This window comes from Pseudomonas sp. YNh (genome assembly GCF_037993085.1).
In the GTDB taxonomy this organism is placed as follows: domain Bacteria; phylum Pseudomonadota; class Gammaproteobacteria; order Pseudomonadales; family Pseudomonadaceae; genus Aquipseudomonas; species Aquipseudomonas putida.
Genome location: NZ_JBBMRJ010000007.1, coordinates 112,762 through 228,104, shown reverse-complemented (window position 1 = coordinate 228,104; position 115,343 = coordinate 112,762). Strand labels below are relative to the sequence as shown.

Below are 115,343 nucleotides of genomic sequence, written 5' to 3'. Positions count from 1 at the left end.
AGCTTGTGTTCCATGGCGTACTTCACCAGCTCCGCCAGCGAGTTCACTTTCAGCTTTTGCATCAAACGCGCCTTGTGGGTGCTGATGGTCTTGCTCGACAGCGCCAGTTGCTGGGCGATGTCGTTGACGTTGGCCCCCTGGGCCAGGCGCTCGAACACCGAAAACTCCCGCTCCGACAGCAGCGTGTGCAATGGCCGGGACTCGGTCAGGCCCACTTCGAACACCATGCGGTCGGCCAGCGACGGGTCGATGTAACGCCCGCCACTTGCCACCCGACGTATCGCGGTCAGTAGCAGCGCCGGGTCACTGTCCTTGGTGGCATAGCCCGCCGCCCCAGCCTTCAGCGCCCGCGCCGCCATCTGGGCCTCGTCGTGCATCGACAGCATCAGGATTGCCGGCGCATCGTGCAGGGCACGGATCCGCGGGATCGCCTCCAGGCCGCTCACCCCCGGCATCGAGATATCCAGCAGCACCACTTCGCACGGCGTGTGGCGCAGGGTGTCGAGCAACTGCTCGCCATTCCCGGCCTCCCCCACGACCTGCATGTCCTTGGCCAGGCCAATCAACTGCTTGATGCCTTCACGGACAATGGTGTGGTCTTCGGCCACCAGTACTCGAATCACGATTGCTCTCCTACTCCAACGGAATGGCCACACTCAGGCTGGTGCCTTCGCCCGGTTCACTGTCCAGCGCCATGCTGCCCCCCAGCATCAGCACCCGCTCGCGTACACCCACCAGGCCAAATGAAGTGGGCCGGGTCTGCTCGCGGCAAAAGCCTTGGCCATCATCGCTGACCGTCATGCGCAATTGCCCTTCCTCACGCACCAGCTCGATCTCCACGCTGTGCGCCTGGGCGTGGCGCATGACGTTGGTGAGCGCCTCCTGCAAGATACGAAACAGGCCGGTGGCCTTGGCATCGCTCAATGCTGGCAGATTATCCGGCACTTGTACCAGGCAGGGGATCTGCGTGCGGGCTTCAAAGCGCCGTGCCTGCCATTCGATGGCCGAGGCAATGCCGGCATCGAGAATCGGGGGGCGCAAGGCAGTGGCGACATCACGCACCAGCTGGAACAGCTGGGCAATCAGGCGCTTCATGCTTGCCAGGCGCTCATGCAGGCCGGGGTCCAGGTCGGCAAATGCCAGCTCGCACATCGACACCTCCAGCTTGAGCACGGTCAGCATCTGCCCCAGTTCATCATGCACTTCCCGGGCGATGCGCGCCTTTTCTTCCTCGCGCACGCTTTCCAGGTGGGCCGACAGCTCGCGCAGCTGCTCCTGGGATTTCGCCAACGCCAACTCGGCCCGCTTGCCCTGGGTGATGTCCCATACCACTCCGTCCCACACCACCTGGCCGTTGGCCAGGCGCCGGGTGCTGGCCTTGATGTCGGCCCAGCGTTGTTCACCGTGGCGGGTCAGGATGCGCCCCTGCCAGGACCAGTCCTGATCGCTGGCCAGGGCCAGGTCCTGAACCCGGTGGTAATCGGCGCGGTCTTCGGGGTGAACCAGGTTGCGCAGGCCCATCTGTGGGTGCTGGATCTCGACAGGCGCATAGCCCACCAACGCCTCGCTGCCCTCACTGATATAGGGGAATTCCAGCTCGCCTTCGGCCGGGTCACGCTCCAGGCGGAACACCAGCCCGGGCACGTTGCCGGCAATGCCCTTGAGCCTCGCCTCGCTCTCGCGCAGTGCCGCCAGGGCGCGGTGGCGCTCGGTGACATCGGCGAGGTAGACCACCAGGTATTCGGAATCTCGAAAACGCAGAAAACTCAGTGATAGCTCGACCGGCAGCAGGCTGTTGTCGGCCCGCCGGCACTGCGCCTCGAACTGGCCGACACCGCCCTCCCCCGTGCGTGCGCCTTTCCATAACTCCAGCCAGCGGTCCATGTTCAGGCTCGGCTCGAAGGTGCTCAACGGCCGCTCCAGCAGTTCGCCATCGCCATATCCCAGCATGCGCTCGGCGGCGTGATTGGCGTAGCGTACGTGGCTGTCCCAGTTGACCCAGAGAATACCCACCGTGCTCTGGTCGATGGCGAACTGGCTCAGGCGCAGGGCTTCTTCACGCACTTGTCGCTCCACCAGGCTTTCCCGCGTGGTCAGCAGGCTGCGCTCCAGCTGGCGCTGCTGGCGCCGTTGCCACACCAGGGTGGCCAAGGCACACAACAACAACATACCGAACAGCAAGGCCAGGTTCTGCCAGAAGCCAGGCGACTCGCTCAGCCGTGGGTATTTGGGTTGCAGCCAGCGTTGGTGCAGTTGCTCCAGCTCCTTGGCCGGCAGCGCCTGCAGGCCGCGTTCGAGCACATCGGCCAGCAGCGGCCAGTCGCGCCGCGAGCCGATGCGCAACAACTGCGGCAGGCCGATATCGCCGACCACCGCCAGCTCACTGAACTCGCTTTCGCGTGACAAGCGGCTGAGCTGGGCTTCATCCAGCACCGCGAAACTGGCCTGGCCACCTACCACCAGTTGCAAGGCCTCACGTTCGTTGGGCACCCCCTGCAAGTTGAGGTTGCCGTAGTTGCCACGCAGGTAATCGGCCAGCTGGCTGGGCATGCGCACGGCCACCCGCTGCTCGGCTTCAAGCTTTTCCAGCTCCACGGCCATGGCGCCGGTGCGCGGCCCCACCACCAGTTGCGGCACGCGCATGTACGGGTCGCTGAACAGCCACAGCCGCAGGCTGGCCGGCGTCTGGGTAAGGCCGGGGGCGAAGTCGATTTCGCCGCTCTGCAGGGCATGTTCCAGGCTGGCCTGGTCGCTGAAGTTGCGCCAGGTAAGATCCAGGCGCAGCGCCTGCGCCAGGCTGTTCACCAGTTCTACGTTGGCCCCGTACAGTTGCTGCAGGCGCCGGTCGAACTGGGCGTAGGGCGCCTGCAGCACCAGGCCGACGCGCAAGCTGCGGTGCGCGTCCAGCCACTGCTGTTGCGCAGGCTCCAGCGTAACGGTGGGCACCACCTCGGGCCGGGCCAATGCAATCAAGGGCAGCCACAAGCAGCCGATAACCAACAGGCGACGCACTCGCTTCATCTACACGCTCGTCTTGGCAAAGGCGGCCATGCAGCATGGCCGTCACGGGCAAATACTATTAGGCTGCCGGTATCATTCTGGCCCTGGGTTGACTCATGTCCACACTTTATCGCACGACGCTGGCAATGTGCTGCCTGGCCTCGATCCTTCCACTCGGCGCCTTGGCTGCCGATGCCGAAAAACCACCCACCACCACCGAAGCTCCGGCCGCCGAAGCCCCGCGCCCGCCCCTGCTCGAGCGCAGCCAGGAAGATGCCCAGGCGCTGGAACGGCTTGTGCCCAAGGCCGAGCAGCAGACCCTGCAGGCCGGTGCCGACAGCTTCCTGGCCCTTTGGAAACCCGCCAATGACAACGACCCGCATGGGGCAGTCATCATAGTTCCCGGTGCAGGCGAGACCGCGGACTGGCCAAATGCGGTCGGCCCACTGCGGCAGAAATTCCCTGATGTCGGCTGGCACAGCCTGAGCGTCAGCCTGCCCGACCTGCTCGCCGACAGCCCGCAGGCAAGGGTCGAGGCCACACCGCCCGCCGAGCCTGAGAAAGACAAAGGCGAAAGCGCACCGGCCAAGGACGTACCGGCCGACGCCAACGCCAACGTGGCCCAGGCCACTGCGGCCGATGCCGACACCGCAGAAAGCACTGACGCTGAACAGGCCAGCGAGCAGGCCGACCCGGCAGATGCCGAGCGTATCTTCGCCCGCCTGGATGCCGCCGTAGCGTACGCACAGCAACACAACGCCCGCAGCATCGTGCTGATCGGCCATGGTAGCGGTGCGTATTGGGCGGCACGCTACCTGAGCGAGAAGCAGCCACCGCAGGTACAAAAACTGGTGATGGTCGCCGCGCAGACACCGGCGCGGGTTGAACATGACCTGCAAAGCCTGGCGCCCACCTTGAAGGTGCCGACTGCCGATATCTACTACGTCACCCGTAGCAGCGACCGCAACGCGGCCGAGCAGCGCCTGCAGGCCAGCAAGCGGCAGAAGGACAGCCAGTACCGGCAGTTGTCGTTGATTGCCATGCCAGGGAACAAGGCGGCGGAACAAGAGCAGTTGTTCCGCCGGGTACGGGGGTGGATGAGCCCGCAGGGTTGAGTTCGGCTTGATTCTTGTGGTGGGGCATGAACCGAGCGCCGCCCGGTTACAGGCCCCGCCGCTTACGGATCATGGCATAGGCCTGATGCAACTCACGGGTACGCTCGGTGGCCTCACGCACCTGCGCCTCGCTGGCACCGGTACCCGCCAGCTTGTCAGGGTGATGCCGGCTGACCAGCCGGCGATACGCCTGCTTGACCTTGTCGGTCTCGGTGTCAGCCTCAACCGCCAGCAAGCGCAACGCCGCGGCATAGGTCATGGCCACCCCTTCCGTTCCGGCTGCCTTGCGCGGCTCGTACTCCAGCGACATCGCCTGCACCTGCCGCCGGCTCAGGCCCAGCTTCTGCCCCCAGTCCAGCAGCAGCTCACGTTCCTTGTTGCCCATCTTGCCGTCGGCCCAGACCATGCGCCAACACGCACGCAGGGTGCCTTCCGCCGCATGCGGCTGTTGGCGAATGCGGCGCAGATGGCTGCCCAGCCGGTCCTTGCCTGCCTTGCCACGGTTGAACGCGGCTATCGCGCGCAGCCGGGCCGCTTCGGCCAGGTCCAGGCGCAGCATTTCCTGGCGCGCCTGGCGGATATGCTGCTCGGCCACCCGCCCATCGCATTTGGCCAGGCGCCCGAGCATCACGAACAGCAACTCGTCGTCGCGTAAGGCCGCGCGCCCGCCCAGGCGTTCGCGCATGTCTTCCCAGCCCTGCAAGCGCAGGCGGCGGTCCAGGGCCTGCCCAAGCAACCCACCGAGCAAGGCCCCCGGAATGCTGGCAACAGCAAAACCGGCACCCACACCAATCAGCGTGCCTGGCCACCACATATCAGGCGCGCTCGCCAATCAAACGCTCAGCCTCGGCCAGGCGCTCAAGCGTACCAACATCCACCCAGTGCCCACGGTAGTGCTCGCCAGTCACCTTGCCATCCGCCATGGCCTGACGCAGCAGCGGCGCCAGCTTGAAGGCCCCGGGCTGGCAACCGTCGAACAGGGCCGGGTGCAGCACAGAAAGCCCACTGAAGGTCAGCGTGCCGGGACCGTCATCGCCATCGACGACTTGCTCGCCCACCAGGCGGAAGTCACCGCGCCCGTGATGGCCAGGGTTGTCGACCAGTACCAGGTGAGCAAGGCCTTGCAAGGGGGCCTGCAGGCCTGTGAAGTCGTAGTCGCTCCAGACATCGCCGTTAACCAGCAGGAACGGCGCGTCACCCAGCAACGACAGGGCCTTGAAGATGCCGCCACCGGTCTCCAGCGGCTCGCCCTCGGGTGAATAACGGATGCTCACCCCGAAGCGGCTGCCATCGCCCAGGTGGTCTTCGATCTGCTGGCCGAGCCAGGCATGGTTGATCACCACCTCGGTAACACCCGCCGCCGCCAGGGCGTGCAGGTGGTACTCGATCAGCGGCTGGCCGGCGACCGCAATCAGTGGTTTTGGGGTATGCAGAGTCAACGGGCGCATGCGCTCGCCTTTGCCCGCTGCCAGGATCATTGCCTTCATGCACGCACTCCGGCCTGCAACTCGGCAATCAGCTCACCCAGCTCCGCCAATTCGGGCCGGCGGCCGATCACTTCTTCTATATAGGCGAAGAAACGCGGCACGTCGCCCAGGTAGCGCGGTTTGCCGTCGCGGTGGCAGATACGGGCGAAAATGCCGATCACCTTCAGGTGGCGCTGCACACCCATCAGGTCGCTGGCACGCTGGAATGCTTCGAAGTCGCCCTGCACCGGGATGCCGGCCGCCTTGGCCTGCTGCCAGTAGTTTCGCAGCCAGCCTTCGACCCGTGCCTGCGGCCAGCTGAGGAAGGCGTCCTTGAACAGGCAGGTGATGTCGTAGGTGACCGGGCCGTACACCGCGTCCTGGAAGTCCAGTACGCCGGGGTTGGGGGTACTCTGCATCAGGTTGCGCGGCATGTAGTCGCGGTGCACCAGCACCTTGGGCTGGGCCAGGGCGCTGTCGATCAGCAGTTGGCTGACGCGCTGCCAGGTGGCTTTCTGCGCTTCGCTCAGGGCCAGGCCAAGCTCACGCCCCACGTACCACTCGGGAAACAGCTCTACTTCACGGCGCAACAGGGCATCGTCGTAGCTGGGCAGCGGCGCATCCATTGGCAGGCGCTGGAAGGCCAGCAAGGCCTCGATGGCATCGGCGAACAGGCCATCGGCGTTGTCGGCATCAATTACATCAAGGTATGTCTGGTGGCCCAGATCCCCCAGCAACAGGAAGCCGCGCTCCAGGTCCTGGGCATGGATCAGCGGCACATGCACATCAGCGCTGGCCAGCAAGTGGTCAATGGCGACGAACGGTCGGCAGTTTTCCTGCGGGGGTGGCGCGTCCATGATCACGAAGCTGTGCCCAGCGCCCTGCCAGCGGAAGTAGCGGCGGAAGCTAGCGTCGCTGCTGGCTGCGGTCAGGCTGCCTGCGGGCACTTCGCCCCAGGCGTTGTTCAGGAAAAGATCATTGAGCTGCTCATCGAGCCAGACCGTCAGTTGTTGCAGGCGTACATCGTGTTCAGGCATTACAAGGGTCTCCGACGGCCCTAGCCGTCAAGCGGGTCATGCTTTATTATCCAGCATCTTTTTCAGACCATCGAGAGGCGTGCGGCCCCACACGCGGGCAGATGGCACGCAGGAAGCCCGGACTAATAAGATGGCATTGAAATCCCCCGCGTTTCGTAGAAAGTTTCCGTTGCTGGTAACCGGCGGTCTGCTGGCCCTGCAACCTCTGGCCACCTCATACGTAGTGGCAGCCGAACAGTTCGACTGCCAAGTGTCCGCCTCCGGTGGTTGGGACTGCAAGCCCAAAGCGCCAGTCAACAACCTGCCGCCGCGCCCGGTGCACGAAGGTGCGGCCGTCAGCTCCGGCACAGAAGCCGCGAGCGAAGCCGAAACCGCGGACCGGCCGATGCTGGTCACCGAGGCCAAGGGCCGTGCCCTGAAGTCGCGCAGCGAAGACTACAGCCACCTGGACTGGGTGCCGCGTGAAAAGCTCACCGCCGCGCAGCTGGCCGAAACCGGCCCGTACTGCGGTGGCGCCTACATCGAGCCAACCCGCCCAGGCATGGCCGATACCACGCCGAAGGACGAGTCGCCGACCTACATCAACGCCAAGGTGTCCAAGTACCAGCAGGAGCAGCAGATTGCTACCCTCGCCGGTGACGTGGTGATGCGCCAGGGCAGCATGCAGGCCGAGGCCGACGAGGCCAACCTTTACCAGACCGAAAACCGTGGCGAGCTCAAGGGCAACGTCCGGATCCGTGACAACGGTTCGCTGGTGGTCGGTGACGAGGCACAGATTCAGCTCGACACGGGCGAAGCCCAGGTCGACAACGCCGAATACGTGATGCACAAGTCGCACATCCGCGGCAGTGCCCTGTATGCCAAACGTGGTGAAAACGCCATCATCCGCCTCAAGGACGGTACGTACACCACCTGCGAACCGGGCAGCAACGCCTGGCAGCTGAAGGGCAACAACATCACCCTGAACCCGGCCACCGGTTTCGGTACTGCGACCAACGTTACGCTGCGGGTCAAGGATTTCCCGGTGTTCTACACACCGTACATTTACTTCCCGATCGACGACCGTCGCCAGTCCGGCTTCCTGCCGCCATCGTTCAGCAGCAGCAGCGACACCGGCTTCATGCTGGTCACGCCGTACTACTTCAACCTGGCGCCCAACTACGACGCCACGTTGTACCCGCGTTACATGACCAAACGCGGCCTGCTGATGGAAGGCGAGTTCCGCTACCTGACGCCTTCCAGCGAAGGCCAGCTCGGCGGCGCGTACCTGAACGACAAGAACGACGACCGCAAAGACCAGACTGACTACAAAGAACAGCGCTGGATGGTCAACTGGCAGCACAAGGGTGGCCTGGACGAGCGCCTGATGGCCGAGGTGGACTACACCGACATCAGCGACCCGTTCTACTTCCAGGACCTGGAGTCCGACCAGATCGGCGTGGAAAGCCGCGACCTGCTGAACCAGCAGGGTGCGCTTACATACCGTGGCGACAGCTACACCGCGCGCTTGAACGTGCATGCCTACGAGATGGCCACCATTTCGCAGATCACGCCGTATGACCGCCTACCGCAGATCACCTTCAACGGTGCCCTGCCGTTCCACCCGGGTGGCGTAAACATCGGTTACGAGACCGAAGCCGTACGCTTTGATCGTGACCTCAAGAACGACTTCGTCCTGAACAAGGACGGCCTACCAGACACCAGTGCTGGCCTGCCCGGCCGTCGCCTGGATGAAAACATCTCGGGCATTGCCCGAGCGAACGGCACTCGCCTGAACGTAGCGCCATCGATCAGCCTGCCCATGGAAGCCAGCTATGGCTACCTGACGCCGAAGCTGAAATATGCTTACACGCACTACGATCTTGACCTCGATAGCCAAGGCAAGACCCAGGCCCTGGCGCAATCTGCCAACCCGGCATACGGCAGCTATAACAGCACGCTGAACCGCGACGTGCCGATCTTCAGCGTCGACAGCGGCCTGTACTTCGACCGCAAGACCTCAATGTTCGGCACCGACTACAAGCAGACCCTCGAGCCGCGCCTGTTCTATCTCTATGTTCCGTACAAGGATCAGCGAGATATCCCGCTGTTCGACTCGGGCGAAACGCTGTTCAGCTATGACTCGCTGTTCCGCGACAACCGCTTCAGCGGCACTGACCGTATCGGCGACGAGAACAAACTGTCACTGGGCGTGACTACCCGCTGGATCGAAGAAAACGGCTTCGAGCGCCAGAACTTCAGCATCGGTCAGGCTTACTACTTCAAGGATCGCAAGGTCCAGTTGCCGGGCATCAACTACAGGACCCGCACAGACTCGCAGTCTGATGTCTCGCCATACGCCCTGGTGTACAACTACTACTTCAACCGCGACTGGCGCTTCAATTCGGACTTCAACTGGGATCCGGACAGCCGCAGCACCCGCTCGGGCAGCGCGATGTTCCACTACCAGCCTGAAGACAACCCGAACAAGGTGCTCAACCTCGGTTATCGCTACCGTAACGACACCATCTCCTATGACTCCCAGACCGGCACCTGGAAGACTGGCGGTGGCGACTATGGCGTTCCAGGCAGCGAGAACTACATCAAGGACTACTACAAGATCCAGCAGCACGATTTCTCGGTCATCTGGCCGATCGTTCCGCAGTGGAACGTCATCGCCCGCTGGCAGCATGACTACAACCGCAACCGCACGCTGGAAGCCATGGGTGGTTTCGAATACGACAACTGCTGCTGGAAGCTGCGCCTGATCAACCGTTACTGGATCGATTACGACGACTTCAGCCAGGCACTTCCGGCGAACGAAAAAGGCGACCACGGCATCTTCCTTCAGATCGTTCTGAAAGGGCTCGGTGGCGTAGTGGGCAACAAGGTCGAATCTTTCCTCGACCAAGGCATTCAAGGTTACCGTGAACGTGAAGACCAAGCTTATTGATCGTCTGCGCCCAGTGCTGCTGGGTGCCGTTTTGCTGAGTGGCGCGGTGAATGCCGCGGTACAGCCTCTTGATCGCGTTGTGGCCATCGTCGACAACGACGTGGTCATGCAAAGCCAGTTGGACCAGCGCGTCCGCGAGGTGCAGCAAACCATCGCCAAGCGCGGCGGCGGCGTGCCACCGACCGGTGCCCTGGAACAGCAGGTACTGGAACGCCTGATCGTCGAGAACCTGCAGCTGCAGATCGGCGAGCGCTCCGGCATCCGCATCACTGACGAAGAGCTGAACCAGGCCATCGGCACCATTGCCCAGCGCAATGGTATGTCGCTGGACCAGTTCCGCGCTGCCCTGGCCCATGACGGCCTGTCGTTCGACGACGCTCGCGAGCAGGTCAAGCGCGAGATGATCATCAGCCGCGTGCGCCAGCGTCGCGTGGCCGAACGCATCCAGGTGTCGGAGCAGGAAGTGAAGAACTTCCTCAACTCCGACATGGGCAAGATGCAGATGTCGGAAGAGTACCGCCTGGCCAACATCCTCATCCCGACCCCGGAAGCCGCCAGCTCGGATGATATCCAGAAGGCTGCGCGCAAGGTGGGTGACGTGTACCAGCAACTGCGCCAGGGCGCCGACTTTGGCCAGATGGCGATTGCCAACTCGGCCAGCGAAAACGCCCTGGAAGGCGGCGAGATGGGCTGGCGTAAAGCCGGCCAACTGCCACCAGACTTCGCCAAGATGCTCAGCAGCATGCCGGTCGGTGATATCACCCAGCCTATTCGCATCCCCAACGGCTTCATCATCCTCAAGCTCGAGGAGAAGCGCGGTGGCAGCGAGAACGTGCTGCGCGACGAAGTGCATGTACGCCACATCCTGATCAAGCCAAGTGAAATCCGCAGCGAAGCGGCCACCGAGCAACTGGCCGAGCGCCTGTACGATCGCATCAAGAACGGCGAAGACTTCGGCGAGCTGGCGAAGAGCTTCTCGGAAGACCCGGGTTCGGCGCTCAACGGCGGCGACCTCAACTGGGTAGACCCGAACAGCCTGGTACCGGAGTTCCGCGAACAGATGGCCAACGCCCAGCAAGGCGTAGTGACCAAGCCGTTCAAGACCCAGTACGGCTGGCACGTTCTGGAAGTGCTGGGCCGCCGCGCCACCGACAGCACCGAACAGGCACGTGAGCAACAGGCCCAGAGTGTCCTGCGCAATCGCAAGTACGACGAAGAGCTGCAAACCTGGCTGCGCCAGATTCGCGACGAAGCCTACGTTGAAATCAAGCTGCCTGGCGCTGACCAGGCCGCCCAGTGAAGCCCCAGCGCTTCGCCGTCACCCCTGGCGAGCCCGCCGGCATAGGTCCCGACCTGTGCCTGCTGCTCGCCGCAGACGCCCAGCCCCACCCCCTGATCGCCATCACCAGCCGTGACCTGCTCGCCGAGCGGGCCACGCAGCTGGGCCTGGCCGTCAGCCTGCTGCCAGTCGCCCCGGGCCAATGGCCCGACCGGCCGGCACCCGCGGGCAGCCTGTACGTGTGGGATACCCCTCTTGCAGCCCCGGTAGTGCCAGGCCAGCTCGACAAAGCCAACGCGGCGTTCGTGCTGGAAACCCTGACCCGCGCCGGGCAAGGCTGCCTGGATGGGCATTTTGCCGGGATGATCACCGCCCCCGTGCACAAGGGCGTGATCAACGAAAGCGGTATCGCCTTCTCCGGGCATACCGAGTTCCTTGCCGAACTGACCCACACCGCGCAAGTGGTAATGATGCTGGCCACCCGCGGCCTGCGTGTGGCCCTGGTGACCACGCACCTGCCGCTGCGTGATATTGCCGACGCAATCACTGCCGAGCGCGTCGAACGTGTAACCCGTATCCTGCATGCCGACATGCGCGACAAGTTCGGCATTGCCAACCCGCGCATACTGGTGTGTGGCCTGAACCCGCACGCGGGCGAGGGTGGCCACCTGGGCCGCGAAGAAATCGACATCATCGAGCCGACCTTGGCCCGCCTGCGCACCGAAGGCATGGACCTGCGCGGGCCGCTGCCGGCCGATACCCTGTTTACCCCCAAATATCTGGAGCACTGCGACGCAGTGCTGGCGATGTACCACGACCAAGGCCTGCCTGTACTCAAGTACAAAGGCTTCGGCGCTGCAGTCAACGTGACCCTGGGCCTGCCGATCATCCGCACGTCGGTCGATCACGGCACCGCCCTGGACCTCGCCGGCACCGGCAACGTCGACACCGGCAGCCTGCGCGTCGCGCTGGAAACCGCCTACCAGATGGCCGAGAACCGACCATGAACGAGCAATACCAACACCGGGCGCGCAAGCGCTTCGGCCAGAACTTCCTGCACGACGCCGGCATCATCGACCGCATCCTGCGTGCCATCAACGCCAAGGCCGGCGAACACCTGCTGGAAATCGGCCCGGGCCAGGGCGCCCTGACCGAAGGCCTGCTGGGCAGCGGCGCACAACTGGACGTGGTGGAGCTGGACAAGGACCTGGTGCCGATCCTGCAGCACAAGTTCGGTAACCGCAGCAACTTCCGGCTGCACCAGGGCGACGCCCTGAAGTTCGACTTCAACCAGCTGGGCGTGCCACCGCGCAGCCTCAAGGTGGTGGGCAACCTGCCCTACAACATCTCCACCCCGCTGATCTTCCACCTGCTCAGCCATGCCGGCCTGATCCGCGACATGCACTTCATGCTGCAAAAGGAAGTGGTCGAGCGCATGGCCGCCGGCCCTGGCGGTGGTGACTGGGGGCGCTTGTCGATCATGGTGCAGTACCACTGCCGCGTCGAACACCTGTTCAATGTGGGCCCTGGCGCCTTCAACCCGCCGCCGAAAGTGGACTCGGCCATCGTCCGCCTGGTACCGCACGAAGTGCTGCCGTTCCCGGCCAAGGACCACCTGCTGCTGGAGCGGGTCGTTCGTGAAGCCTTCAACCAGCGTCGCAAGACACTGCGCAACACCCTGAAAGGCCTGCTCGACAGCGCAGCCATCGAGGCAGCCGGCGTGGATGGCAGCCTGCGCCCCGAACAGCTGGACCTGGCCGCCTTTGTGCGCCTGGCTGACCAGCTGGCTGATCAGCAACAAGCCTGATCCAGCCTGTACTGGCCTCTTCGCGGGTTCACCCGCGAACAGGCCGGCGCTGACAACAAAGACCACAAGCCCCACACCGCTGGCCCTCCCCCCTCCCAATGGCCTAGACTGCATTATTGCGTCAGCTCGCCCAAGGCCATTGCATGTCCGATCCTCGCTATCTGATCGACGTCAGCGTCGTGACCCGCTACCTGAAAGAACAATCCGACCCCGAAAACAGTCGTTTCGCCTTCGCCTACACCATCACCGTGCACAACAGCGGCTCGCTCAAGGCCAAGCTGCTGTCACGCCACTGGCTGATCACCAATGGTGACGGCGAGGTCGAGGAAGTGCGTGGCTCCGGCGTGGTCGGCCAACAACCCAACATCGATCCGGGCCAGAGCCACACCTATAGCAGCGGTGCGGTAATCACCACCCGTGTGGGTACCATGCAGGGCAGTTACCAGATGTTCGCCGAAGACGGTAAGCGCTTCGACGCCGAGATCGCCCCCTTCCGCCTCGCGGTGCCCGGGGCACTGCACTGATGGCAACCTACGCCGTCGGTGACGTGCAGGGCTGCCTGCAGCCCCTCAAGTGCCTGCTCGAACGTGTCAGCTTCAACCCGGCCGTCGACCGCCTGTGGCTGGTCGGTGACCTGGTAAACCGCGGCCCCGAATCACTGGAAACCCTGCGCTTCCTGTATTCGATCCGTCAGTCGCTGGTTTGCGTGCTGGGCAACCATGACCTGCACCTGCTGGCCGCCTGGCACAACGTCGAGCGTCTGAAAAAAAGCGACACGCTGCGCGAGATCATCGAAGCACCGGACGCCGACCTGCTGTTCCACTGGCTGCGCCAGCAAAAACTGCTGCATTACGACGAGGCACGCGGCATTGCCATGGCGCACGCGGGCATCCCGCCACAGTGGACGCTCGGCCAGGCCCTTGGTCTTGCGGCTGAGGTGGAAGAGGTACTGCGCGACGATGGCCGCCTGAAGCTGTACCTCGACGGCATGTACGGCAACGAGCCGAACAAGTGGAGCAAGCGCCTCACCGGCATCGAACGCCTGCGAGTCATTACCAACTATTTCACACGCATGCGCTTCTGCACCGCCGAGGGCAAGCTCGACCTCAAGAGCAAGGAAGGCCTGGGCACCGCGCCCAAGGGTTACAAGCCCTGGTTTGCACACAGGGACCGCCGCTCGCGGCATGTGAAGATCATCTTCGGCCATTGGGCCGCCCTCGAAGGCCGCGTCGACGAGCCGGGCGTCATCGCCCTGGACACCGGCTGCGTGTGGGGCGGCGCCATGACCCTGTACAACGTCGACAGTGGCGAATACCACCGCTGCGACTGCGCCGACGACGGCACCCTGCGCCAGCCGGCACAACCCACTACACTCAACGACCACACCTGAAGGAAGTAGTACCCATGAGCGAATTCAAGCGCATCCCTCCCGAGCAGGCCTTGGAGCTTCGCAAGCAAGAAGGTGCGGTCGTCGTCGACATTCGTGACTCGCAAGCCTTCGCCGCAGGCCACATCACCGGCGCCCGGCACCTGGATAACCATTCGGTTGCAGACTTCATCCGCAACGCCGACCTCGACGCCCCGACCCTGGTGGTCTGCTACCACGGCAACTCCAGCCAGAGCGCTGCCGCCTACCTGGTAGGCCAGGGCTTTTCCGACGTGTACAGCGTGGACGGCGGCTTTGAGCTGTGGCGCGCTACCTACCCGGCCGAGACCGCCCAAGGCACCGCCGAATAAATATTTTCATTTTTACTGCAGCCCGCGCCACGTGCGGGCTTGCGGCTTATCTGACGAACGGTCGTTCGCAACTTCTCCGCCCCCCGCCCTTGAACTTACCGATAACCAACTATTCTTAAGCGCAGGCCATCCAGAAAAAGGGGAGAGCCGGTACACCGGCGTGCGGGTCATCGGTAGCGTTACAGGGTGTTCTGGGGGGTATACAGCAACCGTCAAAACCGGTTGCATGCCAGCATCAGCTGACTGATCCGGCGTCGTCTCCACGTATCGAGCGAGGTGACGTCATGAGTATTTTTAGCCACTTCCAACAACGTTTCGAGTCCACGCGCCAGGAAGAACTCTCGCTGCAGGAGTACCTCGAGCTGTGCAAAGGGGATCGCAGTGCCTACGCATCGGCGGCCGAACGGCTGTTGCTGGCCATCGGTGAGCCAGAGCTGATCGACACCTCTACCAACTCCAGGCTGTCGCGCATCTTCTCCAACAAGGTTATCCGCCGCTATCCGGCCTTTGCCGACTTCCATGGCATGGAAGAGTGCATCGACCAGATCGTGTCTTATTTCCGCCACGCCGCCCAAGGCCTGGAAGAAAAGAAACAGATCCTCTATCTGCTGGGCCCGGTGGGGGGCGGTAAATCGTCGCTGGCCGAAAAACTCAAGCAGCTGATGGAAAAGGTACCGTTCTATGCCATCAAGGGCTCGCCGGTATTCGAGTCGCCCCTGGGGCTTTTCAACGCCACCGAAGACGGGGCCATCCTCGAGGAAGAGTACGGCATCTCGCGGCGCTACCTGAACACCATCATGTCGCCTTGGGCCACCAAGCGCCTGCAGGAGTTCGGCGGCGACATCAGCAAGTTCAAAGTGGTCAAGCTGTACCCGTCGATCCTCAACCAGATCGCCATCGCCAAGACCGAACCGGGCGACGAGAACAACCAGGACATTTCCGCCCTGGTCGGCAAGGTCGATATCCGCAAGCTCGAAGAATTCCCGCAGAACGACGCCGATGCCTACAGCTATTCGGGCGCGCTGTGCCGGGCCAACCAGGGCCTGATGGAATTCGTCGAGATGTTCAAGGCGCCGATCAAGGTCCTGCACCCACTGCTCACGGCCACCCAGGAAGGTAACTACAACAGTACCGAAGGGCTGGGTGCCATTCCCTACACCGGTATCCTGTTGGCCCACTCCAACGAATCGGAGTGGCACACCTTCCGCAACAACAAGAACAACGAGGCGTTCATCGACCGGATCTACATCGTCAAGGTGCCGTACTGCCTGCGCGTCAGCGATGAGATCAAGATCTACGACAAGTTGCTGATCAACAGCTCGCTGGCCAAGGCCCATTGCGCGCCAGACACCCTCAAGATGCTCGCCCAGTTCACTGTACTCTCGCGCCTCAAGGAGCCAGAGAACTCCAACATCTACTCGAAGATGCGCGTCTACGACGGCGAGAACCTCAAGGACACCGATCCGAAGGCCAAGTCGATCCAGGAGTACCGGGACTCGGCAGGCGTCGACGAGGGCATGAACGGCCTGTCGACCCGCTTCGCCTTCAAGATCCTTTCCAAAGTCTTCAACTTCGACCCACACGAGATTGCGGCCAACCCGGTTCACCTGCTGTACGTGCTCGAACAGCAGATCGAACAGGAACAGTTCCCGGCCGAAGTGCGCGAACGCTACCTGCGCTACCTGAAGGAGTACCTGGCACCGCGCTATATCGAGTTCATCGGCAAGGAAATCCAGACTGCCTACCTGGAGTCCTACAGCGAATACGGCCAGAACATTTTCGACCGCTACGTGCTGTACGCCGACTTCTGGATCCAGGACCAGGAATACCGCGACCCGGAAACCGGCGAAATCCTCAACCGCATCGCCCTGAACGAAGAACTGGAGAAGATCGAGAAACCGGCCGGCATCAGCAACCCGAAAGATTTCCGCAACGAAATCGTCAACTTCGTGCTGCGTGCCCGTGCCAACAACAACGGCAAGAACCCGAGCTGGCTCAGCTATGAAAAGCTGCGGGTGGTGATCGAGAAGAAAATGTTCTCCAACACCGAGGACCTGCTGCCGGTCATCAGCTTCAACGCCAAGGCCAGCAAGGAGGACCAACAGAAGCACAACGACTTCGTCACGCGCATGGTGGAGCGTGGCTACACCGACAAACAGGTTCGTCTGCTGTCGGAATGGTACCTGCGGGTCAGGAAATCGCAATAAAGCGACAAGCTACACACTGCGCGCCCAAGGCTGGCAAGCCAGCCTTGGGCGGCAGCAACTGCCTTGCTGCCATTAGGTGCAGCGAGCCCGTAGCTTGAAGCGTGCAGCTGTTCCCAGCTACCGGAGGGACCATGAGCTACGTTATAGACCGACGCCTGAACGGCAAGAACAAGAGCACGGTCAACCGTCAGCGCTTTCTGCGACGGTACCGTGAACACATCAAGAAAGCCGTCGAAGAGGCGGTAAGCCGCCGTTCCATCATGGATATGGAACATGGCGAACAAATCAGCATTCCGGGGCGCGACATCGACGAACCCGTGCTCCACCACGGTCGCGGCGGCAAACAGACTGTCGTACACCCGGGCAACAAGGAATTCACTGCCGGCGAACATATCCCCAGGCCACAAGGTGGCGGCGGGGGTGGCGGCGGCCGCGGCAAAGCGGGCAATTCCGGCGACGGCATGGACGACTTCGTCTTCCAGATCACCCAGGAAGAATTCCTCGAATTCATGTTCGAGGATCTCGAACTGCCCAACCTGGTCAAACGTCACCTGACCGGGACCGACACCTTCAAGACCGTGCGTGCGGGCATCGCCAACGAGGGCAACCCGTCACGCATCAATATCGTGCGCACCCTGCGCTCGGCCCATGCCCGGCGTATCGCCCTGACCGGCAGCAGCCGCGCACTGCTGCGCGAAGCACAAAAGGAACTCGACCGCCTGCGGGTCGAGGAGCCGGACAACTTCACCGATATCCAGGAAGTCGAACAGGAAATCGAACGCCTGAAGGCACGCATCAACCGCTTGCCCTTCCTCGACACCTTCGACCTCAAGTACAACCTGCTGGTCAAGCAGCCCAACCCCAGCTCCAAGGCAGTGATGTTCTGCCTGATGGACGTGTCCGGCTCCATGACCCAGGCCACCAAGGACATCGCCAAGCGCTTCTTCATCCTGTTGTACCTGTTCCTCAAGCGTAACTACGACCGCATCGAAGTGGTGTTCATCCGCCACCACACCAGCGCCCGGGAAGTCGACGAGGAAGAGTTCTTCTACTCGCGGGAAACCGGCGGCACCATCGTCTCCAGCGCGCTCAAGCTGATGCAGGAGATCATGGCCGAACGCTACCCGGCCAGCGACTGGAACATCTACGCCGCTCAGGCTTCTGACGGCGATAACTGGAACGACGACTCGCCGATCTGCCGCGAGATCCTGTCCAAGCAGATCATGCCGCACGTGCAGTACTACACTTACGTCGAGATCACCCCCCGTGAGCACCAGGCGCTGTGGTACGAATACGAACGCATCGGCGAAGCCTTCCCCGACACGTTCGCCCAGCAGCAGTTGGTATCGGCCGGCGACATCTACCCGGTCTTCCGTGAACTCTTCCAGCGCAGGTTAGCCACATGACCGCCAGAGCACAGAGACGCCAACCCATTTCCACCGGGTCCGAGTGGACGTTCGAGCTGATCCAGACCTACGACCGGGAAATCGGCCGCCTGGCCGAACGGTACGCCCTGGACACTTACCCCAACCAGATCGAGGTGATCACGGCCGAGCAGATGATGGACGCCTATGCCTCGGTCGGCATGCCTCTGGGTTACCACCACTGGTCCTACGGCAAACAGTTCCTCAGCACAGAAAAGTCCTACAGCCGTGGCCAGATGGGCCTGGCCTACGAAATCGTGATCAACTCCGACCCCTGCATCGCCTACCTGATGGAAGAAAACACCATGTGCATGCAGGCACTGGTGATTGCCCACGCCTGCTATGGCCATAACAGCTTCTTCAAAGGCAACTACCTGTTCCGCACCTGGACCGACGCCAGCTCCATCATCGATTACCTGGTGTTTGCCAAGCAGTACATCGCCCAGTGCGAAGAGCGCCACGGCATCGACGCCGTGGAAGACCTGATCGACTCCTGCCATGCCCTGATGAACTACGGCGTGGACCGCTACAAACGCCCCTACCCCATCTCCGCAGAAGAGGAACGGCGGCGCCAGAAGGAGCGTGAGGAGCACCTGCAGCGCCAGATCAACGACCTGTGGCGCACCATCCCGAAAAGCGCCGAAAGGGGCAACGAACGCGATGAGGGGCGCTTCCCCGCCGAACCACAGGAGAACATCCTGTATTTCATCGAGAAGAATGCTCCGCTGCTCGAACCCTGGCAGCGTGAAGTGGTGCGCATCGTGCGCAAGATCGCCCAGTACTTCTACCCGCAGCGCCAGACCCAAGTCATGAACGAAGGCTGGGCAACCTTCTGGCACTACACGCTCATGAACGACCTGTACGACGAGGGGCTGATCACTGAAGGCTTCATGATGGAGTTCTTGACCTCGCACACCAGCGTGGTGTTCCAGCCCGGCTTCGACAGCCCCTACTACAGCGGCATCAACCCCTACGCACTGGGCTTTGCGATGTACACCGACATCCGCCGCATGTGCGAAAACCCGACCGATGAAGATCGCCACTGGTTCCCCGACATTGCTGGCAGTGACTGGCTTTCTACCATCAAGTTTGCCATGAGCAGCTTCAAGGACGAGAGCTTCATCCTGCAATACCTTTCGCCCAAGGTAATGCGCGACCTCAAGCTGTTCAGCATCCTCGACGACGACCAGCGCGACGACCTGCTGGTGCCCGCCATCCACGATGAAGCCGGCTACCGGGTGATTCGTGAAATGCTGGCCGCGCAGTACAACCTGGGTAACCGTGAACCGAACGTGCAGATCTGGAGCGTTGACCGTCGCGGTGACCGCTCGCTGACGCTGCGCCACCAGCAACACAACCGCAAACCGCTGGGCGACTCAACCGATGAAGTGCTCAAGCACCTGCATCGCCTGTGGGGCTTCGATATCCACCTGGAGACCGTACAGGGCGAGCAAGTGATGAAAACCCACCACATGCCACCCCGTGGCGAGCACGGCGAAAGCGCCGACTACGGGCGCATGGACCTGGCTGTCATTCACCACCTCTAGTGCTACGCCATAACTGCCGACGGGTTATCCTGTCGGCAGTTATGGAGAGCTGCACATGCACATCTACAAAGTCGGCGGCGCCGTGCGCGACCGCTTGCTCGGCCTTCCTGTCAGCGATATCGACTGGCTGGTGGTAGGCGCCACCGTTGAAGAAATGCACGCCAAGGGTTATCGGCCGGTGGGCGCTGATTTTCCGGTATTCCTGCACCCGAAAACCGGCGAGGAATATGCCTTGGCGCGCACCGAGCGCAAGAGCGGGCGCGGTTATGGCGGATTCACTTTTCACGCCAGCCCTGACGTGACACTGGAGGAAGACCTGATTCGCCGTGATTTGACCATCAACGCGATGGCCGAGGACGAGGCAGGTACGGTGTACGACCCCCACCACGGCAAAGACGATCTCGAAAGACGAATTTTACGCCACGTTTCCCCGGCATTCACCGAAGATCCCTTGCGCGTGCTGCGCGTCGCGCGCTTTGCTGCCCGCTATGCACCGCTAGGTTTCCGGGTTGCCGAAGAGACGCTTGAGCTGATGCGCCAGATCAGCGCCTCTGGCGAGCTGCAGGCGCTGACTGCAGAGCGCAGCTGGAAGGAAATCGAGCGGGCGCTGATGGAGGCACAGCCCCAGGTGTTCTTCCAGGTGCTGCGCGATTGCGACGCCCTGCAGGCCCTGCTGCCTGAGCTTGTTGACGATGCCATGGCCCTGGCGGCTCTGGAACAGGCAGCGGCGCATGAACAGCCTCTGCACGTGCGCTGGGCGTGCCTGTTGCGCGGCCTGGCACCGGCATCGATCAAAGCCGTCAACCAGCGCCTCAAGGCCCCAAGGGATTGCCAGGAGCTGGCCTTACTGACCGGAGAGTGCCTGGCACAAGGTAATCAGGCGCTGGAGCTGCCAGCCACGGCGCTACTGGAGCTGTTGCAGAAGTTCGATGTTTACCGACGGCCGCAGCGGTTCGAGGATTTTGTGGTCGCTTGCCAGATGGCGGCGCTAGGTGATGGCCAGCCAGGTTATCCACAGGCCGATTACCTGCGCGGCGCAGCAGCAGCGGCGCGAGCGGTGGATGTGAAACCGTTGGTGCAGGCTGGGCTGACTGGGCAGGCACTGGGCGAAGCGCTCAAGGCCGAGCGGCTGAAAGCGCTTGAGGCTTACCAACTCGACTGACCATACCGGCCTCTTCGCGGCTAAAGCCGCTCCCAAAGGTACAACGTGGGCCAGAAACCTGCGTAGTACTTGTGGGAGCGGCTTTAGCCGCAAAAGGGCCGGAACAGCCTTAAGCGGGTGTCAGCTGCAACCCACGCCACTCGAAGGCGACCGGGGCCAGTACCTGGTCAATCTGTGCCTCCTGCCACAACCGGGCCATGCTCTTGCCTGCCCCCGGATGCACCAGCTCGGGCGCCAGCAACGACAGCGGCCACAGCACAAACGCGTTCTTCAGGATCTCGGCCCGGGGCAGGACCAGCCCGTCGAAGGTGCCGTGCAGATCGTCATACATCAGCACATCGATATCCAGCGACAGCCCTTTGCGGTCCGGCGCGTAACGGCCATTTTCGGCCTCGATGAACTTCAGCCGACGGTCCAGTTCGATCAGCGGCAGTGCGGTTTGCCCGGTCACTACGAAATTGATGAACGGCCCGCTCTTGATCCCCACCGGCTGGCTTTCGAACACCGGCGAGCAGCGCATGTCGGTGAGGATGCCCGCCAACGCATCGAGCCCGGCGCACAAGTGCGCCTCACGGTCGATGTTGCTGCCAAGGCCAAGGTAAACCGTGCTCAGAGACATCCGCGCTCGATCTCCACGCCAACACCGCCACGGGCCGCCGGTACCGCACCCGGCTTGGTCAGTTTCAACCGCACCCAGGGGATATGGAATTCTTCCATCAAGGTTGCCACCAGGCGCTCGGCAAAGGTTTCCACCAACTCGAAACGGGCCTGCTCGGCAAACGCCTGGATGCGTGCCGAGACACTGGCGTAGTCCAGCGCCAGGTTCAGGTCGTCACCCGCTGCGGCCGGGCGGTTGTCCCAGGCAAAGCTCAGGTCCAGGCGCAAGCACTGGCGAATATCCCGCTCCCAGTCATAGGCACCGATGACGGTATCGACTTCCAGGCCTTCGATGAACACTCTGTCCAAGCACTTCTCTCCACAGCACGACAAGGGCGACTGGCGCCGTTAGAATCAGGGCGTCCTCGCCCGGAATAGTTAGCATGTTTTGGTTACTGGCGTTGCTCGCCTACCTGCTCGGCTCACTGTCCTTCGCCATTCTCCTCAGCCGCCTTTCGGGCAGCCCGGACCCGCGTTCCAGTGGTTCAGGCAATGCCGGCGCTACCAACATGCTACGCCTGGCAGGCCGTAAACTGGCGATCCTGACCCTGCTTGGCGACCTGTGCAAGGGCCTTTTGCCGGTATTGCTCGCCCGCGTTGCCGGGCTGGACCTGCACGCGCAAGCCTGGGTGGGCGTGTGCGCGGTGCTGGGCCACCTGTTCCCCCTGTACTTCCGCTTCCGGGGTGGCAAGGGCGTGGCCACGGCTGCCGGCATGCTCATGGGCCTGTATTTCCCGGCCGCGCTGCTGGCCATCGGCGCCTGGCTGCTGACGTTCTACCTCACCCGCACCAGCTCGCTGGCGGCGCTGATTGCCACGCCGCTGACCTTGCCATTGCTGGCCTGGCGCGAGCCCGAAGCACTGCTGCCGATCACCGTGCTGACCGTGATGATCGTGTGGCGCCACCGCAACAACCTGCGCGACCTGTTCGCCGGACGCGAACGGCACTTCTGAGCGTTCGGCTTCACACGTTACAGCGGCGGCAACTGCTCCATCGGCCAGCGCGCCTGCACGCTGATCGCCAGGTCCTGGTGCTGCCCCGCCAACAGGCGCTGGCAACCGGCGTAGGCGATCATCGCGCCGTTGTCGGTACAGAACTGCGGGCGCGCGTAGTACACGTTGCCCTTGATGCTGCCGAGCATGTCTTCGAGGGACGCTCGCAAAGCCTTGTTGGCACTCACACCACCGGCGATGACCAGGCGCTTGAGGCCGGTCTGCTTGAGCGCCCGCTTGCACTTGATGGTCAAAGTCTCCACCACCGCCTGCTGGAATGCCAGGGACAGGTCGCAACGGGTTTGCTCACTGTCGTCGCCAGCGTTCTTGCATTGCTGCCAGGTGTTGAGGGCGAAGGTCTTGAGGCCACTGAAGCTGAATTCCAGGCCCGGGCGGTCGGTCATCGGCCGCGGGAACACGAAGCGACCAGGTACACCCTGCTCGGCCAGGCGCGCGATTTCCGGGCCGCCGGGGTAGTTGAGGCCGATCAGCTTTGCGGTCTTGTCGAACGCTTCGCCGGCGGCATCGTCCAGGCTTTCGCCCAGCAGTTCGTACTGACCGATGCCATCGACGCGTACCAGCTGGGTGTGTCCGCCTGAAACCAACAAAGCGACGAACGGAAACTCAGGTGGGTTTTCTTCCAGCATGGGCGCCAGCAAGTGGCCTTCCATGTGGTGTACGCCAATTGCCGGAATGTCCCAGGCAAAGGCCAGCGCCTGTGCGCAGGAGGCGCCCACCAGCAATGCGCCGACCAGGCCAGGACCCGCGGTGTAGGCAATGGCGTCGATCTCGGTGGCGACGCAGCCCGCCTCCTCCAGCACCTGGCGAATGAGCGGCAACATGCGCTTCACGTGGTCACGCGAGGCAAGCTCGGGAACAACACCGCCAAACACGCGATGCAGGTCAATCTGGCTGAACAGTGCGTCGGCCAACAAGCCGCGCTCACTGTCGTATAATGCGACGCCAGTTTCGTCGCAGGATGTTTCCAATCCCAGTACTAGCATGGGTTCGTCCCTTGTGGGGGCTGAATTCGAAGGCGCGCATGATAGTCCCCGTGTCGGATGCCGACCAGCGGTTTTCGATCAGAGGCTTTGCATTCCGGCTTGCTAAGGGTTAACATCCGCAACCCTTGAAAACCGACGTTCTCCAGCACACCTTTGTTTTGCCAGGAGCACGTCTACCCCGGTAATGAATTAAGGTAGCCCTGGATGCCAGCCGTCAAAGTTAAAGAGAACGAACCCTTCGACGTAGCTCTGCGTCGTTTCAAGCGCTCCTGCGAAAAAGCCGGTGTACTGGCTGAAGTTCGTAGCCGCGAGTTTTACGAGAAGCCGACCGCCGAGCGTAAGCGCAAAGCAGCTGCTGCTGTTAAGCGTCACGCCAAGAAAGTACAGCGCGAACAGCGCCGCGCCGTTCGTCTGTACTAATACAGACGTTCTACGCAAAGCTTCTGCCCTGCCCGGCTAACCGCCGGGTGATGGCAGCGGTCGTTTCAAACTTGAGCAGCTAGCTCAAGGCCCCGCACAAGCTTCACGCGAAGTGCACAGGGGCAACCTGCCTGAAACGTCAGAGCTGGTCTTTCTTGCTGTATGACCAGACGTGCACGTCCGACTGACGGGCCCTTAGGGGCTGGCGACGAGCACACATTCCCTCGCACTTCCCCAAGCATCACCTGCCCCATTCGGCGCGTGAGCGATTAGACTTGCCAGTTGCCAGATGACGAGACTGCCATGGCCGGGCTGATTCCCCAGAGTTTCATTGACGACCTGATCAACCGCCTCGACATCGTCGACGTGGTGAGTTCGCGCGTCCAGCTGAAAAAAACCGGCAAAAACTACTCGGCCTGCTGCCCGTTCCACAAAGAGAAGACACCGTCCTTCACGGTCAGCCCCGACAAGCAGTTCTACTACTGCTTCGGCTGCGGCGCCGGCGGCAACGCCCTGGGCTTCGTCATGGACCACGACAACCTGGACTTCCCCCAGGCTGTCGAAGAACTGGCCCGCGCCGCTGGCATGGAAGTGCCCCGCGAGCAAGGCCGCCGCGACCACAAGCCTCGCCAGCCAACCGACTCGCCGCTGTACCCGCTGCTGGACGCCGCCTCGGAGTTCTACCGCCAGGCCCTGCGCAGCCACCCGACCCGCAAGGCCGCAGTGGACTATCTCAAGGGCCGCGGCCTGTCCGGGGAGATCGCTCGCGATTTCTGCCTGGGCTTCGCCCCGCCCGGCTGGGACAACCTGCTCAAGCACCTGGGTGCTGACGCCCTGCAGCAAAAGGTGATGATCGATGCCGGCCTGCTGATCGAAAACGCCGAAAGCGGCAAGCGCTACGACCGTTTCCGCGACCGGGTGATGTTCCCCATTCGCGACAGCCGCGGGCGCATCATCGCCTTCGGCGGCCGGGTACTGGGCGACGACAAGCCCAAGTACCTGAACTCCCCGGAAACCCCGGTGTTCCACAAGGGCCAGGAACTGTACGGGCTGTACGAGGCGCGCAAGCATAACCGCAACCTCGACGAAATCATCGTCGTCGAGGGCTACATGGACGTCATCGCCCTGGCTCAACAGGGCCTGCGCAATGCCGTGGCTACCCTTGGCACCGCCACCAGCGAAGAGCACCTCAAGCGCCTTTTCCGGGTAGTGCCCAGCGTGCTGTTCTGCTTCGACGGCGACCAGGCCGGGCGCAAGGCCGCCTGGCGTGCGCTGGAGTCGACCCTGTCGAACCTGCAGGACGGCCGCCGCGCGCGCTTCCTGTTCCTGCCCGAAGGCGAAGACCCGGACAGCCTGGTGCGCGCCGAAGGCACCGATGCCTTCAGGGCCCGCATCAACCAGCACGCCCAGCCGCTGGCCGACTACTTCTTCGAGCAACTGGGCGTTGAAGCCGACCCGCGATCGCTGGAGGGCAAGGCGCACATGGCGACCCTGGCCGCACCGTTGATCGAAAAGATCCCTGGCGCCAACCTGCGCCAACTGATGCGCAACCGCCTGAAGGAAATCACCGGCCTGGACCCGCAGCAGGTCGAGCAACTGGCCCAACAAGCGCCAGCAGCCAGCAGTGTGCCGGACTACGACCCTGGCTACGACTACGACGCCATGGCCAGCTACACCCCTGACTACGGCGACATGCCGCAGCACGACTTCGTCCCCGCTCAGCAGGAGCAGGCGTGGAAGCCGAACAAGGGCGGAGGCAAAAAGCAGTGGAGCGACAAACCCTGGGACAAGAACCGCAAAGGCGGCAAGCCCTGGCAGCAACGAGATGAAGCGCCACCGCGCGTGCCTGCCCCGGTCGAGCCGCCTACCCTGGCCGCCCTGCGCACCCTGCTGCACCACCCGCTGCTGGCCGGCAAGGTGGAAGATGCCAGCCACTTTGCCGACGAAGAACACTTGTACAGCCAGCTGCTGGTGTCATTGATCGAAGCCGCACAGAAAAATCCTGGGCTAAGCTCAATGCAGTTGATCGCGCGCTGGCATGGCACCGAACAGGGCCGCCTGCTGCGGGCCCTGGCGGAAAAGGAATGGCTGATCGTAGCCGACAACCTTGAACAACAGTTTTTCGACACTATAACTAGCTTGTCCGCCCGCCAACGCGAGCGCAGCCTGGAACAACTGCTCAGGAAATCACGTCAAAGTGAGTTGACCAGCGAGGAAAAAACCCAGCTCCTCGCCCTGCTGAGCCGGAATGTTCCCGCACAAACGCCGACCTCATCTGGCGCGTGAGGCCCATGCTCGGGTATAATCCTCGGCTTGTTTTTTGCCCGCCAAGACCTTCAGTGGATAGGGTGTTATGTCCGGAAAAGCGCAACAGCAGTCTCGTATCAAAGAGTTGATCACCCGCGGTCGTGAGCAGGGCTACCTGACTTACGCGGAGGTCAACGACCACCTGCCTGAGGATATTTCAGATCCTGAACAGGTGGAAGACATCATCCGCATGATCAACGACATGGGGATCAACGTATTCGAGAGTGCTCCGGATGCGGATGCCCTTCTGTTGGCGGAAGCCGACACCGACGAAGCCGCGGCCGAAGAAGCCGCTGCTGCGTTGGCGGCAGTTGAAACCGATATCGGCCGCACGACCGACCCGGTGCGCATGTACATGCGTGAAATGGGTACCGTCGAGCTTCTGACCCGCGAAGGCGAGATCGAAATCGCCAAGCGTATCGAGGAAGGCATCCGTGAAGTCATGGGCGCCATCGCTCACTTCCCGGGCACTGTCGATTACATTCTCGGCGAATATGACCGCGTCACCACCGAGGGCGGCCGCCTGTCGGACGTGCTCAGCGGTTACATCGACCCTGACGACAACATCGCCGCGCCGACCGAAGAGGTGCCGATCCCTGGCGCCAAGGCCGCAGCTGCGAAGGAAGAGTCTGACGACGAAGAGGAAGAAGCCGAGAGCAGTGACGACGAGGAAGAGACCGAGAGCGGTCCGGACCCGGTAGTCGCAGCCCAACGTTTCGGTGCGGTATCCGACCAGCTTCAAGCGACCTTCAAGGTCGTGAAGAAGCACGGTCGTGCCCACAAGGAAAGCATCGCGGCCCTGCAAGCCCTCGCCGACCTGTTCATGCCGATCAAGCTGGTACCCAAGCAGTTCGAGGTCCTGGTAGAGCGTGTTCGTGATGCCCTGAACCGTCTGCGTCAGCAAGAGCGCGCCATCATGCAGCTGTGCGTGCGTGATGCCCGCATGCCGCGTGCCGACTTCCTGCGCATGTTCCCGAGCAACGAAACCGACCAGACCTGGAGCGGTGACCTGGCCAAGCGCAACACCAAATGGGCTGCTGCCCTGGGTGAAAAGGACGCCGCCATCGTCGCTTGCCAGCAGAAGCTGATCGACCTTGAGACCGAAACCGGCCTGACCGTTGCCGAGATCAAGGACATCAACCGTCGCATGTCGATCGGTGAAGCGAAGGCCCGTCGCGCCAAGAAAGAAATGGTCGAGGCGAACCTGCGTCTGGTGATCTCCATCGCCAAGAAGTACACCAACCGTGGCCTGCAGTTCCTCGACCTGATCCAGGAAGGCAACATCGGCTTGATGAAAGCGGTGGACAAGTTCGAATACCGTCGCGGCTACAAGTTCTCGACCTACGCCACCTGGTGGATCCGCCAGGCGATCACCCGTTCGATCGCCGACCAGGCACGCACCATCCGTATTCCGGTGCACATGATCGAGACGATCAACAAGCTCAACCGTATTTCCCGCCAGATGCTGCAGGAAATGGGTCGCGAACCGACCCCGGAAGAGCTGGGCGAGCGCATGGAAATGCCTGAGGACAAGATCCGCAAGGTACTGAAGATCGCCAAAGAGCCGATCTCCATGGAAACCCCGATCGGTGACGACGAAGATTCGCACCTGGGCGACTTCATCGAGGACTCGACCATGCAGTCCCCGATCGACGTGGCCACGGTCGAAAGCCTCAAGGAAGCCACCCGTGACGTGCTCTCGGGCCTGACTGCACGCGAAGCCAAGGTGCTGCGCATGCGCTTCGGTATCGACATGAACACCGACCACACCCTCGAAGAGGTGGGTAAGCAGTTTGACGTAACGCGTGAGCGGATCCGTCAGATCGAAGCGAAGGCGTTGCGCAAACTGCGCCACCCGACTCGCAGCGAGCATCTGCGCTCCTTCCTCGACGAGTGATGACAAAACCCCGGCCCAGGCCGGGGTTTTTCTTTTCTGTCTTTTGAAACGCTCGCGGTCCCTGTAGGGCAGCCTTGTGCTGCGAAGAGGCCATCCGGGTCACCGTACACCTGCGCCCATACCGGCCCATTCGCAGCACAAAGCTGCTCCTACACGTATCTCGCTTACCCCACGCTTGCGCAATGCCCGTCTACACTCGACGTCAGACCCCAAAAATGCGAGGCCGCTATGCCGCTCATGCCGGCCATTCTGCTGCTGCTCCTGATTTTGTGGAACACAACGGCCGGCGCCCTGACCCTGACAGACGAGGAGAAAGCCTGGCTGGCTGCCCACCAACAGCTGAGCCTGGGCGTAGACGCCTCTTGGCCACCGTTCGAGTTTCGCGACCAGGAGGGCCGGTACCAGGGATTGGCCGCCGATTACATCGCCGCGATCCAGCAACGCCTGGGCGTGACGCTTAAACCGGTCGAGCCCAGCAGCTGGACCGAGGTATTGGCGCAAGCGCGGGAAAACCGCATCGACCTGCTGCCCGGTATCATGTCCACCCCCGAACGCCAAGGCTACCTGGCCTTCACCCGCCCGTACCTCGACTTCCCCATCGTCATCCTCGCCCACAAAGGCGGCGCACAACCGCGCAAACTGGACGACCTGTACGGCCTGAAGATAGCCGTGGTCGAAAACTACGCCCCGCACGAACTGCTGCGTACGCATCACCCCGACCTCAACCTGGTGGCACTGCCCAATGTGAGCTCCACCTTGCAGGCCTTGGCCACCGATCAGGTGGACGCCGTGGTCGGCGACCTCGCTTCAAGCATCTGGAGCCTGCGCCAGCTCAAGCTCGATGGGCTCTACGTCAGTGGCGAAACGCCCTACCGCTACCAGTTGGCCATGGCCGCACCACGCGACAACAAAGTGCTGGTGGGCATTCTGGACAAAGTCATGGCCGACATGAGCAGCGGCGAAGTCAGCCAGATCCAGCAGCGCTGGGTGGGTAATGTGGTCGACCAACGGATGTTCTGGTCTGACCTGCTGGTGTATGGCCTGCCAACGGTGCTGTTGCTGATGGCCGTGCTGGCCGTGGTGATCCGTATCAATCGTCGGCTCAGCTCGGAAATTTCCCGGCGTATCGCACTGGAGCAGGAGCTGCGCAGCAGCGAGTACCACTACCGCGGCCTGGTCGAGAGCCTGTCCGCCATCGCCTGGGAAGCCGATGCCAACGACTTCACCTACAGCTACGTCTCCCCACATGCCGAAGACTTGCTTGGCTACCCGCTGAGCGACTGGCTCAGGCCGGGCTTCTGGCGCAGCATCCTGCATCCGGAGGACGCCCTCTGGGCCCAGGCCTACTGCGACAGCGAAACCGCAGCCGGACGCGACCATAGCCTGGACTATCGGGTAATCCGGGCTGACGGCCAGCCCCTGTGGGTACGCAATATCGTCAGCATGATCGAACACGGGCACCAGCCAGTGATGCGCGGGCTGATGATCGACATCAGCGAAACCAAGCGTACCGAGGACGCCCTACGCCTTTCCGAACAAAAGTTTGCCTCGGTGTTCCAGCAGTGCCCCGACATTCTGCTGATCGCCCGCCACAGCGACGGCTGCCTGCTGGAGGTGAACGAAGCCTTCGAAGAGCAGATCGGCCTGACCGCGGGACAGGTGCTTGGCCGCAGCGCTACGGATCTGCACCTGTGGGGTGTCGAAGGCTCCGGCCCCCCGCTGCTTGAGCGCCTGCACCAAGGCGGCATCCGCAACCTGGAAATGAGCTTCCGGCGCAGCAATGGCCAACTGTTCACCGGCCTCACCTCGGCCGAAACCTTCGAACTCGACGGCACCCCGGCACTGGTGGTGGCGGTGCGCGACATCAGCCAGCTCAAGGAAACCCAGGGGCAGTTGCAAACCTCGGAAGAGAAATTCGCCAAGGCCTTCCACGCTTCGCCCGACGGCCTGCTGCTGTCGCGCCAGAGCGACGGTTTGCTGCTTGAGGTGAACGAAGGCTTCTGCCGCCTCACAGGCTACGACCTCAACCCGACCATCGACCAGACCTCGCTTGACCTGGGTATCTGGGTCGACCTCAACGAACGCAAACGCATGGTCGACCAGCTCAACCGCGACGGCTTCGTGCGCGACTTCACCTGCCACATCCGCCGCAGCGACGGGCAGATCCGCCTGTGCGAGCTGTCCGCCAGGCCCCTGCCGATTGGCGGCGTCGATTGCATGCTGACCATCGCCCGCGACATCACCGAGCGCCACCTGATGCAGGAAAAACTGCAGCTGGCCGCCACCGTGTTCGAGAACACCGCCGAAGGCGTGCTGATCACCGACATCGACCAACGCATCAGTGCCGTCAACCGCGCCTTCAGCGAAATCACCGGCTACAGCGAGATCGAAGCCCTCGGCCAGACCCCTCGCCTGCTTGCCTCCGGCCAGCATGACAGCGCCTTCTATGCCGCCATGTGGCACCAGCTTACTGCCGAGGGCCACTGGCAAGGTGAGATCTACAACAAGCGCAAGAACGGCGAACTGTACCCCGGCTGGCTGACCATCAGTGCGGTGCGCAACAGCGAACGCGAGATCACCCACTTCGTTGCCGTGTTCGCCGACATTTCCAGCCTCAAGCACGCCCAGGCCAAGCTCGACTACCAGGCCCACCACGACCCGCTGACGGGCCTGCCGAACCGTGCCTTGTTCGAGAACCGCCTGCAGGCCGTGCTCACTTGCGCTCAGGTGTCCAACCGCCAGGGCGCGGTGCTGTTCCTTGACCTCGACCGCTTCAAGCACATCAACGACAGCCTTGGCCACCCGGTCGGCGACCTGCTGCTCAAGGGCATCGCACAGCGCTTGAAAGAACAGGTGCGGGACGTCGACACCGTGGCCCGCCTGGGCGGCGACGAGTTCATCATCCTGCTGCCCGGCCTGCACAAGCCCAGTGACGCCAGCACCATCGCCAACAAGCTGCTGGCCTGCTTTGTCGCACCGTTCCAGGCCGGTGAGCACGAGTTCTTCACCAGCGCCAGCATCGGCATCAGCCTGTATCCGCAGGACGGCACCGACGTGGCCACGCTGATCCGCAACGCCGACGCTGCCATGTACCGCTCCAAAGCCAAAGGCCGCAACCGCGTTGAAGCCTACACCCGCGACCTGACCGCCCAGGCCAGCGAGCGCATCGCCCTGGAGCACGAGCTGCGCCGAGCCGTCGAACGCAACGAAATGAGCCTGTGCTTCCAGCCCAAGCTCAGCCTCAAGACCCAGAACCTGGTAGGCGCCGAGGCGCTGATCCGCTGGAGCCACCCGACCTTTGGTGAAGTGCCGCCAGAGCACTTCATCCACCTGGCAGAAGAGAACGGCACCATCCTCCAGCTCGGCGACTGGGTACTGGAACAAGCCTGTCGGCAGATGCAGGCCTGGAAGCAGCACTACGAACCCTTCGGCCCATTGTCGATCAACCTCGCCGGCGCCCAGCTACGCCAGCCACACCTGGCCCGGCGCATCGAACAGTTGCTCAAGCACTACCAGCTCAAGGCGGGTGACCTGCAACTGGAGATCACCGAAAACTTCATCATGAGCCAAGCGGAAGAAGCGCTGGCCGTGCTGTACCAGCTGAAAAAACTGGGCGTGCAGCTGGCCATCGACGACTTTGGCACCGGCTATTCATCGCTGAGCTATCTCAAGCGCCTGCCGCTGGACATTCTCAAGATCGACAAGTCGTTCATCCGTGGCCTGCCCGACGACCCCCACGACGCCGCCATCGCCCGTGCGATCATTGCCCTGGGCCGCAGCATGCAACTGACCATCATTGCCGAGGGCGTGGAAAACCAGGCTCAGCAACGCTTCCTGGCGGCCGAGGGCTGCGAGCAGATCCAGGGCTACATCGTCAGCCTCCCGCTGCCGCCAAGCGAGTTCGCGGCAACGTTTCTTCGCATAGCACTATCGGATCTTTCAGATGGCACAGGTGCGAAACCCTCGTTATAATCCGGCCACTTACTGAGGGCCTATAGCTCAGTTGGTTAGAGCAGAGGACTCATAATCCTTTGGTCCACGGTTCAAGTCCGTGTGGGCCCACCAAATACGAAAGCCGCGCAAATGCGCGGCTTTTTTTGGCTGTGGATCGGCTACGCAGTTACGCTCTCTTCTTCCGTACATGCCCCGCCCCCACCAAACTGTCTGTGTACTTGCCAGACGTGTGACGAGATGCGCTGTTTGCTCGCGCCTCAGCCAACCGAAGTGCTTCCCATCCTTTCATAGCCAGGGCCACAGTCTTCGGCACGGGTTTTTCGCCACTACGGTAATAAGCCAACATCCGCCTGCTCAGCCCGAGCTCCTGTGCAGCACGATCCAACGTCAACTCATGCTTGGCCATCCAATTCCAGATGAGTTCATGTGAACACTCCCCTGCCTGTTCAACCGCTCGTGCACGCAGGTTGTCAGCAGCAAGTTCAAGATTGTCGTTGTTGGCCCAGATGACCGTGTCATTCCACTCGCCAATGGCAGCCGTTGCGAATACCTCGGGGTCGGCAAGCGGGGCCAACGTCGTGTGTTTCCCGATGATTTCATCCAGCGCCACCGTGAATTGCTGCCCGTCCGCAAAGGTCAGCAGCAATGAAGCGGGGGCCACCGCGGCGACCTCTGTCAGCTGGAATTGTTTGTTGGTCATGGATTCAGCTCCTCCCAAATTGCTAGCAGTCGAGCCCTGTTCCGCGAAGCCCATTCGAGCGCTTCGCTCATCTCGCGCTGGGAAACCCGCGAACCACCAAAGCCGGCCACCGGAGTCAAGTCATTGATCGCGATCAGTGCCTGACGACCATCACTGAATCGCAGATGGAAATGCGGGGGCAGATGATCATTTGCATACAGGCAGATTACGCAATTGGACAATCGATGGATCGTGGGCATGGGCTAATCATACAGTGCAATGGTTGCACCAGACAGTACCATTCGAGCAACACGCCTACAGCCTCAAAAATGTAACGTTTCTGGTTACGTCTCTCTCGGCCGCATCTCGACCTGCCGCGGGTTGTAGAACGTCATGCCATCCGGAATATCCCGCGTAACCAGCGACATCGCTCCGATCACCACGTCGTCACCAATCTCGATACAGTCGGCAACGATGCAACTGTTGGCGCCCATGCTCACGTTGTCGCCAATGCGCAGCGCGTATTCCGCCAAGCCGAGGGTCTTGATGCCGATCGAGCAGTTTTGCCGAACAAAGAAATTGCGCCCGATGCTCACGTGCCGGGTGATCACCACCCCAGGCAGGTGTGCGATGCGCAGGCCGGGCGCGATCTGTGCGCCGATGTCGATGTCCACCGCGTACTTGAGGTTGAGCCGCTGTTGCATGCGCCGCGCGTGACGCCGGAGCAGGCCGCCGCGGGCGTCGAGGTACTGGGCCAGGCGGAAGGCAAACAGAAAGCGCAGCTTGTTGTCCTTGCGTGCACGGCGCAGCACGTTGAACAGCAGGCTGGTACGGCGTCCGGGCCTTTTCTTGTTGGAGACTTCCAGTCGCCAGCATTCGAGCAGGTGGTCGAGGTTCACGCTGAGTTTCCCGTTGGACTGGCGCTTCATCATGCCGAAGGCACAGCCACCAGGCCAGCGCGGTCGCTGTAGGAGCGCGCCGGATTGTTCAGCTGTGCCCGGCCTTGCCCTGATTGGCACTCGCTGGCTAGGCTAGCAGGCCAACCGTAGAGACTCGCCATGTCGGATTCCCGCTCCATCACGCTGGATGAAATCGATCGCCAGCTGATCGCCCTGCTGCAAATCAACGCCCGCGAAAGCGTCGCCACCCTCGCGCGCCAGCTGGGCATCGCCCGCACCACCGTCAACTCGCGCCTGGAACGGCTGGAGAAGAACAAGGTCATCTCAGGCTATGGCGTGCGCTTGGGTCAGAGTGTGATGGGTGGCGGGCTGCAAGCGTACGTGGGGATCAAGGTGCAGCCGCGCTCCGGGAAGGAAGTGGTACGCCGCCTGAGTGCCATGGGCCAGGTGCAGCAGCTATGTGCGGTAAGCGGCGAATTCGACTATGTGGCCTGGCTGCGTACAGACTCGCCCGAACAACTGGACCAGCTGCTCGACCAGATCGGTAGCGTCGACGGGGTGGAGAAGACCACCACATCGATCATTCTCAGCAGCAAGGTGGACCGTGGGCAGCCGGTCTAAGCGGGCTGGCGGTCAGGCTTCCTGGCCGTCGAGCAGGCCATCGAGGATTGCCGAAAGGCTTTCAGCAGAATGCTGCATCGACCAGACGATGTCACGGCTGCGCTCGGGGGCGTGGTGCTGGGCGTAGTCGGTGGCGACCTGATTGAGGCCACGGGCCAAAAGGCAGGCATGGACCAGGGCGTCCGCGGCGTCGATGCCGGGGCGAATGGCAAATAGCGGCGGGTGGCTGGATTCGCAGTTGCAGAAGGGTTTTTCGGCGGTGGGTTTGAGTTTCTCGGGTTGGTCGGGTAAGCGGTCGGTCATGGTATAGCCTCCACATCACAAGAGTGATTGGCGGCCAATCGCATCCTTCTCACGGGAATTGGGTGGCAGCCATGCGCGAGGTGAGAACCGGCGAACTTGGAGGCGCGTACCCGGCCAGACAAAGCCTGCCCGCGCACAGCTGCCATAGCAGTGCGCCTCCAGAAAGATCAGCGGGTTCTCACGCCCGATCGCCGAATTTGCGGCGACCCGGTGAAGTTAACTGTGAAGCGATTCCCGCGATGCCAGACCGAGGCGATAGCGGCCGTAGGGTAATTCTTTAAATTGTGCTGAGCCGTAAGAATTTTCTGATCAGCCCTACCTAAAGCTCACTGATGTCAGGCCGACAGATCGCATAAAGGCCAAAGGGTGCCCGCCTTGCGATTTGCAGCGCCTATAAGATCGAGCCCCGCCCGCGCGGCGCATCGCGAGATGGCGCTCGCTCCTAAGTTTGTTTCGGCCAGTCATGCCTATGAGGATTTCGCGCGACCGCCTTGTTTGTCCCACTCGATATCGCGTCGTGTGCCATGGCGGTCGTGCGAAAACCTACCAGCCTCTGTCCGGGTTACATTCCGCAATTCAGTAGCACTCAGATAACAAAGCCAGCCTCACCGAACTGGCCCCATTGGTCCCCAACGAACTGCTGGAGCTGCGCCAGCGCCTCAACATGTCCAGGGCACTGTTCGCAAACCATCTCCGAACCAATGCCAGAACGCTGGAAAACTGGGAGCAAGGCCGCTCCAGACCCAATGCGCAAGCAGTCGCACTGATTCGTCTGGTACAGAAATACCCTGAGACGGTGGATCATTTGGCATCTTTGGCTTGATTCGTCAAAAGCAATGAAAAATCGGCTAATACGACGAGCAAAGCTACTTTCAGACAACACTATGCTCCTTAATAACGAATCCCCAAACCCCTAAAATGACCGCCAGGCATCTCCTATACTCAGGCTCCGCTCCCTGCGCAGCCTCTCTGGCAAGGTCACTTCATGAACAAGAAAAACCGCCACCCCGCCGACGGCAAGCAGCCCATCACCATCTTTGGCCCGGACTTCCCCTTCGCCTTCGACGACTGGCTGGAACACCCCGCAGGCCTGGGCAGCATCCCAGCAGATCGCCAAGGTGAAGAAGTGGCCATCGTGGGTGCCGGTATCGCTGGACTGGTGGCGGCGTACGAGCTGATGAAGCTGGGCTTGAAGCCGGTGGTGTACGAGGCCTCCAAGCTGGGTGGCCGGCTGCGTTCGCAAGCCTTCAACGGCACCGACGGGATCATCGCCGAACTCGGTGGCATGCGTTTCCCGGTGTCGTCCACGGCGTTCTATCACTACGTGGACAAGCTGGGCCTGGAGACCAAGCCCTTCCCCAACCCGCTGACCCCGGCCTCGGGCAGCACGGTGATCGACCTGGAAGGCCAGACCTACTACGCCGAAAAAACCACCGACCTGCCCAAGCTGTTCCACGAAGTGGCCGACGCCTGGGCCGATGCGCTGGAAAGTGGCGCCCAGTTCGCCGACATCCAGCAAGCCATCCGCGACCGCGATGTACCGCGGCTCAAGGAGTTGTGGAACAAGCTGGTGCCGCTGTGGGACGACCGCACCTTCTACGACTTCGTGGCCACCTCGCGCTCGTTCGCCAAACTGAGCTTCCAGCACCGCGAAGTGTTCGGCCAGGTCGGCTTTGGCACCGGCGGATGGGACTCGGACTTCCCCAACTCGATGCTGGAAATCTTCCGCGTGGTGATGACCAACTGCGACGACCACCAGCACCTGGTCGTCGGCGGTGTGGAGCAGGTGCCGCAAGGTATCTGGCGCCATGTGCCGGAGCGCTGCGCCCACTGGCCGGAGGGCACCAGCCTGAGCGGCCTGCATGGCGGCGCGCCGCGCACCGGGGTCAAGCGCATCGCCCGTGCCGCCGATGGCCGCCTGGCGGTCACCGATAACTGGGGCGACACCCGGCACTACGGCGCCGTGCTCGCCACCTGCCAGACCTGGCTGCTGACCACCCAGATCGACTGCGAGGAATCGCTGTTCTCGCAAAAAATGTGGATGGCCCTGGACCGCACCCGCTACATGCAATCGTCGAAGACGTTCGTCATGGTCGACCGGCCGTTCTGGAAGGACAAGGACCCGCAAACCGGCCGCGACCTGATGAGCATGACCCTCACCGACCGCCTCACCCGCGGCACCTACCTGTTCGACAACGGCGACGACAAGCCGGGGGTGATCTGCCTGTCCTACGCCTGGATGAGCGACGCGCTGAAGATGCTGCCGCACCCGGTGGAAAAGCGCGTGCAGCTGGCCCTGGATGCGCTGAAGAAGATCTACCCCAAGACCGATATCGCCGGGCACATCATCGGCGACCCGATCACCATTTCCTGGGAGGCCGACCCGCACTTCCTCGGCGCCTTCAAGGGCGCACTGCCGGGCCACTACCGCTACAACCAGCGCATGTACGCGCATTTCATGCAGCAGGACATGCCTGCCGAGCAGCGCGGCATGTTCATCGCCGGTGACGACGTGTCGTGGACCCCGGCGTGGGTGGAAGGCGCGGTGCAGACGTCGCTGAATGCGGTGTGGGGTATCATGAACCACTTCGGTGGCCAGACCCACCCGGACAACCCCGGCCCGGGCGATGTGTTTGACGAGATCGGCCCGATCGCCCTGGCAGACTGACTCAAGGAGGCACCATGCGCATTGCTCTGTTCCAGGGCGCCCCCAAGCCACTGGACGTGCCCGGCAACCTGCAACGGCTGCGCCACCAGGCGCAGCTGGCAGCCGACCGCGGCGCACAGTTGCTGGTGTGCCCGGAAATGTTCCTGACCGGCTACAACATCGGCCTGCCCCAGGTCGAGCGGCTGGCCGAAGCCGACGATGGCCCGGCGGCGATGGACGTGGTGGAAATAGCCCAGGCGCACCGCATCGCGATCGTCTATGGCTACCCCGAGCGTGGTGATGATGGGGCGATCTACAACAGTGTGCAGTTGATCGACGCGCACGGGCGCAGCCTGTGCAACTACCGCAAGACTCACCTGTTCGGTGAGCTGGACCGCGCGATGTTCAGCGCCGGCGCCGATCACTTCCCGGTGGTGGAACTGGACGGTTGGAAAGTCGGCCTGCTGATCTGTTACGACATCGAGTTCCCGGAGAACGCCCGACGCCTGGCGCTGGGTGGTGCCGAACTGATCCTGGTGCCGACGGCGAACATGGCCCCGTACGACTTCGTCTGCCAGGTGACCGTGAGGGCGCGGGCGCAGGAAAACCAGTGCTACCTGGTGTATGCCAATTATTGCGGCTCGGAAGACGACATCCAGTATTGCGGGCAGAGCAGCATCATAGGCCCTGATGGCAGCCTGCTGGCCATGGGTGGGCGGGATGAATGCCTGCTGCTGGCGGAGCTGGAGCATGAGCAGGTGGTGCAGGGGCGGGAGGCATTTCCTTACCTGACAGACCTGCGCCAGGAACTGCACCTGCGTAAAAGCTGACGTCCCATTCGCGGGCGCGCCCGCTCCCACAGGATTGGTGTCAGTCTGCAAGCCACACCATACCTGTAGGAGCGGGCGCGCCCGCGAAGAGGCCGGGCCTGCTCATACAAATGGGTTAGCATGAACACCTACCCGGAGTTTTCATGCCTGACACCACCCGCCACCTCACCCTCGCCAACGGCCTGCAGCTCACCCTGCGCCACGCCCCGCGCCTTAAGCGCTCGGCTGCCGCATTGCGGGTGCACGCGGGCAGCCATGACGCTCCCGCCAGGTGGCCCGGCCTGGCCCACTTCCTCGAACACCTTTTCTTCCTCGGCACCGCGCAGTTCCCCCTGAACGATGGCCTGATGCGCTACGTCCAGGCCCTCGGTGGCCAGGTCAACGCCAGCACCCGGGAACGCGCCACCGATTTCTTCTTCGAAGTGCCGACCAATGCCTTGGCCGGGGGCCTTGAGCGCCTGTGCCAGATGCTGGCCGAACCGGACCTGGGCATCGAGCGCCAACGCCGCGAACGCGAAGTGATCCACGCCGAGTTCATCGCCTGGTCGCGCAACCCGCAGGCTCAGCAGCAGTTTGCCTTGCTGCAATCGGTGTCGCCGGGGCATCCGCTAGGGGCTTTTCACGCCGGTAACCGGCACACCCTGGCCTTGCAGAACCCCGCCTTTCAGCAAGCCCTCGAAGGCTTTCACCAACGCTATTACCAGGGAGGCCAGATGACCCTGAGCCTGTGTGGCCCACAGGCGCTGGATGAACTGGAACAGCTGGGCAGGCAGCATGCCAGCCTGTTCGCGACGGGTACGCAGGCGCTACAAACGCTGCCACCACTACTGTCGCCAACGAACACGCGCCTGGTGTTCACCCATGAAAAGCTACCGGCAGGTGCCGAGCAGGCCCTGGAATTACTGATCAGTTGCCTGGGCGACAACCGCCCGGGTACCTGGCTGCATGCGCTGCGCCAACGCGGCTGGCTGCAAAGCTTCAAGGCCGAGAGGTTGTACAGCTTCGCCGGGCAGTTACTTTGGCACATCGACCTGCAGCTCAGCGCAAGCGCCAAACCGGACGAAGCAGATGCTCTGCTGCAGGGTTGGTTCAGCTTCATCCGCCAGGCCGACCTTGTGCAGATGAACCACGCATTCGGCCTGCTGCAGCTCAGCCGTGAACGCAGCGCCGGCGCGCTTGAGCTGGCTCGCCGGGACAGCACGGGCCAGCCGTTCGCCAAGCTGGATGCGCAAGGCCTGCAGGCTTTGGGCGCACTGCTCCAGGGCCTGCCGGGCCAAGCGCATGGGCAATGGCAACTGCCCCCCGTCGACCCCTTGCTGATGGCAGATTTGCCCAATGCCCCGGCGCAACCTCTACCGGCGGCCCTGAAGACCAGCGACCTGCTGCCTGGCACCCGTCAGTACGCCGCGCTTTACCTGCGCTGGCACCTGCCTTCGCCCTTGCGCCAGCGCTTGCAGGGCGTGCTGGAACAGGCGCTGGCCCCACTGCAGGAGCGCTGCGAGCGCGCGTCGGTGCAACTGCTGTTCAGTGCCGTTGGCGAATACTGGCAATTGCGCTGCGCCGGGCAACCGGCAGCGGTGCTTCGGGCAGTGGAGCAGGCCTTGGCCCTGATGCTCAAGCCAGCAACCAGTTGCTGGCAGCCCAGCACGGCGACGCCACCGCCACTGATCCCCATCAGGGCCTTGCTCAAGCAACTGCCCGACGCGGTAGTGGGCGCCCACCCCGCAAGTGCGCCTGCCAGCATGCCGACGCAGTCGCAACTCGACAGCTTGTGGCAGCACGCCCGCTGGCATGGCCTTGCCACAGGTTTCGACGCTGCTGCGCTAAGCGCTTTGGGCACTGCGTTACAGCACTGCCCTGGGCAAGGCTCGCTGCCTGCCCCCCCGCCTACATGGGCCAGCCACCGTTGGCAGCACGCCGAAGTACCCGGCAGTGAACACGCCCTGTTGCTGTTCTGCCCGCTCCCTGCGGCCAGCGAAGCCAGCGGCCGCGTGCTTGCGCAATTGCTGCAAGGGCCGGTTTACCAACGGCTGCGGGTAGAGCTGCAACTCGGCTACGCGGTGTTCAGTACCTTTCGTCAGGTCGAGGGTGTCGGCGGCCTGTTGTTCGGGGTGCAGTCGCCACATACCCGCCAAGCGCAGGTCCTCGACCACCTGCTCACCCTGCTGCGGCAAGGCATCACGCTGGATCCGGGCGCTCGCGTGGCGTTGGCCGAGCAATTCGACGAGCCCGCCATGGCCAACGCCGACGTTGCCGAATGGGCATGGCAGACACACCTGGCTACACAACCCGGCACGCTGGATGAGCTGCGCAGGGCTATCTTGAAGACGCGGCAGACGGATCTGGACCAGCTGCTGGGCACCCTGCTCGATAAGGATTGCCCTTGGCTCTGCTTGGCCAACGCTGCCGCGCCAACCCTTGAATGGCAGTGAACAACCTCGCGATTGTTACGCCAGTTGCAACGGCGCTTTTCGAATAATTAACCTTTCGGTACAAATTTTTCTTGTAAGATAGCGCAATCCCAGTTTCAGGGAACTGCCGGCCCATGGCGGTACCCAAGTAGTAGCTGAGCAACCCAACCCTCATTCGGAAGGAGTAATTCCATGTGGACCAAACCTGCTTACACTGACCTGCGTATCGGTTTCGAAGTCACCATGTACTTCGCAAGCCGCTAAGCCAGGCTTGCGCCTCAACGCCTCGGCCCGCCGGGGCGTTTTCGTTTTTACGACACGGTTTTCTGCATAGAGAGTGGCCATGTACATCCAGGTTCTCGGCTCCGCCGCCGGTGGCGGGTTCCCGCAGTGGAACTGCAACTGCGTCAACTGCAAGGGCTACCGTGACGGCACCCTGCGTGCCACGGCGCGCACCCAATCGTCCATCGCCCTGTCCGACGACGGCGTGCACTGGGTGCTGTGCAATGCCTCGCCCGACATCCGCGCCCAGCTCCAGGCCTTTGCGCCGATGCAGCCGGCCCGTGCCCTGCGCGACACCGGCATCAACGCCATCGTCCTGCTGGACAGCCAGATCGACCACACCACCGGCCTGCTCAGCCTGCGCGAAGGTTGCCCGCACCAGGTGTGGTGCACGGACATGGTCCATCAGGACCTGACCACCGGTTTCCCGCTGTTCAACATGCTCAGCCACTGGAACGGTGGCCTGCAGTGGAACCGCATCGAGCTGGAAGGCAGCTTCGTGATCGACGCCTGCCCAAACCTCAAGTTCACCCCGTTTCCGCTGCGCAGTGCCGCGCCGCCCTACTCCCCGCACCGCTTCGACCCGCACCCGGGCGATAACCTGGGTTTGATGGTCGAAGACACCCGCACCGGCGGCAAGCTGTTCTACGCACCGGGCCTGGGCCAGGTAGACGAAAACCTGCTGGCGATGATGCACGGTGCCGACTGCCTGCTGGTCGACGGCACCCTGTGGGAAGACGACGAAATGCAGCGCCGTGGCGTGGGCACCCGCACCGGCCGCGAGATGGGTCACCTGGCCCAGAACGGCCCTGGCGGCATGCTGGAAGTGCTCGACGGCTTCCCGCGCCAGCGCAAGGTACTTATCCACATCAACAACACCAACCCGATTCTCGACGAAGACTCACCCGAGCGCGCCGAAGTCCTGCGCCGGGGCGTCGAAGTTGCCTTCGATGGCATGAGCATCGAGTTGTAACACCCAGATCGCACAAGCAACAAAGTCCCCCTGTGGGAGCGGGTTCACCCGCGAAGAATCCAACACAGTGTATGGCACCGGCTTCGCCGGTGTTCGCGGGTAAACCCGCTCCCACAGGGATCGAGCCGAGACTCAGCTTTACAGGAGCCAGCCGAATGAGCGACGCACTGCCAATGTCCCCTGCCGAATTCGAGCAGGCCCTGCGCGCCAAGGGCGCCTATTACCACATCCATCACCCGTACCACGTGGCGATGTACCAAGGGCGCGCCACCCGCGAGCAGATCCAGGGCTGGGTAGCCAACCGCTTCTACTACCAGGTCAACATCCCGATGAAGGATGCCGCGATCCTGGCCAACTGCCCGGACCGCGAGGTACGCCGCGAGTGGATCCAGCGCCTGCTCGACCACGACGGCGCACCCGGCGAGGACGGTGGCATCGAAGCCTGGCTGCGCCTTGGCCAGGCGGTCGGCCTCGACCCGGACCAGCTGCGCTCCCAGGAGCTGGTACTGCCCGGCGTACGCTTTGCCGTGGACGCCTACGTCAACTTCGCCCGCCGCGCCAGCTGGCAGGAAGCGGCCAGCAGCTCGCTGACCGAACTGTTCGCCCCGCAAATCCACCAGTCGCGACTGGACAGCTGGCCACAGCACTACCCGTGGATCGACCCGGCCGGCTACGAGTACTTCCGCACCCGTCTGGGCCAGGCCCGGCGTGACGTGGAGCACGGCCTGGCGATTACCCTGCAGCACTACACCACCCGCGCGGGCCAGGAGCGTATGCTGGAGATACTTCAGTTCAAGCTGGATATCCTCTGGAGCATGCTCGACGCCATGAGCATGGCCTACGAGTTGAACCGCCCGCCTTATCACTCCGTCACCCAGGACCGGGTGTGGCACAAGGGGATCACCCTATGAGTCTGGATCGCAATCAGGTGCCGAGCTGGCGCCCCGGCTACCGCTTCCAGTACGAGCCGGCACAAAAGGGCCATGTGTTGCTGTACCCCGAGGGCATGATCAAGCTCAACGAAAGCGCCAGCCTGATCGGTGGCCTGATCGACGGCCAGCGTGACGTGGCAGCCATCATCAGCGAACTCGAACAGCAATTCCCCGATGTCCCGGAAGTAGCCGATGACATCGAGCAGTTCATGGAGGTGGCCCGTGCCGAACACTGGATCGTCCTCGCCTGATTTGCCGCCTACGCCCGAGGTCGGCCTGCCGCTGTGGCTGCTGGCCGAGCTCACCTACCGCTGCCCGCTGCAGTGCCCGTATTGCTCCAACCCGCTGGACTTTGCCGCCCAGGGCCAGGAGCTGAGCACCGCACAGTGGTTCAAGGTGATGGCCGAAGCGCGGGAAATGGGCGCCGCGCAAATCGGCTTTTCCGGCGGTGAACCGCTGGTGCGCCAGGACCTTGCCGAGCTGATCGGCGAAGCCCGCCGGCTGGGGTACTACACCAACCTGATCACCTCGGGCATCGGCCTGACCGAAGCGCGCATCGCCGATTTCAAGAAGGCCGGCCTGGACCATATCCAGATCAGCTTCCAGGCCAGCGACGAGCAGGTCAACAACCTGCTTGCCGGCTCGAAGAAGGCCTTTGCGCAAAAGCTGGAGATGGCCCGTGCCGTAAAGGCCCACGGCTACCCGATGGTGCTCAACTTCGTCACCCATCGGCACAACATCGACAAGACCGACCGCATCATCGAGCTGTGCATTGCCCTGGAAGCCGACTTCGTCGAGCTTGCCACCTGTCAGTTCTACGGCTGGGCGCACCTCAACCGCCTGGGGCTGCTGCCAACCCGCGAGCAACTGGAGCGGGCCGAGCGCATCACCAACGAGTACCGGGAAAAGCTCAAGGCCGAGGGCAACCCGTGCAAGCTGATCTTCGTCACTCCGGACTACTACGAAGAGCGCCCCAAGGCCTGCATGAATGGCTGGGGCAACCTGTTTCTCACCATTACCCCGGACGGCACCGCGCTGCCCTGCCACGGCGCCCGCCAGCTGCCCGTGAAGTTCCCCAATGTACGCGACCACGACCTGCACCATATCTGGTATGAGTCGTTTGGCTTCAACCGCTTCCGTGGTTATGAGTGGATGCGCGAACCGTGCCGCTCCTGCGACGAAAAAGAAAAGGATTTCGGCGGCTGTCGCTGCCAGGCCTTCATGCTGACCGGCGATGCCAGCAACGCCGACCCTGTGTGCGCCAAGTCGGCCGAGCACGGCATCATCCTCAAGGCCCGCGAGGAGGCGGAAACCGCCCAGCTCGCCATTGAACAGATGACCTTCCGCAATGATCGAAACTCCCGTGTCATCGCCCGCGGCTGAATTCAGCGCGGCCCAGGCAGTTGCCGCCGGTACCGACTTCACCGAACTCAAAGTCAGTGCCGACGGGCTGTTCTGGATCGAATTTCGCCCCGCCGACGGTGCTTGCCGTATCTGGCACTGGCTGTACCACCAGGCCCGCTGCCTGACCCCGGATGGTTTCAGCGTGCGCAGCCGGGTCTACGAATATGGCGGTGGCAGCTTTTGCCTGGGTGGCGACGGGCTGGTGTTCGTCAACGAAAAGGACCAGCAGGTCTACACCCAGCCGCTGGACGATGTGCCACCGCGTGCGCTGACCCAGGATGCCAGCTGCCGCTACGGCGATGTGCAGTGGCACCATGGCCAGGTGCTGGCCGTGGAGGAGCGCCATGCCGAGCAGGTAGAGCATCGCCTGGTGGCTTTGGCTGAAAGCAGCCGCGAAGTGCTCGCCGAGGGCGCCGATTTCTACGCCTCACCCACGGTGAGTGACGATGGCATGCGCCTGGCGTGGATCGAATGGGACCGCCCGGCACAGCCCTGGACCCTCACCCGATTGATGTGCCGCGTACGCGACAGCAGTGGCCACTGGGGCCCCGCGCAGTGCGTGGCCAGCGATGGTGAGTCGCTGCAGCAGCCGCGCTTCGATGCCGAAGGCCGGCTCTACTGCCTGTCCGACCGCAATGGCTTCTGGCAGCCCTGGGGGGAAGTCGATGGCCACTGGCAGGCGTTGCCTGCCGGGCCTGCCGACCACGCGGCTGCGCCTTGGCAACTGGGCACCTGTACCTGGTTGGCGCTGGGGCCGCAAAGCTACCTGGCCAGCTGGTTCAAAGATGGCTTCGGGCAACTGGGGCTGCGTCATGAAGATGGCCGCATGGCGCGTTACGCCAGTGCCTACACACGCTTTCGCAGCCTGGCCATGGACAGCGAAAACCTGTATGCCATTGCCGCCTCGCCCATCAGCCCGCCGGCAGTGATTGCCATCGACCGCCGCAACCACGAGGTCCGCGTGCTGGCCGGTGGTGTCGAGATGCTGCCGGCGGAGCAGATCAGCCTGCCGCAGCCTATCCGCTATGGCAGTGACGGCGAGCAGGCCCATGGTTTCTTCTACCCGCCAGCGCAGGCGCAAGGCGCCGCCCCGCTGGTGGTGTTCATCCACGGCGGGCCGACGTCGGCCTGCTATCCCGTGCTCGACCCTCGCATCCAGTACTGGACCCAACGCGGCTTTGCCGTGGCCGACCTGAACTACCGGGGCAGCACCGGCTATGGCCGGGAATACCGACAGGCATTGCACCTGCGCTGGGGCGAGAGCGATGTGGCCGATGCTTGCGCAGCGGTCGAATACCTGGCTGCTCAAGGCCTGGTCGACAAGCACAAGGCGTTTATCCGCGGCGGTAGCGCCGGTGGCTACACCACCTTGTGCGCCTTGGCGTTCCATGACGTGTTCCGCGCCGGCGCCAGCCTGTACGGGGTCAGCGACCCGGTTGCCCTGGGCCGTGCCACCCACAAGTTCGAAGGGGATTACCTGGACTGGCTGATCGGCGACCCGCTCCAGGATGCCGAACGCTATCGCCAGCGCACGCCGCTGCTGCATGCAGGGCAGATCAAGGTGCCGGTGATTTTCTTTCAGGGTGAGCTGGATGCTGTGGTGGTGCCAGAGCAGACCCGCGCCATGCTGGCGGCGTTACAGGCTAACGGCATCGAGGCTGAAGGGCACTTCTATGCGGGGGAGCGGCATGGGTTCCGCAAAGCGGATAACCTGGCGCATGCGTTGGAAGAGGAGTGGAAGTTTTATTGCCGGGTGTTGGAGACCTGAGATTTTGGGGCCGCTTTGCGGCCCCAGAAAACTTCACCGCTTGGCGATGATGTACACCGCGTGCACGATCCCCGGAATGTAACCCAGCAAGGTCAGCAGAATATTCAGCCAGAACGCCCCGCCAAACCCCACCTGCAGAAACACGCCCAGCGGTGGCAGAAGAATGGCGATGATGATGCGAATAAAGTCCATGCGAGTCTCTCCTGAAGGGTTACATCAAAGACTAGCCGCCCGCCACAGAGGTTCCACAGGCAAAAAAAAACGCCCCGGGCCGAATAAAACAGGCCAGGGGCGATGCGCAGGAACGCCAGACGGTTCGTAGAATTCTCGGTCTTGCCAAACAGCTACGCCGGCATTTCGCGGCGGGCCTGCTGCTGGGCATGCAGGCGGGCAAAGGCGCGGGCCAGGCGCAGCAGCATTTCGTCGATGTTGCCCTTGCTCACGGTCAGCGCTGGCGACAAACGCACCACATCCGCTTGCGGTGCATTGAGCAGCAGGCCTTCATGCAGGGCCGCTGCCACCAACTCTTTGGCCAGGTTTTCTTTCAGTTGCAGTGCCCACAGCAGGCCTTGCCCGCGCACCTCACCCTGCCCATAGCGCCCAGCCAGGCGGCTCAGGCCTTCACGCAGGTGGCGGCCGTTATCCTGCACCTGGGCGAAGAAGCCAGGCTCCAGCACGGTGTCCAGCACAGCCAGGCCGGCGGCGCACATCAGCGCATTGCCATGGTGGCTGCCTTCCAGTTCGCCAGGCTCGGCGCAGCATGCCGTGCCCCGGGCGAGCAAGGCAGCCAGGGGCACACCGCCGCCCAGTCCCTTGCCCAAGGTGATGATGTCGGCGCGCACGCCATACAGCTCCTCGGCCAGCAGCGCGCCACAGCGGCCAATACCGGTCTGCACCTCATCGAGGATCAGCAGGATGCCCAGTTCACGGCACAGTGTTTCCACGCCCTTGAGGTATTCCTGGGTGGCGGGGATAACACCCGCCTCGCCCTGGATTGGCTCAAGCATGATGGCCACGGTGCGCGAATCCACGGCGGCGTGCAGGGCGGCCAGGTCGTTGAACGGCACTTTGCTGAAGCCCGGCAGGCCAGGCTCACAGCGGTTGCACGGCAGCGGGTCGGACGCCGACAGGGCGCCCAGGCTGCGGCCATGGCAGGCCTGGGTGGCAGTGATGATGTGATAGGCGCCGTTGCGGTGCAGCTGGCCCCACTTGCGCGCCAGCTTGATCGCACCTTCACAGGCCTCCGCACCGCTGTTCAGCAGGTAGGCCTGCTCGCTGCCGGTGCTCTGGCACAGGCGGTTGACCAGCCCCAGCAGGCCCCGGCTGTGGAAGCCCGAGCCCGGGTTGATCAGCGCCTGGGCCTGGTTGCCCAGTGCCTTCACCAGCACGCTGGGGCTATGGCCCAGGCTGTTGACTGCACCACCCTGGGTAAAGTCCAGATAGGCACGCCCTTCGTTATCCCACAACCAGGAGCCCTGACCACGTACGAACACCTGCGCTGCCCGTTCGGCGCTGGGCATCAGGCGATCACGCGACAGCTCATCAGCGTGCGGCACGATCACCGGCGCGCGCTTGGGCTCGGCGACAGCGGCAGGGGCCGAGCGGCGCAGGTTGAACAGGTTCATCAGGGCTCCAACCAATCACGGTAAAGGGCGGCTACGGTGCGGTCTTGGTGCCGACACTCGATATTTTGCCTTGCCTATCAAAAGTGTTTTTCATCCGGGGTAACAATCGACCCAATGATCGCTGTAACCCGTTGGAATACCGCGATAGACTAGGCTTCGCGAGGGTTTTCGACCATTTCGTTTTTCCAGCATTTTCGATAAGTGTTACTTATGGATTTCCGCCAACTGCGTTATTTCGTCGCGGTGTATGAAGAAGGCCACGTGGGCCGCGCCGCCGAGCGCCTGTCACTGTCCCAGCCGGCACTCTCCCAGCAGATCCGCCAACTGGAACACAGCCTCGACCTGAGCCTGTTCGAGCGCAGCAACAAGCGCCTGCTGCCCACCCTGGCTGCCCACACCCTGTACAACCACGCCTTGCCATTGCTCGATGGCCTGCAGCGCGCCCACGAGGCCATGCGCAACTTCAAGGGCCAGTCGCTTCGCACCTTGGCTATCGGCGTGTTGCAGACCGTGCGGCCGAGCCTGGTGCCACAGCTCCTCGAACGGCTGCGCAAGGCACAGCCGCACCTTGTGGTGCAGATCTACGAGTTGTCGGGGCTGGAGATCGAACGGCGGCTGCTCAACGGCAGCCTGGACATCGGCATCAGCTACCTGCCACCGCGCCAGCCCGGGCTGCATGGCCTGCTGCTGTACGAAGACGAGCTGCAGTTGGTGATCCCCGATACCCACCCGCTGAAGGATTTCAAGAAGGTTTCCATCCGCCAGGCAGCCGAATTGCCCATGCTGATGCTGGGCGAAGAGTTCCAGATCCGCCAGATCTGGCAGGCGCAGCTGGCCAGCCAGGGGCGGCGGCCACACGTACAGGCAGAGATGAACAACATGGCGGGGATTCTCGACAGCCTGGCGCACACGGCACTGGCCACCATTCTGCCGGGCCGGGCCAAAGAAGCCGCCGAGGATGATCAGGGCCTGCTGTGGAAGCCGTTGAGCGAGCCGCGGGTGCCGCTGAAGGTTGGCCTGGTGTTTCGCGATGCCCAGCGCCAGCAGGCGTCTGTAGAGCTGCTGCGCACCCTGCTGGAGGAAGAGACGGACGCCCGCCTGTTGGGCGCATCGCCGCTGGATGTGCTGGCCTGAAAAACACGCGCACAAAGAAAACCCCGCCGAAGCGGGGTTTTCCAGACTGTTTCCCTGTGACATCCGTATCACCCCGCCATCCTGGGCAGGTGGTCCTTCGTCGTCTTCCTTGATCTGTCCTTTGCGCTTCCTGCGCAACGTCCATGTGATAAAGATTAACCGTGGATCCAATCTGAGAACAGTGGTGAAAAGTCACCACGTCGTGTAGGAAAAAGCTTACAAAGAAGATTCATGCCGTGAATTGGGGTGCTGCGCAGCCCATCGCGGCACAAGGCCGCTCCCACATGGGACCGCGCAACTGTCCAACTCTACGCGATACCTGTGGGAGCGGCCTTGCGTCGCGATGGGCCGCAAAGCGGCCCCAGAATCCGTCAGAACTGCTCGGCATCCAGCAGGTAAAGCGACTCGCTCCCCGCCTTCACCGATGCCACCAGCGAATCCACCCGTGGCAGCAACCGCGCAAAGTAGAACCGCGCCGTCCCCAGCTTGCCCGAGTAGAACGCCTCGTCCCCCTCACCCGCCTTGGCCGCCCGCGCCATCAGCGCCCACATGTAGGCATAGGCCACATAACCAAAGGCATGCAGGTACTCGACCGACGCCGCGCCAATTTCATTCGGGTTGCCCTTGGCCTGTTCCAGCACCCATTCGGTCAGCCCGTCGAGCTGGTCGAGGCTGGCAGCCAACGGCTTGGCAAACTCGTCCAGTTCGCTACCAGCACTGGCAATGAACTGGCGGATCTCATCAGAGAACAGCCTGTAGTACGCGCCACCGCTGGCCACCACCTTGCGCCCCATCAGGTCGAGGGCCTGGATGCCGTTGGTGCCTTCGTAGATCTGCGTAATGCGCACATCACGCACCAGCTGCTCCTGCCCCCACTCACGGATATAACCATGCCCACCGAACACCTGCTGGCCATGCACCGTGCTCTCCAGCCCCAGGTCGGTGAGGAACGCCTTGGCCACCGGTGTCAGCAGTGCCACCAGCTCTTCGCTGCGCTTGCGCACGGCGGCGTCTTCGCTGTACTTGGCACTGTCCAGTTGCATGGCTACATAAGTGGAGAAGGCGCGGCCACCCTCGATCTGCGCCTTCATGGTCAGCAGCATGCGGCGCACGTCCGGGTGGACGATGATCGGGTCGGCGGCCTTGTCCTTGGCATGCGGGCCGGTCGGGGCGCGGCTCTGCAGCCGGTCGCGAGCGTATTCCACCGCGTTCTGGTAGGAGCGTTCGGCGGAGGCCAGGCCCTGGATGCCAACACCCAGGCGCTCGTAGTTCATCATGGTGAACATGGCCGCCAGGCCTTTGTTCGGCTCACCGACGATGTAGCCCACCGCTTCGTCGAAGTTCATCACACAGGTAGCCGAGGCCTGGATGCCCATCTTGTGCTCGATCGAGCCGCAAGTAGCCGGGTTGCGCGTCCCCAGGCTACCGTCTTCATTCACCAGGAATTTCGGCACCAGGAACAGCGAAATGCCTTTCGGCCCCGCCGGGGCATCCGGCAGCTTGGCCAGCACCAGGTGGATGATGTTCTCGGTCAGGTCGTGCTCGCCACCGGTGATGAAGATCTTGGTGCCGCTGACCTTGTAGCTGCCGTCGGCCTGCGGCTCGGCCTTGGTGCGGATTATGCCCAGATCGGTACCGGCATGCGGCTCGGTCAGGCACATTGACCCCGCCCAAACGCCGGCGTACATGTTCGGCAGGTACTTGGCCTTCAGCGCTTCGCTGGCGTGCGCATTGATCGACAGGCAGGCGCCAGCAGTCAGCATCGGGTACAGGCCAAACGCCAGGCTGGAGGCGTTGACCATTTCCTCGACCTGGGCCGAGATGGCCTTGGGCATGCCCATGCCGCCGAACACCGGGTCGCCGCCCACGCCTACCCAGCCGCCTTCGGCGTAGGTGTTGTAGGCCTCGATGAAACCGGCCGGTGTGCTTACCGCACCGTTGTCCCAGTGGCAGCCTTCTTCATCGGCGCCGCGGCTGAGCGGCGCGATGGTCTTGGCGGTGACCTTGCCGGCTTCTTCCAGCACGGCCATGGCCGTATCGGCATCGACTACCTCAGCCAGCCCGGGCAACTGCGCCCACTGCTCGGCCACATTGAAGACTTCATTCAGTACGAAGCGCATGTCGCGCAGGGGCGCTTTATAGTCAGCCATGACAACCTCTCGCTAGTCGGGTCGGGGCGGTCTCGGGGAACCGCGACACTGGGGTTACCGGCAGTGTAACCGAACAACTTTTACGAGACATAGGGTCATCAACTGACCGCCCAGTCTTGCCCAGTCACTCCGTACGCACTGCACCGCGCTGCGATTGTTGCCCATGCACCATGACACAATTGCGCCCTGCGCCTTTGGCGCTGTACAGCGCCTGGTCAGCGGATTTGAGCACCGCCTCAGGGTTACGGTGGTCAACCTGGCGCTCGGCCACACCGATGCTGATGGTGACCGAAACCGTCCCGCCGCTGTTGCCCGCCCGGCGCTGGCGCCCGCTTGTATCGTCCTGTGGGCGGCTGCTCTGGTCGCGCAGGTGCATCACATAGTTGGCAATCACCTCGCGCACGGCCTCCACGTGGGGCACACATTCCTCGGCGGTCTTGCCGGCGAACACCAGGGCGAACTCCTCACCACCATATCGATAAGCGCGCCCACCGCCGGTCACCTTGGACAAGCGGCTGGCGACCAGGCGCAACACCTGGTCGCCCACGTCGTGCCCGTGGGTATCGTTGAATTTCTTGAAGTGGTCGACATCGGTCATGGCGATCACGTAGTTACGCCCCAGGCGCTGCATGCGCTCGTTAAGCGCACGGCGCCCCGGCAGGCCGGTCAGCTCGTCACGGAAGGCCATCTGGTAGGCCTCGTGCGCAACCGCTGCGGCAATCATCAACATCACCTGGCTGCACATGATGTTCAGTGTGAACGGCAGGATGAAGGTTTGCGGCAGCATCCAGAAAATGCCCAGCAGGCCGGTTATCAACGCAGCGTGCAGCGGCCGCGGTGCGCGCAGGTATTGCACCACCAGCAGGATGAACACGCCGAGGAACAAGGGGTAGACCATCTGGATCAGGCTCATCCACTGGCCATGCAAGGTTGGCCAGCGTATCTCCGCCAGCCAGGTCAGCAGCGCTTCGGGGTAGCTTTGTTCGAGGGCTACCGCCACGCTGCCCACGGCAAACAGCACGGCACCGCGGGCGACCATGTCCTGAAGCAGGTGGGTACGTTCCTGCCAGGCACCGTACAGCCCGAACAGGGCGGGCAGCAGCAGGCACACCAGGTGGAAGATCACGGCCGCGTCCTCGCGCACGCGGCCATGGTCACGGTAGAAGTCGGTCTGGGTGTCGAGCAGGTAGTAGGCGATGTACACCGTGAGCATCATGAACAGCTCACGCTGGCGGCGGTACACCGCGCAGTAGGCACCGCCCAGCAGCAGCACCAAGGTAGGCAGGACGTTGAACAGCGATGTGAAAAAGACGCTGAGGTCTCTCACATAGGCTGCGGCGAGCCCTGCCAGCAACAGGATCAGCGAAGGCAGGAAGTGGCTTGCGCGAACAGCGTTAAGACGAAACAAGGGTAATCTCCAACCCGGCAGATCAATAGTGGCATTGTGCCCTTACTTCATCGGCAGTGCACATGAACAGTTGAATATCAGTTCCGACGCGGCCCCCGTAGGAACAGCCTTGTGCTGCCCCTACAAGGGATAGGCATCCGGCTGCAGAATGAAAAAACCCGCCTGCCGGTGACGGCAGGCGGGTTTTGGGTACAGCGGCTGAATCAGTACGACAGGCCGAAGTGCTCTTCGTCCATCGCCATCAGGTTGTTGGCGCCCGACAGCATGGTCGCCACATGCGTACGGGTACGCGGCAGGATGCGCTGGAAGTAGAAGCGCGCAGTCTGCAGCTTGGCGGTGTAGAACGCCTCTTCGCTGGTGCCGGCAGCCAGCTTCTCGGCTGCAAGGCGGGCGATGTCGGCCCAGAAGTAGGCCAGGCAGGCGTAGCCGGAGTACATCAGGTAATCCACCGAGGCCGCACCCACTTCTTCGCGGTCCTTCATGGCGGCCATGCCCACTTTCATGGTCAGCTCGCCCCACTCCTTGTTGATTGCCGCCAGCGGTTCAACGAACTCCTTGACCGCTTCATTGCCTTCCTGCGCCTGGCAGAACTTGTGCACGATCTTGGTGAAGCCCTTCAGGGCCTCGCCTTGGGTCATCAGCACTTTACGGCCGAGCAGGTCGAGGGCCTGAATGCCGGTGGTGCCTTCGTACAGCATGGAGATACGGCTGTCGCGCACGTTCTGCTCCATGCCCCACTCGGCGATGAAGCCATGGCCGCCGTATATCTGCACGCCGTGGTTGGCCGCTTCGAAACCGACTTCGGTCATGAACGCCTTGGCGATCGGGGTCAGGAACGCCAGCAGGGCGTCAGCCTTTTTGCGCTCTTCTTCGTCCTGGCTGTACTTGACGATGTCCACCTGCTTGGCAGTGAAGTACACCATCGCACGGTTGCCTTCGGCGAAGGCTTTCATGGTCAGCAGCATGCGGCGCACGTCCGGGTGGACGATGATCGGGTCGGCAGCCTTGTCCGGCGCTTTCGGGCCAGTCAGGGAACGCATCTGCAGGCGCTCACGGGCGTACTTCAGGCCACCCTGGAAGGCCACCTCGGCATGCGCCAGGCCTTGCAGCGCGGTACCCAGGCGAGCAGTGTTCATGAAGGTGAACATGCAGTTCAGGCCTTTGTTGGCCGGGCCGATCAGGTAGCCGGTTGCCGCATCGAAGTTCATCACGCAGGTAGCGTTGCCATGGATGCCCATCTTGTGCTCGATGGAACCGCAGCTCACGCCATTGCGCTCGCCCACGCCGCCTTCGGCATTGGGCAGGAACTTCGGCACGATGAACAGCGAAATGCCTTTGGTGCCGGCTGGTGCGTCCGGCAGGCGGGCCAGGACGATATGGACGATGTTGTCGGCCATGTCGTGTTCACCGGCCGAAATGAAGATCTTGGTGCCCGACACTTTGTAGCTGCCGTCGGCCTGTGGTTCGGCCTTGGTGCGCAGCATGCCCAGGTCGGTACCGCAGTGAGGTTCGGTCAGGCACATGGTGCCGGTCCACTCACCGGAGACCAGTTTGGTCAGGTAGGTGTGCTGCTGCTCGGCAGTGCCGTGTGCGGAGATGGTGTTCATCGCGCCATGCGACAGGCCTGGGTACATGCCCCACGACCAGTTCGAACCGCCGACCATTTCGCTCAGGGCCAGGCCCAGCGATTCCGGCAGGCCTTGGCCGCCATGCTCGACGTCATGCGCCAGGCTCGGCCAGCCGCCTTCGACGAACTGCTCATAGGCTGCCTTGAAGCCAGTCGGGGTTTTAACGCCCGATTCGCTCCAGGTGCAGCCTTCCTGGTCACCGACACGGTTCAGCGGGGCCAGCACCTGCTCACAGAACTTCGCGCCTTCTTCGAGGATCGCATCGACCATGTCGGGCGTGGCGTCCTGGCAGCCCGGCAGGCTCTGATAGTGCGCCTCATAGCCAAGCAGTTCGTCGCGAACGAAGCGGATATCACGCAAGGGGGCTTTGTAATCAGGCATTGCGATGAACCTCTGGGTCAGTTCTGTGGGGGTGACCAGCTCTTGGCGGCCGTCTATCAAACAGTTGTTTGAAACTTACGTTTAGCTCTGGCTTATGTCAAGGAGGGACTATGGTGCCATTTGCGCCACGAAAAATGGCGTTTACGCCACGCTCAGAAAAAACGCCGCCTCTGTGGGAGCGGGCGTGCCCGCGAAAGGGCCCGGCCAGACAAAAGAGATGCCTGACCTGACGCATTCGCGGGCACGCCCGCTCCCACAGGGGCTGTGTTTAATTTGAGGGTTGCCTGTCAGGCGTAGGTGTCGATGATCCGACCGAGCATTTCGTCGGATGCCTTGACCACCTTTGCACCAAGCTCGACTTCGGTTTTGCCAACAACCATTTGCACGGTGCTGGTGGCCAGGTCCATCTGCTGGCTGCGATCTACTGCGCGCAGGCGTTCAGCCTGAAAATCGCTGGACTGGCTGGTGGCGGTACGTTCGGCTGTGGTGTTGGCGATCTGGCCTGCGGCCTGATCGACGCGGTTCTGGCCGGTTTGAATCGCACTCAGGCCCGCGTAATAGGCGGAGCTACCGGTGATTTCCATGTCAGGACTCCATTGACGCTGGATAACGAACAGCCCCAATTAAAGCAGGCTGGGCGCGAAAAGGCCCGTTTAAAACCCTAATGGCCTGGTGCCAGTTGATAGGCCTTGGGTATTCCTGCACCGGCCCTATCGCCGGCAAGCCAGCTCCTACAGGTACCACGTAACCCTTGTGGGTGCTGGCTTGCCGGCGATAGGGCCGGGGCTGGGCAAGGCTAATCCAGCAGATCCAGTTGCAGATGCTCAGCCACCATATCGGCACTGGCTTGCTTCAGTTTGGGCACCCGCCCAAGGCAAGGCGCAGGCAAGCGCTCTGCCAGGCTGGCAAGGTTCTCTTCAAGACGCGAAGTACGGGGCTCGATGATGTTCGCCACCCACCCGGCCAATTGCAGCCCATCCCGCTCGATCGCCTCGGCGCTGAGCAAGGCATGGCTGATGCAACCCAACCGCACCCCCACAACAAGAATCACCGGCAACTGCAGGGCAACGGCGAGGTCGGAAAGGTTCTCCAGGCCCGACAGCGGCACACGCCAGCCACCGGCCCCTTCGACCAAAGTGAAATCGGCATTTTGTTGCAGCACATTGCGCATTGCCGCGAGCAACTCCGCAACAGCCAGCGTCACCCCCGCCTCACGCGCCGCCACATGCGGGGCAATGGCAGGCTCGAAGGCAAACGGGTTGACCTGGTCGTATGGCAACTTGATCGTGCTTTCGTCGATCAGCGCCTGGGCATCACTGTTGCGCAAGCCCTTCGGTGTCATGGTGCAGCCGGAGGCCACCGGTTTGGCACCCAGAGTGCTCATGCCCTGCAAGCGCGCCGCGTGCAAAAGCCCGGCGGCGATGGTGGTCTTGCCGACATCGGTATCGGTACCGGCAATGAAATAGGCCTGGCTCATCTCGCTCCCCTTACGCCTGTGGCTTGCGCAACACACCATAGACCACCTGATAGGTGGCTGGCAGCCCCTCAGGCTGGCGAAATGCTTCGTAGGCCTGCAACAGGCCGTGCATGCGGGCCCGACCGGTGAGGCCTGAAGGGCGGCCCGGGTTGAGGTTGTGCGCGCCCAGTGCCTTCAGCTCATGGGTGAGGCTGCGAACATCCGGGTAGTGCAGCACATGCGGGCAGCGCTGCAGCCCAAGTTGTTCAAAGCCGCTGCCGGCACACAGGCGCTGGTAATCCTCGAACCGGCGGAAGCGGTTCACATGCACCAGGCCATCCACGGCCTGCCAGCTGGCACGCAACTCGTCGAGGGTACCCACGCACAGGCTGCTGAAAGCCAGCACGCCACCCGGGCGCAGTACTCGCAACGCCTCTGCAAGCACACAGGCGAACTGGTCGCACCACTGCACGGCCAGGCTGGTGAACACAAGGTCGACACTGGCATCGCGCAGCGGCAAGCGCTCGGCGTCACCGGCCACGTGGTAGTGCGCCCCACCTTGTTCATCCCGCGCGTGGCGCAGCATGCCTTCGGCGATGTCCACTGCCACACCGCTGGCCTGTGCGAAACACTCGGCCAGTTTTCGGCTGAAATGGCCGGTTCCACTGCCCAGGTCCAGCCAGTGCGAGGGTTGCAAGCCGGCTGGCAACTGCTCCAGCAGGTTCAAACCTACGGCGCGCTGCAAGGCCGCCACGCTGTCGTAGCTGGCCGCAGCGCGGGAGAACGAAGCCGCCACCTGGCGTTTGTCGGGCAATGCGCCGGGCAGGGTCGGACGGGAAAGGTCAGTCATCGCCACTCTCATGCAGGAAACTCTTGATGCCCGCCGCCAGCTCCTGCGGGTACTCCAGCAGGAACGCGTGGGAACTGTCTTCGACCAGGCCCACTTCCACATCCGGCAGCAGCTCGCTCAACGCCTTGGCTGCCTCGGCCGGCACCAGCGCATCGCTGCCGGCAAACAGGTGCAATTGCGGGCCGGCATATGCCTGCAGTGCTTCGCGGGTGTCCAGCTTGGCCAGCACCTCAAGGCCGGTTGCCAGGTACAGCGGGTCGGTCTCCGGCACCCCGACACCCAGTTGGCGCAGCAACGTACGTGGCTGCTGGGCACCATCACTGCACAAGGTACGGAAGCGTTTGAGGGTGACCTGGGTATGGCTGCGGCAGCCGTCGAGGAAGGTGCCGAAGGTGTCTTCAGGCATGCCGTGGGGCCAGTCTGGCCGGGCGACGAAGCTGGGGTTGCTGGCCAGGGTCAGCAGGCCACAGCAGTGGTCGCCGCGCTGGTGCGCCAGCGCGCTGGCCAGCATGCCACCCAGCGACCAGCCACCCAGCCAGACATCGCTGGGCACCTTGCGGTCCAGGTGGTCGACCCAACCCTGCACATCGCTGTGGTCCAATTCCGGCAGGGGCATCAGCTCTACCTGCAAGCGGGCATCCTGGGCGCGCAGGCTGGCTGCCAGCGGCTCCAGTGAGGCAGTGCCCAGGCCCCAGCCGGGCAGCAATACAAGACGATTACGCATCGGCGTTCTCCAACTGTGGATAACACTCGGCCAATGCATTCAACAATAGCTGCACCTGCGCCTCGCTGTGCGCGGCGCTCAAGGTCACCCGCAGGCGTGCGCCGCCCGCCGGCACGGTGGGTGGGCGGATGGCCGTTACCAGCAAGCCGCGCTCGCGCAGCATGCGCGACAGGCGCAGGGCCTGTGCGCTGTCGCCGATCATGATCGGCTGGATCGGCGTCGGGCTGTCCATCAACGCCAGCCCGATCTGCTGTGCGCCTTCGCGGAACTGGCGAATCAACGCCGCCAGGTGCTCGCGGCGCCAGGTTTCGTGACGCAACAGTTCCAAGCTCTTGAGCGTGGCACAGGCCAGCGCCGGTGGCTGGCTGGTGGTGTAGATGTAAGGGCGGGCAAACTGCACCAGCGCCTCGATCAGCTCTTCGCTGCCGGCAACAAAGGCACCCGCAGTACCGCAAGCCTTGCCCAGCGTACCGATCAGCACCGGTACGTCATCCACGCTCAGGCCGAAGTGCTCGACGATGCCGCCGCCCTGTGCGCCGAGTGTGCCCAGACCATGGGCGTCATCGACCATCAGCCAGGCACCGCGGGCGCGAGCGACATCGGCCAGTGCCGGCAGGTCGGCCAGGTCGCCGTCCATGCTGAACACACCATCGGTCACCACGAGCGTATTACCGACCGCCTTGTCCAGGCGGCTGGCCAGGCTGGCCGCATCGTTATGCAGGTAGCGGTTGAAGCGTGCACCGCTGAGCAGCCCGCCATCCAGCAGCGAGGCGTGGTTCAGGCGGTCTTGCAGTACGGTATCGCCCTGTCCCACGAGCGCGGTGATGGCGCCCAGGTTGGCCATGTAGCCCGTAGAGAAGAGCAACGCGCGCGGGCGGCCAGTGAGTTCGGCCAACGCTTCTTCAACCTGGTGGTGCGGCGTGCTGTGGCCGACCACCAGGTGCGAGGCACCGCCACCGACACCCCAGCGCTCGGCACCGGCCTGCCAGGCGGCGATGACTTTGGGGTGGTTGGCCAGGCCCAGGTAGTCGTTGCTGCAGAAGGCCAGCAACCGCTGGCCGTCGACCACCACTTCCGGCCCCTGCGGGCTCTCCAGCAGTGGCCGCTGCCGATACAGGTCTGCGGCGCGCCGTTCGGCCAGGCGCGCCGCCAGGTCGAAGGCCATGTCAGGCCGATGCAGCGTTGTAGAACATCTCGCTGCTGCGCTGTTCGACCAACGCCTGCTCGATGGCCGCCTGATGCACTTCGTCGGCGTGCTCTTCACGCGCTTCGGGCTTGATGCCCAGGCGTGCGAACAATTGCATGTCCTTGTCGGCCTGCGGGTTGGCGGTGGTCAGCAGTTTTTCGCCGTAGAAGATCGAGTTGGCACCCGCCATGAACGCCAAGGCCTGCATCTGCTCGTTCATCTGCTCGCGGCCGGCGGACAGCCGCACGTGCGACTTGGGCATCAACAGGCGGGCGACGGCCAGCATGCGGATAAAATCGAACGGGTCGACGTCCTCTTCCTCGGCCAGCGGCGTGCCGGCAACCTTGACCAGCATGTTGATCGGCACCGACTCGGGGTGCTCGGGCAGGTTGGCCAACTGGATCAGCAGGCCGGCGCGGTCGTCCAGCGATTCGCCCATGCCCAGGATGCCGCCGGAGCAGATCTTCATCCCCGCATCGCGCACGTAGGCCAGGGTCTGCAGGCGCTCGCTGTAGGTGCGGGTGGTGATGATGCTGCCGTAGAACTCCGGCGAGGTGTCGAGGTTGTGGTTGTAGTAATCCAGGCCAGCCTGGGCCAGGGCTGCGGTCTGCTCCTGGTCGAGCTTGCCGAGGGTCATGCAGGTTTCCAGGCCCATGGCCTTCACCCCTTTGACCATCTCCAGCACGTAAGGCATGTCTTTGGCAGACGGGTGCTTCCACGCCGCGCCCATGCAGAAGCGGGTGGAACCGATGGCTTTGGCGCGGGCAGCCTCCTCCAGCACCTTCTGCACTTCCATCAGCTTCTGTTTTTCCAGCCCGGTGTTGTAGTGGCCGGACTGTGGACAATATTTGCAATCTTCCGGGCAGGCGCCGGTCTTGATCGACAGCAGGGTCGAAACCTGTACCCGGTTAGGGTCGAAATGCGCGCGGTGCACGGTCTGCGCCTGGAACAGCAAGTCATTGAACGGTTGCTGGAACAGCGCCTTGACCTCGGCCAGGGACCAGTCGTGACGTGTTGTTGCAGTTGTGCTGGCGCTCATCGGCGTTTCCTTGTTTAGGCTGTAGCTGGCGCCGGGACAGGAAAGCCCACAAGCGCATCACGGATAGCCCGCATAGTTACGGAAGGCCCATGAACTGTCAACCACACTGGAAAAGACTGGTTTACAAGTGCTCACTTATTAATCAAATGTGTTTATTGTGTGACGAGCCTGCCGATCAGGCCTACCCGATGTGCATCGCCTGCGAGGAGGAACTGCCTTGGCTGGGCGATCACTGCCTGCAATGCGCCCTGCCCTTGCCGATGGCCGGCCTGATCTGCGCCCAGTGTTCCCGCCGCTTGCCGGCGTTCGAACAGGTCATTGCGTTGTGGCATTTCGGTTTTCCGGTGGACACGTTGATCAGCCGCTTCAAGCACAATCGTCAATGGCCTTTGGGGCGCTTGATGGCCGAACTGCTGGGGTATGGGCTGCTGCATCGCTTTGCAGAAGGCCTACCCCGCCCTGACCTGCTGTTGCCTGTGCCCTTGGCCAAGCGTCGACTGCGCGAGCGCGGGTTCAACCAGGCCGGGATGCTGGGGCGGTGGTTGTCTACGCAACTTGGGCTACCGTGCGATGAGCGATTGTTGCTGCGCACGCGCGAGACGCCTGCGCAGCAAAAGCTGGATGCCCGGGCGAGGCGGCGCAATTTGCGACAAGCGTTTGCGCTCTCGGGTGAACTGACGGGCAAACATGTCGCTATTGTCGATGATGTGTTCACCACCGGTGCCACCGCGCAGGCCATCGCCGAGGTGCTGCGCAAGGCCGGAGCGCGGCGGGTAGAGGTGTATTGCCTGGCGCGCACGCCCAAGCCGGGGTATGCATGACCCTGCGCAGTCCTCCACAATCCGCTTTCAGGACCTTCACCTACAACGACTCAATGCCCATGCCCCTACCCACCCTGCTTACCCAGCACATCGCCCGCCGCCCCCAGCGCATCGCCCTGCTGCGGCACATTGCCGAACAAGGCTCGATCACCCGCGCCGCGAAGGCTGCGGGTGTCAGCTACAAGGCGGCCTGGGATGCCATAGACGAGCTCAACAACCTGGCCAGCCAGCCGCTGGTAGAACGCAGCACCGGTGGTCGTGGCGGTGGCGGTGCGCGTTTGTCGCCGGAAGGCGAGCGGGTGTTGCGTCTGTATCAAAGGTTGCAGGCCCTGCAGGCCGAAATTCTTGAGGCCGCCGAAGAATCCAGCGACCTCGACCTGCTCGGTCGCCTGATGCTACGTACCAGTGCGCGCAACCAGCTCCAGGGCCAGGTCAGCGGCCTGCGCCGCGAGGGCCGGTATGACCGCGTCAGCCTGGCATTGGGCGGTGGGCTGGAGATTGATGCGCTGATCACCCACGACAGTACCGCGCGGCTGGAGCTGACACTGGGGACGACGGTGGTGGCGCTGCTCAAGGCGGGGTGGGTACGGTTGCTGGCAGAGGGGGAGGCAGCCGACGCGGGCAGCAACTGCTTGAGTGCAACCGTGGAAGAAGTGTTGGCAGAGGATGAGGGGCCCAGTGAGGTGCGGCTGGCGTTGGGCAATGGGCAGACGTTGTGTGCCATCGCCGAGGCGGATTGGTTGGCTGGGCAGCAGGTGGCGGCGGACAGTGCGGTGCGAGTGCAGTTTCATCCGTCCTATGTGTTGATTGGGGTTCCTGCATAGCTTGGCCGCGCATTGCGCGGTTCGCGGGCGCGCCCGCCCCCACAAATCTTGAAAATTGCGCTGTGCCTGTGGGAGCGGGCATGCCCGCGAAGAGGCCGGTACAGGCATAACGCGTTACCATGGCCCCACGCTGCTTACCCTCCGGAGTCACCATGTCCCACCCCTTCGACACCCTCACCCCCGACCTGGTCCTGGACGCAGTGGAAAGCATCGGCTTTCTCAGCGACGCCCGGGTGCTGGCACTGAACAGCTACGAGAACCGCGTCTATCAGGTGGGCATCGAAGACGCACAGCCGCTGATCGCCAAGTTCTACCGCCCAGGCCGCTGGAGCGATGCGGCGATCCTCGAAGAACACAGCTTCACCGCCGAACTCGCCGACTGCGAGGTGCCGGTGGTTGCGCCGATGCAGCACGACGGCCGCACCTTGTTCGAGCACCAGGGCTTCCGTTTCACTCTGTTCCCGCGCCGCGGCGGCCACGCTCCGGAGCCGGGCAACCTCGACCAGCTCTACCGCCTTGGCCAGTTGCTCGGCCGCCTGCATGCCGTGGGCGCCACCAAACCATTCGAGCACCGTGAGGCCCTGGCTGTGGACAACTTCGGCCACGCCTCGCTGAACACCCTGCTGGACGGTGGTTTTGTCCCTCGCGAACTGTTGCCCGCCTTCGAGTCCGTGGCCCGCGACCTGCTAAAACGTGTCGAGGATATCTACGCACGCACACCGCACCAGCTGATCCGCCTGCACGGCGACCTGCACCCCGGCAACCTGATGCACCGTGACGAGGTGTACCACGTGGTCGACCTCGATGACTGTCGCATGGGCCCGGCGGTGCAAGACCTGTGGATGATGCTGGCCGGCAGCCGCGAGGAGCGCTTGGGGCAACTGGCCGAGCTGATCGACGGCTACAACGAGTTCCACGACTTCGACCCGCGCGAACTGGCCCTGATCGAGCCCCTGCGCGCCCTGCGCCAGCTTCACTACAGCGCGTGGCTGGCACGGCGCTGGAGCGACCCGGCGTTCCCGCCCAGCTTCCCGTGGTTCGGCCAACCCCGCTACTGGGGGGACCAGATTCTCGCCTTGCGCGAACAAATGGCCGCGCTGGATGAAGCACCGCTGAAATTGTTCTAGAAGCATGCCTACGTCTGTCTACAATAGGCGTCGCTTTATTTAGCTACCTAAGCAAGGATTCTGCATGCACGCCGCAAACCCGCGTCGCGGGTACATCCTGGGCCTGAGCGCCTACATCATCTGGGGCCTGTTCCCCATCTATTTCAAGGCAATCCAGAACGTCTCGGCGGTCGAGATCATTGTCCACCGGGTGCTCTGGTCGGCGCTGTTCGGCTCGCTGCTGCTACTGGTGTGGAAACACCCGGGCTGGTGGCGCGAACTGCGCGACAACCCGCGCCGGCTGGGCATCCTGGCGCTGAGCGGAGCATTGATTGCGGGTAACTGGCTGACCTATGTGTGGTCGGTAAACAACGGCCGCATGCTCGAAGCCAGCTTGGGTTACTACATCAACCCGCTGATCAATGTGGTACTGGGCATGCTGATTCTTGGCGAGCGCCTGCGCCGCCTGCAATGGCTGGCGGTGGGCATGGCCGCCGTAGGCGTAGCCCAGCAGGTGTGGCAGGTAGGCAGCCTGCCTTGGGTGTCGCTGGTACTGGCGCTGAGCTTCGGCTTCTACGGGCTGATTCGCAAACAGGCGCCAGTGGCGGCATTGCCGGGCCTGGTGGTGGAAACCTGGATGCTGGTGCCGCTGGCCCTTGGCTGGCTACTACTGCACCCGGCGGCGATGAGTGCCCAGGGGGCGTTTTACACCAGCAGCGAAGCACTGTGGTTGATGGCGGCCGGGCCGGTGACGCTGATACCGCTGGTGTGCTTCAACGCTGCGGCCCGGCACCTGCCATATACCACCCTGGGCTTCCTGCAGTACCTGGCGCCGACGCTGGTATTGCTGCAGGCAGTGCTGTTGTTCGATGAGCATTTGTCGTCGAGCACGTTGGTGGCGTTCATGTTCATCTGGGCGGGTTTGGCGATCTACAGCGTCGATGCGTGGATGAATTTGCGCAAGCGCAGCTGATCAAAAAACGATCAAAACTCTGCAGGCCATGCGGTTCGCGGCCTGCAGCGACATCTCCAAAGGTTATCCACACCCTCGTCCCCGTGCTTTGTGCACAAGCTACTGATTACTGGGTGTTTTTTGATCAAAACTGCGCAGGGCACAGAGGGCCTGGGGTAGAGAGGTACACCCCCAGGTTATCCACAGGGCCTTCCCCGTGATATCGGGATAACCGCAAGGGGCTGCTCCTACAGGAGTTATGCAATTTCCTGTAGGAGCAGCCTTGTGCTGCGAATGGGCCGCAAAGCGGCCCCGGCGATCTCGAATCAATCCTCCGCCCGCAACTGCAACTCCACCATCAAATCGTCCGCCAGACTCTCCAGCTTCTGCTGCAGTTCATCCAGCGAAAGGGTCAACGGCAGCGCCAGCAATGCATCGGCATGAAACAGCGGCTCGCTGCTCATCGGTGCCGGCCGCACCTCAGTGGTAAACCGCTCAAGGTTCACCCCAAGATCCGCCAGCAACCGGGTAATGTCCCGCACGATCCCCGGCCGGTCATTCCCCACCAGTTCCATGGCAATCGGCTTCCAGGTACACGACGGCTCGATGCCGCTCTCGGCAATCAGCACGCGAATGTCATACCGGGCCAGCCCCTGCAACGATGCCACCAGTTCAGCGTAATTCTCAGCCGGCACCGCCACCCGCAGGATGCCGGCAAACTGCCCGGCCATACGCGACATGCGGCTTTCCAGCCAGTTGCCACTGTGGTCGGCGATGCACTGGGCAATGCGTTCGACCTGGCCAGCCTTGTCAGGGGCGATAACAGTCAGTACAAGATGATCCACAAGCCCTTCCTCGTGTCGGACCGCGCCCGGCGGCAGAAAATCGGGGGATCGACTCAGTATAGGCAAGGCGCGGCAACCTGCCGCAGGGCGGCCAGCACAACGAATCGTGTACTGTTTCAAGATTTATCTGGAACAATCCACCTGTTTTTTGCGAACATACCCACTCCCAGCGTGACCATACGCGACCAACGGGTCGCATAACGGCGCTTTTAGTCTGATTTTGCCCCGCCTACTGCTTCATGTAGTATCCCGTGGCGCGGACTACAAAACGTCGTTTGGATGTCTGCCAAGGCGCCTGTGAAAATACGCACACTGCCTGCCGGCCCGTCTGGCAAGCCGCACCCAGCCGCGCCCGGTACAACCCGGGGGCACGCACTGGTGCCGTGTTTAGAGAAGCGCTACAGGCTTAATACAGAAGAGCGAAATAGCTGAGCAGAGTGAGGCAAGCAATGACTGGATACGTTCAAGTCGGTGGCCTTCAGGTCGCCAAGGTCCTGTACGACTTCGTGAACAACGAAGCCATTCCCGGGACCGGCATCGTCGCCGAGCAGTTCTGGGCGGGTGCAGAGAAGATCATCAATGACCTCGCTCCAAAGAACAAAGCCCTGCTCGCCAAGCGCGACGAGCTGCAAGCCAAGATCGACGCCTACCATCAGGCACGCAAAGGCCAGGCCCACGACGCCGTCGCCTATAAAGCATTCCTCCAGGAAATCGGCTACCTGCTGCCACAAGCCGACGATTTCCAGGCCACCACCCAGAACGTGGACGAAGAAATCGCCCACATGGCCGGCCCGCAGCTGGTGGTGCCGGTAATGAACGCCCGCTTCGCCCTGAACGCCGCCAACGCACGCTGGGGTTCGCTGTATGACGCCCTGTACGGTACCGACGCCATCAGCGATGAAGGCGGCGCCGAAAAAGGCCAGGGTTACAACAAGGTCCGTGGCGACAAGGTCATCGCCTTCGCCCGCGCCTTCCTCGACGAGGCTGCGCCACTGGCTGCCGGCTCTCACGTCGACTCCACCGGCTACCGCATCGAAGGCGGCAAGCTGGTTGTTGCCCTGAAAGGCGGCAGCAACAGCGGCCTGCGTGACGACGCCCAGCTCATCGGCTTCCACGGTGACGCCGCCGCACCAACCGCCGTGCTGCTCAAGCACAACGGCCTGCACTTCGAAATCCAGGTCGATGCCAACACCCCGGTTGGCAGCACCGACGCCGCCAGCGTGAAAGACATCCTGATGGAATCGGCACTGACCACCATCATGGACTGCGAAGACTCGGTTGCCGCCGTCGACGCCGACGACAAGGTTATCGTCTACCGCAACTGGCTGGGCCTGATGAAAGGCGACCTGGCCGAAACCGTGAGCAAGGGTGGCAAAACCTTCACCCGCACCATGAACCCGGACCGCGAGTACGCCGCGCCCAATGGCGGCAGCGTGACCCTGCACGGCCGTTCGCTGCTGTTCGTGCGTAACGTTGGCCACCTGATGACCAACCCGGCGATCCTCGATGCCCAGGGCAACGAAATCCCCGAAGGTATCCAGGACGGCCTGTTCACCAACCTGATCGCCCTGCACAACCTCAACGGCAACACCAGCCGCAAGAACACCCGCACCGGCAGCGTGTACATCGTCAAGCCGAAGATGCATGGCCCGGAAGAAGTCGCTTTCGCCGCCGAAATCTTCAGCCAGGTCGAAGACCTGCTGGGCATGCCACGCAACACCGTCAAGGTCGGCATCATGGACGAGGAGCGCCGTACCACGGTCAACCTCAAGTCCTGCATCAAGGCTGCCGCCGAGCGCGTAGCGTTCATCAACACCGGTTTCCTCGACCGCACTGGCGATGAAATCCACACCTCGATGGAAGCCGGCGCCGTGGTGCGCAAAGGCGCCATGAAAAACGAGAAGTGGATCGGTGCCTACGAAAACAACAACGTCGACGTTGGCCTGGCCACCGGCCTGCAAGGCCGTGCGCAAATCGGCAAAGGCATGTGGGCCATGCCCGACCTGATGGCTGCCATGCTCGAGCAGAAGATCGCCCACCCGCTGGCCGGTGCCAACACCGCCTGGGTGCCGTCACCGACTGCCGCCACCCTGCACGCCCTGCACTACCACAAGGTGGACGTGCAGGCGCGCCAGCGTGAGCTGGCCTCGCGTACCCCGGCATCGGTGGACGACATCCTCGCCATCCCGCTGGCCGCCGACACCAACTGGTCGGACGAAGAAATCCGCAACGAGCTGGACAACAACGCCCAGGGCATCCTCGGCTACGTGGTGCGCTGGATCGACCAGGGTGTGGGTTGCTCGAAGGTGCCGGACATCAACAACGTCGGCCTGATGGAAGACCGTGCCACCCTGCGCATTTCTGCCCAGTTGCTGGCCAACTGGCTGCGCCATGGCGTGGTCAGCCAGGATCAGGTGCTGGAAAGCCTCAAGCGCATGGCCGTGGTGGTCGACCAGCAGAACGCCGGTGACGCCCTGTACCGCCCGATGGCGCCGAACTTCGACGACAACGTCGCGTTCCAGGCGGCTGTAGAGTTGGTGGTGGAAGGTGGCAAGCAGCCGAACGGCTACACCGAGCCGGTGCTGCACCGCCGTCGCCGCGAGTTCAAGGCGCGTAACGGGTTGTAAGTAACACCTGCGAACGAGGGCCGCTGTGCGGTCCTTTCGCCGGCAAGCCAGCTCCCACAGGAACTGCACAGGCTTTGAAATCTGTGCGGTCCTTGTGGGAGCTGGCTTGCCGACGATGAGGCCGGAGCAGGCCACTACTTACTCGATTTTCAGTTCCTTCTTCACCAGTTCCAGCAGCTTGCCCAGGTCGACCGGCTTGAGCAGGAAATCCACCACCCCCAGGTGCATCACGTCCACGGCCTCTTTCACATCGGTGTCGCCCGACACCACGATGATCGACAACGCTGCCCACTTCGACTCCCTTACCTGGCGGATCAAGTCGATCCCGTCCCAGGGCTCCATGCGCAGATCCGTGATCATCAGTGCGATCCTCGGCTCCCAGTGCAGCTTCCATAATGCCTCTTGGGCACCATCGGCGATCATGCTGTCGATACCCCTGCTTTTCAGGAAATAGCCAAGGGCCTCGCTGTTCACCGGATTGTCATCAACGATCAGCACCAACGGCCTGGGCGCCACAGGCGCACTTACCACGGCCAAGGCCTCACGCTCGGCGTCGCTCAGGATGTCGGTGTGCTCAGGCATGCTCATCTCGTCAAAAAAAATTCCGCTTCAGCCTTAGGACCACATTACTCGCGTAACCCGTTTCGCCTTTCGTCGGGTCTTTGACAGGGGCGTTCATAGACTTACGTCCAATGGGCACCACCCCGCCGCAAGCCGACCATGGAGGCAGAGAACAACAAGGCCGGCACCTATATATAGATATATATAGTTCGGCGTAGCGATACGGTCAGTTTCATGAGCAAAAAGGACGCCTACAGCCAGGCGGGCAGGACAGCAGTACTGCAGAACATCCAAGGCACCCTGCAGTTCCTGCAGCGCTTTCCGCCGTTCAACCAGATGGAGCACAGCCACCTGGCCTACCTGGTCGAGCAGTGCCAGCTGCGCTTCTATGCCTGCGGCGAAAGCATCGTCAAACCTGCCGACGGGCCGGTTGAGCACTTCTACATCGTCAAACAGGGCCGCGTGGTTGGCGAGCGCCAGCACCTGGTCAAGCCTGGCGTGGAAACCACCTTCGAAATCACCAGTGGCGAGTGCTTCCCGCTGGCCGCCCTGCTGGGCGAGCGAGCCACACGCACCGAGCACCTGGCCGGTGAAGATACGTTCTGCCTGCAGTTGAACAAGGCCGCGTTCATCCGCGTGTTCTCGATGTCTGAAGTGTTTCGGGATTTTGCCCTGCGCGGGGTCAGCAGCCTGCTCGACCAGGTCAACCAGCAGGTACGACAGCGCGCTGTGGAAACCCTCGGCACCCAGTATTCGCTGAACACGCCCTTGGGTGAGCTGGCCATGCGTCACCCGGTGGTGTGCACGGCACAAACCCCGCTGCGCGAAGCCGTGCGGCTGATGCACGAGCAGCAGGTCGGCAGCATCGTGGTGGTCGACGCGCAGCGCTACCCCACCGGCATCTTCACCCTGCGCGACCTGCGCCAGGTGGTGGCCTCGGCGGATGCCGACCTGGGCGCGCCCATCGAGCGGCACATGACGGTCAAACCCTTCTACCTCAGCCCTCAGGCCAGCGCCTTCGACGCGGCCATGGCCATGACCGAGCGGCATATCGCCCACGTGTGCCTGGTGGAAAACCGGCGCTTGTGCGGGGTGGTTTCCGAGCGTGACCTGTTCTCGCTGCAGCGGGTCGACCTGGTGCACCTGGCGCGCACCATCCGCCATGCGCCTCGGCTGGACACTCTGGTCTCGCTGCGCGGGGAAATCAGCCAGCTTGTGGAGCGCATGCTGGCCCATGGCGCATCGTCCACGCAGATCACCCAGATCATCACCCTGCTCAACGACCACACCGTGTGCCGGGTGATCGAGCTGGCGCTGGCCGAGCGCGGCGACCCGGGCATGCCGTTCAGCTGGTTGTGCTTTGGCAGCGAAGGACGCCGCGAGCAGACCCTGCACACCGACCAGGACAACGGCATCCTCTTCGAAGCCGCCGACAGCGCTGAAGCCGACGCCATCCGTGCCCGCCTGCTGCCGCTGGCGCAGTACATCAACCAGTGCCTGGCCCAGTGCGGCTTTACCCTGTGCAAGGGCAACGTCATGGCCGGCAACCCTGACCTGTGCCTGTCACGCAGCGAGTGGGCACGGCGCTTTGCCGGCTTTGTTCGTGAAGCCAGCCCGGAGAACCTGCTGGGTTCGAGCATCTACTTCGACCTGCGTGTGGTGTGGGGCGATGAGCAAGGTTGCGAACAACTGCGCCAACGCCTGTTGGACCAAGTGGCCGACAACCGCATCTTCCAGCGCATGCTGGCCGAAAACGCCTTGCGCCAGCGCCCGCCGGTGGGCCGCCTGCGCGAGTTCGTGCTGACCCGCCAGGGCAATGACAAGGCCGCCACCCTCGACCTCAAGGTTCAGGGCCTGACGCCCTTCGTCGACGGTGCCCGGCTATTGGCGTTGGCCAATGGCGTCGGTGCCTGCAACACCCTGGAGCGGCTGCGCCAGCTGGTGGCCAAGGGCGTGATCGAGCCACTGGATGGCGCGGCCTATGAAGAGGCTTACCACTTCATCCAGCAAACCCGCATGCAGCAGCACCAGCGCCAGGCTCGCGACAACCTGCCTTACTCCAACCGCCTCGACCCGGACAGCCTCAACCACCTGGACCGGCGCATCCTGCGCGAGGCGCTGCGCCAGGCCCAGCGCCTGCAAAGCAGCCTGGCCCTGCGGTACCAGCTATGAGCCTGTTCACCTGGCTACGCCCCAGCGCGCCCGAACTGGACCCCGCCACACGCCAGCGCCTGAGCCGGTTGCCCAAGCCCACGCCGCTGGGGGTATGCACCCTGCGTGAACAGCGCTGGGTGGTGCTGGACCTGGAAACCAGCGGGCTCAACCCCAACCGGGACCAGGTATTGTCGATAGGCGCAGTGGCCATCGAAGACGGCGCCATCGATTTTGCCCAGCAGTTCGAACGCACCCTGCACAGGCCTTTGCAGAAGACCAACGCCAGCGTGCTGATTCATGGCCTGGGCCCCGGCGCCCTTGCCGCCGGTTGCGACCCGGCCGAGGCCCTGCTCGACTTGCTCGATTTCATTGGCAACAGCCCGGTGCTGGCGTTTCATGCGCCCTTCGACCAGCGCATGCTGGCCCGTGCGCTGAAGGAAAGCCTTGGGCATCGTCTGCAGTCACTGTTCCTCGACGTTGCCGAACTGGCGCCGATGCTAAACCCCGACACGGTGCTGCGCGAGGCCGGGCTGGATGACTGGGTGGCGCGGTTTGGTTTGCAGGTGGAAGAGCGCCACCATGCCAGTGCCGATGCCCAGGTGACCGCAGAGCTGGCGCTGATACTGTTCAGCCAGGCCCGGCGCCAGCAGCTGGACAGCCCGTTGCAACTGGAGCAGCGGTTGCGTGGGTGGCGGCGGCGCAAAGCACAGAGTCATGGCCTGTAGCTTTGCATTGGCCTGACTGGCCCAATCCCCGGCAAGCCAGCTCCCACGGTACTGCACAACCCCTGAAAAGTACTCGACACCTGCTCCACAGGGCTGCACAAGGCTTGAAAATCATACGATCCCTGTGGGAGCTGGCTTGCCGGCGATTGGGCCATCAGCCTTTTCCATGGTGGCAATCCGATAAGCGTCCATTGCACCCACCCCCTCCCCTCTGCAACAATCGCGAATAATTATCGTTAGTTAATGCATTCGTTCCGGGGGGACGCTGCTTGTCTTCAGCACAGAGCCCACACGCCGATCTGGTCGGTGCGCTGTACCGCGACCACCGCGGCTGGCTGCTCGCCTGGCTGCAACGCAGCATGGCATGCCGCCAACGTGCCGAAGACCTGAGCCAGGACACCTTCGTGCGCCTGCTCGGCCGTGAGCAGCTGGACACGCCCCGCGAACCCCGTGCGTTTCTGGCCGCCGTGGCCAAAGGGCTGATGTTCGACCACTTTCGCCGCGCCGCGCTGGAACAGGCCTATTTGGCCGAGCTGGCGCTGATCCCGGAAGCCGAACAACCTTCCCCGGAAGTGCAGCTGCTGATCCTCGAAGACCTCAAGGCCATCGACCGGCTGCTCGGCAAGCTGTCGAGCAAGGCCCGCGCGGCATTCCTGCACAACCGCCTGGACGGCATGGGCCATGGCGAAATCGCCGAGCGCCTGGGTGTGTCGGTGTCGCGGGTGCGCCAGTACATCGCCCAAGGCATGCGCCAGTGCTATGTGGCCCTGTACGGGGAACCGACGTGAGCAACGCACCGGTTTCGTCCCAGGTACTAGAAGACGCCATCGCCTGGAAACTCAGCCTCGGCGACGCCAGCGGCACGCCCGATGAACGCAACGAATTCATGCGCTGGCATGCCGCCAGCGAAGAACACGCGCGTGCCTGGCGCCAGCTGGGCGCCATGGACCAGCGCGTCAGCGCCGCGGCCGGCCCGGCACGCCAGGCGTTGCTGCAATCACGCACCAGCCTGCGTCGACGCATCGGCAATGTGGGCGGCGGGCTTGCTGGCATGTTCCTGCTCGGCTCGCTGCTGGCCTGGGTCGGCGCACCGTCGCTGGCCCCAAGCTACTGGCTGGCCGACCAGCGTACCGCTACCGGCGAGCTGCGTACCCTGCGCCTGGAAGACGGCACACTGCTGAGCCTGAACACCCACACCGCCGTAGACATCGACTACGCCGGCGAGCAGCGGGTAATCGTGCTGCACCAGGGCGAGATCTCGGTCGAAACCGGCCACCAGGACCCGCGCCCGCTGCTGGTACGCACCGACGATGGCCGCCTGCGGCCTTTAGGCACGCGCTTCCTGGTGCGCCGCGAAGCCGACGGTACCCGCCTGGAAGTACTGCAAGCCTCGGTCGCAGCCATGCCGCACAACAGTGGCGACGAGCAAGTGCTGCGCGAAGGCCAGCAGGTACTGATGAACGCCAACGGCCTCGGCCAGGTCGGCGCAGTACCGGTCGGGGCCGATGCCTGGACCCGCGGCATGCTGGTGGTGGACAACGTGCGGCTGGGCGACCTGCTGGCCGCACTGGGCAAGTACCGCAGCGGCCACCTCGGGGTAGCCGAGCAGGTCGCCGATTTGCGCGTGACTGGCAGCTTCCCGCTGACCAACACAGACTTGGCGCTGGAATCGCTGGTGCCGGCCTTGCCGGTGAAGATCGAGCGGCATACCCAGTGGTGGGTCAACGTCGTTCCCAAATAAACCTTCTCTGGCCTCTTCGCGGGCTCGCCCGCTCCCACAGGTACCCCACAAGTTTCATGCTCTGTGGTGTACCTGTGGGAGCGGGCAAGCCCGCGAAGAGGCCGGTACAGGCAAACATTCATTTCAAATAACTCTCAATATTTTTCAGATTCACCCTGTCACTTTTCAATTCTCGCTCGGCAAGGAAGCAGCAAGCACTTACCCGTCGAGGAACCGCCGCATGTCCCGTGCCGTTGATCGTATCCTGCGCCCCAGCCTGATGGCCCTGGCCATCGGCCTGGCCGCCCCGCTGGCAAGCTCCGCCTTGTTCGCCGCCGAGCTATCCACGCCGCGCGCCTACAACCTGCCCAGCGCGCCGCTAGCCACCACCCTCAACCAGATCGCCAGCCAGGCCGGCATTGCCCTGGCCATCGACCCGGCACTGGTAAGCGGCCGCACCTCGGCCCCGGTAAGCGGCCAGTACGACGGCCTCGGCGCCCTGCAAGCGGCCCTGCGTGGTACCGGCCTGCAGTTGCAACAGAGCAGCGTGGGTAGCTACAGCCTGGTGGCCACACAAGAAGGGGCATTGGCGCTGCCAGAGACGGCCATCAACGCTACGTCCAATTATGAAAGCGCCTGGGGGGCGGTCGAGGGTTACACCGCAACCCGCACGGCAGCGAGCACCAAGACAGATACCGCCATCGCCGAACTACCCCGCTCGGTAAGCGTGATCACCCGGCAGCAGATGGAGGATCGCCCAGTACTCAGCCTGAATGATGCCCTGCGCTACACGGCAGGCGTGCAGAGCAGCGGCTACGGCTCCGACTCCCGCAGCGATTGGTTGCTGGTACGTGGTTTTGTGCCCACCCAGTTCCTTGATGGCCTGCCATTGCCCAAGGGGAACTATGCCACTCCCAAAATTGAACCCTGGAACCTAGAGCGCATCGCCGTGCTGCGCGGCCCAGCTTCATCAGTGTACGGTCAGACCCCGCCAGGCGGGCTGCTGGACATGACCAGCCGTCGACCGCAGCTGGAAAGCAGCCATGAAATCGAAGCCCAGGTTGGCAGCAACAATCACAAGCAGATCAACTTCGACAGCACCGGCAAGCTCGACGATGAAGGCCAGTTCCTGTACCGAGTGAGCGGTACCGTGCGTGACAGCGGCTCGCCGATCGACCATATACCGGACAAGCGCTATAACATCGCGCCCAGCCTGACTTGGAATATCAACGACGACACCAAGCTGACCTTCATCTCCCAGTACACCCGCGATGATACTGGCATTACTGGCCAGTTCTTGCCTCTGCAAGGCACCAAGCTGGACAGCCCGGCTGGCAAAATTTCTCACCACAAGAACTTGGGTGACCCGGATTGGGAATCCTACGACCGCACCTATTACCACTTGGGCTATGCGTTTGAAACCCGTCTGAACGATACTTGGCAGTTCCGCCAGAACCTACGCTATGCGCGCAACGAACTGGATTTCAAGGGCATTACTGCCGGTGGCTCGATCTGGCCAGCTGGGCCGGACGAAGCTGTCAGCGCCGATGGCACCGTGCAACGTACTGCCGGTATCGTCGAAGAAGATATCTCCCAGTTCGCAGTGGACAATAACTTCCAGGCCGATTTCCAGACTGGCCAGCTCGCCCATACCCTACTGCTAGGCCTCGACCATCAGCGCTCGGACAGCAATGCTCGCTGGCGTTGGGGCTCGGCCGGCGTGCCATCAAGCAATATCCATAACCCGGTATACGGCCAGGATTTCTCGAACGTCCAGTACTTCGACATGTACGACTACGATCAGAAGACCCAGCAGACCGGCCTGTACGCCCAAGACCAGATGGCCTTGGACAACTGGCGCCTGACCCTGGGTGGACGTGAGGACTGGGTGCACACCGGCACCACCTTCCACAATCAGGGCGATGCTACCAATACCCAGCGCGACAAGAAGTTCAGTGGTAACGCAGCACTCAGCTATGTGTTCGATAGCGGCCTGACGCCTTACATCTCCTATGCCGAGTCGTTCCAAGCCGCGACCGGCTCCGCCGTCAATAGCACCGATGCATTCAAGCCGACCGAAGGCAAGCAGTACGAGCTGGGTATCAAATACCAACCGCCAGGCAGCAAAAGCCTGTTCACCGCAGCTGTATTCGACCTGACGCAGCAGAACATGTCGGTGACCGAGGGTGGCGTCACCCGCCAGGTTGGCGAAGTGCGTGTGAAAGGCCTTGAGCTTGAGGCTACTTCGGATGTGAGCGAGAACCTCAAGCTGGTGGGCTCCTACACCTATAACGACAGCGAAATCACCAAAGGCACCAGTGAAGAGAAAGGCAAGCGCATGGCACAGGTTCCGCGTAACCAGGCCACTGCCTGGGCCGACTACACCTGGCACAGCGGGGCACTGGACGGCTTTGGCGTAGGCGTTGGCGTGCGCTATGTGGGCGACACCTACGGCAACACCACGAATACCGACTGGGGCCATGTGGGCTCGTACACTGTCTACGACGCCTCTGTACATTACGACCTGGGCCGCCTGAACAGCACACTCAAAGGCGTGACCGTGGCCGTAGATGCGAAAAACCTGTTCAACAAGGACTACCTGTCGACGTGCGACGGGTACTACTGCTACTACGGCGACGAACGCAACGTGGTCGCCAGCGTCAACTACAAGTTCTGAGTGAGCGGGGGCCGCGTTGCGGCCCCCGTTCCAACAGACAAAAATCGGTACCGTGATGAAAAGCCCAACCATCCGCCGCTGGTCCGTGATCCATACCTGGAGCAGCCTGGTCTGTACCCTGTTCCTGTTGCTGCTGGCACTCACCGGCCTGCCGCTGATCTTCCACCACGAACTCGAACACCTGCTCGGCGACGCCCCCGAACTGCGTGAAATGCCAGCTGGCACCCCGCACCTCGACCTGCAGCAGCTTGTACTGAAAGCCGAACAACACCGCCCCGGCGAGGTGGTGCAGTACTTCGGATATGAGGAGGACGAACCCAACGGCGTGGTGGCCATCACCGCCGCTACCGCTGGCACCGACCCCAACCTGTCGCACACCTTCATGCTCGACGCCCGCACCGGCGAAGCAGTGGCCATGCCGGCTGCCAATGGCGGCTTCATGATGATAATGCTGCGCCTGCACGTGGACATGTTCGCCGGCCTGCCCGGCAAGCTGCTGCTGGCCTTCATGGGCGTGCTGTTCATCGTCGCGATTGTCTCCGGCACCGTGCTCTATGCGCCGTTCATGCGCCGTCTGGCCTTCGGCACCGTGCGCCACGAAAAGTCCCGCCGCCTACGCTGGCTCGACCTGCACAACCTGATCGGCGCAGTTACCCTGGCCTGGGCGCTGACCGTGGGCGTAACGGGCGTGATCAGTGCCCTGTCCGACCTGGTCATCGCGGCCTGGCGCAACGACAGCCTGGCAGCGATGGTTGCCCCCTACCGCGACGCGCCGCCGCTCGTCGATCGCGCCCCAGCCACTCGCCTGCTGGAAATTGCCGAACAGGCCGCCCCCGGCATGCGCCCGGACTTCATCGCTTTTCCAGGCACGCGGTTCTCCAGCGAGCACCACTATGCGGTATTCATGAACGGTGCCACACACCTGAGTTCTCACCTGTTCACGCCGGTATTGATCGATGCTCGCACCCTTGCTGTGACTGCCGTAGGCGACCGTCCCTGGTACATGGATGCCATGGGCCTGTCGCAGCCGTTGCATTTTGGCGATTACGGCGGGCGACCGATGCAAATCCTCTGGGCTTTGCTGGACGTGCTGACAATCATCGTGCTCGGCAGCGGCCTCTACCTGTGGTGGGGCAAGCAGCGCAAACCCAGGGAGGTGCGCGCATGAGCCACAGGTCGCAATCCACTGCACGCCTCTTCGCATGGCCAGCGTTGATTGCCATGCTTGGGTTCCTGGGCCTGTTCGCCGCACTGCTTGGCGACGGTGGCTGGGACGTTCTGGCATGGGCCGGCCTGGGCCTGCCGGCCCTGTTGAGCCTGCGCGGGCTGCTCTGGCGTCGGGGGCGCTAGCCCGCTACCGCCACGCAACCGCAGGTATTGCCAAGCATGGGGTTTTCCTCAACCAAGGACCCGCCCCATGCGCCCCCTCGAACAACTGGAACAGATCGACCGACAGATCAGTGACCTGCTCGGCGGCCTTCCGACGATTGCCCTTCAGCACCCCATCAACCCCGACACACGCACTTGGTTGCACGGCGAACTGGCCAGCTTCTGGACCACGGCCGATGAGCAAGGCGAAACCCCAAGACAAAAGCTGCTGGCACTGCGCAAGGCGCTGATGCTGGCCGAGGTTGAATTGCGCCTGGGCGACGAGACCTTGGGCTACCGCTCAGCCGATCAACTATGGGCCTGCCTGCAACAGCCACTACCCTCCCAGCGCAGGCATATGCCCCTGGCCAAAAGGCCACAGGTCTACCGCGTTCTGCTGGAAGGCCTACGGCCCAACTGGCGAAGCTACCTGCCAGGCACACTGATCATCGTTGCCGGCACCGCCGAGGGCCCTATGCTCACACCCGAGGATGCCGCAGGCATGGCGTTGCTGTGCAGCCTCTCACAAGGCGTTGAGGCCTTCGAGTCCCTTGCCGCACTGCACCAGGAGCTTTGCGAACGCCTGGAAGACCCACTCCAGAGCAAACCGCTGCTGCATCTGTACACTGACGCGCAGGCGGACCGCGTGCGGCTGTCACAGCGCCTGCGCTATAACTGGTACGCCGATAGCCTGCTGGAGGCCCAGATCGACAGTGTGATAGAAGCCCAGCGCCAACGCTTGAGTGACACCGGCTTGTGGAGCAGCTCACCCCAGCCCAACCGAATACATAAAGCCATGGAGCTCTGGCACGAAGTCGGCGCCAAACCCATCCTGCAGACACGTTACTCCCGATTGCTTGAGAAGAACCTGCCGAACTGGCTGCGCAATACATCTGCGCAAGGCCTGAGCCATATGATGCAGGCGATGCAAAAGCTGGTGGCAATCGCCGAGCAGGCTGCCGCACCGGGGGTGCTGAGCTTCAACGACTTCAAGCAACGCAATAGCCTGCTGGGCTGGGCCAACGCACGCCTTCGCGAGCGGCTGCGCCATGACCTGGGGTACGCCGCAGATCCCCGCGATATCAAGATCGTGGTCGTGCGTGCCCGCCGCACTGGCGCCGTCCTGCATCCCTTCGCCATCTCATCCTATGTCACCTATGCAGGCATGCGACGCGTGGGCGACGAGATGGTCGAAATGGTCGAGGAAATCAACACCCTCGAAGAGATCGCCCTCAAGAACTTGCCGTGGTTCGATACCGACTACTGGCTTACTGCCCGGGTGATCCATGCCCATGGCAAAGCCATGCCCGCCGGGCTCACGCCGCAGTATGTCAAGCACATGGTCCGGGAACTGAACGTGGGTGACAGTTACGCAGAGTACCTGCGCACCCAACTCATCAGTTCCAGAGCGGGCAAATGGCGGCTCACTGCGCACAGCAAGGTCAACCGTGCACGCATGCACGCTGAAGCAGTCAAGGCGCGCTACGCAGGGCACTTTGGCGAAGACCCTTTCGAACACGGCTACAACTGGGTGCGCGCAGTGCTGGACCAACCACACAATGCCTTGCGTGCGCCGGTAGCAGGCTACCCGGTCACTGTCCGGCAGCTGAACATCATGGGTCATACCCTGCAGGGGGTGCTTCTGCTCAACAGCATCACCTACAAGTCCCCGGCATGTGTGCTGTACACCCCGGATGCCCCCGACCGCAGGGCCTGGCGGCGTTTCCGAACAACCCGCGAACTGCTTCGCACATTGCGCCAACAGCCCGCATTAAGAGCATACGTAGCCCAGCGCCTGCCATTGCTACCTGCCGTCACGGTGCAGCGGCTGCTGGACAAGGGGCGCATGAGCACGCATTTGACGACACCTGAGATCAAGGACGACCTTTTCTTCGTTTACTACATGGCCGAAGCCCGGGCGCTGATCGCTCAGGCCGAGGCCGACAGCATGACGACCCGGGAAGTGAACGTGGAATCGGTCATGGCGCTGAGCTGGCGCTTACTGGACTTCATCAGCCTGCTGCTGCCGAACCGTGCGCTGCTGGTGCTGTCGATCGGCCGCATGGCAATCGATATCTGGGACGGCGCCGAGGCCTTCAAGCAAGAGGATGTCGAAGGGGTGATGCGGCATGCGTATCAGGCGCTTAGCCACCTCAACGATGCAGGTACCAGTTTTCTGGGCTCCAGAGTGCTACGCCGATCCCTGCGCGGGATCCCCAAACAACCGCCACTGCCGCTGCCCGCGCGCCAACAGGTACAACCGGGCAGCAGCAGCCTGCGCTATCGCATAGACGGTATCTACGGTGAAGGTGTATACGAGCAAAGTTCGGTGTTTGGCGGGCAGTCGCTGTACTTCGTCAAGGACAACGACAACCGCTATTACCAGGTCAGCTTCGATGGCTACCGCTGGCGGGCCATCGACCCTGCCCAGCCCGACGCCTACCTGCAGCAGCCGCTCAAGCGCAAGGCCGACGGGCAGTGGGTCATCGACTCACCGGTACTCTGGTACGACGGGCTGCCCGACCTTAAGCAGTTACTGCAAGACTGCTACCTGCAGGTGCCTGTGGCTGGCCTGCCACTGAATAGCGAACAAGGGCTCTTCGAGGCTGACGACCAGTTGTACCTGGGGCTCGAGAACGGGCAGTTGCCGGTGCGCCGCCACCTGCTGCCGGATCATTACCACTTGCAGATGGCTAGCCCCGACAACGCCGGGGTGGTGCCGTGGGCGGTGATGCGTCACGAAAGCGGCCAGTGGCTGATACGCGTTCGCCAGGCAGGGCGCAGCAGTGACTGGCTGACACTGCCAGACCAACCACCGCCAGCCCAATGAAAGCCCGAACCGGCTGCCTTACTCGACCAGTTTTGGCAAAAGCCGGTCCAGTCGCTGATGCAAGGCACTGCCACTCGGCCAGTTGCGCAGCAGCCGTGCCCGGTCGCGGGCATAGGCCGGGGCGAAGCTGAGCTGGGTGGCGTGCTGGCACATGGCATCAAGGTCGATCAGCGACCACTGGCCGTTGTGCCAGAACAGGTTATGGCCTTTGAAGTCCCCATGGCTGATACGCTCGCGAATCAGCTGCTGCATCACATGGACCAAGGCATCCACTTGCTCCTCGGGTGCATCGCCACTTTCGACGTAGGGCGCGAAGCATGCCGTCAGGTCCGGGCCGTCGACATACTCGGTGACCAGGTAGGCACGGCTACGCAGGCCCAGCACCCGCTGTTCCAGCACCGCGAGAGGGCGAGGCGTGGCGATGCCGAGGAATTCCAGGCGGTGGCCTTCAATCCACGAATGCCAGGCCCGGCTCGGGCGCCAGAAGCGCTTGAACCAGTGCGCGGTGTTCTTGATGTTGTAGCGCTTGAGCACCAGCTTGCGACCGTTCACCTCGATACGCGCCACGCTGGCGGCGCCACCGGTCTTGTACAGGTGGCCCTTTTCGATCAGCGCATCGGCCTGCTCCAGCACCCGCTGCATGGCGTCGACTTCGGTGCGGCGGATCGCCTGTAAGCCCGAAAGGCTGCGCTGGACGCTGAACAGGCTGCACTCGCGGCCCGCTTTGTCCAGGTAGTCCTTCTGGCGCCAGTTGCGCACCTTGTCCACCTGCTTTTGCAGGGCTTCCAGGGGCAACGCATGCTCGGCGTTGGCCAGCAGGTAGTGCACCAGCAGCTCTTCGATGAACGGTTCCAGGCGCTTGGGCAACTGGGCGAAGAACACCCCGAGGTTTTCCAGCACCCGCGGGCGTGACAGTTGCTGGCCAGGCGTTTCGGCCTTGATACCGGCGCCGTCGATCAGGTACAGCTTGCCGCCATGGCGCAGCAGGTTGTCCAGGTGCAGGTCTTCCTGCCAAAGGCCCTGGGCGTGCATGTGCGCGACAGCCGTCAGTGCTTCACCCAATACCAGATGTTGCTCGTCAGCCAGCACCGGCAGGTTTTCCACCGCCGCCCAGGCATCGGCCAGGCTTTCGGCGCCGTCGAGGAATTCGAACAGCAGCCAGCCGCCCTCGCCTTCCTTGAGGCCATCGGCCAACAGTTTTGGCGTGGTCAGGCCTTGCTCGGCCAGCAGCTTCACACCTTGCAGTTCGCGCTGGAAATGCCGGGCGGCGTTACCGCCCACCAGCAGCTTGGCCAGCACCGGGGTTCCGCGCCACACTCCGGCGCCAACATAGCGCTGGCCCGGCAACACGCGCAGCAGGCTGAGCAGTTGCAACTCGGCGCTGCCGGCGGCATCCGCCAGGGTGATGCTCAGGGGCAACGACGGGCTGCGCCCGGCATCTTTCAGTTCGGACAAACGCATCAGCGGGCCTCTTTTTCACGACGGCGTTGCGTCAGGCGTTGCAACCAGTTGTTCACCAGCGTGCTGTCAGCCGGCTGCGCCAGGTAGGTCGCCAGCATTGTGCGCACATCGGCCTCGCTCCAGGCCGGGGCGCGGCGCAGCAGCGGCTCCAGGTCCTTGAGGCGGTCACGCATGCCGAGCAGCAATGGCCGGGTCTTTTCCAGGTCGATCAGTTGCGCGTCCCAGCCTTCACGGCGCTGGCGCAGGAAAATGTGCTTGGGGTAGAAGCAGCCATGCACCTGGCCGGCGCTGTGCAGGGTGCGCGCCAGCTGGCCGCACGCCTTGAGGATGCCATTGCGTTCGGCATCGCCCAGCTGTGGCCACTGGGCCAGCAGGCTGTCGAGGTCGGCCCACTCGTCCAGCGCGCGGGTCATCAGGATGGCCCGGTGCTTGCCGCCCTGCTTGCGCTCGCCATAGAACACCGCCTGCAAGGCCGGAATGTGCAGCTTCTGGTAGCGGCTGATGTTGCGGAATTCGCGGGCGAAGGTGGGCTCGCCAAACGGCCGGTGCAGGGTGCGGGTCAGGTAGTCGCTCTGGCGCTTGAGGTAGTAGCCCTTGCCTTCGAGTTCCAGGCGGAACACGCTGCTCCAGCCGCCACGGCCGGTGTTGGGTTCATCCACTGCCTCAAGTTGCAAGGCCCACAGCGCCTCGAAGTCGTCCAGGCCATGGCGTTTGAGCAGCGCGAGGTCCGCGCTGGCCAGGTAATCGGTCATTCCCTTCCCTCGAAAAAGCCCAGCACCTGGCGAATGCGCTTCTTGTCACGCTCATTCAGCCGGTCGCGGCCACGGTATTGCAGATAGAAACGCAGGCGCTGGGTGGCCGACAGGTGGTATTTGGCCACTTTGTCCAGGCACGCCAGGTCCTTGATCATCCGGTGCCGCCACATGAATCCGCGCCAGAAGTCGCCGGTGGGGCAGTCGATGAAGAATAGCGTGCCTTGGTCATCGACCAGCAGGTTGCGCCACTTCAGGTCGTTGTGAGCAAAGCGGTGCTCGTGCATGACCCGGGTATGGCGCGCCAGCTGGCGGCTGAGGTGGTCGACCCAGACGCGGTCGGCAAGGCGCGCATCGTTGCGCTCGGCGAGTGCCGACAGGTCTTCGGTGTTCGGCAGCTCGCGGGTGATCATCGCCCCACGACCAAAGGCCAGGCCCTTGCGCTCCAGCCCCCAGGCCACCACTTCCGCGGTAGGGATGCCCCACTTGGCGAATTGCTTGAGGTTCTGCCATTCAGCCTTGATGCGCGGCCGGCCCAGATAGCGGCGCATGTGCTTGCCGGCGCCGGTGTAGCGCTTGACGTAGTAGTTGACCCCGTCACGCTCGATGCGCACCACCTCGCTGAGCGGGTCGCGGGTCAGGCGCTCACCTTGCAGGGCAAATACCGCATCGAGGCTGCCGAAGTCCGTCGCCAGATGTTCGTAACCCGGCGCCAGTGTCCAGCCCGCCATCAGAGCGCATCCCCGTAGCGTTGTTTGCGGTCGTAGAGTTTCTGCGCCTTGCGCTCCAGCCAGGTGAGCAACTGGGCTTCGTCCTTCAGCACTTGGCGCAGCGGGCGCTGGAAATAACCCCGCAGGAAGCGCAGCTTGTCGCGCTGGGTCAGGCCGATGTCCAGCGCCGAGAAGTACAGCGCGGCAAGGTCCTTGTCGCGCCAGCGGCGGCTAATGGTTGCACGGGTCTGGGCGCGGTGCAGGTCGATCACCGACAGTTTGAAATCGTCCGCCGTTACCGGGCGGTCGGTGTGCAGCAAGAAGTGGCAGATGTAGCAGTCGCGGTGGTTGACCCCGGCGCGGTGCATGCCGCCAGTCATCTTCGCCACTTCGGCGATCAGCGCACGCTTCAGCCGCGGCTCGGGCGGCTGCTTGGCCCAGTCGATACTGAAGTCTTCCAGGCTGATGGTGGGCGCCAGTTCCTCGGTGATGATGAACGAGTGCTGCGTGGCCGGGTTGCTGCCCCGCTCGCCATAGGCGACTGCGGTCATGGTCGGCACACCCACCTCGTGCAGGCGCTGGATAGCCCGCCATTCCTGGCCGGCACCGAGCACCGGCAGCTTGGCGGTGAACAGGTTCTTGAAGATCTCGCCCCAGCCGATGCCGCGGTGGATCTTGACGAAAAAACCCTCGCCAGCCACTACGGTACGCAACGTGCGGCGCCCTTCCAGTTCGCGATAAACCTCGCCTTGCAGCGCTTCTACGGCATCGAAGGCATCACGCCCGGCCCACAGGCGCTTGAACGGTTCGGCCAGTATCAGCTTCATACGGTTTTCTGCCCCAGGATCACGTCGGCAGCATGCTGCGGCATGCTGTACAGATCGGCGGTTTCAGCAAACGCCAGGCCGTTGCGCGACCAGCTGGCGCGGGCCTGCGGGTCTTCGAGCATGCGTTGCAGGTAACCGTTGAGCTGGTCCTGTTCGAACGGTTCGTCCAGCACCAGGCCGCAATCGGCCTCGGCAATGTAGTGGGCGTAACCGCACACTTTGGACACCAGTACCGGCAGGCCGGCCACCAGCGCTTCAAGCAGCACGGTGCCGGTGTTCTCGTTGTACGCCGGGTGAATCAGCACGTCGGCACCCAGCAGGAAGCGCGGGATGTCGCTGCGGCCCTTGAGGAACTGCACCTGGTCGCCCAGCCCCAGGGTGGCGCTTTGCAGCTGGAACACCTTGGGGTCGTCCTGGCCGATCACCATCAGCTTCGTGCGTTTGCGCAGGGCCGATGGCAGCGCGGCCAGCGCCTTGAGGCTACGGTCCACACCTTTGGTCTTGAAGCCCGAGCCAATCTGTACCAGCAACAGGTCGTCATCGCCCAGGTTGAATTCCTTGCGGAACTCGGCGCGTATCTCGGCAGCGTTGGCCGGCGCGCGGCGATCCTGGGAAATGCCCGGCGGCAGCAGGTGGAAGCGCTCCACCGGGGTGCCGTAGTGCTTGATGAACAGCGGCTGCTGCACCTCGGAAATCATCAACACTTCGGTGTGGGCGTCCTTGGCGAACACCGCACGCTCGTACTCGGCAAAGTGCCGGTAGCGGCCCCAGCGGCGGTACAGGCCGCCACGCAGGGTCTGCGCCTTGTCTTCGAAGCAGCCGTCGGCGGCGTAGTACACGTCCAGCCCCGGCATCTTGTTGAAGCCGATCAGGCGGTCGACCGGGCGCTTGGCCAGGTCGGCGGCCATCCAGGCGCTGAGCTTCTCGTTGCGACGGTGGTTGAAAATCGCCTTCACCGGCGCCACCAGCACTTCGAAGCCCGGCGGAATGTCACCCTCCCAGATCAGCGTGTACACACGGATCTGGTGGCCCCGCTTCTGGCATTCCAGGGCAATGCGCATGAAATCGCGCTGCAGCCCGCCGAAGGGGAAATATTTGTAAAGCACGAAAGCCAGTTGCATCAACGGACATCCTCAGCCAGCAGCAACGCGCTCAAGCGGCCCGCCACATGCTCGGGATTCAGGCGAGTGAAGCACAGCGGCCACTCGCGTTTCAGATCGAACCGGCGCAGGTCGTCAGCGCTCGGTTTATAGGTGCACTTCTTCTGCAGGCAGGGAGCGCAAGGCCAGTCACTGGCCTGGTGAATCTGGGTCCGTCCGTAGGCACCCGTCAGGCCCGGGTTGGTCGGGCCGAACAGCGAAATGGTCGGCACATCGAGTGCCGCTGCCAGGTGGCCAAGGCCGGTATCGACCGCCACACAGGCTTTTGCCGCCGCCAATACACGCGCAACGCCGGCAAGGTTCAATTTGGGGAGCACCTGGCAGTTGTTCAAGCCCTGTGCAATGCGCTCGGCGCGCGCCTTTTCGGCCGGGTTGCCCCAAGGCAGGCGCACTTCCAGCTTGCGCCGGTCCATGCGCTCGGCCAGCTCGCGCCAGTAGGCTTCGGGCCAGTGCTTGGTCGCCCAGGTGGTGCCATGCAAGAACACCACGTAAGGCGCGGCGGGCGGCAATTGCAGGCGCTCCAGGTCCAGCCCGTAGTCGCCAATGCCTTCTGGCAAGTCGTAGGCCAGGGCCATGGCGAACAGCTGGCGCACCCGCTCCACTGCGTGCTGGCCGGTGGCAACCGACAGGCGCCGGTCATAGAAGCGGCTGGCCCAGCCTTCACGGGCCGAGTAGCGGTCCAGGCCGGCGACCGGGGCCTTCACGTAACGGGTCAGCCAAGCCGACTTGACCAGGCCCTGGGCGTCAATCACCAGGTCGTACTTGCGCTCGCGCACACGCTGCTTGAACGCCTTCCACTCGCCGCTCTTGAGGGTTTGCCAAAGGTTCTTGCGCCAGCGGCGAATGGCCACCGGGATAACCTGGTCGACCGCAGGGTGCCAGCTGGGGATTTCGGCAAAGCCTTCTTCCACAACCCAGTCGAAACGAATGCCCGGGATGGCGTGGGCGGCATCGGTGAGCGCCGGCAGGGTGTGGATCACATCACCCAGCGACGAGGTCTTGATGATCAGTACCCGCACTTAGTCGACCTCGGCCACGGTATCGATCAGGTCCGGCCCGCTCAGGCTGTGCAGGGCGGCGATGACTTTGCCCGGTTCCAGCAGGCGCAGGCAGTTGTAGTGGCCGAAACGGCAGGTACGGTCGAAGCATGGGCTGCACTCGATACCGGTACGCACCACCTCTACCTGGTCGGCCAGCGGCGGGGTAAAGCCGGGCGACGTCGAGCCGTACACCGCCACCAGCGGGCGGTTCAGCGCGGCGGCCACGTGCATCAGACCGGAGTCGTTGGACACCACGGCATGGGCACAGGACATCAGGTCGATGGCCTCGGCCAGCGAGGTTTCACCGGCGAGGTTGGACGATTCTTCACGCAAACCCGGGATCAGCCGGTCGCGGATCTGCTCACCGACCGGGTGGTCGTTCTTCGAGCCGAACAGCCATACCTGCCAGCCCTGGCGGACCATCGCGTCGGCCACCGCAGCGTAATGCTCGACTGGCCAACGCTTGGCCTCACCGAACTCGGCGCCAGGGCACAGCGCCAGCACCGGGCGGTCCAGCTCCAGGCCGAACTTGGCCAGTGCAGCATCGCGGCTTTGCGCTTCGATCTGCAGGCTGGGGCGCGGGTACGGCTGCGGCAGCTCGGCGCCGGGCGCGTAGGCCAAGGCCATGAAGCGCTCGATCATCAGCGGGTAGCGGGCCTTGTCCAGCTTGCGCACATCGTTCAGCAGGCCGAAGCGCAGTTCACCGCGCCAGCCGGTACGCTTGGGGATGCCAGCGAAGAACGGCACCAAGGCCGACTTGAGCGAATTGGGCAGCAGGATGGCCTGGTCGTACTGGCCGGCCAGGGATTTGCCGATACGCCGACGCGTAGCCAGCTCCAGCGCGCCGTGGCCGAGCGGGAAGCTCAAGGCTTGGCGTACCTCGGGCATACGCTCCAGGATCGGCCGGCTCCACTCGGGGGCCAGCACGTCGATCACGCAGTCGGGGTGCTGCTGTTTCAGGCACTGGAACAAGGTCTGCGCCATCACCATGTCGCCGACCCAGCTGGGGCCAATGATCAGTATTCTCATGCTTAGTCCAGAAACGCTCGGGGAGGCTACAGGCTGCGGTACAGCCTGGCCTCCCCTCTTTATATTCAGGCTATGTGGCGGACAGTGTAACACCGGTGGTGAGGCATAAACCTTCAGGGCTGCTTTGCAGCCCATTCGCAGCACAAGGCTGCTCCTACAAGGGATCGCGTTCCCCTGTAGGAGCAGCCTTGTGCTGCGAATGGGCCGCAAAGCGGCCCCAGCACTCTCAAGTCAAACCCAATTCACCCCAGATCCGCCGCACTTCGCGGCGTTCATCGGCAAATTGCGTCGCGTCGATCACCCCGGCCTGCTTCTGCAGGGCCTGGCGGTGCGAGGCCGAGCGGAACGCCTTGTACACTTCACGCAACAGCACCGCGTCACTGGCCGGCATCAGGTTCGCCTGCTCCAGCTCTTCCAGAATGCGGATGTTATCGGTCCATCGGAGTATGGCCGGATGGTCGTGAGACCAGGCCAAAGCGGCGTATTGCACCATAAATTCGATATCGACGATACCGCCGGCATCTTGCTTGATATCAAACGGCACACCGGCCTCGAAGGCATTGGCCGCGGTACCGGCAGCCGTGGCCTTGGTACCGAGGTTGCCGCGCATCTTGGCGCGCATTTCACTCACTTCGGTGCGCAGTTTCTCCAGGTCGCGTGTCTGGCCCAGCACCTTGGCGCGCACGCCTTCGAACGCCGCGCCCACCTGCTTGCAACCCACCAGCACGCGGGCTCGCACCAGCGCCTGGTGCTCCCAGGTCCACGCTTCGTTCTGCTGGTAGCGCTCGAATGCACCCAGCGAACTGACCAGCAGCCCGGAAGCACCGGACGGGCGCAGGCGCATGTCCACGTCATACAGCTGGCCCGAGTTGGTCTGGGTGGCCAGCAAGTGAATGATGCGCTGGCCCAGGCGGGTGAAGAACTGCGCACTGTCGATGGGCTTGCTGCCGTCGGTTTCTGCGTGCGGGTCGCCGTCGTGGATGAACACCAGGTCCAGGTCCGAGCCATGGCCCAGCTCCAGGCCACCGACCTTGCCGTAACCAATGATGATGAACCCTGGGTCGCACAGGCTGCCGTCGCTGCGCCTGGGCTGGCCGTGGCGGGCCACGGTCTGGCGCCAGGCCAGGGCCAGCACCTGGTCGAGGATGGCTTCGGCCAGCCAGGTCAGGTAGTCGCTGACCTTCATCAACGGCAGGTTGCCGCTGATTTCCGAAGCTGCCACACGCAGGCTGTGCGCCAGCTTGAAGTGGCGCAGCGCTTCCATCTGCTGCTCCAGGTCGTCTTCGGGGATGCGCGTCAGGCGTTCGCGCAACTCGCTGGCCAGCTCTGGGGCCAGTGGCGGGCTGAACAAGCGGCCTTCGTTGAGCAATTCGTCGAGCAGCAGCGGGTAGTGCGCAATTTGTTCGGCAATCCACGGGCTGGCGGCGCACAACGTCAGCAGACGGCGCAAGGCACCCGGGTTTTCGGTCAGCAGCACCAGGTAGGCAGAACGCCGCGCCACCGCCTCGACCAGCGGCAACACACGTTCAAGCACCAGGTCAGGGTTGTCATGTTCCACCGCCTGGGCCAGCAGCCGCGGGATGAAGGCATCCAGGCGTTCACGGCCGATACGCTGCATCGAGCGCAACTGCGGGCTGGAGCGCAACCCGGCCAGGCGCCGCAGGGCTTCGACGGGCTGCTTGAAACCGGCCTCTTCCAGCTGCCGGCCAGCGGCTTCCTCGTCCTGTGCCTGCTCCCACAGCGGAGACCATTCGCCGCCCACCACCAGTTCGCCCTCACCGTCTTCGTCATCCGGGTCGGCGATCACCTGGCGGAAGTGCCAGTCGATACGGCCACGCCAGTACATCAACTGGTCGTGGAAGCTCTGCCAGTCGGCAAAGCCGAGCATGTAGGCCACCCGCGCCTGGTCGGTCTCACCTTCCGGCAGCATTTGCGTCTGGCGGTCGGCGATGGCCTGGATGGCGTGCTCGGTATAGCGCAGGAACTCATAGCCCTCGCGCAGCTCGGCGACCACTGCCGGCGGCAGGTAACCCTGGCCCTCGAGGGTGGCCAGCACCTTGAGCAACGGCCGCTGCTGCAGGCTGAGGTCGCGCCCGCCGTGGATCAGCTGGAAGGCCTGGGCGATGAACTCCACCTCGCGGATGCCACCGGCACCCAGCTTGATGTTGTCGGCCATGCCCTTGCGCCGCACTTCCTGCTGGATCAGCTGCTTCATGGTGCGCAGCGCTTCGATCGCGGAAAAGTCCAGGTAACGGCGGTACACGAACGGCCGCAGCACCTCCTGCAACTGCGCCCCGGCCGCCTGGTCGCCCGCCACCACCCGCGCCTTGATCATGGCGTAGCGTTCCCAGTCGCGGCCCTGGTCCTGGTAATACTGCTCCAGGGCATTGAAGCTGAGCACCAGTGCGCCGGCCGAGCCATAGGGGCGCAGGCGCATGTCGACGCGGAACACGAAGCCATCGACGGTCACCGGGTCCAGCGCCTTGATCAGCCGCTGGCCAAGCCGGGTGAAGAACTCCTGGTTTTCCAGCGAGCGCTTCACCCCCTCGGTTTCGCCACCTTCGGGGAAGCCGAAGATCAGGTCGATGTCCGACGACAGGTTCAGCTCCACCGCCCCCAGCTTGCCCATGCCCAGCACCACCATGTGCTGCGGCTGGCCGCTGCGGTTGCCGATGGGCGTGCCGAACTGCTGGCAATGGCGCGGGTATAACCATTGGTAGGCTTCGTCAATGGCGGCATCGGCCAGGTCCGACAGGTCGCGGCAGGTTTCGCCAAGTTCTGCCTGGCGGGTGATGTCGCGCCAGATGATGCGCAGTTGCTGGCGGTTGCGCGCGCGGCGCAGGTTGCGCGCCAGCTCGTCGTCGCTCTGCGCGGCCTGGGCGGCCGCAGCGATTTGCCCACGCAGCTCACCCGGCGCATAACGCCGCTCCAGCTCGCCACTGGCCAGCAGCTCGAACAGCATGGCCGGCTCGCGCTGGGCCAGGCCCAGAACAAAGTCGCTGGCGGCGGCAACCTGGTCGAATTGTTGCCGGTGCACCGGGCTCCAGGCATTCAGGTCGAGGTCGGCGTGAGCGGCCACTGCATCACTGAGGAATTGCCGGTTGCGGGCCAGCAATGGCTGGAGGGTGGCGGGCAGATCGGACGGCAAAGGCAGGCGCATGGTCTATCCTTGATCGGCGTGAAATAGAAGGGAAAAAGCGGCCAAGGGGAAGCCGGACCACGGTTGGACTGTCGTACAAAAGTTGGAAATAGCTGAAAAAAACGAAAACTTGGCAATAAACATCAAGAAGCACCCGCTCTCGTCACAATGCCAACCACCATGAACGTTTTTCCTCACAAGCCAAGGTGCGACCAAACGTCGCAGAAATGTAGTTTTACTACTACCCATGTCGTGTAAAAGCATGAAATGCGCAAGCAAATGTAGTAAAACTACACGGCACCGGAAGACACCCCGGTAATCCAAGAATTCACGACGTCTGCCCATAAGGCCAGTCGCAACTTCAGGCAATCGATTCTGGTTGCCTTTCCGCCCTGGAGCAAGCCATGCAAGACCTCGATCCAATCGAAACCCAGGAATGGCTGGATGCCCTGGAGTCGGTCCTCGACAAAGAAGGCGAAGACCGCGCTCATTACCTGATGACCCGTATGGGCGAGCTGGCCACCCGCAGTGGCTCCCAGCTGCCGTATGCGATCACCACGCCATACCGCAACACCATCCCTGTCACCCACGAAGCACGCATGCCTGGCGACCTGTTCATGGAACGCCGCATTCGCTCGATGGTGCGTTGGAACGCCCTGGCCATGGTCATGCGCACCAACCTGAAAGACTCGGACCTGGGCGGACACATCTCCAGCTTCGCCTCCAGCGCCACCCTGTACGACATCGGCTTCAACTACTTCTTCCAGGCGCCGACCGAAGAACACGGCGGCGACCTGATCTTCTTCCAGGGCCATGCTTCGCCAGGCGTCTACGCCCGTGCCTTCATGGAAGGCCGCATCAACGAAGACCAGATGAACAACTTCCGTCAGGAAGTGGACGGCAACGGCCTGTCTTCGTACCCGCACCCATGGCTGATGCCTGACTTCTGGCAGTTCCCGACCGTATCGATGGGTCTGGGCCCGATCCAGGCTATCTACCAGGCACGCTTCATGAAGTACCTGGAAGCCCGTGGCTTCATCCCGGCCGGCAAGCAGAAGGTCTGGTGCTTCATGGGCGACGGCGAGTGCGACGAGCCGGAATCCCTGGGCGCAATCGCCCTGGCCGGCCGCGAGAAGCTGGACAACCTGATCTTCGTCATCAACTGCAACCTGCAGCGCCTCGACGGCCCGGTTCGCGGCAACGGCAAGATCATCCAGGAACTCGAAGGCGTGTTCCGTGGCGGTGGCTGGAACGTCAACAAAGTGGTCTGGGGCCGTTTCTGGGACCCACTGCTGGCCAAGGACACCAACGGTGCCCTGCAGCGCCGCATGGACGAAGTCATCGACGGCGAGTACCAGAACTACAAAGCCAAAGACGGCGCGTACGTTCGTGAAAACTTCTTCAACACGCCAGAACTCAAGGCCATGGTCGAAGACCTGTCCGACGACGAGATCTGGAAGCTCAACCGTGGCGGCCACGACCCGTACAAGGTCTACGCGGCGTACCACCAGGCTGTGAACCACAAAGAGCAGCCGACCGTCATCCTGGCCAAGACCATCAAGGGTTACGGCACCGGTGCTGGCGAAGCCAAGAACACCGCGCACAACACCAAGAAGGTCGACGTCGACAGCCTGCGTCACTTCCGTGACCGCTTCGACATCCCTGTCAAGGATGCCGACCTGGAGAACCTGCCGTTCTTCAAGCCGGAAGAAGGTTCTGCCGAAGCCAAGTACCTGGCCGAGCGTCGCGCTGCCCTGGGCGGCTTCGTACCACAGCGCCGCGCCAAGAGCTTCAGCGTACCGACCCCATCCCTGGAAACGCTGAAAGCGATCCTGGACGGCTCGGGCGACCGCGAAATCTCCACCACCATGGCCTTCGTGCGTATTCTGGCGCAGCTGGTCAAGGACAAGGAAATCGGCCAGCGCATCGTGCCGATCATCCCGGACGAAGCCCGTACCTTCGGTATGGAAGGCATGTTCCGCCAGCTGGGCATCTACTCGTCCGTCGGCCAGCTCTACGAGCCAGTCGATAAAGACCAGGTGATGTTCTACCGCGAAGACAAGAAGGGCCAGATTCTCGAGGAAGGCATCAACGAAGCCGGCGCCATGTCGTCGTTCATCGCTGCCGGTACCTCGTACAGCTGCCACAACCAGCCGATGCTGCCGTTCTACATCTTCTACTCGATGTTCGGCTTCCAGCGCATTGGCGACCTGGCCTGGGCCGCTGGCGACAGCCGCACCCGTGGCTTCCTGATCGGCGGTACCGCCGGCCGTACCACCCTGAACGGTGAAGGCCTGCAGCACGAAGACGGTCACAGCCACATGATGGCGAGTACCATCCCGAACTGCCGCACCTACGATCCAACCTACGGCTACGAGCTGGCGGTGATCATCCAGGACGGCATGAAGAAGATGACCGAAGAGCAACAGGACATCTTCTACTACATCACCGTGATGAACGAATCCTACCAGCAGCCAGCCATGCCGGCCGGTGTCGAGGAAGGCATCATCAAGGGCATGTACCTGCTGGAAGAAGACACCCGCGAAGCCGCGCACCACGTACAGCTGATGGGCTCCGGCACCATCCTGCGCGAAGTCCGCGAAGCCGCGAAAATCCTGCGTGAAGAGTTCAACGTCGGTGCCGACGTATGGAGCGTCACCAGCTTCAACGAACTGCGTCGCGACGGCCTGGCCGTAGAGCGCGCCAACCGCCTGAAGCCTGGCCAGAAGCCACAGCAGACTTACGTCGAAGAATGCCTGGCCGGCCGCAAGGGCCCGGTCATCGCCTCTACCGACTACATGAAGCTGTTCGCCGAGCAGATTCGCCAGTGGGTGCCGAGCAAAGAGTTCAAAGTCCTGGGTACCGACGGTTACGGTCGCAGCGACAGCCGCAAGAAGCTGCGTCACTTCTTTGAAGTCGACCGCCACTTCGTGGTACTGGCTGCCCTGGAAGCCCTGGCTGACCGTGGCGAGATCGAACCCAAGGTTGTGGCTGACGCCATCGTCAAGTTCGGCATCGACCCGGACAAGCGCAACCCACTGGACTGCTGAGGAGTATTTTTAAGTGAGCGAACTCATTCGCGTACCTGACATCGGCAGCGGTGAAGGTGAAATCATCGAGCTGTTCGTCAAGGTCGGTGACCGTATCGAGGCTGACCAGAGCCTGCTGACCCTGGAGTCCGACAAGGCCTCCATGGAGATCCCGGCCCCCAAGGCCGGTATCGTCAAGGAACTCAAGGTCAAGCTGGGCGACCGCCTGAAAGAAGGCGACGAGCTGCTGGTGCTGGAAGTCGAAGGTGCCGCTGCTGCGGCGCCTGAGGCTCCGGCCGCGGCCGCTGCCCCGGCTGCTGCTCCAGCGCCTGCCGCCGAAGCCGCCCCTGCTCCTGCCGCAGCCCCGGCTGCTGCCAGCGTGCAGGACATCCACGTGCCGGACATCGGCTCGTCGGGCAAGGCCAAGATCATCGAAGTGCTGGTCAAGGTCGGCGACACCGTCGAAGCCGACCAGTCGCTGATTACCCTGGAGTCCGACAAGGCCTCCATGGAAATCCCGTCGCCGGCTGCCGGCGTGGTCGAAGAAGTACTGTGCAAGCTGGAAGACGAAGTCGGCACTGGCGACCTGATCTTCAAGCTGAAAGTCGCGGGCGCTGCACCGGCTGCTGCACCGGCACCTGCTGCTGCACCGGCGCCAGCCAAGGCTGAGGCTGCTCCGGCCGCCGCGCCTGCCGCTGCTGCCCCTGCTGCTGCCCCTGCACCGGCGGCTACCGCACCGGCTGCTGGCAACAATGCCAAGGTTCACGCAGGCCCGGCTGTTCGTCAGCTGGCCCGTGAATTCGGTGTCGAGCTGGGCGCAGTGGCTGCCACCGGCCCGCACGGCCGTATCCTGAAGGAAGACGTGCAGGTTTACGTCAAGGCGATGATGCAAAAGGCCAAGGAAGCCCCGGCAGCCGCCGGTGCAACCGGTGGCGCTGGCATCCCGCCGATCCCGGTGGTGGACTTCAGCAAGTTCGGTGAAGTGGAAGAAGTGGCCCTGACCCGCCTGATGCAGGTCGGTGCCGCCAACCTGCACCGCAGCTGGCTGAACGTGCCGCACGTGACCCAGTTCGACTCCGCCGACATCACCGAGCTGGAAGCCTTCCGCGTTGGGCAGAAGGCCGTGGCCGAAAAAGCTGGCGTGAAGCTGACCGTGCTGCCACTGCTGCTCAAGGCCTGCGCCTTCCTGCTCAAGGAACTGCCGGACTTCAACAGCTCGCTGGCGCCAAGCGGCAAGGCCATCATCCGCAAGAAGTACGTGCACATCGGCTTCGCCGTGGACACCCCGGACGGCCTGCTGGTCCCTGTGATCAAGAACGTCGACCAGAAGAGCCTGCTGCAACTGGCTGCCGAAGCCGCTGCACTGGCCGAGAAGGCGCGTACCAAAAAGCTGTCGGCCGACGACATGCAAGGTGCCTGCTTCACCATCTCCAGCCTCGGTCACATTGGCGGCACCGGCTTCACGCCGATCGTCAACGCGCCGGAAGTGGCTATCCTGGGCGTCTCGAAGGCGACCATGCAGCCAGTGTGGGATGGCAAGGCCTTCCAGCCGAAGCTGATGCTGCCGCTGTCGCTGTCCTACGATCACCGTGTTATCAACGGCGCTGCCGCCGCGCGCTTCACCAAGCGCCTGGGCGACGTGCTGGGCGATATCCGCACCATGCTGCTGTAAGGCAGCCCGCTGCCCCTCCTTGCGAGGGGCAGTACCCTTTTCGAGCTGCCACGCTCGTACCTCAACCCCGCCAATTGGCGGGGCTTTTTTTGCCTGGAGAAAGCCGGGAGGGCTTCGCCCTCCATCGCGACACAAGGCCGCTCCTACAAGGCGATCGCGGTTCCCTGTGGGAGCGGCCTTGTGTCGCGATGGGCCGCAAAGCGGCCCCAAAATCTCCAGCCAAACTACAGAATCGGCCACGTCAGCCGATAACCTGTCCACAGCATCAAGCATGGCCGCTTGCCAGCCCTCGGGACATGATGCAACCTTGCCGAATCCGCCGCCGCTCCAAGGCCGCGCTCCCTGTTCAAGCGAGTCTTCGATGAAAAGCCAACCCGATGCCGCCAGCCGTGTGGCGGCCGAGGTCGTCACGCCGTTACCCGTGCCCTCGCGGCTCGGTATGCTGCGTTTCGAAAGGCTCAACGAAGCCACCTGGTCCATGCTCTACCTTGACCCGGCCTGCGAGCGCCAGTTTGGCCTGCACGCCGCCGACCTGTGTGCCCTGGTGGACGCGCCCTACGCCAGCCTGATGGAGCCCGAGGCCCGCTACCGGCTGCACGACGAGATCCAGCTGCAACTGGCCCAGCGCGGCTACTACCGCGTGCGCTACTCCCTGCACACGCCAACCACCTCGCTGCGCCTGCTGGAAACCGGTGAAGCCTACAAGCAGCACAACCGCCAGCTGTTGCGCGGTTACCTGAGCGTGCTCGACGACCAGCCCGACGACGCAGGCGAGAGCGCCAGCGACCTGGAGTCGCGCAACAACCGCCTGCAACTGGCCCTGCAACTGAACCAGCGTGCCCAGCAGGAACAACTGGAACACCTGGAGCGGGTACGCGGCCAGCAGGACCTGATCCTGCGCCTGGCGCGCCAGCGCTACAGCGCCGAGAACTCCCTGCTGGAAGCCGCCCAGCTGATCACCCAGAGCGCCTGCGAAATTTACAAGGTCGACAGCGCCAGCATCTGGCACCTGGACGACCAGCGACTGGAACCGATCACCGCCTGGTACCGCGACGCGCAGGAGCATCGCCAGCCCGAAGCCATCGATGCCAGCCGCTTCCCCGACTACCTTGAAGCACTACACGCCAGCCGCGCCATCGACGCCCACAACGCCGGCCACGACCCGCGCACCCGCGCCCTGACGCAAAGCCTGCGCCCCGAAAACAAGGCCATGCTCGATGCCAGTATCCGCGTCGATGGCCAGGTGGTCGGCGTGTTGTGCCTGGAGCAGAGCGGCCAGCCACGGGCCTGGCAATCGGACGAGATCGCCTTTGCCGGCGAGCTGGCCGACCAGTTCGCCCAGGTCATCACCAACCACAACCGGCGCGCGGCGGCCAGCGCACTGCACCTGTTCCAGCGTGCGGTGGAGCAAAGCGCCAGCGCCTTCCTGCTGGTCAACCGCGATGGCCGGGTGGAATACGTCAACCCAAGCTTCACCGCCATCACCCAGTACAGCACCGACGAAGTGCAAGGCCGCCAGCTGGGCGAGCTGCCTGCACTGGAAAACCTGAGCGAACTGCTGTTCGACTCGCCCTCCAGCCTGGCCATGGGCAATAGCTGGCAGGGCGAATTCAAGAGCCGGCGTAAAAACCTGGAGCCCTACTGGGGCCAGTTGTCGATTTCCAAGGTGTACGGCGACAACCGTGAGCTGACCCATTACATCGGCATCTACGAAGACGTCACCCAGACCAAGCTGGCCCAGCAGCGCATCGAGCGCCTGGCCTACACCGACAACCTGACCAACCTGGGCAACCGCCCGGCGTTCATCCGCAGCCTGGACGAGCGCTTCGTCCGCGATGGCGAAAGCGCGATGTGCCTGCTGCTGGTAGACATCGACAACTTCAAGCGCATCAACGACAGCCTCGGCCACCAGACCGGCGACAAGCTGCTGATCAGCCTGGCCCGGCGCCTGCGCAACAGCCTGCACAGCGGTGGCATCCTGGCGCGCTTTGCCAGTAACGAGTTCGCCGTGCTGCTCGATGACACCAGCCTGGAAGATGGCCAGGGCGTTGCGCTGCAGTTGCTGAGCACACTCGACAAGCCGATGTTCGTCGACAACCAGCTGATCAACGTCACCGCCTCGGTAGGCCTGGCTTGTGCACCGCTGCACGGCGTCGACCCCGCCAGCCTGATGAAAAATGCCGGCCTTGCCCTGCACAAGGCCAAGGCCAACGGCAAGCATCAGGTACAGGTGTTTACCGAGGTGCTGAACGCCGAGGCCAGCTACAAGCTGTTCGTCGAGAACAACCTGCGCCGCGCCCTGACCCAGAACGAGCTGGAGGTGTTCTACCAGCCCAAGATCTGCCTGCGCAGCGGCCGCCTGCTGGGGCTGGAGGCATTGCTGCGCTGGAACCACCCCGAGCGCGGCATGATCCGCCCGGACCAGTTCATCAGCGTGGCAGAAGAAACCGGCCTGATCATCCCCATCGGCAAGTGGGTAGTACGCCAGTCGTGCCGCATGAGCAAGCAACTGCGCGAGGCCGGGCTGGGCAACCTGCACGTGGCCATCAACCTGTCGCCCAAGCAGTTCTCCGACCCGGACCTGGTGGCGTCCATCAGCACCATCCTCAACGAAGAAGCCCTGCCCCCGCACTTGCTTGAGCTGGAGCTGACCGAAGGCCTGCTGCTGGAAGCCAGCGAAGACACCCACCGCCAGCTGGACGAACTGAAGGCCCTGGGCCTGACCCTGGCCATGGACGACTTCGGCACCGGCTATTCGTCGCTGAGCTACCTGAAGAAGTTTCCGATCGACATCCTCAAGATCGACCGCAGCTTCATCAACGAAATCCCGGATAACCAGGACGACATGGAAATCACCTCGGCCGTGGTGGCCATGGCCCATAACCTCAAGCTGAAGGTGGTGGCCGAAGGTATCGAGACGCCGGAGCAGTTGGCGTTCCTGCGCCGGCACCGCTGCGACGTGGGCCAGGGCTACCTGTTCGACCGGCCGATTCCGGGGCGCGAGCTGGCCGAGCGGCTGAAGCGTTATCCGCGCGGACCAGTGGCCTGACAGCGGCGTAATCCTCGGGCACTATAGAACCTATTCGGGCCCTATCGCCGGCAAGCCAGCTCCCACAGGGACCGCACAGATTTCCAGACCTGTGATATGCCTGTGGGAGCTGGCTTGCCGGCGATGGCCCCAACACCTATCCCACTGAATAAACACAGAGGAACGGCCATGGTCCTGCGTTCGGAAATCCTGGTGAACAAAAACGTCCTGCCAACTGCGGAACAGGCCCTGCCTGGCCGCGAAACGCCAATGAGCCTGCCCGAGTTCCACTACGTGTTCGAAGGCACCCCGCTGCTCGGCCCCTTCTTCGAAGGCGCCATCGACTTCGCCATCTTCGGCCTGGGTTGCTTCTGGGGCGCGGAGCGGCGCTTCTGGCAGCGTGAAGGTGTGGTCAGCACCGTGGTCGGCTACGCCGGCGGCTTCACCCCTCACCCTACCTATGAAGAAGTCTGCTCGGGCCTGACCGGCCACACCGAAGTGGTGCTGGTGGTGTTCGACAAGGACAAGGTCAGCTACCGCGAGCTGCTGGCGATGTTCTGGGAACTGCACAACCCGACCCAGGGCATGCGCCAGGGCAACGATGTCGGCACTCAGTACCGCTCGGCCATCTACTGCACCAGCCCTGAACAGCTGGAACAGGCCAAGGCCAGCCGCGACGCCTTCCAGGCGGAGCTGAACAAGGCCGGCTTCGGTGAAATCACCACCGAAATCGACCAGGCACCGACCGTGTACTTCGCCGAGGCCTACCACCAGCAGTACCTGGCCAAGAACCCGCAAGGCTACTGCGGCATCGGCGGCACCGGTGTATGCCTGCCACCCAGCCTGCAGGGCAACTGAACCATGGCCACGATGACCCTGTTCCACTCGCCATTGTCGCCTTTCGTGCGCAAGGTCATGGTGGTGCTGCACGAGACCGCCCAGCTTGAGCGCGTGACGCTGCAACCGGTCAACATCAGCCCGGTCAGCGGCGACCCGCAGCTCAACCACGACAACCCGATCGGCAAGATCCCGGCCCTGCGCCTGGACGACGGCACCGTGCTGCATGACAGCCGGGTGATCTGCGAATACCTCGACCTGCAACATGTCGGCCTGCCACTGCTGCCCCGCGAAGGCTCGGCGCGCTGGCGGCGCCTGACACTGGTGTCGCAGGCCGATGCGATCATGGATGCAGCAGTATCGTCGCGCTATGAAAGCTTCCTGCGCCCAGAAGACAAACGCTGGGACGGCTGGCTGCAGGCGCAAGGCGACAAGATCCGCCGTAGCCTGGCCAACCTGGAGCAGGAGCACCTGCCCGAGCTGGTGTCCGGGTTCGACCTGGCGGCGATTGGCGTGGCCTGTGCGCTGGGATACCTGGATCTGCGTCAGCCGGAGTTTGGCTGGCGTGAGCGCCAGCCTGGGTTGGCGGCGTGGTATGCAGAGGTGGCCAAGCGGCCGTCGATGGTCGCCACAGCACCGACAGCCTGACAGGGACATTCGCAGCCCAGGCTGCTCCTACAGGGGATGCCACCGCTTGTAGGAGCAGCCTTGTGCTGCGAATTCCTCACTTGGCTGCCACAGGAAACAACAGCCCGATCCTGTAGGCCAACCACCGCCCGATTTCTTTGTCCTCCCTCATGCCGACCTCCCCACCCGCGCCCAGTCCAGCCGTCGGGTCAGCACCATGAACACCCCTAGCAAGCCAAAGCACAGCAGCGAGCCCATCAGCAGCGCATAGTCCTCGGCACTCAGCAGCCCATACAGCAGCGCATACAGCGCCGCCAACCCCGCCGCAAACCCCACCCCTCGTGCCAGGCTGCGCAACACATGGCTGAGGTAGAAGCCGATCAGCAGCACACACGCCGAAGCCGACAGCCCGTACGCCAGGCCAAAGCCTATGTGCTCGGACAACGACAACAGCAGCAGGTAGAAGAACGCCAGCGCCACACCCACCAGGATGTACTGCACCGGGTGCACACTCAGGTTTTTCAACACTTCGAACAGGAAGAAGCCGGCAAAGGTCAGCGCGATGAACAGCAACGCGTATTTGATCGCCCGCTCACTCTTCAGGTACTGGTCCACCGGGTCGACAAAGCTCACGCCGAAGCTGCGCTCGCTGAAGTCTTCGCACTGGCCGGCAGTGGCGCATTGGCGCAGGGCATCTTCAAGGTTGGTGGCGAAGAACGACGTCTGCCAGTGGGCGCTGAAGCCTTGCGCATCGATGTCTCGGCGGTTGGGCAGATAGCTGCCGACAAAGCTCGGATGCGGCCAGTTGGCTCGCATGTCAACGCTGCTGGTGCGGCCCACCGGCACGATGTGCAACTGGCCGGTGCCTTGCAAAGCAAGGTCGAAGCCGTAGCTGAATTCCCGTGCCTGCATACCGTCCAAACCCGGCAGGCTGGCATGCACGCCACCGCGCATCCAGTCGAGCTGGGTGCCGGCCTCGAACGGCACCTTCTGTTCGTCCATGCTCAGTTCCAGGCCATTCTCGATGCCGCGGATATCACTGATGCCCACCACCAGGAAGGGTTTGTCGAAGCGGTAGTCGTCGAAGTCCTTGTCGATACCCCAACGCTCCGGGAGCTTGAAGCGGCCGCTGATACGCCCCTTGGCGTGGAACAGCCGGGCCTGGTAGATGCCGCGGGCACGCAGTTCGGTGTCCACGCCCAGGTCGGCGGCGAAGGTGTCCGGCAGGAAGTACAAGTGGCCGGCAATGGTGCTGGTTTCCTGGGTGCGCTCGCCGTCCTTTTCGATCCAGCGGCGCTGGTATTTGCGGTACGGCACCACCAGCAGCGGGCCGCTGAGCTGTTGGTCGAAGCTGGCACTTTGGGCGATGTCGCGCAGCACATTGTCGCGCAGGGCCTGGCGCTCATCGATCAGGCCGTTGATCAGCAGCAGCGGGATGAGCAGCAGCAATATGAGCACGGCGATCATGCCGAGTTTGTAACCGAGGGTCTTGGTCATGGGGCCTCCTGTGGCAGTGGGCGCAAGTGTCTGCGCCTTGCGTGGAGGCTTTGGGGAGCTTGTGTGGAGATCGTGTGTACTTTCAACGGCCAGATCGCCGGCAAGCCAGCTCCCACAGGTCCAGCACAAAGCCGGAAACCTGCGCAGTACCTGTGGGAGCTGGCTTGCCGGCGATGGGCTGCAAAGCAGCCCCGGCTATCTCAGCTGATACGCCGCACCGGCAGCCACAATCGCACCCGCACCCCGCCATCGACGTTATCCACCGCCAGCGCCCCGCCATGCAGTTGCATTACCTCGGCCACAAAATTCAGCCCCAGCCCGGTGCTCTTGCGCCCGCTCCCTGGCCGCGGCAGCGAGTAGAAGCGCTCGCTGACCCGCCCGATGGCATACGCCGGTATCGCCTGCCCCTGGTTGAACAGGCTCAATGCCACCCGCTCGCCGTCGCGCTCCAGGTCAAACAGAAGGGCGCCACCTGCGGGGGTGAAATCCAGTGCGTTATCCAGCAGGTTGGCCAGCGCCTGGCGCATCAGGAACGGATCACACAGCAAGCGCAAACCAGCCGGCACCCGCTGACGCACGTGCAAACCGGCGCCTTCGATCCGCGCCCCATGAGCCAACAGCAACTCGTCCACCAGCGCCGCCAGCGCCACCTGCTGTTCATCCTCCAGGGCCTGCATCTGCTCGACCCTGGCCAGGTTGAGCAGGCGCTCGACCATCTGCTGCAAGCGCTCGCTCTCGCGCTCGATATTGCCGGCAAAGCGCGCGCGCTGGTCGGCGGGCATGCCCTCGTCCTGCAGCAGCTCGCAAGCCCCACGAATGGCCGCCAGCGGGCTTTTCAGTTCGTGCGTCAGGGTATGCACATAGCGCTCGACATAGGCCTTGCCCTCCAGCTGGGTGCGCATGCGTTCCACCGCCTGGGCCAGGTGCGCCAGTTCGCCGCCCTTGTAGTGCGGCAACGCAGCCCGCTCACCCTCGCTGACCGCCTGGGCATAACGGGCCAGCCGGCGGAGCGAGCGTGCCAGCCACCACGACAGCGCCGCGCCAATCAGCAAGCCCAGGCCGATCAGCCCCAGGCCCAGCGTGAGCAGGCGCCGCTCGGAACGGTCGATGTACGGCTGCAGCGAGCTGTTGGGTTTGGCCACGGTGACCACGCCAATGACCTTGCCGTCGTCGATGATCGGTGCGCCAACGTGCATCACCGAGGTGCTTTCATCATTGGGGTCGCTGCGGGTGGAGCGGGCGCCGTACTGGCCACGCAGGGTCAGCAGCACGTCATTCCACTGCGAGTAATCCTTGCCCAGCGCCTCACCGCTGGAGTCCAGCAGCACGATGCCCTTGGCGTCAGTGACATAGATGCGGTGGCTGACCTGGTTCTTGGCCAGGCCCCAGATCTGCGCGCCCGGGCTGCGCGAGCCGTAGGCCTTGAGTACTTGCGGCAGGCGGCTCTGGCTCAAGGTGCCGGCCTTGACGTCATCGCGCAGGATCTCGGCCAGCAGGTTGGCGGTGTCGACCAGTGTTTCTTCGGAAGACTGGCGTACCACCGGGCGAATCTGTTCACGCACCGTGTTGAGCAGAAAGTAGCCCGCCAGGCCGACGAACAGGAAGTACACCAGGAAGATCCGGATGCCCAGGCGCATCAGGCATGGTCCGGGCTGTAGCTGTAGCCGAGGCCGCGGTGGGTCTGGATCGGCTCGGCATCACCCGCGACCTGGCGCAGCTTGGCGCGCAGGCTTTTGATATGGCTGTCGATGGTGCGCTCGTACCCGGCATCGGAGGCCACCCCCAGGGCATCAAGCAGCTGTTCTCGGCTGAACACCCGCTGCGGCTGCTCCAGCAGGGATTGCAGCAGGCGGAATTCGTGGCGGGTCAGCGTGAGTGGCTGACCGCGATAGGTGATCTGCATGCGCAGGGTGTCGAGCTGGAACAATGCCGCATCGGTAGCCGGGTCGGCCCTGGGGCCCATGCGTTTGAGGATCGCCCGCACCCGCGCAGCCACTTCACGCGGGCTGAAGGGTTTGACCACGTAGTCGTCGGCACCAATTTCCAGGCCCACCACCCGGTCGATTTCACCATCACGGGCGCTGAGGAACATCACTGGCACGTCGCTGAAACGGCGCAATTGGCGGCAGGTTTCGAAGCCACTGATGTCAGGCAGGCCGATGTCGAGGATGATCAGGTCGGCCGGGCGCTGGCGCTGCTGGTCGAGGGCAGCGCCGCCCAGGGTCACCCATTCGGTGCTGTGGCCGTCGGCCTGCAGGGCGTAGACCAGGGTGTCGGCGATGGCGGCTTCGTCTTCGACGATGAGGATATGGGGCATGGATGCGCGGCCTGTGCAGATGTCGATGGCGACGCACTATTGTGTAGGAGCGGCCTTGTGTCGCGAAAGGGCCGCAGAGCGGCCCCGGCAATATCTGCTTCAGCGCTGAGATCATGGGGCCGCTTTGCGGCCCATCGCAGGCAAGCCAGCTCCTACACATACTGCCCAGCCTTCGAGAGCAGCGTTAACCTGTGGGAGCGGGCGTGCCCGCGAAGAGGCCAGTGCAGGCAGCCTGAATCAGCAATCGGGCTTGCCAGCGGTAAACTTCTTGGCCGGGTTGACCGCGGCCTTGAACTCACGCAGCGCCTTGGACCCCACCAGCAGCGGGTAGTTGAAGCTGCTGCGGTCCACCAGGTTCACTTCCACGGTGCGCTTCACGTCACCCAGGCACAGCTCCAGATCCACCACCGGGCGCTTGGAAATTTCCGGCGCATCGCCCTCTTCCTCTTCATCGGCACGGCCCTTGATCTTGCTGATGCGCGAGACCTTGTGCTCGTACACCTTGCCGTCCGAGTCCTTGGTCGCCAAGCGGAAACGTACCCACTCGTCGCCATCGCGGTTGAACAGCTCAATGTCCTTGGCCGACAGCGACGCGGTGAAGGCACCGGTGTCCATCTTGGCCTTCAGGGTTTCGCCCAGCTCAGGCAGGGCGATGTTCTCGTACCGGCCGTAGATTGTAGGTTCGGCGGCCATTACTGGCAGCGCCAACAGTGACAACATGGCAAACAGAGATTTCACAAGCAGGCTTCCTTGAGAAGGGTCAGTGCTTAGACTGCACTGGCAGGATAGGTTCGCTGTCCCAAGCCTAATCAACATAATGTGAAACATTTGTTGCCGCCGCAGGGCATTGGACATTTGGCGTAGGCCACTGCCCTGCTTATCATTGCCAGCCGATTATTTCCCACAACAAGAGTCTCTTTATGCGTCGCCTGCTGACCGGCATTCTTACTACCACTCTGCTGCTGCTCAATACTGTTGTGTTGATCTGCCCGCTGCTGGTCTTTGCCCTGCTCAAGCTGGTGCTGCCGGGCCGTGGCCGCGACTATGCCTCGTGGGCAGTGATGTGGGTGGCCGAAACCTGGTCGGAAATCGACAAGGCCATCTTCGCCCTGTGCATTCCTACAGAGTGGGACATCCGCGGCGTAGAGAACCTGCGTAAGGACACCTCCTATCTTGCGGTAAGCAACCACCAGACCTGGGTCGATATCCCGGCGTTGATCGAAAGCCTCAACCGCCGCACGCCTTTCTTCAAGTTCTTCCTCAAGAAGGAATTGATCTGGGTTCCGCTGCTGGGCCTTGCCTGGTGGGGGCTGGATTACCCGTTCATGAAGCGCTACAGCAAGGCGTTTCTGGAAAAGCACCCCGAGCTCAAGGGCAAGGACCTGGAGATCACCAAGGCGGCCTGCGAGCTGTTCAAACGCCAGCCGGTGACCGTGGTGAACTACCTGGAGGGCACCCGGTTTACCGAAGCCAAGCGCCAGGAACAGCAGTCACCGTATCGCTACCTGCTCAAGCCCAAGGCTGGCGGCGTGGCATTCGTGCTGGCGGCGCTCGGCGAGCAGCTGGACGCACTGCTGGACGTGACCATCGTGTACCCCGGCAACCAGGCACCGGGGTTCTGGGCATTGCTCAATGGCAGCATTAGCCGGGTGATTATCGACATTCAGGTGCGGGAGCTGGACCCGGCATTGTGGGCGGGCGATTACGAGAATGACCCCGAGTTCCGGCAGACCGTACAGGCCTGGGTGAACCAGCTGTGGGCGGCGAAGGACCAGCGGATCGAGCTGCTCAAGGCCGAAATGGGCTGATATGTTTATCGTCTGACCGGGCCTCTTCGCGGGTAAACCCGCTCCCACAGGGAGGGCGCCGCACTCAAAGGCAGTGCTATACCTGTGGGAGCGGGTTTACCCGCGAAGAGGCCAGAACAGGCAAAGCAGAATCCCGATTAAAACCCAGGCTAATAATCAACATTAGGATTACTTCTTTGTCACACCCCACCTAAGTGGATAAAAATCGATCAAAGCACAATTACAAAAAGCCTGGATCGATCAATGGCCAACCAACCTAGCTCTACCCCCGCCCAGCTTCGCCGTGTTCTCGGCCTCCCCGCCCTGGTGTTCTTCGGCCTGGTCTACATGGTCCCGCTGACCATCTTCACCACCTACGGCATCGTCACCGAACTCACCGGTGGCCGCACCGCCGGCGCCTACCTGGTCACCCTGGTGGCCATGCTGTTCACCGCTGCGTCCTACAGCTTCATGGTCAAACGCTTCCCGGTGGCGGGCTCGGCGTATTCCTACACCAACATGGCCTTCGGCCCCAATATCGGCTTCCTTGCCGGCTGGTCGCTGCTGCTCGACTACCTGTTCCTGCCGATGATCAACTACCTGCTGATCGGCCTGTTCCTCAACATCGCGTTCCCGGCAGTGCCCGCCTGGGCCTTCGTACTCGCCTGCATCGCCCTGGTGACAGTGCTGAACGTGGTCGGCATCAACTCGGTGGCCAAGACCAGCAACCTGATCGTCGGCGCGCAGATCGTATTTATCGGCGTGTTTGTCGCGCTGTCCTGCCAGACACTCGCCGGCCAGCCGCTCGACCTGCTGTCGCCGCTAATCGGTGATGGCAGCAAACCGGGCTTCGGCCACCTGATGGCTGGCGCGGCGGTGCTGTGCCTGTCGTTCCTCGGCTTCGACGCCGTATCGACCCTGGCCGAAGAATGCCGCGACGCACGCCGCGACGTGCCACGGGCGATCATCCTCACCACCCTGTTTGCCGGCTTGCTGTTCACCCTGCTGGCCTACGTCAGCCAACTGGTGCTGCCGGGCAGCAGCTTCGCCAATGCCGATGCGGCGGCCAACGAAGTGATGTTCAAGGCTGGCGGGCAGTTCCTTACCAACTTCTTCACCGCCGCTTATGTTGCAGGCAGCCTGGGTTCGGCGCTGGCCTCGCAGGCGGCGGTGTCGCGCATCCTGTTCACCATGGGCCGCGACAACGTGCTGCCACGCCGTAGCTTCGGCTACCTGTCGCCGCGCTTTGGTACGCCAGTGTTCGCTATCTTGCTGGTATCAGCCTTCTCGCTGCTGGCGCTGGTGATCGACCTGGCTACCCTCGCCTCGCTGATCAGCTTCGGCGCGCTGGTGGCGTTCTCGGCGGTGAACCTGGCGGTGGTGAAGACGCACCTGATGGACGATGCCAGCCAGCGGGATGCCAAGGGGCTGCTGAGCTATGGCGTGGTGCCACTGGTGGGGTTGGGGCTGACACTGTGGCTGTGGACGAGCCTGTCGGCGCTGACGCTGGTGATCGGGTTGTGCTGGTTTGCGCTGGGGTTGGCGTATCTGGCGGCGCTGACTGCCGGTTTCCGCCGCCCAGTGCGTATGGTGGACTTCTCCGAAGCCGGCTGACCTCAAAGACGGGTACTGATAATTCTGCTAGTTGTGCATGGCCTTGCAAACATCAAGACTGAGGCAGACCGTCTTGCGAGGCCAGCCCTGTGTCAGTAGCAGTGTTTACGTACTGCCCATATGGGCAGGGTAATAACTACACAAACCAGAACGCTGTGCTTGGCTTTAATGGTGAGCGATATGATCTTGCCGCCCGCGCCTATGCGTTGGGCCAAGGCTACCGCAGCTATAGTCCTGTTCTGATGCGCTTCCATGCTCCGGACCACCTCAGCCCGTTTGAGCAGGGCGGGCTCAACGCTTACGCTTTTTGCGAAGGTGACCCGGTCAATTATCAAGACCCCACAGGCCATATACGAGGGGCGAGCATATGGCTAACTCCAAAGAAAGCGTTCAAACGCCTGATATCGATTTTTGATCGACCCGCTCCTCCTACTGTTGGGGTCGAGGTAATACCGGGCACTCTGACCACGCCGGTCACAGCGATCAAAAAATAACACGATTCAGTAATCTACCCTTACGCATAAACTATACAGATGAAGCAGAGCTGACTAGACTTGACCAGTTTCGATACCGGGCAGAACTTATAAAATATTACGAAAGAGAGCTCATGAAAAATGAGCCATTGCTAAATGAGTTCGCTGACCTCCGCAAAAAAATCGAAATGCGCGCGTCCAATGGAATTGAGATTGACGTAGCAGATGAAGAAAGATTTGGAATTCTTGAAAATACGAAACTACGATTTGATCAACTCAGAAAGGAGATCCGTAAAACCCGCTCAATTTAAATATGAGACTAAAGAAAAGGGCACTGATCTCGCGCCTAAGCGCTGACTATGAATACGTTTCAGTGCCCTCTATTTTTTACACCGAAGGGGCTGGTGTAGATGCCGGTGCGGTCCACAGGCTAGTCAGGTTCTGCAACAATGACCCAGCAATCCCCTGCTGCCCCAAATACTGCAGAATCAGTGGCGCAAACTGCCCGATCATCCCGGTATCCATCCCCAGCGCCTTGAACGCACTGTCCAGGTCGCTGCGGTTTTCCACGTTGTTGCCCAGTGCGTTGCTCAAGGCCGACTCGCTTTCGCTGTTCTTGCCCAGCAAATCGCCCAACCCACTTAACCCGCCCAACGCATTCGCACCGGCCAGCAGGTCCAGCCCTGGCACTGCCTTGGTCAGTTGGCCGTAGTCATCGCTGCTCAGGTTGTTGCGCGCCAGCCCCAACATCGCCCCAGCTCCGCCCACGGCCTGTTCGGGGGTGATCTTCAATTCGCTGCCCAAGGTGTTCAGCAGATTGGCCTGTGCCTCGGGAGCCTGTACTTGGCCCTGCTGCTTCTGAGTTTGCATGGCGGACACGGCGTTGGCAGCATCGCTGAGGTTGAAGGCAAACACCGGGCTTGCGGCCAGGGTCATAAGGGTTGCCAGGGTGAATGCTTTCATCGGGAGGGACCTCGTGGGCCGGGATGGCCTGGGAAACGAGGGTTTTGACTTAAGGTTTCACGGTTTGTTCCGGGCCGGTTGTCGAGGCTATCAAACAGCCCAGGTCAGTGGTACCAACCTGTCATTTCTATCAGTAGCGCTATGCGTTCGACATCCTAATACTGGTAACAACAATTCACATCAAGCAGGCCAAGATGATGAAGCAGCACCCTGATTCTGACCGCACACCTCATTCCTCTGCCTACACGCCGTACGGTTATGCAATTAATGCACCCGCAGAGCAACGTCTCTTGGCGTTCAATGGCCAGCTCCGAGATGCATTTACAAGTTTCTATGCCCTTGGTAACGGTCATCGCATTTACAATCCCGTCCTGCAGCGATTTCACTCAGCTGACAGATTAAGTCCGTTTGACGCAGGTGGTATTAATGCATATGCCTACTGTAGTGGCGATCCAGTCAATCGGTTAGATCCATCAGGTCAAAGTTGGCTGAGTCCAATTAAAGGCATCGCCAACCTATTCGGGCGGACCAGAAGTCGTGATAGAGCTCAAGCCCAAGCACAACTGCAACCCGAACTCACCCCACAAGAACTACAACCTGCTCGACAACAGGGCGCACAGCCCCCATCCTTTGCTCAAGCTGAATCGGAGAATCTACTGCTTCCGAACTATCAGTATTTTGAAGACAACTTTCCTCCACGGATACAGCAAGGCCTTTCCAAGATTCGAGAGCGTAGAAGAATAATCCATGCTGACTTGAGATATATGAGAATACATCCCGACAACGCCCCTGAGCACATGAAGGAAGAACTGAAGCGTCTCGGTGAATTATCGTTGCGCCTTCGCAGTCGCTTACGCAGCGATCTAACGCAACCCGTCAATTTCTCGCCAAAGTATTCAACTGCCATTAATGAAATTTCGCCCCCAGCTCCAGAACCTAGTCGTATCAGGCGTTAATGTTCCGCGGGCAGATCTACTGCGAAGCTTCCCCAGGAACTTGGTGCAAGTGCTCGTACCGTCGGGGGCTGCTTCGCACCCCTTTCGCGACACAAGGCCGCTCCTACAATGGGCGAGGCAGACTTTAAAGTCGGTAATGCAGCCGTAAAAAAGCCCCTCTGGAGAGGGGCTTTCTGTCCAAGTGAATTAAATCACGCCGCGCCCCACATCTTGTGCGGGTCAATCACAAACTTCTTCGGTACACCCGCATCAAACTCGCCATACCCTTCTGGCGCCTGATCCAGGTTGATCACCTGCACCCCCACCACTTCAGCAATGTTGATACGGTCCCACATGATCGCCTGCATCAGCTGGCGGTTGTATTTCATGGTCGGGGTCTGGCCGGTGTGGAAGCTGTGCGACTTCGCCCAGCCCAGGCCGAAGCGGATGCTCAGCGCGCCGATCTTGGCAGCGGCATCTACCGCACCTGGGTCTTCGGTTACGTACAGGCCCGGGATACCGATGTTGCCGGCCACGCGGGTCACTTGCATCAGCGAGTTCAGCACAGTGGCCGGGGCCTCGTGCTTGGCGCCTTCGTGACCATGGCCACGGGCCTCGAAGCCGACGGCGTCGACGGCGCAGTCCACTTCCGGCTCACCGAGGATGTCGATGATCTGCTCGTGCAGCGGGGTGTCCTTGGACAGGTCGACCACTTCAAAGCCTTGCGACTTGGCGTGGGCCAGGCGGGCCGGGTTGAGGTCGCCGACGATGACGCAGGCGGCGCCCAGCAGGCGGGCCGAGGCAGCAGCGGCCAGGCCGACCGGGCCAGCGCCCGCAACGTAAACGGTGCTGCCTGGGCCTACGCCAGCCGTCACGGCACCGTGGTAGCCGGTAGGCAGAATGTCGGACAGGCATGTCAGGTCACGGATCTTTTCCATGGCCTTGTCGCGGTCCGGCAGCTTCAGCAGGTTGAAGTCGGCGTATGGCACCAGCACGTACTCAGCCTGGCCGCCGGTCCAGTCGCCCATGTCGACGTAGCCGTAGGCACCACCGGCGCGGGCCGGGTTGACGGTGAGGCAGACGCCGGTGTGCATCTCTTTGCAGGAGCGGCAGCGGCCGCAGGCAACGTTGAACGGTACCGACACCAGGTCACCGATTTTCAGGCGTTCGACGTCACGCCCGATCTCGACAATTTCACCGGTGATTTCGTGGCCCAGAACCAGGCCGACCTGGGCAGTGGTGCGGCCACGGACCATGTGCTGGTCAGAGCCGCAGATGTTGGTGGAGACCACCTTCAGGATGACGCCGTGCTCGATCTTCTTGCCACGCGGGTCCTGCATTTTCGGGTAGTCGATGTGTTGCACTTCGACCTTGCCGGCGCCGAGATATACCACTCCACGATTGCCAGACATGCTCTTACCTCGCTTGATTTTTATTTATGCAGCGGTGGTTGAACGCGCCGCCATCCATGGGCGGCTTGTGTTACTGGAATGCAGGGAATTGTGGGCCTGATAGGCCGGGGTGCGCTGACTGGAAGCGACAGGGGGATGTCTTTTAGCGGCAGGTACAAAGCTGTGAGGCCATTCGCGGGCAAGCCCGCTCCCACAGGCTCACCGCTCTTTCGAACATGGCGATGAACCTGTGGGAGCGGGCTTGTCCCGCGAAGAGGCCGGTACAGGATGTCAGAGCACGACCGTGCGGTTGGCGTTGAGGAACACCCGCCGCTCGATGTGATAACCCACAGCCCGCGCCAGGGTCAGGCATTCGATATCCCGCCCCTTGGCAATCAGGTCTTCCGGATAGTGGCTGTGGTCCACCACCTCGACGCCCTGGGCAATGATCGGCCCTTCGTCCAGGTCGTTGTTGATGTAGTGCGCGGTGGCACCGACCATTTTCACGCCCTTGTTGTAAGCCTGGTGGTAAGGCTTGGCACCTTTGAACCCTGGCAACAGCGAGTGGTGAATGTTGATCGCCCAGCCATCCAGGCGCCGGCACAGCTCGGGTGACAACACCTGCATGTAACGGGCGAGGATAACCAGCTCGGCACCTGTCTCCTCGATCACCTGCAGCACCTTGCGCTCTTGCCCCGCCTTGTCATTGGGGTCAAGGGCGAAGTGGTAATAAGGAATCTTGTGCCAGTGCGCCAGGGGCTCGAGATCGGGGTGGTTGGAAACCACCGCTACCACGTCCATGCCCAGTTGGCCAATGCGCTGCCGGTACAGCAGGTCATTCAGGCAGTGGTCAGCCTTGGACACCATGATCACCACCTTGGGGCGGTGATTGGGTGCGGTCAGCTCGAAGGCCATGCCGAACGCTTCGCTGCGCTCGGCCAGGCCGGCACGGAAGCCCGTTTCGTCGAAATCGTCCGGCTGGCGGAATTCGACGCGAATGAAGAAGCGCCCCGACTGCCGGTCATCGAAGGAGTGGTGCTCCGTCACGTAGCAGCGCTGCTCGAAGAGGTAACGCGTCACCACGTCGACGGTGCCGAGCATGCTCGGGCAGTCGGCGGTGAGAATCCAGGTATCCGGTGCCCGACTCATGTTCTGCTCTCCTTAAGCTTCGATGCTCAGGCCGTATTCGGCCGAAGCGTCCTGCAGCCACAGCCACCAGTAGTCGGCGAAGCTGCGGCGAATCACCAGCTCCCAAGTGTCTTCGGCGGTACGGCGGATCACCAGTTGCGACTTGGCGAACACGGTGCCCACGGCCTTGCCCACCGGGAAGTTGTTCGGGTGAACATCATAGCTGGTGGATTTCATCAGCACTTCGCGCACGTTCGGGCCGCGCAGTTCCAGCAGGCTTTGCCCGCCGCTGACGTTGACCACCTGGATGTGCTGGCCATCAAGGGCCGCGCGCAGCTTTTGCTCGACCGCCAGTTCCTGGCCACCGGGCACGATCAGCAGCCACTCGTCGGGGCCAACCCATTGCAGCGACATGTCGTTGTTGGCGACCACGGTCAGGGCCACTGGCAGCTCCAGGCCCAGGGCCTTGTGCACGCCGGCGGCGAATTCCGGGTTGTGGCCGTCGCCACGCAGGGTCAGGTGGCCAAGGAACTTGCGTTCACGCAGGGTCACGCCTGCGTTCTTGCGGCCTTTGCCAACCAGGCTGGCCAGGTCGGCGTGGTGCAGTGGCGACTGGGCCTTGGCCTCGGCGCCGGGGTTTTGCTGGAAGACGTTGATAGCGCTCATTTCTTACCTGCCTTGAATTCTTGTTCGTCGATGCGACGCAGCTTCTGTGTGGTGGCTACCGGCCCTATCGCCGGCAAGCCAGCTCCCACAGGGATTTCACCCACCTTCAAAGCTGCATCGATCCTGTGGGAGCTGGCTTGCCGGCGATAGGCCTGGCCTGCCCCCACAGGGCCCGGAGTCAAACGTTCTGCCGCTCACCCTTCGGATCGAAGAACACCGAAGACACGATTTCCGCCTCGATCACGCTGCCATCTGCCTGCGGCGAGTAGACACGCTCGCCCATGCGCTTGAGGCCGCCTTTGACCACACCCATGGCGAACGAGTAGCCCAGGGAGTTGGACGCGTAGCTGGAGGTAACGTGGCCAACCATGTCCATCGGGATCGGCTGTTTGGGGTCGAACACCAGCTGGGCGCCTTCCGGCAGCCACTTGGTCGGGTCGACCGGCTTCAGGCCTACCAGCTGCTTGCGGTTCTCGCGCACGCAGTCCTCACGGTTCATGCCACGCAGGCCGATCCACGAGAACGGCTTGTTGCGGCCCACGCACCAGCTCATGTTCAGGTCGTCCGGGTTCATCGAACCGTCGGTGTCCTGGCCCACGATGATGAAGCCCTTCTCGGCACGCAGTACGTGCATGGTCTCAGTGCCGTACGGGGTCAGGTTGTACTTCTTGCCCGCCTCGATGATCTGTTCCAGCACGCCCATGGCGTAGTTGGCCTGCACGTTGACTTCGTACGACAGCTCACCGGTGAACGAGATACGGAACACACGGGCCGGCACGCCGCCGACGTTGCCTTCCTTCCAGGTCATGAACGGGAAGGCTTCCTTGTCCATGTCGATGTCTGTCAGCTCGCTGAGCAGCTTGCGGCTGTTGGGGCCGGACAAGGTCATGGTGGCCCAGTGGTCGGTAACCGAGGTGAAGTACACCTTCAGCTCCGGCCATTCGGTCTGGTGGTACAGCTCCATCCACTGCAGCACACGGGCGGCGCCGCCGGTGGTGGTGGTCATGATGAAGTGGTTGTCGCCAACGCAGGCGGTTACGCCGTCGTCGAAGACCATGCCGTCTTCCTTGCACATCAGGCCGTAGCGGGCCTTGCCCACGTCCAGCTTGGTCCAGGCATTGGTATAGATGCGGTTGAGGAACTCACGGGCGTCCGGGCCCTGGATGTCGATCTTGCCCAGGGTCGAGGCGTCCAGCAGGCCCACGCTGTCGCGCACGGCCTTGCACTCGCGGGCCACGGCGGCATGGATGTCTTCACCGGCTTTGGGGAAGTACCAAGGGCGCTTCCACTGGCCAACGTCTTCGAACTCGGCGCCGTTCTTCACGTGCCAGGCATGCAGGGCGGTGAAGCGCACGGGCTCGAACAGGTGGCCACAGTGACGGCCCGCTACCGCGCCGAACGTCACCGGCGTGTAGTTGGGGCGGAACATGGTGGTGCCCATTTCCGGGATGGTGATGCCGATCGAACGGGCGGCGATGGCCAGGCCGTTGATGTTGCCCAGTTTGCCCTGATCGGTACCGAAACCCAGCGCGGTGTAGCGTTTTACGTGCTCGACCGACTCGAAGCCTTCACGGGTGGCCAGCTCGATACCTGCGGCGGTCACGTCGTTCTGCTGGTCGACGAACTGCTTCGGCCCCTTGCTGCCTTTGTCGTGCGGCACCTGGAACAGTGCCACGGTGGCCTCTTCCTTGCGCGCCACGGTTTTTGGCAGGGTGCCGACAGAGGCCTTGAACCCCGCCTCGGTGGCTGCGCGAACGCCGCCTTCGAAGCCATCGGCAATCACGTCACCGAGGGCGTAGACGCCATTGATACCGCCCACGCACTCGCGTTTCTGCGGCGCATCGCCCGGTACGAAGCCGAGGATGTCGTCACGCCACACTGGGCGACCGCCCAGGTGCGAAGCCAGGTGCACGATCGGGCTGTAGCCACCGGAGGTTGCGATCAGGTCGCACTCAAGGGTTTCGCCTGGGCTGGTGACTTTGTGCGCCTGCACATCAATAGCCGCCACGCGGGCGCCGGTGACATGCTTGCTGCCTTTGGCCTCGACCACGGCGCTGGAGGTGAGGATGCGGATGCCTTTGGCACGCGCTTCTTCAACCAGCGAGCCACGTGGGTTGTGGCGGGCGTCGGCGATGGCGACCACTTGCAGGCCAGCGTCGTGCCAGTCCAGCGCGGCGCGGTAGGCGTGGTCGTTGTTGGTCGACAGCACCAGCTTGCGGCCCGGTGCCACGCCGTAGCGGCGAACGTAGGTGGACACAGCACCAGCCAGCATGTTGCCCGGTACGTCGTTGTTGCCGTACACCAGCGGGCGCTCGTGGGCGCCGGGCGCCAGTACCACGCGCTTGGCGCGTACACGGTGCACGCGGTGGCGTACCTGGCCGATCGGGGCGCGGTCGCCGAGGTGGTCGGTGAGGCGCTCGTGAATGGTCAGGAAGTTGTGGTCGTGGTAGCCGTTGACCGTGGCACGTGGCAGCAGGGTCACTTCCGGCAGGCCTTCCAGCTCTTTGATCACGGCGTTGACCCAGTCGGCGGCAGGCTTGCCGTCGAGGGTTTCGCGGCTGTCGAGCAGGCTGCCGCCAAACTCTTCCTGCTCGTCAGCCAGGATCACACGGGCGCCGCTGCGCGCAGCAGCCAGTGCAGCGGCCAGGCCAGCAGGGCCGGCGCCGACGATCAGCACGTCGCAGTGCTGGTTCATGTAGTCGTAGCTATCCGGGTCGTTCTGCAGCGGTGCACGGCCAAGGCCTGCCGCTTTACGGATGTACTTTTCGTACGTCATCCAGAACGATTTCGGGTACATGAAGGTTTTGTAGTAGAAGCCCGGCGGCATCATGCTGCCGCCCACCTTGCCGAGGATGCCCATCACGTCATTGTTGACGTTCGGCCAGCCGTTGGTGCTGGTGGCGACAAGGCCTGCGTACAGCGCTTGTTGAGTAGCGCGCACGTTGGGGATCTGGGTGGCTTCGCTGGAACCGATCTGCAGGATGGCGTTCGGCTCTTCGGTACCGGCAGCGATGATGCCGCGTGGGCGCGAATACTTGAAGCTGCGGCCGACGATATCGACACCGTTGGCCAGCAGTGCGGCGGCCAGGCTGTCACCGGCATAACCCTGGTAGGTCTTGCCGTTGAAAGTGAAGTTCAGGACCTTGCTGCGGTCGATGCGGCCGCCGCTGGCGAGGCGATAGGTCTGGCTCATACTTTTTCCCCTTGGCCTTTGACGGTCGACGGTGCGTTCGCAGCTTTACCGTTGGCGGTCACTTGCGGCTTTTCGCCAATCTTGTAGGTTTCCAGAATTTCGTAGGTCACGGTGTCGCGGGTGACGTTGAAGTACTGGCGGCAACCGGCAACGTGGTCCCACAGTTCATGGTGAATACCGCGTGGGTTATCACGGTAGAACATGTAGGTACCCCACTCCTCGTCGGAGCAGGCGGCAGGGTCCAGCGGGCGGGCGATGTGCGCCTGGCCAGAGGCGTGGAACTCTTCTTCGGAGCGCAGCTCGCCGCAGTGGGGACAGAAAATATGCAACATGACGGTGTCTCCGGTTAGTGGGCGACGGCGGCGGCGCCGTGTTCGTCGATCAGTGCGCCGTTGTAGAAACGGTCCATGGAGAACGGCGCGGCCAGTGGGTGCATTTCGCCCTTGGCCAGGCTCGCGGCGAAGACGTTGCCCGAACCCGGGGTCGCCTTGAAGCCGCCAGTGCCCCAACCGCAGTTGAAGAACATGTTCTTGACCGGGGTCTTGGTGATGATCGGGCAGGCGTCCGGCGAGGTGTCGACGATGCCGCCCCACTGGCGGTTCATGCGCACGCGAGAGAGGTTGGGGAACATCTCCACGATGGCCTGCAGGGTGTGCTCGATCACCGGGTACGAACCGCGCTGGCCGTAGCCGACCCAGCCGTCGATACCGGCACCGATTACCAGGTCGCCCTTGTCGGACTGGCTGATGTAGCCGTGCACGGCGTTGGACATGATCACGCTGTCGATGATCGGCTTGATCGGCTCGGATACCAGCGCTTGCAGCGGGTGCGATTCCAGCGGCAGGCGGAAACCGGCCAGCTTGGCCATGTGCCCGGAGTTACCGGCAGTGACCACGCCGACGCGTTTGGCGCCGATGAAGCCTTTGTTGGTTTCCACGCCGATGACCGCGCCGTTTTCCTTGCGGAAGCCGATCACTTCGGTCTGCTGGATCAGGTCCACGCCCAGGGCGTCGGCAGCGCGGGCATAGCCCCAGGCCACGGCGTCGTGGCGGGCCACGCCACCACGGCGCTGAACGGTTGCGCCAAGGATCGGGTAACGGGTGTTCTTCGAGCAGTCCAGGTACGGGATTTCGGCCGCGACCTGGGCGGTGTTCAGCAGCTCGCCATCGACACCGTTGAGGCGGTTGGCGCTGACGCGGCGCTCGGAGTCACGAATGTCCTGCAGGGTGTGGCACAGGTTGTACACGCCGCGCTGGGAGAACATGACGTTGTAGTTGATGTCCTGGGACAGGCCTTCCCACAGCTTCATGGCGTGCTCGTACAGCTGCGCCGACTCGTCCCACAGGTAGTTGGAACGCACAATGGTGGTGTTACGGGCGGTGTTGCCGCCGCCCAGGTAACCTTTCTCGATCACGGCAACGTTGGTGATGCCGTGCTCTTTGGCCAGGTAGTAGGCCGTGGCCAGGCCATGGCCGCCACCGCCGACGATAACCACGTCGTAAACCTTTTTAGGGGTTGGCGTGCGCCACATGCGCTGCCAGTTTTCGTGGTGGCTGAGGGAGTGTTTGAAGAGGCCGAAGCCCG

Annotated in this window: 93 protein-coding genes, 1 tRNA gene and 2 pseudogenes (2 of these 96 only partly in view); 52 read left to right on the top strand and 44 right to left on the bottom strand. The window is 62.9% G+C overall.

The annotated features are described in order from the left end of the window. Together WF331_RS10025 and WF331_RS10020 are read right to left on the bottom strand one after the other, a co-directional pair. Positions 1-626, bottom strand: the 5' portion of a protein-coding gene (locus WF331_RS10025) for a response regulator (protein ID WP_284364628.1). It extends 7 nt beyond the left edge of the window; only the first 626 of its 633 coding nucleotides appear in the window; the start codon lies at positions 624-626; its stop codon lies off the left edge, out of view. Between the two features lie 7 nt (positions 627-633). Further along, positions 634-3,021 (bottom strand): PAS domain-containing sensor histidine kinase, encoded by a 2,388-nt coding sequence (locus WF331_RS10020; RefSeq protein WP_241799528.1) that lies wholly within the window; start codon positions 3,019-3,021, stop codon positions 634-636. Positions 3,022-3,116: 95 nt separating this feature from the next. Between WF331_RS10020 and WF331_RS10015 the strand changes: the two genes are divergently transcribed. After that, positions 3,117-4,115 carry an alpha/beta hydrolase family protein gene (locus WF331_RS10015; protein WP_340622860.1) on the top strand — a complete coding sequence of 333 codons (999 nt, stop codon included), beginning with the start codon at positions 3,117-3,119 and terminating at the stop codon, positions 4,113-4,115. A gap of 46 nt (positions 4,116-4,161) precedes the next feature. Here the strand turns inward: WF331_RS10015 and WF331_RS10010 are convergent, their stop codons facing one another. From WF331_RS10010 to WF331_RS10000, 3 genes are read right to left on the bottom strand one after another with little or no spacing between them, the layout of a single operon-like run. Further along, on the bottom strand, positions 4,162-4,929 hold the full coding sequence (locus WF331_RS10010) for a TerB family tellurite resistance protein (protein WP_016497712.1): 768 nt from the start codon (positions 4,927-4,929) through the stop codon (positions 4,162-4,164). A 1-nt stretch (position 4,930) separates the two neighbouring features. Then, a complete protein-coding gene (gene murU / locus WF331_RS10005; protein ID WP_241799529.1) occupies positions 4,931-5,602 on the bottom strand; it encodes an N-acetylmuramate alpha-1-phosphate uridylyltransferase MurU in 672 nt (223 codons plus the stop codon). After that, entirely contained in the window at positions 5,599-6,618 is a 1,020-nt protein-coding gene (locus WF331_RS10000; RefSeq protein ID WP_016497710.1) for an aminoglycoside phosphotransferase family protein, read from the bottom strand. The genes murU and WF331_RS10000 overlap by 4 nt, the downstream gene beginning before the upstream one ends. Before the next feature lie 130 nt (positions 6,619-6,748). On the opposite strand from WF331_RS10000, the gene WF331_RS09995 reads away from it, so the two are divergent. The 11 genes from WF331_RS09995 to WF331_RS09945 all read left to right on the top strand — a co-directional run bounded on the left by WF331_RS09995 (position 6,749) and on the right by WF331_RS09945 (position 20,713). Next, complete coding sequence (locus WF331_RS09995) at positions 6,749-9,550, top strand: LPS-assembly protein LptD (RefSeq protein ID WP_174370956.1); 2,802 nt, start codon at positions 6,749-6,751, stop codon at positions 9,548-9,550. Beyond that, complete coding sequence (surA, locus tag WF331_RS09990) at positions 9,531-10,850, top strand: peptidylprolyl isomerase SurA (RefSeq protein WP_340622859.1); 1,320 nt, start codon at positions 9,531-9,533, stop codon at positions 10,848-10,850. The genes WF331_RS09995 and surA overlap by 20 nt, the downstream gene beginning before the upstream one ends. Next, the gene (gene pdxA, locus WF331_RS09985) at positions 10,847-11,836 is read left to right on the top strand and encodes a 4-hydroxythreonine-4-phosphate dehydrogenase PdxA (RefSeq protein ID WP_016497707.1); all 990 of its coding nucleotides are present in this window, start codon (positions 10,847-10,849) and stop codon (positions 11,834-11,836) included. Before surA ends, pdxA begins: the two co-directional genes overlap by 4 nt. Next, complete coding sequence (gene rsmA, locus WF331_RS09980; protein ID WP_016497706.1) at positions 11,833-12,636, top strand: 16S rRNA (adenine(1518)-N(6)/adenine(1519)-N(6))-dimethyltransferase RsmA; 804 nt, start codon at positions 11,833-11,835, stop codon at positions 12,634-12,636. Before pdxA ends, rsmA begins: the two co-directional genes overlap by 4 nt. 143 nt (positions 12,637-12,779) lie before the next feature. Then, positions 12,780-13,160, top strand: coding sequence for a Co2+/Mg2+ efflux protein ApaG (gene apaG / locus WF331_RS09975; protein ID WP_016497705.1), 381 nt, complete (start codon positions 12,780-12,782; stop codon positions 13,158-13,160). After that, positions 13,160-14,026, top strand: a complete 867-nt coding sequence (locus WF331_RS09970) for a symmetrical bis(5'-nucleosyl)-tetraphosphatase (protein WP_284364578.1) — start codon at positions 13,160-13,162, stop codon at positions 14,024-14,026. The genes apaG and WF331_RS09970 overlap by 1 nt, the downstream gene beginning before the upstream one ends. Before the next feature lie 14 nt (positions 14,027-14,040). Next, positions 14,041-14,373 carry a thiosulfate sulfurtransferase GlpE gene (gene glpE, locus WF331_RS09965; protein ID WP_016484609.1) on the top strand — a complete coding sequence of 111 codons (333 nt, stop codon included), beginning with the start codon at positions 14,041-14,043 and terminating at the stop codon, positions 14,371-14,373. 284 nt (positions 14,374-14,657) lie between these two features. Further along, positions 14,658-16,580 carry a PrkA family serine protein kinase gene (locus WF331_RS09960; protein ID WP_016497703.1) on the top strand — a complete coding sequence of 641 codons (1,923 nt, stop codon included), beginning with the start codon at positions 14,658-14,660 and terminating at the stop codon, positions 16,578-16,580. Between the two features lie 131 nt (positions 16,581-16,711). Further along, entirely contained in the window at positions 16,712-17,986 is a 1,275-nt protein-coding gene (locus WF331_RS09955) for a YeaH/YhbH family protein (protein WP_016497702.1), read from the top strand. Continuing rightward, positions 17,983-19,551: a SpoVR family protein gene (locus tag WF331_RS09950; protein WP_016497701.1), complete on the top strand. Its 1,569-nt coding sequence runs from the start codon at positions 17,983-17,985 to the stop codon at positions 19,549-19,551. Before WF331_RS09955 ends, WF331_RS09950 begins: the two co-directional genes overlap by 4 nt. A 55-nt stretch (positions 19,552-19,606) precedes the next feature. Next, on the top strand, positions 19,607-20,713 hold the full coding sequence (locus WF331_RS09945; protein ID WP_284364571.1) for a multifunctional CCA tRNA nucleotidyl transferase/2'3'-cyclic phosphodiesterase/2'nucleotidase/phosphatase: 1,107 nt from the start codon (positions 19,607-19,609) through the stop codon (positions 20,711-20,713). 109 nt (positions 20,714-20,822) lie between these two features. Here WF331_RS09945 and folK read toward each other — a convergent pair whose 3' ends face one another. Next, positions 20,823-21,332 (bottom strand): 2-amino-4-hydroxy-6-hydroxymethyldihydropteridine diphosphokinase, encoded by a 510-nt coding sequence (gene folK, locus WF331_RS09940; protein ID WP_340622858.1) that lies wholly within the window; start codon positions 21,330-21,332, stop codon positions 20,823-20,825. After that, positions 21,323-21,679, bottom strand: a complete 357-nt coding sequence (gene folB / locus WF331_RS09935; RefSeq protein ID WP_004375185.1) for a dihydroneopterin aldolase — start codon at positions 21,677-21,679, stop codon at positions 21,323-21,325. The genes folK and folB overlap by 10 nt, the downstream gene beginning before the upstream one ends. 74 nt (positions 21,680-21,753) lie before the next feature. Here folB and plsY point away from each other — a divergent pair, with 74 nt between their 5' ends. Further along, positions 21,754-22,323 carry a glycerol-3-phosphate 1-O-acyltransferase PlsY gene (gene plsY, locus WF331_RS09930; RefSeq protein ID WP_016497698.1) on the top strand — a complete coding sequence of 190 codons (570 nt, stop codon included), beginning with the start codon at positions 21,754-21,756 and terminating at the stop codon, positions 22,321-22,323. A 17-nt stretch (positions 22,324-22,340) separates the two neighbouring features. Here the strand turns inward: plsY and tsaD are convergent, their stop codons facing one another. Further along, positions 22,341-23,366, bottom strand: a complete 1,026-nt coding sequence (gene tsaD, locus WF331_RS09925; protein ID WP_016497697.1) for a tRNA (adenosine(37)-N6)-threonylcarbamoyltransferase complex transferase subunit TsaD — start codon at positions 23,364-23,366, stop codon at positions 22,341-22,343. Positions 23,367-23,570: 204 nt separating this feature from the next. Here tsaD and rpsU point away from each other — a divergent pair, with 204 nt between their 5' ends. The 5 genes from rpsU (at position 23,571) to WF331_RS09900 (ending at position 32,055) form a co-directional block, all read left to right on the top strand. Continuing rightward, the gene (rpsU, locus tag WF331_RS09920) at positions 23,571-23,786 is read left to right on the top strand and encodes a 30S ribosomal protein S21 (RefSeq protein ID WP_003255575.1); all 216 of its coding nucleotides are present in this window, start codon (positions 23,571-23,573) and stop codon (positions 23,784-23,786) included. Positions 23,787-24,089: 303 nt separating this feature from the next. Then, on the top strand, positions 24,090-26,072 hold the full coding sequence (gene dnaG / locus WF331_RS09915; RefSeq protein WP_284364568.1) for a DNA primase: 1,983 nt from the start codon (positions 24,090-24,092) through the stop codon (positions 26,070-26,072). Between the two features lie 67 nt (positions 26,073-26,139). Then, entirely contained in the window at positions 26,140-27,990 is a 1,851-nt protein-coding gene (rpoD, locus tag WF331_RS09910) for an RNA polymerase sigma factor RpoD (protein ID WP_016497695.1), read from the top strand. A 228-nt stretch (positions 27,991-28,218) separates the two neighbouring features. Next, complete coding sequence (locus WF331_RS09905; protein WP_016497694.1) at positions 28,219-31,962, top strand: bifunctional diguanylate cyclase/phosphodiesterase; 3,744 nt, start codon at positions 28,219-28,221, stop codon at positions 31,960-31,962. A gap of 16 nt (positions 31,963-31,978) precedes the next feature. Then, positions 31,979-32,055: transfer RNA gene (locus WF331_RS09900), tRNA-Ile, on the top strand. Positions 32,056-32,110: 55 nt separating this feature from the next. Here the strand turns inward: WF331_RS09900 and WF331_RS09895 are convergent. The 3 genes from WF331_RS09895 to WF331_RS09885 all read right to left on the bottom strand — a co-directional run bounded on the left by WF331_RS09895 (position 32,111) and on the right by WF331_RS09885 (position 33,522). Next, positions 32,111-32,644, bottom strand: a complete 534-nt coding sequence (locus WF331_RS09895) for a DUF2442 domain-containing protein (protein ID WP_016497693.1) — start codon at positions 32,642-32,644, stop codon at positions 32,111-32,113. Next, complete coding sequence (locus WF331_RS09890) at positions 32,641-32,883, bottom strand: DUF4160 domain-containing protein (RefSeq protein WP_016497692.1); 243 nt, start codon at positions 32,881-32,883, stop codon at positions 32,641-32,643. Before WF331_RS09890 ends, WF331_RS09895 begins: the two co-directional genes overlap by 4 nt. Positions 32,884-32,967: 84 nt before the next feature. Further along, positions 32,968-33,522 (bottom strand): serine acetyltransferase, encoded by a 555-nt coding sequence (locus WF331_RS09885; protein ID WP_041167953.1) that lies wholly within the window; start codon positions 33,520-33,522, stop codon positions 32,968-32,970. Positions 33,523-33,681: 159 nt separating this feature from the next. On the opposite strand from WF331_RS09885, the gene WF331_RS09880 reads away from it, so the two are divergent. Further along, positions 33,682-34,143 (top strand): Lrp/AsnC family transcriptional regulator, encoded by a 462-nt coding sequence (locus tag WF331_RS09880; RefSeq protein WP_016497690.1) that lies wholly within the window; start codon positions 33,682-33,684, stop codon positions 34,141-34,143. A 12-nt stretch (positions 34,144-34,155) separates the two neighbouring features. Here WF331_RS09880 and WF331_RS09875 read toward each other — a convergent pair whose 3' ends face one another. Continuing rightward, the gene (locus tag WF331_RS09875) at positions 34,156-34,446 is read right to left on the bottom strand and encodes a hypothetical protein (RefSeq protein WP_340622857.1); all 291 of its coding nucleotides are present in this window, start codon (positions 34,444-34,446) and stop codon (positions 34,156-34,158) included. Between the two features lie 592 nt (positions 34,447-35,038). Here WF331_RS09875 and WF331_RS09870 point away from each other — a divergent pair. The 10 genes and pseudogenes from WF331_RS09870 to WF331_RS09825 all read left to right on the top strand — a co-directional run. After that, positions 35,039-35,269: pseudogene (locus WF331_RS09870) on the top strand (helix-turn-helix domain-containing protein); the annotation flags it as partial. Positions 35,270-35,431: 162 nt separating this feature from the next. Continuing rightward, complete coding sequence (locus WF331_RS09865; protein ID WP_016497687.1) at positions 35,432-37,114, top strand: flavin monoamine oxidase family protein; 1,683 nt, start codon at positions 35,432-35,434, stop codon at positions 37,112-37,114. A gap of 14 nt (positions 37,115-37,128) precedes the next feature. Further along, positions 37,129-37,923: a carbon-nitrogen hydrolase family protein gene (locus WF331_RS09860; RefSeq protein ID WP_016497686.1), complete on the top strand. Its 795-nt coding sequence runs from the start codon at positions 37,129-37,131 to the stop codon at positions 37,921-37,923. A gap of 143 nt (positions 37,924-38,066) precedes the next feature. Further along, the gene (gene pqqF, locus WF331_RS09855) at positions 38,067-40,355 is read left to right on the top strand and encodes a pyrroloquinoline quinone biosynthesis protein PqqF (protein WP_340622856.1); all 2,289 of its coding nucleotides are present in this window, start codon (positions 38,067-38,069) and stop codon (positions 40,353-40,355) included. 171 nt (positions 40,356-40,526) lie between these two features. After that, positions 40,527-40,598, top strand: a complete 72-nt coding sequence (gene pqqA / locus WF331_RS09850; protein ID WP_008365141.1) for a pyrroloquinoline quinone precursor peptide PqqA — start codon at positions 40,527-40,529, stop codon at positions 40,596-40,598. A gap of 79 nt (positions 40,599-40,677) precedes the next feature. Further along, complete coding sequence (gene pqqB, locus WF331_RS09845) at positions 40,678-41,589, top strand: pyrroloquinoline quinone biosynthesis protein PqqB (protein WP_016497684.1); 912 nt, start codon at positions 40,678-40,680, stop codon at positions 41,587-41,589. A gap of 155 nt (positions 41,590-41,744) precedes the next feature. After that, a complete protein-coding gene (gene pqqC, locus WF331_RS09840) occupies positions 41,745-42,500 on the top strand; it encodes a pyrroloquinoline-quinone synthase PqqC (protein WP_012270176.1) in 756 nt (251 codons plus the stop codon). Next, a complete protein-coding gene (gene pqqD, locus WF331_RS09835) occupies positions 42,497-42,772 on the top strand; it encodes a pyrroloquinoline quinone biosynthesis peptide chaperone PqqD (RefSeq protein ID WP_016497682.1) in 276 nt (91 codons plus the stop codon). Before pqqC ends, pqqD begins: the two co-directional genes overlap by 4 nt. Further along, positions 42,744-43,904, top strand: a complete 1,161-nt coding sequence (gene pqqE, locus WF331_RS09830) for a pyrroloquinoline quinone biosynthesis protein PqqE (RefSeq protein WP_016497681.1) — start codon at positions 42,744-42,746, stop codon at positions 43,902-43,904. Before pqqD ends, pqqE begins: the two co-directional genes overlap by 29 nt. Then, positions 43,870-45,693 carry an alpha/beta hydrolase family protein gene (locus WF331_RS09825; protein ID WP_016497680.1) on the top strand — a complete coding sequence of 608 codons (1,824 nt, stop codon included), beginning with the start codon at positions 43,870-43,872 and terminating at the stop codon, positions 45,691-45,693. Before pqqE ends, WF331_RS09825 begins: the two co-directional genes overlap by 35 nt. A 33-nt stretch (positions 45,694-45,726) precedes the next feature. On the opposite strand, the gene WF331_RS09820 is transcribed toward WF331_RS09825, so the two are convergent. Together WF331_RS09820 and WF331_RS09815 are read right to left on the bottom strand one after the other, a co-directional pair. Next, a complete protein-coding gene (locus WF331_RS09820; RefSeq protein ID WP_003177654.1) occupies positions 45,727-45,885 on the bottom strand; it encodes a YqaE/Pmp3 family membrane protein in 159 nt (52 codons plus the stop codon). A 152-nt stretch (positions 45,886-46,037) separates the two neighbouring features. Then, positions 46,038-47,318: an aspartate aminotransferase family protein gene (locus tag WF331_RS09815; protein WP_049273807.1), complete on the bottom strand. Its 1,281-nt coding sequence runs from the start codon at positions 47,316-47,318 to the stop codon at positions 46,038-46,040. A 210-nt stretch (positions 47,319-47,528) separates the two neighbouring features. On the opposite strand from WF331_RS09815, the gene WF331_RS09810 reads away from it, so the two are divergent. Next, complete coding sequence (locus WF331_RS09810) at positions 47,529-48,452, top strand: LysR family transcriptional regulator (protein ID WP_016484586.1); 924 nt, start codon at positions 47,529-47,531, stop codon at positions 48,450-48,452. 371 nt (positions 48,453-48,823) lie between these two features. On the opposite strand, the gene WF331_RS09805 is transcribed toward WF331_RS09810, so the two are convergent. From WF331_RS09805 to bioB, 9 genes are all read right to left on the bottom strand, one after another. Beyond that, positions 48,824-50,602 (bottom strand): acyl-CoA dehydrogenase C-terminal domain-containing protein, encoded by a 1,779-nt coding sequence (locus WF331_RS09805; protein WP_016497677.1) that lies wholly within the window; start codon positions 50,600-50,602, stop codon positions 48,824-48,826. Between the two features lie 124 nt (positions 50,603-50,726). After that, positions 50,727-52,010 carry a GGDEF domain-containing protein gene (locus WF331_RS09800; protein ID WP_340622855.1) on the bottom strand — a complete coding sequence of 428 codons (1,284 nt, stop codon included), beginning with the start codon at positions 52,008-52,010 and terminating at the stop codon, positions 50,727-50,729. Between the two features lie 203 nt (positions 52,011-52,213). Then, the gene (locus WF331_RS09795; protein WP_059394958.1) at positions 52,214-54,019 is read right to left on the bottom strand and encodes a phenylacyl-CoA dehydrogenase; all 1,806 of its coding nucleotides are present in this window, start codon (positions 54,017-54,019) and stop codon (positions 52,214-52,216) included. Positions 54,020-54,306: 287 nt separating this feature from the next. Beyond that, positions 54,307-54,603, bottom strand: a complete 297-nt coding sequence (locus WF331_RS09790; RefSeq protein ID WP_016497674.1) for a hypothetical protein — start codon at positions 54,601-54,603, stop codon at positions 54,307-54,309. 212 nt (positions 54,604-54,815) lie between these two features. Next, positions 54,816-55,496, bottom strand: a complete 681-nt coding sequence (gene bioD / locus WF331_RS09785; RefSeq protein WP_016497673.1) for a dethiobiotin synthase — start codon at positions 55,494-55,496, stop codon at positions 54,816-54,818. A 10-nt stretch (positions 55,497-55,506) separates the two neighbouring features. After that, positions 55,507-56,325: a malonyl-ACP O-methyltransferase BioC gene (gene bioC, locus WF331_RS09780; RefSeq protein ID WP_016497672.1), complete on the bottom strand. Its 819-nt coding sequence runs from the start codon at positions 56,323-56,325 to the stop codon at positions 55,507-55,509. Beyond that, positions 56,318-57,049, bottom strand: coding sequence for an alpha/beta fold hydrolase (locus WF331_RS09775; RefSeq protein WP_284361930.1), 732 nt, complete (start codon positions 57,047-57,049; stop codon positions 56,318-56,320). The genes bioC and WF331_RS09775 overlap by 8 nt, the downstream gene beginning before the upstream one ends. Further along, a complete protein-coding gene (gene bioF, locus WF331_RS09770; RefSeq protein ID WP_340622854.1) occupies positions 57,042-58,214 on the bottom strand; it encodes an 8-amino-7-oxononanoate synthase in 1,173 nt (390 codons plus the stop codon). Before bioF ends, WF331_RS09775 begins: the two co-directional genes overlap by 8 nt. Before the next feature lies 1 nt (position 58,215). Then, on the bottom strand, positions 58,216-59,274 hold the full coding sequence (gene bioB / locus WF331_RS09765; RefSeq protein ID WP_016497669.1) for a biotin synthase BioB: 1,059 nt from the start codon (positions 59,272-59,274) through the stop codon (positions 58,216-58,218). An 89-nt stretch (positions 59,275-59,363) separates the two neighbouring features. Here bioB and WF331_RS09760 point away from each other — a divergent pair, with 89 nt between their 5' ends. From WF331_RS09760 to rarD, 4 genes are all read left to right on the top strand, one after another. Beyond that, on the top strand, positions 59,364-60,095 hold the full coding sequence (locus WF331_RS09760; protein ID WP_340622853.1) for a ComF family protein: 732 nt from the start codon (positions 59,364-59,366) through the stop codon (positions 60,093-60,095). Between the two features lie 59 nt (positions 60,096-60,154). Further along, positions 60,155-60,919 carry a TOBE domain-containing protein gene (locus WF331_RS09755; RefSeq protein WP_340622852.1) on the top strand — a complete coding sequence of 255 codons (765 nt, stop codon included), beginning with the start codon at positions 60,155-60,157 and terminating at the stop codon, positions 60,917-60,919. 152 nt (positions 60,920-61,071) lie between these two features. Next, positions 61,072-62,046: a serine/threonine protein kinase gene (locus tag WF331_RS09750; protein ID WP_019470553.1), complete on the top strand. Its 975-nt coding sequence runs from the start codon at positions 61,072-61,074 to the stop codon at positions 62,044-62,046. Between the two features lie 64 nt (positions 62,047-62,110). Further along, complete coding sequence (rarD, locus tag WF331_RS09745; RefSeq protein ID WP_340622851.1) at positions 62,111-62,998, top strand: EamA family transporter RarD; 888 nt, start codon at positions 62,111-62,113, stop codon at positions 62,996-62,998. Between the two features lie 305 nt (positions 62,999-63,303). On the opposite strand, the gene WF331_RS09740 is transcribed toward rarD, so the two are convergent. Further along, on the bottom strand, positions 63,304-63,822 hold the full coding sequence (locus WF331_RS09740) for a glycine cleavage system protein R (RefSeq protein WP_049275374.1): 519 nt from the start codon (positions 63,820-63,822) through the stop codon (positions 63,304-63,306). A gap of 449 nt (positions 63,823-64,271) precedes the next feature. On the opposite strand from WF331_RS09740, the gene WF331_RS09735 reads away from it, so the two are divergent. Further along, entirely contained in the window at positions 64,272-66,449 is a 2,178-nt protein-coding gene (locus tag WF331_RS09735) for a malate synthase G (protein WP_174370553.1), read from the top strand. 138 nt (positions 66,450-66,587) lie between these two features. Here WF331_RS09735 and WF331_RS09730 read toward each other — a convergent pair. After that, positions 66,588-67,128, bottom strand: a pseudogene (locus tag WF331_RS09730) (response regulator). A gap of 116 nt (positions 67,129-67,244) precedes the next feature. Here WF331_RS09730 and WF331_RS09725 point away from each other — a divergent pair. The 8 genes from WF331_RS09725 (at position 67,245) to WF331_RS09690 (ending at position 78,484) form a co-directional block, all read left to right on the top strand. After that, the gene (locus WF331_RS09725; protein ID WP_016497661.1) at positions 67,245-69,182 is read left to right on the top strand and encodes a DUF294 nucleotidyltransferase-like domain-containing protein; all 1,938 of its coding nucleotides are present in this window, start codon (positions 67,245-67,247) and stop codon (positions 69,180-69,182) included. Continuing rightward, a complete protein-coding gene (locus tag WF331_RS09720) occupies positions 69,179-69,889 on the top strand; it encodes a 3'-5' exonuclease (protein ID WP_016497660.1) in 711 nt (236 codons plus the stop codon). Before WF331_RS09725 ends, WF331_RS09720 begins: the two co-directional genes overlap by 4 nt. A gap of 269 nt (positions 69,890-70,158) precedes the next feature. Further along, the gene (locus WF331_RS09715; protein WP_016497659.1) at positions 70,159-70,677 is read left to right on the top strand and encodes an RNA polymerase sigma factor; all 519 of its coding nucleotides are present in this window, start codon (positions 70,159-70,161) and stop codon (positions 70,675-70,677) included. After that, positions 70,674-71,630 (top strand): FecR domain-containing protein, encoded by a 957-nt coding sequence (locus WF331_RS09710; protein WP_284361947.1) that lies wholly within the window; start codon positions 70,674-70,676, stop codon positions 71,628-71,630. The genes WF331_RS09715 and WF331_RS09710 overlap by 4 nt, the downstream gene beginning before the upstream one ends. A gap of 220 nt (positions 71,631-71,850) precedes the next feature. After that, the gene (locus WF331_RS09705) at positions 71,851-74,286 is read left to right on the top strand and encodes a TonB-dependent siderophore receptor (RefSeq protein ID WP_016497657.1); all 2,436 of its coding nucleotides are present in this window, start codon (positions 71,851-71,853) and stop codon (positions 74,284-74,286) included. 55 nt (positions 74,287-74,341) lie between these two features. After that, a complete protein-coding gene (locus tag WF331_RS09700) occupies positions 74,342-75,454 on the top strand; it encodes a PepSY-associated TM helix domain-containing protein (RefSeq protein ID WP_061203606.1) in 1,113 nt (370 codons plus the stop codon). Next, a complete protein-coding gene (locus WF331_RS09695; protein ID WP_016497655.1) occupies positions 75,451-75,636 on the top strand; it encodes a hypothetical protein in 186 nt (61 codons plus the stop codon). The genes WF331_RS09700 and WF331_RS09695 overlap by 4 nt, the downstream gene beginning before the upstream one ends. Before the next feature lie 67 nt (positions 75,637-75,703). Further along, on the top strand, positions 75,704-78,484 hold the full coding sequence (locus WF331_RS09690) for a dermonecrotic toxin domain-containing protein (RefSeq protein WP_340622850.1): 2,781 nt from the start codon (positions 75,704-75,706) through the stop codon (positions 78,482-78,484). Positions 78,485-78,502: 18 nt separating this feature from the next. Here WF331_RS09690 and WF331_RS09685 read toward each other — a convergent pair whose 3' ends face one another. The 8 genes from WF331_RS09685 to glnE all read right to left on the bottom strand — a co-directional run bounded on the left by WF331_RS09685 (position 78,503) and on the right by glnE (position 88,623). Further along, a complete protein-coding gene (locus WF331_RS09685; RefSeq protein ID WP_340622849.1) occupies positions 78,503-79,945 on the bottom strand; it encodes a lipopolysaccharide kinase InaA family protein in 1,443 nt (480 codons plus the stop codon). After that, the gene (locus WF331_RS09680) at positions 79,945-80,697 is read right to left on the bottom strand and encodes a lipopolysaccharide kinase InaA family protein (protein ID WP_016497652.1); all 753 of its coding nucleotides are present in this window, start codon (positions 80,695-80,697) and stop codon (positions 79,945-79,947) included. The genes WF331_RS09685 and WF331_RS09680 overlap by 1 nt, the downstream gene beginning before the upstream one ends. Further along, positions 80,694-81,428 carry a lipopolysaccharide kinase InaA family protein gene (locus WF331_RS09675; protein WP_340622848.1) on the bottom strand — a complete coding sequence of 245 codons (735 nt, stop codon included), beginning with the start codon at positions 81,426-81,428 and terminating at the stop codon, positions 80,694-80,696. Before WF331_RS09675 ends, WF331_RS09680 begins: the two co-directional genes overlap by 4 nt. Continuing rightward, positions 81,428-82,234 carry a lipopolysaccharide core heptose(I) kinase RfaP gene (rfaP, locus tag WF331_RS09670; RefSeq protein WP_016497650.1) on the bottom strand — a complete coding sequence of 269 codons (807 nt, stop codon included), beginning with the start codon at positions 82,232-82,234 and terminating at the stop codon, positions 81,428-81,430. The genes WF331_RS09675 and rfaP overlap by 1 nt, the downstream gene beginning before the upstream one ends. Continuing rightward, the gene (locus WF331_RS09665) at positions 82,231-83,355 is read right to left on the bottom strand and encodes a glycosyltransferase family 4 protein (protein WP_016497649.1); all 1,125 of its coding nucleotides are present in this window, start codon (positions 83,353-83,355) and stop codon (positions 82,231-82,233) included. The genes rfaP and WF331_RS09665 overlap by 4 nt, the downstream gene beginning before the upstream one ends. Further along, entirely contained in the window at positions 83,355-84,413 is a 1,059-nt protein-coding gene (gene waaC / locus WF331_RS09660; protein WP_340622847.1) for a lipopolysaccharide heptosyltransferase I, read from the bottom strand. Before waaC ends, WF331_RS09665 begins: the two co-directional genes overlap by 1 nt. Next, entirely contained in the window at positions 84,414-85,463 is a 1,050-nt protein-coding gene (gene waaF / locus WF331_RS09655) for a lipopolysaccharide heptosyltransferase II (protein ID WP_016497647.1), read from the bottom strand. A gap of 226 nt (positions 85,464-85,689) precedes the next feature. Further along, positions 85,690-88,623 (bottom strand): bifunctional [glutamate--ammonia ligase]-adenylyl-L-tyrosine phosphorylase/[glutamate--ammonia-ligase] adenylyltransferase, encoded by a 2,934-nt coding sequence (gene glnE, locus WF331_RS09650; protein WP_061203602.1) that lies wholly within the window; start codon positions 88,621-88,623, stop codon positions 85,690-85,692. 383 nt (positions 88,624-89,006) lie between these two features. Between glnE and aceE the strand changes: the two genes are divergently transcribed. The 5 genes from aceE (at position 89,007) to WF331_RS09625 (ending at position 97,816) form a co-directional block, all read left to right on the top strand. Next, positions 89,007-91,652, top strand: coding sequence for a pyruvate dehydrogenase (acetyl-transferring), homodimeric type (gene aceE, locus WF331_RS09645; protein ID WP_284361961.1), 2,646 nt, complete (start codon positions 89,007-89,009; stop codon positions 91,650-91,652). Between the two features lie 13 nt (positions 91,653-91,665). Next, complete coding sequence (gene aceF, locus WF331_RS09640; protein ID WP_284399045.1) at positions 91,666-93,303, top strand: dihydrolipoyllysine-residue acetyltransferase; 1,638 nt, start codon at positions 91,666-91,668, stop codon at positions 93,301-93,303. Between the two features lie 361 nt (positions 93,304-93,664). After that, positions 93,665-96,352 carry a putative bifunctional diguanylate cyclase/phosphodiesterase gene (locus WF331_RS09635; RefSeq protein ID WP_016497643.1) on the top strand — a complete coding sequence of 896 codons (2,688 nt, stop codon included), beginning with the start codon at positions 93,665-93,667 and terminating at the stop codon, positions 96,350-96,352. Positions 96,353-96,520: 168 nt separating this feature from the next. Continuing rightward, positions 96,521-97,189, top strand: coding sequence for a peptide-methionine (S)-S-oxide reductase MsrA (msrA, locus tag WF331_RS09630; RefSeq protein WP_016497642.1), 669 nt, complete (start codon positions 96,521-96,523; stop codon positions 97,187-97,189). 3 nt (positions 97,190-97,192) lie between these two features. Further along, positions 97,193-97,816 (top strand): glutathione S-transferase, encoded by a 624-nt coding sequence (locus tag WF331_RS09625; RefSeq protein WP_041167498.1) that lies wholly within the window; start codon positions 97,193-97,195, stop codon positions 97,814-97,816. Positions 97,817-97,963: 147 nt separating this feature from the next. On the opposite strand, the gene creD is transcribed toward WF331_RS09625, so the two are convergent. The 4 genes from creD to rloA2 all read right to left on the bottom strand — a co-directional run bounded on the left by creD (position 97,964) and on the right by rloA2 (position 102,347). Then, positions 97,964-99,292, bottom strand: coding sequence for a cell envelope integrity protein CreD (gene creD / locus WF331_RS09620; RefSeq protein ID WP_340622846.1), 1,329 nt, complete (start codon positions 99,290-99,292; stop codon positions 97,964-97,966). Between the two features lie 200 nt (positions 99,293-99,492). Beyond that, positions 99,493-100,929, bottom strand: a complete 1,437-nt coding sequence (creC, locus tag WF331_RS09615; RefSeq protein ID WP_016497639.1) for a two-component system sensor histidine kinase CreC — start codon at positions 100,927-100,929, stop codon at positions 99,493-99,495. Further along, complete coding sequence (gene creB, locus WF331_RS09610; protein WP_016497638.1) at positions 100,929-101,609, bottom strand: two-component system response regulator CreB; 681 nt, start codon at positions 101,607-101,609, stop codon at positions 100,929-100,931. The genes creC and creB overlap by 1 nt, the downstream gene beginning before the upstream one ends. A 237-nt stretch (positions 101,610-101,846) precedes the next feature. Further along, complete coding sequence (gene rloA2, locus WF331_RS09605) at positions 101,847-102,347, bottom strand: retropepsin-like aspartic peptidase RloA2 (protein ID WP_016497636.1); 501 nt, start codon at positions 102,345-102,347, stop codon at positions 101,847-101,849. Between the two features lie 182 nt (positions 102,348-102,529). Between rloA2 and WF331_RS09600 the strand changes: the two genes are divergently transcribed. The 3 genes from WF331_RS09600 to WF331_RS29310 all read left to right on the top strand — a co-directional run bounded on the left by WF331_RS09600 (position 102,530) and on the right by WF331_RS29310 (position 105,504). Beyond that, positions 102,530-103,417 carry an acyltransferase gene (locus WF331_RS09600; RefSeq protein WP_340622845.1) on the top strand — a complete coding sequence of 296 codons (888 nt, stop codon included), beginning with the start codon at positions 102,530-102,532 and terminating at the stop codon, positions 103,415-103,417. A gap of 243 nt (positions 103,418-103,660) precedes the next feature. After that, the gene (locus WF331_RS09595; protein WP_241800950.1) at positions 103,661-105,010 is read left to right on the top strand and encodes an APC family permease; all 1,350 of its coding nucleotides are present in this window, start codon (positions 103,661-103,663) and stop codon (positions 105,008-105,010) included. Positions 105,011-105,099: 89 nt separating this feature from the next. Beyond that, positions 105,100-105,504: an RHS repeat-associated core domain-containing protein gene (locus tag WF331_RS29310; protein WP_445324499.1), complete on the top strand. Its 405-nt coding sequence runs from the start codon at positions 105,100-105,102 to the stop codon at positions 105,502-105,504. Positions 105,505-105,870: 366 nt separating this feature from the next. On the opposite strand, the gene WF331_RS09585 is transcribed toward WF331_RS29310, so the two are convergent. Beyond that, positions 105,871-106,446, bottom strand: a complete 576-nt coding sequence (locus tag WF331_RS09585; protein ID WP_340622844.1) for a DUF2780 domain-containing protein — start codon at positions 106,444-106,446, stop codon at positions 105,871-105,873. A gap of 194 nt (positions 106,447-106,640) precedes the next feature. Between WF331_RS09585 and WF331_RS29305 the strand changes: the two genes are divergently transcribed. Beyond that, a complete protein-coding gene (locus WF331_RS29305) occupies positions 106,641-107,402 on the top strand; it encodes an RHS repeat-associated core domain-containing protein (RefSeq protein WP_431357573.1) in 762 nt (253 codons plus the stop codon). 191 nt (positions 107,403-107,593) lie between these two features. Here the strand turns inward: WF331_RS29305 and fdhA are convergent, their stop codons facing one another. The 6 genes from fdhA to WF331_RS09550 form a co-directional block, all read right to left on the bottom strand. Continuing rightward, the gene (gene fdhA, locus WF331_RS09575; RefSeq protein ID WP_016497631.1) at positions 107,594-108,793 is read right to left on the bottom strand and encodes a formaldehyde dehydrogenase, glutathione-independent; all 1,200 of its coding nucleotides are present in this window, start codon (positions 108,791-108,793) and stop codon (positions 107,594-107,596) included. 270 nt (positions 108,794-109,063) lie between these two features. Then, positions 109,064-109,921, bottom strand: coding sequence for a formyltetrahydrofolate deformylase (gene purU, locus WF331_RS09570; RefSeq protein ID WP_016484540.1), 858 nt, complete (start codon positions 109,919-109,921; stop codon positions 109,064-109,066). Between the two features lie 12 nt (positions 109,922-109,933). After that, positions 109,934-110,566 (bottom strand): sarcosine oxidase subunit gamma, encoded by a 633-nt coding sequence (locus tag WF331_RS09565; protein WP_012270121.1) that lies wholly within the window; start codon positions 110,564-110,566, stop codon positions 109,934-109,936. Positions 110,567-110,744: 178 nt separating this feature from the next. Beyond that, positions 110,745-113,759, bottom strand: a complete 3,015-nt coding sequence (locus tag WF331_RS09560; RefSeq protein ID WP_174370569.1) for a sarcosine oxidase subunit alpha — start codon at positions 113,757-113,759, stop codon at positions 110,745-110,747. Continuing rightward, positions 113,756-114,091, bottom strand: a complete 336-nt coding sequence (locus WF331_RS09555) for a sarcosine oxidase subunit delta (RefSeq protein WP_016484537.1) — start codon at positions 114,089-114,091, stop codon at positions 113,756-113,758. Before WF331_RS09555 ends, WF331_RS09560 begins: the two co-directional genes overlap by 4 nt. 14 nt (positions 114,092-114,105) lie before the next feature. Continuing rightward, positions 114,106-115,343, bottom strand: the 3' portion of a protein-coding gene (locus tag WF331_RS09550; protein WP_016484536.1) for a sarcosine oxidase subunit beta family protein. The gene runs 13 nt beyond the window's last position; only the last 1,238 of its 1,251 coding nucleotides appear in the window; the start codon falls outside the window, past its right edge — the gene reads right to left on this strand; it ends in the stop codon at positions 114,106-114,108.

What these genes read in the sequence shown, in the direction of transcription:
- WF331_RS10020 (WP_241799528.1), bottom strand. Translation starts at nt 3,021, where the DNA reads ATGAAGCGAGTGCGTCGCCTGTTGGTTATCGGCTGCTTGTGGCTGCCC.
- WF331_RS10015 (WP_340622860.1), top strand. Translation starts at nt 3,117, where the DNA reads ATGTCCACACTTTATCGCACGACGCTGGCAATGTGCTGCCTGGCCTCG.
- WF331_RS10010 (WP_016497712.1), bottom strand. Translation starts at nt 4,929, where the DNA reads ATGTGGTGGCCAGGCACGCTGATTGGTGTGGGTGCCGGTTTTGCTGTT.
- murU (WP_241799529.1), bottom strand. Translation starts at nt 5,602, where the DNA reads ATGAAGGCAATGATCCTGGCAGCGGGCAAAGGCGAGCGCATGCGCCCG.
- WF331_RS10000 (WP_016497710.1), bottom strand. Translation starts at nt 6,618, where the DNA reads ATGCCTGAACACGATGTACGCCTGCAACAACTGACGGTCTGGCTCGAT.
- WF331_RS09995 (WP_174370956.1), top strand. Translation starts at nt 6,749, where the DNA reads ATGGCATTGAAATCCCCCGCGTTTCGTAGAAAGTTTCCGTTGCTGGTA.
- rsmA (WP_016497706.1), top strand. Translation starts at nt 11,833, where the DNA reads ATGAACGAGCAATACCAACACCGGGCGCGCAAGCGCTTCGGCCAGAAC.
- apaG (WP_016497705.1), top strand. Translation starts at nt 12,780, where the DNA reads ATGTCCGATCCTCGCTATCTGATCGACGTCAGCGTCGTGACCCGCTAC.
- WF331_RS09970 (WP_284364578.1), top strand. Translation starts at nt 13,160, where the DNA reads ATGGCAACCTACGCCGTCGGTGACGTGCAGGGCTGCCTGCAGCCCCTC.
- glpE (WP_016484609.1), top strand. Translation starts at nt 14,041, where the DNA reads ATGAGCGAATTCAAGCGCATCCCTCCCGAGCAGGCCTTGGAGCTTCGC.
- WF331_RS09960 (WP_016497703.1), top strand. Translation starts at nt 14,658, where the DNA reads ATGAGTATTTTTAGCCACTTCCAACAACGTTTCGAGTCCACGCGCCAG.
- WF331_RS09955 (WP_016497702.1), top strand. Translation starts at nt 16,712, where the DNA reads ATGAGCTACGTTATAGACCGACGCCTGAACGGCAAGAACAAGAGCACG.
- WF331_RS09950 (WP_016497701.1), top strand. Translation starts at nt 17,983, where the DNA reads ATGACCGCCAGAGCACAGAGACGCCAACCCATTTCCACCGGGTCCGAG.
- WF331_RS09945 (WP_284364571.1), top strand. Translation starts at nt 19,607, where the DNA reads ATGCACATCTACAAAGTCGGCGGCGCCGTGCGCGACCGCTTGCTCGGC.
- folK (WP_340622858.1), bottom strand. Translation starts at nt 21,332, where the DNA reads ATGTCTCTGAGCACGGTTTACCTTGGCCTTGGCAGCAACATCGACCGT.
- plsY (WP_016497698.1), top strand. Translation starts at nt 21,754, where the DNA reads ATGTTTTGGTTACTGGCGTTGCTCGCCTACCTGCTCGGCTCACTGTCC.
- tsaD (WP_016497697.1), bottom strand. Translation starts at nt 23,366, where the DNA reads ATGCTAGTACTGGGATTGGAAACATCCTGCGACGAAACTGGCGTCGCA.
- rpsU (WP_003255575.1), top strand. Translation starts at nt 23,571, where the DNA reads ATGCCAGCCGTCAAAGTTAAAGAGAACGAACCCTTCGACGTAGCTCTG.
- dnaG (WP_284364568.1), top strand. Translation starts at nt 24,090, where the DNA reads ATGGCCGGGCTGATTCCCCAGAGTTTCATTGACGACCTGATCAACCGC.
- rpoD (WP_016497695.1), top strand. Translation starts at nt 26,140, where the DNA reads ATGTCCGGAAAAGCGCAACAGCAGTCTCGTATCAAAGAGTTGATCACC.
- WF331_RS09905 (WP_016497694.1), top strand. Translation starts at nt 28,219, where the DNA reads ATGCCGCTCATGCCGGCCATTCTGCTGCTGCTCCTGATTTTGTGGAAC.
- WF331_RS09895 (WP_016497693.1), bottom strand. Translation starts at nt 32,644, where the DNA reads ATGACCAACAAACAATTCCAGCTGACAGAGGTCGCCGCGGTGGCCCCC.
- WF331_RS09890 (WP_016497692.1), bottom strand. Translation starts at nt 32,883, where the DNA reads ATGCCCACGATCCATCGATTGTCCAATTGCGTAATCTGCCTGTATGCA.
- WF331_RS09880 (WP_016497690.1), top strand. Translation starts at nt 33,682, where the DNA reads ATGTCGGATTCCCGCTCCATCACGCTGGATGAAATCGATCGCCAGCTG.
- WF331_RS09875 (WP_340622857.1), bottom strand. Translation starts at nt 34,446, where the DNA reads ATGACCGACCGCTTACCCGACCAACCCGAGAAACTCAAACCCACCGCC.
- WF331_RS09865 (WP_016497687.1), top strand. Translation starts at nt 35,432, where the DNA reads ATGAACAAGAAAAACCGCCACCCCGCCGACGGCAAGCAGCCCATCACC.
- WF331_RS09860 (WP_016497686.1), top strand. Translation starts at nt 37,129, where the DNA reads ATGCGCATTGCTCTGTTCCAGGGCGCCCCCAAGCCACTGGACGTGCCC.
- pqqF (WP_340622856.1), top strand. Translation starts at nt 38,067, where the DNA reads ATGCCTGACACCACCCGCCACCTCACCCTCGCCAACGGCCTGCAGCTC.
- pqqB (WP_016497684.1), top strand. Translation starts at nt 40,678, where the DNA reads ATGTACATCCAGGTTCTCGGCTCCGCCGCCGGTGGCGGGTTCCCGCAG.
- pqqC (WP_012270176.1), top strand. Translation starts at nt 41,745, where the DNA reads ATGAGCGACGCACTGCCAATGTCCCCTGCCGAATTCGAGCAGGCCCTG.
- pqqD (WP_016497682.1), top strand. Translation starts at nt 42,497, where the DNA reads ATGAGTCTGGATCGCAATCAGGTGCCGAGCTGGCGCCCCGGCTACCGC.
- WF331_RS09825 (WP_016497680.1), top strand. Translation starts at nt 43,870, where the DNA reads ATGATCGAAACTCCCGTGTCATCGCCCGCGGCTGAATTCAGCGCGGCC.
- WF331_RS09820 (WP_003177654.1), bottom strand. Translation starts at nt 45,885, where the DNA reads ATGGACTTTATTCGCATCATCATCGCCATTCTTCTGCCACCGCTGGGC.
- WF331_RS09815 (WP_049273807.1), bottom strand. Translation starts at nt 47,318, where the DNA reads ATGAACCTGTTCAACCTGCGCCGCTCGGCCCCTGCCGCTGTCGCCGAG.
- WF331_RS09810 (WP_016484586.1), top strand. Translation starts at nt 47,529, where the DNA reads ATGGATTTCCGCCAACTGCGTTATTTCGTCGCGGTGTATGAAGAAGGC.
- WF331_RS09805 (WP_016497677.1), bottom strand. Translation starts at nt 50,602, where the DNA reads ATGGCTGACTATAAAGCGCCCCTGCGCGACATGCGCTTCGTACTGAAT.
- WF331_RS09795 (WP_059394958.1), bottom strand. Translation starts at nt 54,019, where the DNA reads ATGCCTGATTACAAAGCCCCCTTGCGTGATATCCGCTTCGTTCGCGAC.
- WF331_RS09790 (WP_016497674.1), bottom strand. Translation starts at nt 54,603, where the DNA reads ATGGAAATCACCGGTAGCTCCGCCTATTACGCGGGCCTGAGTGCGATT.
- bioD (WP_016497673.1), bottom strand. Translation starts at nt 55,496, where the DNA reads ATGAGCCAGGCCTATTTCATTGCCGGTACCGATACCGATGTCGGCAAG.
- bioC (WP_016497672.1), bottom strand. Translation starts at nt 56,325, where the DNA reads ATGACTGACCTTTCCCGTCCGACCCTGCCCGGCGCATTGCCCGACAAA.
- WF331_RS09775 (WP_284361930.1), bottom strand. Translation starts at nt 57,049, where the DNA reads ATGCGTAATCGTCTTGTATTGCTGCCCGGCTGGGGCCTGGGCACTGCC.
- bioF (WP_340622854.1), bottom strand. Translation starts at nt 58,214, where the DNA reads ATGGCCTTCGACCTGGCGGCGCGCCTGGCCGAACGGCGCGCCGCAGAC.
- bioB (WP_016497669.1), bottom strand. Translation starts at nt 59,274, where the DNA reads ATGAGCGCCAGCACAACTGCAACAACACGTCACGACTGGTCCCTGGCC.
- WF331_RS09760 (WP_340622853.1), top strand. Translation starts at nt 59,364, where the DNA reads ATGAACTGTCAACCACACTGGAAAAGACTGGTTTACAAGTGCTCACTT.
- WF331_RS09755 (WP_340622852.1), top strand. Translation starts at nt 60,155, where the DNA reads ATGCCCCTACCCACCCTGCTTACCCAGCACATCGCCCGCCGCCCCCAG.
- WF331_RS09750 (WP_019470553.1), top strand. Translation starts at nt 61,072, where the DNA reads ATGTCCCACCCCTTCGACACCCTCACCCCCGACCTGGTCCTGGACGCA.
- rarD (WP_340622851.1), top strand. Translation starts at nt 62,111, where the DNA reads ATGCACGCCGCAAACCCGCGTCGCGGGTACATCCTGGGCCTGAGCGCC.
- WF331_RS09735 (WP_174370553.1), top strand. Translation starts at nt 64,272, where the DNA reads ATGACTGGATACGTTCAAGTCGGTGGCCTTCAGGTCGCCAAGGTCCTG.
- WF331_RS09725 (WP_016497661.1), top strand. Translation starts at nt 67,245, where the DNA reads ATGAGCAAAAAGGACGCCTACAGCCAGGCGGGCAGGACAGCAGTACTG.
- WF331_RS09720 (WP_016497660.1), top strand. Translation starts at nt 69,179, where the DNA reads ATGAGCCTGTTCACCTGGCTACGCCCCAGCGCGCCCGAACTGGACCCC.
- WF331_RS09705 (WP_016497657.1), top strand. Translation starts at nt 71,851, where the DNA reads ATGTCCCGTGCCGTTGATCGTATCCTGCGCCCCAGCCTGATGGCCCTG.
- WF331_RS09700 (WP_061203606.1), top strand. Translation starts at nt 74,342, where the DNA reads ATGAAAAGCCCAACCATCCGCCGCTGGTCCGTGATCCATACCTGGAGC.
- WF331_RS09695 (WP_016497655.1), top strand. Translation starts at nt 75,451, where the DNA reads ATGAGCCACAGGTCGCAATCCACTGCACGCCTCTTCGCATGGCCAGCG.
- WF331_RS09690 (WP_340622850.1), top strand. Translation starts at nt 75,704, where the DNA reads ATGCGCCCCCTCGAACAACTGGAACAGATCGACCGACAGATCAGTGAC.
- WF331_RS09685 (WP_340622849.1), bottom strand. Translation starts at nt 79,945, where the DNA reads ATGCGTTTGTCCGAACTGAAAGATGCCGGGCGCAGCCCGTCGTTGCCC.
- WF331_RS09680 (WP_016497652.1), bottom strand. Translation starts at nt 80,697, where the DNA reads ATGACCGATTACCTGGCCAGCGCGGACCTCGCGCTGCTCAAACGCCAT.
- WF331_RS09675 (WP_340622848.1), bottom strand. Translation starts at nt 81,428, where the DNA reads ATGGCGGGCTGGACACTGGCGCCGGGTTACGAACATCTGGCGACGGAC.
- rfaP (WP_016497650.1), bottom strand. Translation starts at nt 82,234, where the DNA reads ATGAAGCTGATACTGGCCGAACCGTTCAAGCGCCTGTGGGCCGGGCGT.
- WF331_RS09665 (WP_016497649.1), bottom strand. Translation starts at nt 83,355, where the DNA reads ATGCAACTGGCTTTCGTGCTTTACAAATATTTCCCCTTCGGCGGGCTG.
- waaF (WP_016497647.1), bottom strand. Translation starts at nt 85,463, where the DNA reads ATGAGAATACTGATCATTGGCCCCAGCTGGGTCGGCGACATGGTGATG.
- glnE (WP_061203602.1), bottom strand. Translation starts at nt 88,623, where the DNA reads ATGCGCCTGCCTTTGCCGTCCGATCTGCCCGCCACCCTCCAGCCATTG.
- aceE (WP_284361961.1), top strand. Translation starts at nt 89,007, where the DNA reads ATGCAAGACCTCGATCCAATCGAAACCCAGGAATGGCTGGATGCCCTG.
- WF331_RS09635 (WP_016497643.1), top strand. Translation starts at nt 93,665, where the DNA reads ATGAAAAGCCAACCCGATGCCGCCAGCCGTGTGGCGGCCGAGGTCGTC.
- msrA (WP_016497642.1), top strand. Translation starts at nt 96,521, where the DNA reads ATGGTCCTGCGTTCGGAAATCCTGGTGAACAAAAACGTCCTGCCAACT.
- WF331_RS09625 (WP_041167498.1), top strand. Translation starts at nt 97,193, where the DNA reads ATGGCCACGATGACCCTGTTCCACTCGCCATTGTCGCCTTTCGTGCGC.
- creD (WP_340622846.1), bottom strand. Translation starts at nt 99,292, where the DNA reads ATGACCAAGACCCTCGGTTACAAACTCGGCATGATCGCCGTGCTCATA.
- creC (WP_016497639.1), bottom strand. Translation starts at nt 100,929, where the DNA reads ATGCGCCTGGGCATCCGGATCTTCCTGGTGTACTTCCTGTTCGTCGGC.
- creB (WP_016497638.1), bottom strand. Translation starts at nt 101,609, where the DNA reads ATGCCCCATATCCTCATCGTCGAAGACGAAGCCGCCATCGCCGACACC.
- WF331_RS09600 (WP_340622845.1), top strand. Translation starts at nt 102,530, where the DNA reads ATGCGTCGCCTGCTGACCGGCATTCTTACTACCACTCTGCTGCTGCTC.
- WF331_RS09595 (WP_241800950.1), top strand. Translation starts at nt 103,661, where the DNA reads ATGGCCAACCAACCTAGCTCTACCCCCGCCCAGCTTCGCCGTGTTCTC.
- WF331_RS09585 (WP_340622844.1), bottom strand. Translation starts at nt 106,446, where the DNA reads ATGAAAGCATTCACCCTGGCAACCCTTATGACCCTGGCCGCAAGCCCG.
- WF331_RS29305 (WP_431357573.1), top strand. Translation starts at nt 106,641, where the DNA reads ATGATGAAGCAGCACCCTGATTCTGACCGCACACCTCATTCCTCTGCC.
- fdhA (WP_016497631.1), bottom strand. Translation starts at nt 108,793, where the DNA reads ATGTCTGGCAATCGTGGAGTGGTATATCTCGGCGCCGGCAAGGTCGAA.
- purU (WP_016484540.1), bottom strand. Translation starts at nt 109,921, where the DNA reads ATGAGTCGGGCACCGGATACCTGGATTCTCACCGCCGACTGCCCGAGC.
- WF331_RS09565 (WP_012270121.1), bottom strand. Translation starts at nt 110,566, where the DNA reads ATGAGCGCTATCAACGTCTTCCAGCAAAACCCCGGCGCCGAGGCCAAG.
- WF331_RS09560 (WP_174370569.1), bottom strand. Translation starts at nt 113,759, where the DNA reads ATGAGCCAGACCTATCGCCTCGCCAGCGGCGGCCGCATCGACCGCAGC.
- WF331_RS09555 (WP_016484537.1), bottom strand. Translation starts at nt 114,091, where the DNA reads ATGTTGCATATTTTCTGTCCCCACTGCGGCGAGCTGCGCTCCGAAGAA.